This window comes from Massilia sp. YIM B02769 (genome assembly GCF_030411995.1).
Classification (GTDB): domain Bacteria; phylum Pseudomonadota; class Gammaproteobacteria; order Burkholderiales; family Burkholderiaceae_D; genus Telluria.
Window position 1 is genome coordinate 1 of record NZ_JASNRC010000015.1, and the last position, 113,745, is coordinate 113,745.

Consider the following 113,745-nt stretch of genomic DNA (forward strand, 5'->3'; position numbering starts at 1 on the left):
TTTTTTTGGCGCTGTCACCGTTAGCTATGGATGAGCGGTGAACTGTTGAGTTCATTCGTGGTCCAACCCGTCTCGCCATCGACACGGGTCGACCATGAAAGCACCGCGCTTCACGAATTGGTTTGCGGCATTGCCGACACTGAACGGGCCACAGCGGCTGCGCGTCCTCGACGCCTTGCGTCCGGCTGCCGGGCTGCACCAGGTGCTGGCGCTGATCGGACTATGCAGGCCGGCCGGCCGCCGCTGCCCCCATTGCCGCTGCGAACGCTGGCACCGGCACGGCCACGCCAACGATCTGCAGCGCTACCGCTGCTTCTCATGCCGGCGCACTTTCAATGATTTGACCGGCACTCCGCTGGCGCGCCTGCGACTGCGCGGGAAATGGCTCGCCTATCTCGATGCGCTGCTTGCGTCGCGCCCGGTGCGCGCGGCGGCCGGCGAGGTCAACATGCATCGTAATACCGCCTTCCGCTGGCGCCATCGCTTCCTGGATCGGGTGAAAGAGGACCGGCCAGGATGCCTGAACGGTATCACCGAAGCCGACGAAATGTTCATCCTGGAATCGCAAAAAGGGTCGCGCACGCTCGACCGGCCGGCGCGCAAGCGGGGCGGCGTCGCCAGCAGGCGCGGCATTTCACGCGACCTCGACTGCATCCTCGTGGCGCGTGACCGCAACAAGCAGACCGTCGATGCCGTCACCGGCCGCGGCCCCGTCAGCAAAGTCCAGCTGGAGCGCCACCTGCTGCCGTTTTTGGACCGAGACGTGCTGCTCGTGACAGACGCGAACGCGGCCTATCGGGCTTTCGCCCGCGCCCACGGCTTGGCGCACCAGGCCGTCAATGTCAGCGTGGGCGACCGTGTCCGCCCGGGTTTCCATGGCGCCATCCACGTGCAGAACGTGAACGCCTATCACCAGCGTTTGCGCGAGTGGCTGGCGCCCTTCCACGGTGTGGCGTCGCGCTGGCTGCCGAACTACCTGGGCTGGCGCCGGATGCTTGATGGCGGAAAGGTGACGTCTGCCGATCAATTGTTTCGCCTTGCAATCGGACTCATCCACAGCAAACGGTGACAGCGCCTTTTTTTTAGGCAGCCAGCCTCGCTACTTCGCCGCCACCTGCTCTTCAGGCGCAAATGTGAAGCCGACGGCAACCACATCGCCCAGCGCCACATGCTGGTCGAGCTGCATCCCCACGTAGGCCGCATCGTCGCCGCCGAAGGTGAGCGGGACGCTCGAGCGGGCGATTTCGCGGCCGAGCGCATCATAGGCGAACATGCGCAAGCTGCCTTGCACCTTGGCGCTGGCCACGACATAGGCCAGCAAGCCATGCTTGTCGTCGCCGCTTGCCGCCGCGTCCTGGACCTGGGTGACGCTCAGGCCGGCCTTGGCCAGCGAGGCATCGATGTTCAGCTTCCCCCCGACCTTCAAGGCCCCGCGTTCGACGCCCTTGACCATGGTGCCGACTCCGGAGGCAATCGATTCGGCGGCCTTGCCGCCCTTGTCGGTCAGGGCGTTGCCGATGCCGGTCACCATGTCGATTTTCTCGCTCGCCATGTCCGCGCCTTTTTCCTCGGCGCTTTTCGACGAGCATGCGCACAGGGCGGCCGCCAGCAGGCATGCCGCGCCACAGCGAAGTGCCAAAATGTCCATGTCGCCCTCCAGATGCGTGATGGTGAGCGCCAGCATCGCATAAATGCCGTTAGGCAATTTTGTGCCAACATAAGCCGCGAGGACAGGTTCCGGCGCCGGCGTGCAGTGCTTGCCAATGGCTCAACAACTAACACCGAAGTTGCCGCACGGTGTACAATCCCCGCCGGCGCGGGCATGGCGGAACTGGTAGACGCATCAGACTTAAAATCTGCCGCCGTGAGGCGTGCCGGTTCGATTCCGGCTGCCCGCACCACCTCATTCGCTCCCCCTGCAAAATCGGCCAGCCATCTTTGGCTCAGCCATCGAATGGTCTAGAATGCTTCCCGGCGCCATGACGGCGCGACATGAAGCCTAGGACCATACATTGAACATCACCATCAACGACGAGCTGCGTGCCTTCGTCGACCCGCTGACCGATATCGAATACGCCGCGCTGGAGCGCAGCCTGCTTGCCGAAGGCTGCCGTGACGCGCTGGTACTGTGGGGCGACGTCCTGATCGACGGCCATAACCGTTACGAAATCTGCCGCAAGCACAATATCGACTTCCGTACCGTCCAGAACAACAGCTTCGCCTCCATCGAGGACGTGATGCTGTGGATGATCGACAACCACCTGGCGCGCCGCAGCGTGTCGGACTTCCAGCGCGGCCTGCTGGCCCTGCGCAAGAAGGAAATCGTCAGCGCCCGCATGGCGCAGCGCATGGCCGAGGAACCGCCGGAGCCGAGCCCCGACGACATGGACTCGCGCCCGCCGCCGCCGTGGAATACGCGCGAGGAAGTGGCGAAAGCGGCGCGCGTGTCGAGCAACACCATCAGCCAGATCGAACGCATCCAGAAGGCGGCCGCGCCGCAACTCGTGGAAGCCGTGCGCGCCGGCACCATCTCGATCAACGCTGCCGCGAATGTGGCGCAATTGCCGCCGGAAGCGCAGATCGCCGCGGTGGCCGGCGGACGCAAGGAACTCCAGCAGGCGGCGCGCCAGGTGCGCGAACAGAAGCAGGCGACCAAGCCGAAGAAAACCGGCCCGGACGGCGAGCCGGTCGACGAAAAGGCCGCGTTGAAGGCCGAGATCGCTTCGCTGAAGGACCGCATGGCCACCTTGCTGACCGAGAACGAGATCCTCAAGCAAAAGCTGGCCAACGCCGGGCTGTAGTCGGCCAATAATCGGCCGACAGGCCGTCCCAACGATAACAAGAATGGAGAGCCGCATGATCCTGCCACGCCGTTTTGCCTCGACCTTTGCCTCGACTTTTGCCTCGACCTTCGCTTCGTCCCTGTGCTGTGCCGCCTTCCTGGCCGCCAGCCCGGCCATGGCCGCACCCGTGGCCGCGCCGGACGCCAAGGCCGCCGAGACCGGCAGCGCCGAGCTGGCGCGCTGGCAGGGCAGCGCCGGGCGCGTCACCATCCTGCGCGACAAGTGGGGCATCCCCCATGTGTTCGGCAAGAGCGACGCCGATGCGGTGTTCGGCATGATCTATGCGCAGGCCGAGGACGACTTCAATCGCGTCGAACTCAACTACATCAATTCGATGGGACGGCTGGCCGAGGTCGAGGGCGAAAAGGAGATCTGGCGCGACCTGCGCATGAAGCTCTACATCCAGCCCGCCGACATGCAGGCCAAGTTCGCGGCCAGCCCGGCCTGGCTGCAAGGCTTGATGGTGGCCTGGGCGGACGGCCTGAACTTCTACCTGCACACGCATCCCCAGGTGAAACCGAAGCTGATCACGCGTTTCGAGCCGTGGATGGCCTTGTCCTTCAGCGAAGGCAGCATCGGCGGCGACATCGAATCGATCGAGCTGAAGGACCTCGAAGCCTTCTATGGCAAGAAGCTGCAGGCGAAGCTGGCCGACGGGCGCAACCTCCTCGACGCCGAGCCGCGCGGCTCGAACGGCTTCGCCATCGCTCCGAAGCTCACCAGGGCGGGGCACCCGCTGTTGATGATCAACCCGCATACCTCGTTCTACTTCCGCCCTGAAATCCACATGGTCAGCGAAGAGGGCCTGAACGCCTATGGCGCGGTGACCTGGGGCCAGTTCTTCATCTACCAGGGCTTCAACGAACGGGCCGGCTGGATGCATACCTCGGGCGGCGGCGACGTCATCGACGAGTACCTGGAAACCGTGGTCGAGCGCGGCGGCAAGTTCTTCTATAAGTACGGCAACGAGGAACGCGCCCTGCGCGCGCTGCCGATCGCCTTGCCCTACAAGACCGCGAACGGCAAGCTGGCCAGCCGCACGGTCACCGCCTACTTCAGCCACCACGGTCCGGTCGTGCGCAGCGAAAACGGCAAATGGGTGGCCGTGAAAATGATGGACGAGCCGGTCAAGGCCCTGACCCAGTCGTATTCGCGCACGAAAGCCAGGAACTACGAGGCCTTCTACCAGGCGATGCAGCTACGCACGAATTCCTCGAACAACACGGTGTATGCCGATGCCGACGGCAACATCGCCTACTTCCACGGCAACTTCATTCCGAAGCGCGATACCCGCTTCGACTGGAGCAAGCCGGTCGACGGCAGCAACCCCGCCACCGAATGGCAGGGCCTGCACGACATCAAGGACACGATCACCCTGTTCAATCCGGCCAGCGGCTACATCAGCAATACCAACAACTGGCCGTTCAGCGCGTCCGGCGCCAACAGCCCGAAACGCGCCGACTATCCGGACTACATGTGGTCGCTGCCGGAAAACGCGCGCGGCATCCACGCCGGACGCGTGTTGCGCGATGCGAAAGACATGACGCTCGACAGCCTGATCGCCGCCTCCTACGACAGTTACCTCACCGCCTTCGAGCCGCTGGTGCCGAAGCTGGTGCAGGACTACGACGCGCTGCCGGCAGACGATCCGCGCAAGCGCGCGCTGAAAGACCAGGTCGCGGCCTTGCGCGCCTGGAACCTGCGCTTCGCGGCCGACTCGGTGCCGACCGCGCTCGCCGTCTACTGGGGCCAGGAAATGGTGGCCCAGGCCGCGCCAAAAGCGCGCGCCGCCGGCGTGCCCTCGGTCGACTACATCACGACCAGCCTGAGCCCGCAGGAGCGCCTCGATGCGCTGGGGCGCGCCAGCGATAAACTGGCGAAGGACTTCGGCACCTGGCAAACGCCCTGGGGCGAGATCAACCGCTTCCAGCGCATCAGCGGCGACGTCGACCAGCAGTACGACGACAGCAAGCCGAGCTATCCGGTGGCGTTCACTTCGGCGCACTGGGGTTCGCTGGCCTCGTTCGGCATGGTGGCCAAGCAAAAGACCAAGCGCATCTACGGCGACCGCGGCAACAGTTTCGTCGCCGCCGTCGAGTTCGGTCCGCGCCTGCGCGCGAAAAGCATCCTGGCGGGCGGCCAGAGCGGCAACCCGGCCTCGAAGCACTTCGCCGACCAGGCCGAGATGTACAGCCGCGGCGAGTTCAAGGACGTGCTCTTCTACAAGGAAGACATCCTGAAGCAACTCGAACGTGAATACCACCCAGGCCAATAAGGACGCACCATGACACGCAGCGAGAAGGACAAGATGCTGGCCGGCGAGCTGTATCACCCGAGCGCGCCGGAGCTGCAGGTGGAGCTGGCGGCCTGCGCGGCCTGGCTGGCGCGCTACAACGCGGCGATGGGCGACACGGCCGAGGTCTGGCACGCGCTGCTGCGGGAGCGCGCCGGCACGGTGGGCGAGGGCGTGATGCTGCGTCCGCCGTTCTACTGCGACTACGGCTTCAACCTCCACCTCGGCAAGAACGTCTTCCTGAACTACAACTGCGTGATCCTCGATACCGCGCGCGTGAGCATCGGCGACGACACCCGCATCGGTCCGGCGGTGCAGATCTATACCGCCGACCATCCGCGCGACCCGGCCCTGCGCCGTAGCGGGCTGGAGTGCGGCAAGCCGGTGACGATCGGCGCGAATGTCTGGATCGGCGGCGGCGCCATCGTCCTGCCGGGTGTGACCATCGGCGACGACGCGATTGTCGGCGCCGGCAGCGTGGTCAGCCGCGATGTGCCGGCTGGCGCCACCGTGGTGGGAAATCCGGCCCGTGTCGTCTCGAAAAGCTGACGCAGCCATGGGGCAACTCTGAGCCAGCTCAAAGTGTCATTAATTCAACGTTAATCGGATTGCAACACTTGGCGGAACGCGGTGTACTCGACTCTGGCAGAGAGCCGAATCCATCGAACCTTCCCCAAGGAGTGCAATCATGCAGAGCAAACCCCTCGTCCTGAAAAGCCTGGTCGCCGCCATGCTGCTGTGCGGCGCCGCCAGCGCCGTCGCCCAGATCACGGTCTACACCGACCGCAATGCCTTCCTCGCCGCCGTCGGCGCCTATGGCGTCGACACCTACGACGACCTCGACATCGACCTCTACGACAGCCCGTTCGCGCGCACGGCCGGCGCCTACAGCTATACCGCCTCGGCGCCGGGCGGCCTGTATGGCGCAGGCAGCGGCGCCGACGGCTGGCTGTCGACGAATGTCGATGGCGACGGCATCGTGTTCTCCAACTTCGCGCCCGGCGTGACCGGTTTCGGCGGCTATTTCTTCGGCTCCGATGTGCTGGGCAGCTTCCTGCCGGGCGGCACGCTGCTGTTCTCGGCCACGAACGGCACCACGCTCAACTACACCCTGAGCAATGCCACCACCTCGAGCTTCCTCGGCTTTGTCTCCAGCGCTCCGCTGAGCTCGGTTACCCTGACTGCCGGCGGCGATTACTGGGTGACGGCCAACGACGTCACGCTGGCCATGCCGGTGCCCGAGCCGGAAAGCTACGCCATGATGCTGCTGGGTCTGGGCGTGGTCGGCTGGATGCGCCGCCGCCGCGGCTAATCCGCTGGCCCCCAGCGCTGGCGAAGGCAGGCGGGGCGGTGGCCTCAACTGCCTTGCCACGCTATAATTGCCGCCATTTCAAATCCGGCAAGCAGGGCAGGGCAGTGGCAAAACTCTATTTCAGGTACTCGGCGATGAACGCCGGCAAATCGACTGCCTTGCTGCAGGTGGCGCACAACTACGAAGAGCAGGGCCAGCAGGTCAAGCTCTACACCGCCGCCATCGACGACCGCTACGGCGTCGGCCTGATCACGTCGCGCCTCGGCCCGCAGCGCCAGGTCGACGTCTTCAGCAAGGACACCGATTTCCTGGCCGCGACGCCGAGCGTCGGCTGTGTGCTGGTCGACGAGGCCCAGTTCCTCAGCACCGCCCAGGTCCAGCAGCTGCACCAGCTGGCCCAGGTGCGCGGCGTGCCCGTGATCTGCTACGGCCTGCGCAGCGACTTCCGCGGCGAGCCTTTCCCGGGTTCGGCCTACCTGCTGGCCCTGGCCGACGACATCGAGGAAATCAAGAACATCTGCACCTGCGGCAAGAAGGCGACGATGAATATCCGCGTCGACGAAGCCGGGCGCCGCATCAAGGAAGGCGAGCAGGTCAGCATCGGCGGCAACGAAAGCTACCGCCAGGCCTGCGGCCGCTGCTTCTACAGCAAAGACTAGCAAGCGCTACGCTGCCGAGCCGAGCATGGACTTGCCTGCCGCCTGCGCCAGCATTGCGCCGGTCTTCCTGTGTGCGCACGCCGACATCCTGGTCTACCTGCTGCCTTCGCTGGCGCTGGCCTTCCTGTTCTGGATGCTCTCCAGTGCCCACCCGGGCTTCTTCGTCCTCACGGCCGTCGGCACCCTGTGCCACGAGCTGGCGCATTTCGGCGTCGGCCTCCTCACCAATGCCGAGCCCATCGGCCTGAACCTGATCCCGCGCCGCAAGGGCAAGGTCTGGGAACTCGGTTCCGTCACCTTTGCCAACCTGCGCTGGTACAACGCCGCCCCGGCCGCGCTGGCGCCTTTGCTGGTGCTGCTGCTGCCCCTGGTCGTGGCGGCCTGGCGCACCCGGCCGGGCTGGCATTTCGCACCGCTCGACCTGCTGCTGGCCGTGTTCCTGGCGCCGCAATACCTGTCGTTCTGGCCCTCGCCGGTGGACTGGAAGCTGGCGGCGCGTTCCTGGCCCTGGCTGGTCGTGGCCGGGCTGTCGCTTGCCGGCTGGACCTGGCGCGCCCACCTGCCCGGCCTGTGACGGGCCTTGTCGTTTGCCGGCCCAGCCTCACATGGCGACGGACGACCTGCACGAGCGCCTTCACCGGTGTTTCAATTTGTAAGAATTTGATCACGCCCGCTTAAGTCGACCTTAAGCTCGCACGCTCATCCTCGCAAAGCCGACTCTGCGACCGCGCGCTATCCTGTAGAATGGACCGCGCAGCCGAGGTACCGCTTGGAATGAGTTTCGGTTACCCGGCGCCGCTGGCAGACACCCAAGTACACGTTCGGAGAACGCATAAATGAAGAAGCAGATGTTGATGGTTGCGCTGGCTTTTGCCATGTCGACGCATGCGGTGACCGCACAGCCCGAAAAGGCAGGCAATACCCAGATGAAGCCGGTGGCGGCGCAAGCCCAGGCCGCGCTGTGGGCCTCGCGCGTCCTCGGGCGCTACCACTACAAGGCGATGCCGCTGGACGATGCGATGTCCGAAAAGATCTTCGACAATTACTTCGAAGCGCTCGACAGCGAAAAACTCTACTTCACCCAGGTTGACCTCGACCGCTATGCGCCCCTGCGCACCAAGCTCGACGATGCGATCAACAACGAAGACCTGAGCCAGCCCTTCGCCATCTACAACCTCTACCAGCAGCGCTTTGCCGACCGCATGGCCTATGCGCGCAGCCTGCTGAAGACCAAGTTCGACTTCACGGCCGACGAAACCCTGCAGCTCGACCGCGAAAAAGCCCCGTGGGCGAAAAACGAAGACGAAGTCCGCGACCTGTGGCGCAAGCGCGTCAAGAACGACTTCCTGCGCCTGAAGCTCGCCGGCAAGGAAGACAAGGCGATCCGCGAGACGCTCGACAAGCGCTACGCGAATTACGTCTCGCGCATGAAAAAGCTGAACAACGAAGACGTGTTCCAGATGTTCATGAACGCGTATGCCACCGCGATCGAGCCGCACACCAATTACCTCGGCCCGCGCTCGGCCGACAACTTCGATATTTCCATGCGCCTGTCGCTGGAAGGCATCGGCGCCGTGCTGCAGACGCGCGACGACTACACCATCATCCGCGAAGTCGTGCCGGGCAGCCCAGCCGACAAGTCCGGCAAGCTGAAGGTCGGCGACCGCGTGGTCGGCGTGGCGCAGGGCAATGGCCCGTTCACCGATGTGCTCGGCTGGCGCATCGACGACGTCGTGCAATTGATCCGCGGCGAAAAGGGTTCGACCGTGCGTCTCGACGTGATCCCGGGCGACGGCGGCGTCGACGCCAAGCACATCACGGTGGCGATGGTGCGCAAGAAGATCAGCATGGAAGAGCAGGCCGCCAAGAAATCGATCATCGAGGTCAAGGACAACGGCGTGAACCGCCGCATCGGCGTGATTTCGCTGCCGACCTTCTACCAGGACTTCGAGGCGCGCCGCAAGGGCGACAAGGACTTCAAGAGCGCCACCCGCGATGTCGAACGCATCCTGGGCGAACTCAAGAAAGACCGCGTGGACAATGTCCTGATCGACTTGCGCAACAACGGCGGCGGCTCGCTGGTCGAGGCGGTCGAACTGACCGGCCTGTTCATCGACAAGGGCCCAGTGGTGCAGCAGCGCGATGCGCGCGGCAGCATCGAGGTCGAAGGCGACGTCAAGCCGGGCCTGGCCTGGGACGGCCCAATGGGCGTGCTGATCAACCGCGGCTCGGCCTCGGCATCGGAAATCTTTGCCGCCGCGATCCAGGATTACGGCCGCGGCCTCGTGATCGGCGAACCGAGCTTCGGCAAGGGCACGGTGCAGACCCTGCTCGACCTCGACCGCTTCTCCGAGTCCGACAAGGTGCGCTACGGCGAATTGAAGATGACGGTGGCCCAGTTCTTCCGCATCAATGGCGGCACTACCCAGCTGCGCGGCGTGACGCCGGACATCAAGCTGCCGGTGCTGTCGGATACCGAGCACTTCGGTGAATCCTCGTTCAGCAACGCGCTGCCGTGGGTGGCGATCAAGCCGGCCAATTACGTCCCGCTGGGTAACCTGAAGGAACTGGTCGATCCGCTGCAAAAACGCCACGAGGCGCGCATTGCCAAGGACAAGGACTTCCAGGACCTGCGCGAAGACATGGCCGAGGTCATGAAGATCCGCAAGGAAAACGCGATCTCGCTGAACGAAGCCGTGCGCCGCAAGGAGCGCGATGCCCAGGACGCCCGTTCCAAGGCGCGCGAGGCACGCCTGGCGGCAGGCAAGGACAGCAATTCCGACGAGCCGGCGGCAGCGCCGGGCGGCAAGGAAGCACGCAGCAAGGTGCCGACGCCAACCAAGCCGGCCAAGGCTGTGGTGGCCGCGCGCAACACGCCCCAGCAGGACGATGGCCTGCAGGGCGACGAGCGCACGCTCTCGGCGGAGCTGGCGGCAGAAAAGGCCGCCAAAGATGCCAAGGACGTGCTGCTGCAAGAGGCCGCCCACATCCTGGCCGACGAGGCCGGCATGCTGAAGACCGATACCCGCATGGCCTCGCGCGTCATGCCCTACATGGCGCCGGTCAAGCCGTAAGCGTCACCGGGAGGCGCCTGCCGCGGCAGGGGCTTCCGAACCGAAAGGCACGAGATTGGGGCGGCATCGCCCTGGCCTCGTGCCTTTTTGTTTTGGCGCTGGCGCACACGGACGCGCCGCTTGCAAATCCATGTGCTTGGCCATGGGGCAGGGCGCAACGCTTCGGCGCGACTATTCCCAATCTTTTGGCTCGGAATGGCGCGGGTGCCAATGTTGTCTCGTGATTACGATATCTCTTGCGAAGAGTAGATCAAATCGTAACTAACCAACGGCATTGCGAGCGCGGCCTTATGTGAACCAGCGCACATTCCAAAAGGAAAGAAATTCCGCCTAGAAAGCTTCCTGTAGGCATTTCAATTTCCTTTTGGAATTGAATTCAATTGGAACAAGCCCTTTTTACGGTTGTGATAGCATGATCTTGCTGTTGTAATATTTATCACAGTCACTCTCAATAAGAAGGAGCAATCATGCAAGTTCGTCACCTCGTCATTGCCGCCCTGCTCGTCAGCGCCGGTGCAGCACAAGCGCAAACCGCCCGCGTCCACCCGGGCACCCTGACCGGCTGGGCCGTCACCACCACCGCCGGCGTTGCTGCTACCCCAGCCGCTGCTCCATCGGCTGCCGCACCTGTCGTCCAGGCACCGGCTCCGGCGCCAATCTCGCCGGTCGCTGCCGATCCTGTCGTTACCGCACCGGCTGTCGCCGAAGTGCCGGAGCCATCGAGCATTGCCCTGCTGCTGGCAGGCGCAATGGGTGTTGGCGCACTGCGTCGCCGTCGCGCGAAGTAATCGCTCTTCCTGCAACAGCGAGAGGGCGCTCCCGAACGGGATCGCCCTCTTTTTATTGCTGAAACAAGCAGTCTTTCAGGTACAATCCTTGGTGAACGGTCGTGCTTTTTTTGCGTCCGCGCGACAATAACAAGGAGACAGAATGGACCTGAATTACTCTGACGAGGACCTGGCCTTCCGCGACGAAGTGCGGGCCTTCCTGGCGGCAAACCTGCCGCCCGACCTGCAGCACAAGGTGCGCAGCCACCTGCGCCTGAGCAAGGACGACAGCGTACGCTGGCACAAGATCCTGGCCGCCAAGGGCTGGGTGGCCCCGGGCTGGCCGGTCGAGTTCGGCGGACCGGGCTGGACGCCGACCCAGCGCCACATCTTCGAGGAAGAGTGCGCACGCGCCGGCACGCCGCAGATCATGCCCTTCGGCGTGAACATGGTGGCGCCGGTGATCATGGCCTTCGGCAGCGCCGAGCAGAAAGCCTACTACCTGCCGCGCATCCTGTCCTGCGAGGACTGGTGGTGCCAGGGCTATTCGGAACCGGGCGCCGGCTCCGATCTCGCCTCCCTGAAGACCACCGCGGTCCGTGGTCTCGATGCCGACGGCGACCACTACATCGTCAACGGCCAGAAAACCTGGACCACCCTGGCCCAGCACGCCGACATGATCTTTTGCCTGGTGCGCACCGACAGCGGCGTGCGCAAGCAGGAGGGCATCTCCTTCCTGCTGATCGACATGCACTCACCCGGCATCACGGTGCGCCCGATCATCATGCTCGACGAAGACCACGAGGTGAACGAAGTCTTCTTCGACAACGTGCGCGTCCCGGCCGCCAACCTGGTCGGCCAGGAAAACCGCGGCTGGACCTATGCCAAGTACCTGCTCGGCCACGAGCGCACCGGCATCGCCGCCGTCGGCCGCTCGAAGCGCGAACTGGCCTTCCTGAAAGGCCTGGCCGCGCGTGAAAGCAAGAACGGCAAGCCGCTGATCGACGACCCGCTGTTCGCCGCCAAACTGGCCCACCTGGAAATCGAACTGATGGCGCTGGAAATGACGGTGCTGCGCGTGCTGGCCAAGGCCGACAAGGCGCCGGGGCCGGAAGCCTCGGTGCTGAAGGTGCGCGGCACCGACATCCAGCAGGCCCTGACCGAGCTGATGGTGGAGGCTGTCGGCCCGATGGCGCTGCCCTTCGACCCGGCCTACCTGGAAGGCGCGAGCGAACACAGTGTCGCCGAGGACGACGCCGCGGCGCCGCTGGCCTCGTACTACTTCAACTACCGCAAGACCTCGATCTACGGCGGCTCGAACGAAATCCAACGCAACATCATCACCCAGATGATCCTGGGCCTGTGAGGAGAGCACCACATGGACTTCCATTTCAATCCTGAGCAGACCCAGTTCGCCGATGCCCTGAAACGCTGGATCGCGCGCGACTACGGCTTCGAGGCGCGCCGCGCCATCGTCCACTCCGAGGCCGGCGTGTCGGACGCCGCCTGGGCCACCCTGGCCGAACTCGGCATGACCGCGCTGCCGGTGCCCGAAGCCCAGGGCGGCTTCTCGGGCAGCGCCGTCGACATGTTCGTGGTGATGCAGGAGCTGGGCCGCGGCCTGGTGGTCGAACCCTATTTCGCCACCGTGCTCGGCGCCGAATTCCTCCGCCTGGGCGGCCGGCATCCGCAACTGCTGGAACGCGTCGCGAGCGGCGACCTGAAGCTGGCCTGCGCACTGGGCGAGCGCCAGTCGCGCCACGAGCTGCGCGATATGGCGACCCGCGCCCAGCCTGACGGCGACGGCTACCTCCTGAACGGCGAAAAGAAGGTCGTGCTGCACGGCGCCCAGGCCGGCATGCTGGTGGTGTCGGCGCGCAGCGGCGGCGAACAGCGCGCCGAGGAGGGCATCAGCCTGTTCGTGGTCCCAAGCGACGCCGCCGGCCTGCGCATCACCGGCTACCGCACCCTGGACGGCCTGCGCGCCGCCGACGCCGTGTTCGACAACGTGCGCGTCGACGCCACCGCCCTCATCGGCGCGCCGGGCGAAGGCTGGCCCATCCTCGACGCGGCGGCCGACTACGGCGCCGGCCTGCTGTGCGCGGAAGCCGTCGGCGCCATGGAAGCCATCTTCGCCGCGACCCTGGATTACCTGAAGACGCGCCAGCAGTTCGGCGCCCCGATCGGCAAGTTCCAGGCCCTGCAGCACCGCATGGCCGACATGGCCATCCACCTGGAGCAGGCGCGTTCGATGGCGCTGCTGGCCGCCGTCAAGCTGGGTTCAAGTGATGCCGGCGAGCGCCGCCGCGCCGTCTCGGCCGCCAAGTACCGCATCAACGCGGCCGCGCGCTACATCGGCCAGCAGGCGGTGCAGCTGCACGGCGGCATGGGCGTGACCGACGAACTGCCGGCCGCGCACTACTTCAAGCGCCTGGCGACCATCGAACTCACCCTCGGCGACGCCGACCACCACCTGGCGCGCTTCATCGCCCAGCCGGGGTTCCGGGACAACAGCATGGAAGGAGAAGCGGCATGAAGAAGGACGTCAGCGGCGACTGGTTCTTCGAGGACTTCACGCCGGGCCAGGAGATCGATCTCGGCCAGCGCACGGTGAGCGAGGAAGAGATCATCGACTTCGCCAGGCAGTTCGACCCCCAGCCCTTCCACGTCGATGCCGAGGCGGCCAGCGGGTCGATCTACGGCGGCGTGATCGCCAGCGGCTGGCACACCTGCGCGATGATGATGCGGATGGTGGTCGACGGCCTGCCGTTCGCGTCCTCGAGCATGGGTTCGCCCGGCCTGGACGGCGTGCGCTGGCTGCTGCCGGTGCGCGCCGGCGACACCCTGTCGCTGCGCCACGTCACCAAGCAGGTCAAGGCGTCGAGCTCGAAGCCGGACCGCGGCGTGGTCTGGACCAGCTGGGTGGCCACCAACCAGCATGGCGAGACCGTGTGCACGATCGAGGGGATGGCGATGTTCCGGCGGCGGCCGGTGGAGAGTGCGGACTGACGCCATCACTGTGGCCTGCGGCCAGGACCGTACGGCCGAGCACACGATGGCTCTATTTCAGCCAGCCACCGCCACCCGATACCGGTTCCGCCCCGCCGCCTTGGCCTCGTACAGCGCCGCATCCGCCGCGCGGATCAGCGCCGCGCCGGTCTGCCCGCCGGCCGGCACCACGGCCGCAATCCCCATGCTAGCCGTCAGCACCGCGGCGGTGGGCGAGGCCGCATGCGGGATCGCCAGCCGGCCCAGTTCGGCCAGCATGCGCTGGGCCACCCCGGCGGCGCCGTTCACGTCGAGCTGGGGCAGCAGGACCGCGAACTCCTCGCCGCCGTAGCGCGCCACCAGGTCCTGGGCGCGTCCGGCCGTGCGCTCCATGGTGCGCGCCACCTGTTCCAGGCAGGCGTCGCCGGCCTGGTGGCCGTAGTAATCGTTGTACATCTTGAAGTGGTCGATGTCGGCCAGGATCAGCGCCATCGGCAGCCCGGCGCGGGCGCAGCGGCGCCATTCGACTTCCATCCGCTCGGTAAACGCGCGCCGGTTGGCCACGCCGGTCAGGCTGTCGGTCAGGGTCAGGGCGCGCAGGGCGTCGGCCTGGCGCTTCACCGTCAGCTGGGTGCGCACGCGGGCGCGCACCACGGCCACGTTCACCGGCTTGGTAATGAAGTCGGCCGCGCCGGCATCCAGGGCGCGGGTTTCGTCCTCCGGGCTGGAGAGGGCGGTGACGAAGATCACCGGGATGTCGCGCGTCTGCGGCTCGGCGCGCAGGGCGGCCAGCACGCCGTGGCCGTCCATGCGCGGCATGACCGCGTCGAGCAGGATCAGGTCCGGACGCTGGGCCCGTGCCAGTTCGAGCGCCCGGGCGCCGTCGAGCGCAAACAGCACCTCGTGCTGGTCCTGCAGCGCGGCGTGCAGGATCTGGATATTTTCCATGGCGTCGTCGACCACCAGGATGCGGCCATTCAGGGCCAGATCGGTCCAGCTCATGCGTCCCCCTTGGCCTCCAGTATAGCCCGCACCAGCCACGCAGCCTGTTCGAAACGCAGCAGGCCGACCGCGTTGGCCAGCTCGGCCATGTCGTTCGCCTCCACGCTGCCCGCCAGCGCCGGGCGCAGGGCCTCGAAGGCGGTGATCGCCTTCATGTTGTTGTTCTGGAGCAGGTCGAGCAGGCGCGCGAGGGCGTCGCGCCGCACCGGCTCCGGGGCCGGCGCCGCGGCCGGGACGGCGGCCACGGAGACCCGCTCGCGTTCCCCGGCGCCAGCCAGCACGCCCGTCATGGCGGCGTCGAGCGCGGCCAGGCCGGCCGTCACCCCGGCCTCGTCGGCGCCGCGCAGTGCGCCTTCCAGCCGCAGGGCGTGCATCGCCACCCCGGCGGCGCCGAGGTTGCCGGCCACGCCGCGCAGGCGGTGGGTCAACTGCAGCGCACCCGCCGCGTCGCCAGCCGCGGCCAGCGTGCGGATCTCGTCCACGGCGCCGGCCTGGGTCGCGGCGAAGCGCTCGAATACCGCGAGATACGCCGCCGCGTTGCCGCCGAAACGCGACAAGGCGGCTTGCAGGTCGATGCCCGGCAGCGGCGGCAGCGGCGGCAGCGCGGCCGCGGTCTGGCGCGGCAGGGCCGGTGCGGTGGCCTGGCCGCGGCCGGTCACGGCGTGCAGGGTGGCCACCAGGGCGTCGACGTCGATCGGCTTCGGCAGGTGCGCGTCCATGCCGGCGTCGAGGGCGCGCAGGCGGTCCTCGTCCATGGCGTTGGCCGTCATGGCGACCACCGGCAGCGCCGCCAGGCCCATGGCGCGGATCGCGGCGGTCGCCTCGAAGCCGTTCATCACCGGCATCTGCAGATCCATCAGCACGGCGTCGAAGGCGCTGTCGCGGCCGAGCAGATCGAGCGCGCTGCGGCCGTTCGCGGCCAATTCGACCTGCGCCCCGGCGTGCAGCAGCACCTGGCGCGCGACTTCCTGGTTGACCTCGTTGTCCTCGACCACCAGCACGCGCAGGCCGGCCAGGCGCGCGGACAGCGCCGGCGGCGCCGGCAGTGCACGGGTGTCGGCATTGCCGCGCAGTGCGGCGACCGTGGCGCGCAGCGCGGTGCGCGTAAAGGGCTTGGCGAGGACCACCGGCTGGGCCAGGCCCGCGGCCTGGGCCGCGCGCCGCGCCCCGTCCGGGTCGGCCGCCAGCAGGGCCGCCGGCGGCAAGGCCAGTGCCGGGTCGCCCTGCGCCAGGGCCAGCAGCGCCGCGCCGTCGAGCCCGGGCATGGCGGCGTCGACAAAGGCGAGGTCGAAGCGCGGCGCCGCGCGCAGCAGGGCCAGGGCCTCGGCGCCGCCGGCGGCGCGCACCGCTTGCCAGCCGAAGCCGGCCAGCTGGGCTGCCAGCGCGGCGCCGGCGCTGTCGTTGTCGTCGGCCACCAGCACGCGCAAGGCGTCGCCGCCGGCGGGCAGGCTTGGTTCGGCGATGCCGAATTCGAGGGTGAAGTGGAAGCAGGCGCCGGCGCCCGCGCTGCTGTCGAGCGCCAGTTCGCCGCCCATCAGGCCGGCCAGGCGGCGCGCGATCGGCAGGCCCAGGCCGGCGCCGCCGTAGGCGCGGCTGATCGAGCTGTCGCCCTGTGCGAAGGGCTCGAAGATGTGCTGCTGGACCGCCGGCGCGATGCCGATCCCAGTATCGCGCACGGCAAAGCGCAGGCGCACGCAGGCCTCGCCCTGGCGCAGCAGTTCGACGGCCAGCACCACTTCGCCGCTGTCGGTGAACTTGACGGCATTCGCAACCAGATTCAGCAGCACCTGTTCGAGCCGCAGCGGGTCGCCCAGCAGCTGTTCGGGCAGGCCGGGCGCCACCGCGAACACCGGCTCCAGGCCCTTGTTCCAGGCGGCCGGCGCCAGCTGCGCGGCCACCGTTTGCAGCACCGCGTCGAGGCGGAAGGGCACCCGTTCCAGGGCCAGTTCGCTCGATTCGATCCTGGCGTAGTCGAGCAGGTCGCTGAGCAGGGCCAGCAGCGACTTCGAGGCGTTCTGGATGTGGGCGATGTGGCCGCGTTCGCGCGGTCCCAGCGGCGCTTCCTCGAGCACGCGCGCCAGGCCCATGATCGCGTTCAGCGGGGTGCGGATCTCGTGGCTCATGTTGCCGAGGAATTCGTTCTTCGCGCGCGCGGCCTGCTCGGCCTGGCCCAGGGCCAGCACCAGCCGGCTTTCGGTGCGCTTCAGGTCGGTCACGTTCATGTGCAGCTTGTAGGCGCCGCGTACGCGGCCATCGGCGTCGAGGTCGGGCAGGTAGCTGCCCCACACGTGGATCGCCCCGCGCTGCGGCTGGCCGGCCGGCGTCGGCAGTTCGCACTCGAAGCGCTGCGGGCGTCCGGCCAGCACGCCGTCGAGATAGGGCGCGAAGCAGGCCATGTGCTCGGGCGCGATCAGTTCGTGGGCATGGCGGCCGAGCGCGTCTTCCTCGCTGCAGCCGAGCCAGTCGAGGCAGGGGCGGTTGGCGAAGCGCAGGCGTGCGTCGGCATCCCAGTAGCTCACCAATGCCGGCAGGTTGTCGGTGACGGTGCGGATGAAACGCTCGCGCTCGCGCAGCTGGGCGCCCGTGGCGCGCAGGGCGGCGTCGGCGGCCACGCGCGCGCTGATGTCGCGGATCGTCACCTGCATGATGCCGCGCCCGCCGACGTCGAGCGCGGTGAGCTTCACGTCGGCGTGGAAGTTGCTGTTGTCGCGGCGCCGGTGAACCCACTCGAACTGGGCGCCGCCCTCGTCGAGCGCGCGCCGCATCAGCTCGGTCGCAACGTCCGCCGAGCGGCGCCCGTTCGGCTGGAATTCGGGCGAGGCGCTGGCCGGCGACAGGTTGACGAATTCCTCGACGCTGTCGTAGCCGAACAGGCTGGCCGCCGCCGGGTTGGCGCTGATGAAGTTGGCGTTGTAGGCCAGCAGGGCCTGGGCATCGCCCGAGGCTTCGAACAGCACCCGGAACATCTCCTGGTTGTCGCGGTTCTGTTCTTCCTGCAGCTTGCGCTCGGTGATCTCGATCACGACCGCGTTGATGCCGACCAGTTCGCGCGCCGCGCCGAACACCGGGTAATAGCTCGACAGCCAGCTGCGTATCGTGCCAGGCGCCGACGGCAGGGTGCCGCTGGTCTCGATATCGCGCAGCGGCCGCATGGTTTCGCGCACGCGGTGGTAGGCCTGCTCGAAGCTGGCGCCGATCTCGCCGAACAGCTCGGGCAGGGTGCGTCCGATGTGGTCGGCGGCCGGCAGGGCGTTGATGGCGGCCAGGTAGTCGTTGATCATCACGAAACGCAGGTCGCGGTCGAGGAAGCACAGGCCGACCGGCGCGGTGGCGTACACGGTTTCCACGCGTGCGTTCAGGCGCTCGAGTTCGGCGGTGCGGTCGGCCACCGCCTGTTCCAGGTGGCTGCGGTAGCGCTGCAGCTCGCCCTCCACCTGCTGCAGGGCGTCGCTGACCAGGCCGACTTCGCGGATGGTCGGGGGCGGCAGGCGCAGCGGTTCGCCGCGCCCCAGCGCCCCCGCCGGGCCGCTCAGCTGGCGCACCGGACGCGCGATCGAGCCGCCGATGGCCCAGGCCAGCAGCACGCTCAGGCCGAGCAGGGCCAGCGACAGGGCTACCGTCGCCGGCAGGGTATGGCCGAGCAGGGCGCGCGCGGCGTCCTCGGGATAGGTGACGGCCACGGTCCAGCCATGGCGGTCGGATTTCGCATACACCGAATACCAGTCCGGCTCGCCGGCCTGGCCGGACAGCGTCACGGCCCCATCGGGACTGTCGGCCAGGGCTGCCGCCAGCGCCGCGTTCATGCGCCCGCCGATGTAGCGCGCATGGTCGATGTTGCGCGCCACCACCAGGCCCCCGCTGTCGAATACCTCGGCCACCCAGCCGGGCGGCAACTGCTGGGCGCCGAGCAGGTCGGCGATGCGGCGCGGGCGGATCTGGGCCGACAGCACGTATGCCACCTTGCCATTGCGCCAGACCGGCACCTCGGACGAGACCACTTCCGGCTGGCCGACGCCCGGCACGTGCAGGCCGGAGACGACGGCGTCGCCGCGTTCGAGCACCTTGCGCACCGCCGCCAGGTTGACCGCCGGCGGCCGGGTGACCGCGGGCAGGCGCGTGCTCGTCAGCGGGCGGCCGTCGGGGCCGGACAGCACGAAGGCGGTGACCGGAAATTCCGGGCGCAGCAGGGCCTGCAGGTGGTCGTGGAAGCCGTCGAGGGTGGCCGGGCCGAGGTTGGGCCAGGCGGCGGCCACGCGCGCCGCGGCTTCGGCGCTGTCGAGCTCGCGGTCGACGGCGGCGGTAAGGACGCGCGCCACCGTGCCGGCATCGCGCGCGACGTGTTCGCGTTCGCGCTGGCCGGCATCGCGCACGAACGCGAGGTAGCCCAGCACGAGCGGCAGGACACTGGCAAGGACGAGGGCGATCAGCTTCGAGCGGATCGAAGGCAGGGTATGGCGGGAAAACGGGAACACAAGCAATCCGGGCTGGCGCGGCGCGGTCTGCCGCTCCCTCGCATGGTAGCCGAGCCGGGCGGCCAGGGCAGCAAAGCTGCCCTCAAATGCCCATTATCCGCCTAAAATGTAGCCTCTCGGCAACATCGCATGTCAAGAGTTCAAGCGTATTTGGCAAGTTCCAGCTTGGCGATGGCATTCCGGTGCACCTCGTCCGGGCCGTCGGCCAGGCGCAGGGTGCGGTTGCCGGCCCACTGGTAAGCGAGCGGGAAGTCGTCGGACACGCCGCCGGCGCCGTGGGCCTGGATTGCCCAGTCCAGCACCTGCTGGGCCACGTTCGGCCCCAGCACCTTGATCATGGCGATCTCGGCCTGTGCGCCCTTGTTGCCGACCTTGTCCATCATCCAGGCCGCCTTCAGGGTCAGCAGGCGCGCGGTGTCGATGCGGATGCGCGACTCGGCGATCCATTCGCGCCAGACGCCCTGTTCCGAGATCTTGCGGCCGAAAGCGACGCGGCTGTCGAGGCGCTTGACCATCAGTTCCAGCGCGCGCTCGGCCACGCCGATCGAACGCATGCAGTGGTGGATGCGGCCCGGTCCGAGGCGGCCCTGGGCAATCTCGAAGCCGCGGCCTTCGCCGAGCAGCATGTTCGACGCCGGGACGCGCACATTCTCGAAGGTGATTTCACAGTGGCCGTGCGGGGCGTCGTCGTAGCCGAACACGGGCAGGGGACGCTTGATGGTCACGCCCGGGGTGTCGCTCGGAACCAGGATCATCGACTGCTGCTGGTGGCGCGCCGCGTTCGGATCGTTCTTGCCCATCACGATGAAGATCGCGCAGCGCGGGTCGCCCGCACCCGAGATCCACCACTTGTGGCCGTTGATGACGTATTCCTCTCCATCACGCTCGATGCGGGTGGCGATATTCGTCGCGTCCGAGGAAGCGACATCGGGCTCGGTCATGGCAAAGGCCGAGCGGATCTCGCCGCGCAGCAGCGGTTCGAGCCAGCGCGACTTGTGTTCTTCCGCTGCGTAGCGTTCCAGGGTTTCCATGTTGCCGGTGTCGGGCGCCGAGCAGTTGAAGACCTCGGGCGCCCAGGACACGCGGCCCATGATCTCGCACAGCGGGGCATAGTCGAGGTTCGACAGGCCTTCGGGTGCACGCGTCGACTTCGGCAGGAACAAATTCCACAGGCCCTGTTCGCGCGCCAGCGGTTTCAGGCGTTCGATGAGGTCAAGCGGCACCCAGCGGTTGCCGGCGGCGCCATTCCGGTCGACTTCTTCCTTGTAGGCTTTTTCGTTCGGATAGATGTGCTCGTCCATGAAGGCGAGCAGGCGGGTGCGCAGTGCGTTGCAGCGGTCGGAATACTCGAAATCCATACAATCCTCGGTGGGGTAAGGTCAGCGGTTCGCGAATTGCCAGGCCATTTCGGCCATGGGACGGGCGGCTTTGCCGTTTTGCAGCGCCTGCGCGCTCGACGCCGTGCCGTCGACGTAGCGCTTCATGATCCCCTGCATGATGCCGGCCAGGCGGAACATGTTGTAGGCAAGGTAAAAATTGAAGTCCTCGGGGCGGATGGTCTTGCCGGTGCGCGCGCAGTAGCGCCGCACGTATTCCTCGAGGCTGGGGATGCCGAGTGCTTCCAGGTCGAGGCCGGCGATGCCGCGGAACTTGCCTGGCTGGATGTGCCAGGACATGCAGTGGTAAGAGAAGTCCGCGAGCGGGTGGCCCAGGGTCGAGAGTTCCCAGTCGAGTACGGCGAGGATGCGCGGCTCGGTCGGGTGGAAGATGAGGTTGTCGAGCCTGAAATCGCCGTGCACGATGGACGTGTCTTCCCCGGGCGGGATGTTTTGCGGCAGCCATTCGATCAGGCGGTCCATGGCCTCGATCGGTTCGGTTACCGAGGCCTGGTACTGTTTGGTCCAGCGCTCGATCTGGCGCGCGAAATAATTGCCGGGCTTGCCGTAGTCGCCGAGGCCGATGGCGGCGTAATCCACCGTGTGCAGCTGGGCGATCACGCGGTTCATCTCGTCGTAGATGGCGCCGCGTTCTTCAGGGCGCATGCCGGGCAGCGACTGCTCCCACAGCACCCGGCCCTCGACGCATTCCATCAGGAAGAAGGCGCGGCCGATCACGGACTCGTCGGTGCAGAGCACGATCTGGCGCGGCACCGGGAAGCCGGCGCCGTGCAGGGCCTGCATCACGCGGAACTCGCGGTCGATGGCGTGGGCGGAAGGCAGCAGTTTCGCGGCCGGGCCGGGCTTGGTGCGCAGCACATATTGTTGGCCACCCGCGCGCAACTTGAAGGTGGGGTTCGATTGCCCGCCCTTGAATTGCTCGACTTCGAGCGGGCCGGCCGGGAAGTCCGGCGCATGCTGGCGCAGCCAGGCGCCGAGCGCCTCGACATCGAACTTCTGGCCCTCGGACACCGGCTTGGTGCCCATCATTTCTTCGTACACTGGCGTCTCCTCCTGTGTTGTTGTCGGATGATTCTAGCCGATGAACTGCACGATCGTGCTATTTGTTTTTGTTATTTTTTTACGTGTTTTGCCTGGCGAACCGGATGCTCAGCGCGAGCGGCTGTATTGCGTGAACAGCTGTTCCATCGTGGTCAGGCGTGAACCGAGTTGGAGCGGGGCGGGCGGCACATGGTTCACGAAGCGCACCACCCAGTCGGCGTTGTCCTGGCCCACGTCAAGCGCGTTGATGCAGCCGGCCGTTTGCGCCAGGCCGCCGAGGAACAGGCGCTGGCCGGTGAGGGCGAGCGAGAGGATGGCGCAGTTGACGCCGCCGTGCAGGACCAGCAGCACGGTGTCCCAGCTTCCGTCGTCGCGCAGTTTCTGGATGGCGGGGTGGACGCGGTCCATCATGTCGCCGACCGATTCTCCGCCGAGGAAGCGCTGTTCCGGCTTGACCACGCCCTCGAAGACGCCGGTGAAGGCGCGTTTCAGTTCGGCACTGGGAATGGTGGAGAGGCGGCCGCCCTTGATTTCGTGGAGCTCGGGCCAGACGTCGAGCGCGATGTCTTGTCCGGTGACGGCCAGCACGCGCTGCGCCGTTTCCACGGTGCGCGGCAGGCCGGAGACAATCACGCGGTCGAAGCGCACCCCGGCCGCGGCGAAGGCGGCGCCGGCGGCATCGGCCTGGGAACGGCCTTCGTCGTTGAGGGGAACCTGTTCGGGTAATACCGGTTTGCCGGCGGCGTCGAAGTAGGTGACGCTGCCGTGGCGCATCAGGAAAATACGGCGGCGGGCGTTGGTGGGTTCTGGCATCTGCATCCTCGAAAAATTGGATCGGAACCGATAGGCGTGGGCTGGCGTTGGCTGCGCCCGTACGGTGGGCACTCCGTGCCCACGCGGTTACGTGCTCGTGCGTGCACCGCTGGCCGTCACGACTCGCTAGCGAACCTTAAGCCTGGACACGGCATCGTCCGTTGCATGCGTTTCGAGCGATGCCTCGCGGCAGCGGACTGGCGGAAACGTGCGTACCGCGTGGGCACGGCGTGCCCACCGTACGAAGACGCGGCAGGCAAGATCATCCGGCCCGGCATCATCATCTCTTGCTTATCTTACACGCATCAAACCGCCGAGCGAGGCATCCGGGCCACAGAAATAAATTCCATCGGTAAATATTGTCCGGTTCTGCCTTAGAATAACTCCCCATTTCCAGATCAATCGCAAGGGGTGACATGGCAAGGCCGGAAAAGATTCGACTCGGTGAAGTGCTGATCCAGCAGAAGCTGTTGTCGGAAGAGCAGTTGAACCAGGCGCTGGCCGACCAGAAGCGCACCGGACGCAAGCTGGGCCGGGTGTTCGTCGAGAACGGCTTCGTGACCGAGGAGCAGATCTCGGGCGCGCTGGCGCGCCAGCTGGACATCCCCTACATCAACCTGAAGTTCTACAACATCAGCGACCAGCTGGTGCGCCTGCTGCCGGAAACGGCCGCGCGCCGCTTCCGTGCGCTGGTGCTGGAAGACCGCCCGAACACCGTGCTGGTCGGCGTGTCCGACCCGACCGACCTGTTCGCCTACGACGAGATCGCACGCCTGCTCAAAAAAGGCGTCGAGCTGGCCGTGGTCAACGAGACCGAGGTCCTGCACACGATCGACCGCATCTACCGCCGCACCGGCGAGATCAGCGACTTCGCGCGCGAGGTCGAGGCCGACGTGGCCGACACCTTCGTCGACTTCGGCGCCATGACCGCGAATACCGGCCTGGAAGAAGCGCCGGTCGTGAAACTGCTGCAATCGGTGTTCGACGACGCCGCCCAGGTGCGCGCTTCCGACATCCATATCGAGCCGCAGGACGGGCGCCTGCAGATCCGCTTCCGCATCGACGGCGTGCTGCACCTGCAGACCGAGGCCGACCTGCGCGTCGCCACGCCGCTGGCGCTGCGCCTGAAGCTGATGGCCGACCTGGATATTTCGGAAAAGCGCCTGCCGCAGGACGGCCGCTTTGCCGTGAAGGTGAAGAACCAGCGCATCGACGTGCGTATCTCGACCATGCCGACCCAGTACGGCGAATCGGTGGTCATGCGTTTGCTGAACCAGGCCGGGAATACCCTGCGCCTGGAATCGATCGGCATGCCGCGCAAGATGCTGGAGCGTTTCCGCGCCATCGTCCAGCGCCCGAACGGCCTGGTGCTGGTGACCGGCCCCACGGGTAGCGGCAAGACCACCACCCTGTACAGCGCGCTGGCCGAGCTCAACTCCGTCGAGAAGAAGCTGATCACGGTCGAAGACCCGGTCGAATACCGGCTGCAGGGCATCAACCAGGTGCAGGTGAACGAGAAGATCGAACTGAGCTTCGCGCGCGTGCTGCGCTCGGCGCTGCGTCAAGACCCGGACATCGTGCTGGTCGGCGAGATGCGCGACCAGGAAACCGCCCAGATCGGCCTGCGCGCCGCGATGACCGGTCACTTGGTCCTCTCCACGCTGCACACCAACGACGCCGCCTCGACCCCGCTGCGCCTGATGGACATGGGCGTGCCGCGCTACATGGTGGGCGGCTCGCTGCAGGCCGTGCTGGCCCAGCGCCTGGTGCGCGTGATCTGCGAAAGCTGCAGCACCCCATACGCACCGACGCCGGCCGAGCGCACCTGGCTGCGCCCGGAACTCGGCGACTTCGCCGAGCAGGCCCAGTTCTTCCACGGCAAAGGCTGCCCGCACTGCAACGGCACCGGCTACCGGGGGCGCACCGGCGTGTATGAGCTGCTGGAGATGACGCGCGCCGTGACCGACGCCGCGAATCACCCGGATCCGGCACACTTCCTGAAGGTGGCGCACGGCGAGATGGCCGGCGAAACCCTGCGCCGCCACGGCGTGCAGCTGGCGGTGCAGGGCCGCACGACGATTGCCGAGGCGATGCGCATCAGTAACCAGCTGGAGGATTGAGTTGCCGTTCTATGCCTACAAGGGCCGCAATACGCGCGGCGAACTGATGCAGGGCGTGCTGGAAGCGGCGGACAGCGGGGCGGTTGCCGACCAGTTGTTCGGCACCGGCGTCACGCCGGTCGAGATCGTCGTCACGACGAGAAAGGCCACCAGCAACAGCGGCGCGCCCACCACCTTGTGGGGACGGCTGCGCGAAAAGCCGGTGCGCTCGATGGATGTGCAGCTGTTCAGCCGCCAGATGCACACGCTGCTGAAGTCCGGCGTGCCGATCATGCGCGGCCTCGGCGGCCTGCAGGAATCGGCCACCAGCCCGGCCTTCGGGCGCGTGATCAAGGATTTGCGCGAGTCGCTCGACTCGGGCCGCGAACTGTCCGCCGCCATGCGGCGCCATCCGGAAGCGTTTTCCACCTTCTACCTGTCGATGGTGCGCGTGGGCGAGATGACCGGGCGCCTGGAAGAAGTCTTCCTGCGCCTGTTCGACCACCTCGAATTCGACCGCGACATGAAGGACCGCGTGAAGGCGGCGCTGCGCTATCCGAGCTTCGTGGTGCTGGCGATGGTGATCGCCATGGTCATCGTGAACGTGTTCGTGATCCCGGCCTTTGCCAAGGTGTTCGAGAGCCTGCACACCGAGCTGCCGCTGATGACGCGCATCCTGATGACGACCTCGCGCTTCACGCTCGACTACTGGCCGCTGATGCTGGCGCTGGCCATCGGCGGCTTCTTCGGCTTCCGCTCCTGGGTCGGCAGCGAAAAGGGCCGCTACAACTGGGACCGCTACAAGCTGCGCCTGCCGATCGCCGGCAAGATCATCCACAAGTCGACGATGTCGCGCTTCGCGCGCAGCTTCTCGCTGTCGATGCGCTCGGGCGTGCCGGTGGTGCAGGCCCTGACCGTGGTGTCGCAGACCGCCGACAACGCCTACCTGGCCGCACGCATCGAGCAGATGCGCGACGGCGTGGAGCGCGGCGAGAGCATCCTGCGCACCTCTACGGCCGCCAACGTGTTCACGCCCATCGTGCTGCAGATGATCGCCGTGGGCGAGGAGACCGGTTCGCTCGACGACTTGATGGACGAAATCGCGCTGATGTACGAGCGCGAAGTCGACTACGAGCTGAAGACCCTGTCGGCCCAGATCGAGCCGATCCTGATCACCTTCCTCGGCGTGATGGTGCTGATCATGGCGCTCGGTATCTTCCTGCCGATCTGGGACCTGGGGCAGGCGGCCCTGCACCGGCAATGACCGGCGCGCCGCTACGCCGGGCGCGCGGCTTCGCCCTGTTCGAACTGGCCGTTGCCGCCGTCGTATTCGTGCTGGTAACCGGCGTGTTGCTGAAAAGCCTCGTTCCCTACGCCGGCGAATCGGAGTACGTTGCAGCGAAACAACTCATCAGTTCGCTGCGAACGGCGCTGGCGGTGCGCTCGGCGCATGCCATCGGGCAGGGCGGACAGGGTGCTTTATTGGCGGTTGCACAAGAGAACCCCATGGTTTGGTTGGCGGAACGACCAAAAAACTACCTCGGTGAATATTATTCTCCCAACGAAACCGAACTTCCGAGGGGGAATTGGTACTTCGATAAGGCCAATCTGACCCTGGTTTACCTGTCGGCTTCATCAAAAAGTTTTTCTGCCGAAACACCGAAATTTCTCAGGTTCAAGGTAGAATTGCTTCGCGTGCCCAATCCGGTTAAATCAGAACCACGGAGCGAGGTCACCGAAGGCCTTGCGCTGGTGGAAATCGACAACCAGCCGGTCGCTAAAACCAACTGAGCGGCTTGCCCCGCATCTTTTTTAACATCGGAGAAAACGGAATGAACAAGAGCATCAAATCGGCCCAAGGCGGCTTCACCCTGATCGAACTGATCGTCGTGATCGTCATCCTTGGCATCCTGGCCGCGACCGCACTGCCACGCTTCACCAACCTGAGCGGCGATGCACGTGTTGCCAGCCTGAACGCCGCACGTGGTGCCCTGAGCGCGACCGCCGCCATGACCCACGGTCGCTTCCTGGTGACCCCGGCCGCTACCCAGAGCGTCGAAGGCGTCACCGTGCAGATGAACATGAATTCGGGCTACCCGGCAATCGTCGACGCCGCCGGTGCCGACGCTTCGCGCGTGCTGATGCAAGCTGCCGGCCTGGCCGACGACTATACCGTGGTGCTGGCTGGCGCCGCTACCGCGACTCGTCCGGTGATCGCCGCAGGTTCGATCGGCATCGTCCCGAACAACATCAAAGACACCGCCACCTCGGTCAAGTGCTTCCTGGTCTACACGCCGGCAACCGCCGCAAATACGGTCCCGACCATCGCGCTGGGCACCGACACCAAAGCCGAGAACTGCCAGTAATCTGACAGGGCAACGTGGCTGGCGTGCATTCCCACCCGAACTGCGCTTCCAGCCATGGCCGCCTGCGGTACCACCGCCGGTTCGCCGGCCGCCACGGCTTCACCATGGTGGAACTCATCATCGTGATCGTCCTCGTCGGCATCCTGTCGGCGCTGGCGATCACGCGCTTTTTCGACCGCACGGTCTACGACACCGAAGCCGCCACCGAGCAGCTGCGCACCATCCTGCGCTACGGCCAGAAAGTGGCGATCGCCCAGCACCGCAACGTCTTCGTCATCCTCGGCCCGAACAGCGCCGCGCTCTGCTTCGCCAACGAAGCCAACTGCGCCGCCGCCAACCAGGTCCAGGCCCCCTCGGGCCAGAACAGCGATTCGGCCGCCACCCGCGCCGCCTGCAATGCGCGCACCTGGATGTGCGAGGGCCGTCCCAACAACGTCGCCGGCGCCGCCAGCCGCAACATCACCGCCTTCGGCTTCAACGCCCTCGGCCAGCCTTTCGACATCAACGCCACCACCTTCGGCGGCCTGACCATCACCCTGTCCGGCAGCGGCAATACCCGTACCGTCGGCGTCGCCCCGGAGACCGGCTATGTCTTCTGAGGCGCGGGTCCGGCGCCGCCAGCGCGGCGTGACCATGATCGAGCTGATCATGTTCATCGTGATCGTCTCGGTGGCGCTGGCCAGCATCATGGCCGTCATGCGCCTGACCACCGCCAACAGCGCCGACCCGCTGCGCCGCAAGCAGGCGCTGATGATCGCCGAGGGCTTGCTGGAAGAAGTGCGCTCGGCCGGCTTCACGCGCTGCGACCCGAGCGACCCGGTGTTCGACGACCCGGCCAATCCGCCGTGCACGATTCCCGAGAACTGGGGCCAGGCCGCGCCCGAACCGCTGAACCCGCGCCCCTTCGACAACGTCAACGACTACGTGGCCCAGGCCAACGTGGCGACGAATGCCTTCAACAACGTCGCCGGCGTGCTGGTCGACGTCAGCGGCCAGCCGATCGCCGTCAACGGCTATACCGCCACGCTGACGGTGACGCCGGTGCAGATCGCCGCCAACGGCTTGAGCGCGGCGGCCGGCAGCGCCGCAAACACCGATGCCTTGCGCATCCGCGTGAGCGTCGCCTTCGGCGGCGACGCGCCGGTGGTGCTCGACACCTACCGCACGCGCTACGCGCGCCCGGGGTTCCAGTGATGCGCGCGCTCCACACGGCGCGCCAGCGCGGCTTCACCCTGATCGAGGCGATCATGGTGATCGTCATCATCGGCATCCTCGGCGCCATCGTCGCCGTGTTCATCCGCGCGCCGATCCAGGGTTACGTCGATACCGTGGCGCGCGCCGAGGCCAGCGACGAAGCCGACCTGGCGCTGCGCCGTATGGCGCGCGACATCCGCCTGGCGCTGCCGAATAGCGTGCGCGTGAACGCCGCCGGCAGCGCCATCGAGTTCCTGATGACCAGCAGCGGCGGGCGCTACCTGGCCGTCGAGGACGAGGCGGCGAGCGGCACGCCGCTGTCGTTCACCGATCCGGCGCAGACGCGTTTTTCCGTCGTCGGCCCGCTGCGCCAGCCGGTTGTCCCGAACCGCGACTTCATCGCCGTATTTAACCTGGGGCTGCAGGATGCCGATGCCTATGCGGGCAACACGCTGGCCCCTGTTTCCGCGGTCGATACGAGCAACCCGAATGCGCCGCTGATCACCCTTGCCTCGAACGTGTTTGCGAACCAGGCCGCGTTGCTGGGCACGCCGATGCCGTCGCCCGATTCTCGCTTCCAGGTCGTGACCGGCCCGGTTTCGTTCGTGTGCGAGGCCGCCGGCGGCGGCTTCCAGATCCGCCGCTACGCCGGCTATCCGATCCGCGCGGCGCAGGCGGTGCCGCCGGCGGGCGGCCAGGCCAACATGCTGGCCGCACGCGTGACCACCTGCGCGAATGTCTTCCGCAGCGACAACGTGGCGGCGACGCGCGCCGGCCTGGTCGTGCTGACCCTCTCGCTGCGCACCCGCAACCTCGCCGATCCGGCCGTGCGCCTGGTGCACCAGGTTCACATCGACAATACGCCATGATGCCGTACTCCACACATTCTCCGGCCAGCCGGCGCGCCGGCGGCGCCGGCCTCGTGACCGCGATCTTTCTGCTGGTGGTGCTGGCCGGGCTGGCCACCGCCCTGGTGTCGATCTTCGGCATCCAGCGCCAGTCCACGGCGCTGGACGAGCAGGGCGCGCGCGCCTACCAGGCGGCGCGCAGCGGAATCGAATGGGGCCTGTTCCAGCGCGCGACGGGCGCCAGCTGCAACGGTTCGTTCCGCCTGCCGGCGGACTCCGCACTGGCTTCCTTCGTCGTCACGGTCGCCTGCGTGCAGACCGACGGCAGCGCCTTCAGCGAAGCCACGGCCAAGCTGGACCGCTGGCGCATCGTGGCCACCGCCTGCACGACGGCCGGCACCGCCTGCCCGGCGCCCAGCAACAGTCCCGACTATGTGGAACGTGTGATCGAGGTGCAGCTGTGAACGCGCCGGTCCGACATCTGCTGCGCCTGCTGGCGCTGGCCGCACTGCTGCCCGTGCTGCTGCTCGGCCTGGCCGCCCCGGCGCGGGCCGACACGCCCATCGCCCTGACCCAGAGCTTCAACGGCGCCGTGAACTTCACCGGCACCCAGGTCACGCTGCGTACCCAGAGCAACAGCGGCAACGCCTGCGCGGTCGCGTCCTCGACGACCAACCGCACGGCCACGCTGACGCTGCCGACCGGCGCCACGGTGCTGTCGGCGCAGCTCTACTGGGCCGGCTCGGGCAATACGGCCGACAACAGCGTTACCTTCCAGAGCAAGACGGTCAACGCCACGCGCAAGTACTCGTCGACCACGGTTGGCAACGGCATGAATTATTTCGGCGGCGCCGCCGACGTGACCGACATCGTCAAGGCCAAGGGTTCGGGCAGCTATACCTTTTCGGGCTTGACGGTCTCGACCGGCAGTCCGTGGTGCGCGTCGCAGGCGGTGCTGGGCGGTTTTTCGCTGCTGGTGGTGTACTCGCACCCGAACGAAACCGAGCGCGTGCTGAACCTGTACGAAGGCTTCCGCTACCTGCAGAACAGCGAATTCACCCTGACCGCGACGAACTTCCGCTGGCCCTCGCCCTGGCTGCCGATCCGCGAAAAGGCGCGCGTCGGCCACATCACCTGGGAAGGCGACGCGACCCTGCTGGCCTCGGGCGAAAACCTGCTCTTCAACGGCAACGAGCTGACCGACGACATGAACCCGTCGGGCAACCAGTTCAACTCGAAGAGCAACATCAACCGCGATTCCTATTCCTACGGCATCGACTTCGACGCCTACGACACCGAAGTGGTGCAGTGGATCTTCTACGCGCCGACCGTGACCACGACCTACCGCACCGGCCAGGACCTGGTGATCCTGAACGCCGAAGTGCTGGTGGTGCCGACCCTGCCGGTGTCGGACCTGTCGATCTCGATGGCGCGCAGCGGCTCGCTGCAAGTGGGGCAGACCGCCAGCTACGCGCTGACGGTGAAGAACAACGGCCCCTACACCGAGGCCGGGCCGATCACGGTGGTCGACACCCTGCCGGCGGGGATGAGCTACACCTCCAGCAGTGGTACCGGCTGGACCTGCTCGGCCAGCGGCCAGGTCGTGACCTGCACCTACAAGACGGCCATCGCGCCGAACGCCAGCGCGCCGGCGCTGACGATCAACGCCACCGTCAACCAGACCGGCTCGCTGACGAATACGGCCACCGTCACCGGCACCTCGGACAGCAACAGCGCCAACAATACGGCCAGCGACACGGCGACCGGGGTCGCGGCGCCGGCGACGAATGCGGGTTACGTATTCACGACCAGGCAGTGCGCGGTCGGCACGACGGTGGGCTCGAGCAGCTGCCCGCTGTACACCGGCCCCATGTACGGCGGCACGCCGGCCAACATCTACATCACGGCCGTCAACAGCAGCAAGCAGGCGGTGGCGGTGAGCACCCTGACCGATAGCAGCGTGCCCATGCAATTCAGCCTGACCTGCCAGAACCCGGAGTCGGGCAAGGTCGGCGCCTCGTATGCGGGCGCCACGCTGCAGACCTGTTTGCCGAACGGCGCCGCGCGGACGGCGACCTCGGCCGGCTGGTCGAACAGCGTCAACATCAATTTCGCGAAAGGCAGCGCGTCGACTGCATTGGCGCAGACGGCCTTTGCGTATAACGACGTGGGTACTGTCCAGCTGAGCCTGCTGGCCAACAAGAACGTGGCCACATCGAGCAACTTCACCTCGATGCCGTCTTCGCTGGCCTTCAAGCCCTTCACCAGCGCCGACGGCGTGGTGAACCCTGCCGCGACCGCGCCCGGCGACCCCGGATTTGCGCAGGCCGGCCAGGATTTCAATGCGCAGGTGATCGCCTTGCTGAGCGATGGCAAGACGCCGGCGCCGAACTTCGGCAACGAGATCGACGGCACCCTGCCAGCGGTATCGATGAGCGGCGCGCCGCTTGCTGCCGTTGCCGCGCAGATGGCATCGCCCGGCGAACTGACGGTCTCGGATCCGGTCCGCGTCGATGGCGGCGGCGCGATCGCCTATAAGCTCAACTACAGCGAAGTCGGCATCATCACGGTCAAGCCGACCCTGTCCGATTATCTCGGCACGACGCCGAATGCGACCGGCCCGGCCCAGACCGTCGGCCGCTTCTATCCGGCCTACTACCAGACCGAAATCGCCGCCTCGCCGTTCGATTGCGACGATGCGATGAATTGCCCGAGCGATATCGACGATGCCGCCTATTCGGGCCAGCCCTTCGACGTGAGCGTCAAGGCCTTCAATGCCAAGGGTGTCGAGCTGAAGAACTACAACGGCAACTGGATGCGCCCGATCACCTTGACTTCGGTGGCTGCCGAGGGCGGGACGCAGGCGACGCCGGAAGTGCTGAAGGACGGCGCGACGCTCAGACCGAATTATGCGTTGGGCACCCCGTACAGCGCGAGCAAGCCGGCAAGCACCGCGTGGACCGCGCCGACGCCGATCTACATTCGCGCCACCTCGACCGAGACGCTGGGGAACGGCAAGGAGGCCACGGTGACCTCGTACCGGCCGGACCCGGACGACGCGATCGAAGGCGGCATCATGATCGTCAACGGCCGCCTGAACGTGGGCAGCACGCAAGGCACGAATACCCAGCAGACCTCGCTCCCGGTGCAGGCGCAGTACTGGGACGGCAAGAGCTGGATCAATCACGCGAAGTCGCCCGATATGACATTCACGCCGGCCTCGTCCTTCACCGCCTGCCGGCGCGACCTGAAGGCCGGCGGCAAGGCCGAGCCGGCAAGCGGCGACACGGCAATGGTCAACTGCGATGCGGCGATCGTCAAGGCGGGCACGCCGGGGACGGTGTCGCTGAGCGGCGGCCGCGGGATCTACAAGCTGGCCGCGCCCGGTTCGGGCCGTGCCGGCAGCCTGTGGGTCGAAGTCGACGGTCCGGCCTGGCTGCCGGGCACGCGCGGGCGGGTCAACTTCGGCAGCACGCGCAGCCCGATGATCTACCTGCGCGAAGTGTATTGAGGTTCCTGCAACAAAATATGCCCGCTTGCTGGGCAAAGCGGTCATTATTTGTATCGCTTTGTTTCCGTACTTGAATATAATCAAGCCTTTACCGGCCATACTTTCGGCAACACGTCAGATCAGTTCCACCATCGAACCGGACCCGCATGCGTTTTTTTAGAAGAGCAAAGAAAAGAGAAGGGTGGCTGGCGATCAGCCTGCAGCGCGACGGCATCGCCGCCGTCAGCATGCAGACCGCGCCGGACATCCGTCCGCAGGTGCGCCAGGCGGTGTTCTACCAAGGTAAAGCCGCGCCGGAACTGCTGGAAAAACTGGGCCGCGAACTGCACGCCAACGCCTACCAATGCAGCACCGTGCTCGCGGCCGGCGAATACCAGATGCTGTCGGTCGACGCGCCGAACGTGGCCGCCGACGAACTCAAGACCGCCGTGCGCTGGCGCCTGAAGGACATGCTCGACTTCCACATCGACGACGCCACTATCGATGTGCTCGACCTGCCGGTGGATGCCAGCGCCGCCACGCGCGCCCAGCATTCGATGTTCGCCATCGCGGCGCGCAACAGCATCATCGAAGGGCGCCAGAAGCTGTTCACGGCGGCCAAGGTCGACCTCGCCGTCATCGACATCCCGGAAATGGCGCAGCGGAATATCGCGACCCTGGTCGAACCGCCGGGCCGCGGCGTCGCCATGCTCTCGTTCGGCGAGGACGGAGGCCTGCTGACCGTCTCGTACAAGGGCGAGCTTTACCTGACCCGGCGCATCGACATCGCGCTCGAACAACTGCTCGACGCCGACCACGAGCGCAAGCATGCCGGCTTCGACCGCATCACCCTGGAGCTGCAGCGCTCGCTCGACAACTTCGAGCGCCAGTATTCCTTCGTCAGCGTGGCCAAGCTGGTGCTGGCGCCGTCGAGCATCAGCGGCCTCGAGGAATACCTGTCGAGCAACCTCTACATGCCGGTCGACTCGCTCGACCTGGCCACGCTGTTTGACTTCGCACGCACGCCCGAACTGGCCGACAAGACCCTGCAGCAGCGCTTCCTGGTGCCGCTCGGCGCGGCCCTGCGCCATGAGGAGACGGTGCTGTGAGCCAGCAGATCAACCTGTTCAACCCGATCTTCCTGCAGCAGAAGAAGATCTTCTCGACCCGCACCATGGCGCAGGCCCTGGGCGTGCTGGTGCTGGGCGTGGCCGGCATGGCCTTGTATGCCAACGCGCGCGTGTCCGGCCTGCAGAAGGAAGCCGATGCCGGCGCCGCCCAGCTGCAGCAGCGCCAGGCGCGCTTGGTCGCCGTGAACGCCGAATTCCCGCCGCGCCAGAAAGACCCGGCGCTGGCCGCCGCCGTGCTCGAGGCCGAACGTCAGCTGGGCGCCCTGCGCGAAGTATCCAGCGTGCTGCAGGGCGGTGGCCTGGGCAACACGCGCGGGTATGCCGAATACTTCCGCGCGCTGGCGCGCCAGCATGTCGAGGGCCTGTGGCTGACCGGCCTCACGATCGACGGCGCCGGCAGCGAGATCGGCGTGCGCGGCCGCGCCCTCGACCCGGAGTCGGTGCCGGGCTACCTGACGCGCCTGACGCGCGAGCCGGTCATGCAGGGTAAAGCCTTTGGCAGCCTGCAGATCTCGGAAGGCGAGCGCGCGCCGCCGCCGGCCGCATCGGCCGCAACTGGCGCGCCGCCCGCGCCAGCCGCCGCCCAGGCCGGCGCTGCGCCCTACGTCGAATTCAGCCTGCAATCGAACCCCGAGGCGCCGCGCACATGAAAGGACAATGGACCAAACTGGCGACGCGCATCGACGCCCTGAGCCTGCGCGAACGCATCATGGTGTTCGCGGCCCTGGCCGCGGCGATCGTGTTCCTGACCCACTTCTTCGCGCTCGGCCCGCTGCTGCGCAAGCAGGACATGCTGAACGCCCAGATCAGCCAGCAGAACAACAACATCGAGGGCATCGACAACGAGATCCGCGCCCGCGTGGAAGCGGCCCAGACCGACCCCGACGCGCAGGTGCGCACCCGCCTGGCCGCGGTGCGCAAGGAAACCGAGGAACTCAGCGGGCAGCTGCGTGCGATGCAGAACGGCCTGGTGGCGCCCGAGCGCATGGCGCCCCTGCTCGACAGCATCCTGCGCGCGAACGGCCGCCTGAGCCTGGTGTCGATGCGCACCCTGCCGGTGGAATCGGTGCTCGAGGCGAGCCGCCGCGCCGCCGGCACCGCGCCCGAGGCCACGCCGGCGGCGGCGCCTGCGGCCACGTCCGCGAATGCGACACCCGGCACCGCCGAGCTGCTGTATCGTCACGGCGTGGAAATCACGGTGCGCGGCAACTACCTCGACATGATCGCCTACATGAACACGCTCGAAGGCTTGCCGACCCAGCTGTTCTGGGGCCGCGCCCAGCTGGAAGCGGAAACCTGGCCGGCCTCGCGCCTGACGCTGACCCTGTACACCCTGAGCCTGGACCGCAAATGGATGAAACTCTGAAGCGCGCCTGGATGGCCGGCCTGCTGCTGGCGGCCTGCTGCCTGCCGGCGTCCGCCCAAGCCCTGCGCGACCCGACCCGGCCGCCCGCCTTCCTGATGCCGGGTGGCGCCGGCGCGCGCGCCGCGGCGCCGGCGGCGAGCGGGCCGCAGCTGCAATCGATCCTGATCGGGCGCCAGCCCGGCGGGCGCCATATCGCCGTGATCGATGGCGAGACGGTCAGTCTCGGCGGCAGCTACAAGGGTGCGCGCGTGACGCGCATGACCCCGAACGAAGTCGAACTGGTGCGCGGCAGCGAACGCCGCGTGCTGAAATTGAATGCGCCCTCGGGCGCGATGCCGGCGGGCCGCGTCGAGCGTGTACGCGTGGATTGACCAAACGAAGATGACGATGAAAAAACGACGCCTTTCCGCCAGCCTGCTGAACACCGGCTTCCTTTCGGGCGCCGCCCTGCTGGCCGGCTGCCAGGCCACGCCGCCGCACGCGACCTACGACACCATCAAGCGCGAAGTCGCCACCGCCAGCGCCGCCAGCGCGCCGGCAAGCGGCGTACCGGCCGGCGGCGACGCCGTGGCCGATGCGCTGCTGCCGCCGGCCGCCGCCCTGGCGCGCGAGCTGCCGAAGGCGCGTCCGGCACTCGAGGAACGCTTCAATGTCGCCTTCAACAACGTGCCGGCCCAGCAGTTCTTCCGCTCGATCGTGGCCGGCACCCGCTACAACATGGTGGTGCACCCGGAGGTCAGCGGCAGCATCTCCGCCAACCTGAAGGACGTGACCCTGGCCGAGACCCTCGACGCGGTGCGCGACATGTATGGCTACGACTACAGGATCGAGGGCAACCGCGTGACCATCCGCCCGCTGACCATGCAGACCCGCATGTTCCGCGTGAACTACCTGGTGGGTAACCGCAGCGGCAGCTCGAACCTGCGCGTGACCTCGACCTCGGTGGCCGACGTCGGCAACAACAACAACGGCAATAACAACAACGGCTCCGGCAACAACAGCAACAACAACCAGAACAACCGCAACAACAATAACAACAACCCGAACGATCCGAACAACCCGAACGGCCAGAACGGCTACGGGGTGCAGAGCAGCGACGTCAACACGATGTCGAACAACGACTTCTGGCGCGACCTGACGCTGTCGCTGGAAGCCATCGTCGGCGGCAAGCAGGGCGGACGCAGCGTGGTGGTCAGCCCGCAGTCCGGCGTGCTGGTGATCCGCGCCATGCCGGAAGAACTGCGCAACGTCGACGCCTACCTGAAGGCGACCCAATTGTCGGTCGACCGCCAGGTGATCCTGGAAGCGAAGATCCTCGAAGTCGAGCTGAACGACCAGTTCCAGAGCGGCATCAATTGGGCCTCCTTCGCCTCGATCAAGAGCTCGCACGCGAACCGCGTCTCGGGCGGCCTGATTTCCCCGGGCACCGGCCTGGCGCCGCTGCCCTACACCGGCGGCCAGCCGCCGGTGATCGCCAACGGCACCGGACTGGCGGCCAGCACCGGCTTCTCGCTGTCGAACGCGGCGAATGCCGCCGGCTCGCTGTTCGGCCTGGCGGTGCAGACGAATAACTTCGCGGCCCTGATCTCCTTCCTCGAGCAGCAGGGCACGGTGCACGTGCTGTCCAGCCCGCGCATCGCGGCGGTGAACAACCAGAAGGCCGTGCTGAAGATCGGCACCGACGAGTTCTACGTCACCGGTGTCCAGACCAACATCAGCAGCAACGCCACCGGCGACACCGTGACGCCGAGCGTCACCCTGCAGCCCTTCTTCTCGGGCGTGGTGCTGGACGTGACGCCGCAGATCGACGACGCCGGCAACATCCTGCTGCACGTGCACCCGTCGGTGAGCCAGGTCAGCACCGTGACCAAGGGCGTGAACCTCGGCTCGGCCGGCAGCCTGAGCCTGCCGCTGGCGGCATCCGCCACCTCGGAACTGGACAGTATTGTCCGGGGGCAGGACGGGCAGGTGGTCGCCATCGGCGGCCTGATGCGCCAGGCCTCGACCGACGACACCAGCCAGCTGCCGGGCGCCGGCCGCGTGCCGGTGCTGGGCGCGCTGTTCCGCAACAAGAACAAGATCAACCAGAAGCGCGAGCTGGTAGTGCTGATCAAGCCGACCATCGTCGACAGCGCCAACAGCTGGAACCAGGACCTGCTGGACGCCACGCGCCGCATCGAACAGCTCGATCCGCGCCAGCTGGAGCGCCGCTGATGTACGAAGCGCATTTCGGCCTGCGCGAGCTGCCGTTCGGGATCACGCCGGACACGAGTTTCTTTTTCGGCAGCCCGCGCTCGCAGGAAGCGCTGAACACCCTGCTGGTCGCCGCGAGGAATGGCGAGGGCTTCATCAAGATCACGGGCGAGGTCGGCACGGGCAAGACCCTGTTGTGCCGCAAGTTCATGGCGACCCTGGGCGAGGATTTCATCACCGCCTATATCCCGAACCCGTATCTGGAACCGCGCACCCTGATGCTGGCCCTGGCCGACGAACTCGAACTGTCGTTCGAGCGCGAGGTCGACCAGCACCAGCTGCTGAAGACCATCACCCACCATTTGTTGCGGCTGGCCGGCCAGGACAAGCGCGTGCTGCTGTGCATCGACGAAGCCCAGGCGCTGCCGCTCGAGACCATGGAGGCGCTGCGGCTCCTGACGAACCTGGAAACCGAGAAGCGCAAGCTGCTGCAGATCGTGCTGTTCGGCCAGCCGGAACTGAACCGCAAGCTGGAGGAGGAGTCGATCCGCCAGCTGGCCCAGCGCATTACCTTCCACTACCACCTCGGCCCCCTGGGGCGCGACGACCTCGATTACTACATCGCGCACCGCCTGCGCGTGGCCGGCTTCGGCGGCGCGCGCCTGTTTGCGCCGGCGGCCATTGCGCGTCTGTTCCGCGCCAGCGGCGGCATCCCGCGCCTGGTGAACATCCTCGCGCACAAGGCACTGATGCTGTGCTACGGCCAGGGGCGCCAGCAGGTGACGGCCGCGCACGTGGCCGCCGCGGCGGCGGATACCCTGGCGGCGAAACGCCGCGCCTGGCCCTGGCTGGCCGGGGTTGGCGCATTGGGCGCGATGGCCGCAGGACTTGCCTGGACTTTTGTACGATGAGCCTGATAAATAAAATGCTGCAGGACCTGGACGCACGCGGCAATGCGCGTGCGGGGGAGATCACGTCCGACGTCAAACCGGTGGCGCCGGAAGCGGCCCTGCGCTCGAAGCGCCGGATCGCGGCGATCACGGCCGGTCTGATCGCCGTGGCGCTGGGCGTCACCGCCTGGATGGTGTTGCCGCTCAAGGGCAAGACCTTCAATGCGCCGCCCGTGGCACAGCCCGCGCCTGCCGTGCCGGCGCCGGCCGAACCGGCGCCGGTGACGGTGGCCGAGGTGGCGCCGCCCGCAGCGGTCTCGGAGCCTGCACCTGCGCCCGCGGACGAGCCGGAAATGGCCGCCGCACCGGAACCCGAAGCGGCGGCGCCGGCAGTGAGCAAGCCGGCGCCTGCCGCGCAAGCGGCGGACAAGCCCGTGCGCCGCGCGCCTGCGCGTGACGCCGCCCCTGCGCCGTCGACCACCACCTGGGCCGTCGCCAACGCGCGCTTCCAGGCCGAGCAGGCACGCCTGGCGCGCCGCTGGGCGGCCGAGGAAGCCCGCATCGCCGCGCTGCCGGCCGCCGAACGCGCCGCCGCCGAACGCCGCCTGCGCGCCGAGCAGGACAAGGCCGCCGCGACCACACGCACCGATGCCGCATGGGTCGCCGCCCTGAAGCGCAAGGAGTCCGCCGCCGGCGCTGCTGCTGTCGACGCGGAAGAGGGCGCCGCCGCCCCGGCAGCCGGGCAGGGCCGCAGCGAGACAAACGTACAACGTGCCGACAACACCTACCGCCGCGCCCTGGCCAGCCTGCAGGACGGCCGCGTCACCGAAGCGATCGCCGGCCTGCAGCAGACCCTGCGCGTCAACCCGCGCCACGACGCGGCGCGCCAGACCCTGGTCGGCCTGCTGGTCGAAAACAAGCGCAGCGACGAGGCGGTGCTGGAACTGCAGGGCGCGCTGGCGCTCGACGCGCGCCAGCCGGCGATGGCGATGCTGCTCGCGCGCCTGCAGATCGAACGCGGCGGCAACGGCATCGAGACCCTGCTGCGCACGCTTCCCTACGCGAACGGCAACGGCGAGTACCACGCCTTCCTGGCCGGCGCCCTGCAACGCCAGAACCGCCACCGCGAAGCCATCGACCAGTACCAGCACGCCCTGCGCGGTGCGCCGGACAACGGCGTGTGGTGGATGGGCCTGGGCCTGTCGCTGCAGGCCGAGAAGCGCAATGCCGAAGCGGCCGACGCCTACCGCCGCGCAAAGGCGGCGGGTACGCTCTCGAACGAGCTGCAGGGCTTCGTCGAGCGCAAGCTGCAGCAGGTGGCACGCTAGTCAGCATTCTCCATCAGCTGGCGCGCCAGCAAGCCCGCATGCTGCGGCAACGCCGCGAAATCGCGCGCGCACAGGTAGAGCTGGCGCGCGGCCCAGGCTTCGGCAAGCGGCAGGATCGCCAGGTCGCGCCGGATGCCGCGGGCCAGCGCCGCCGACATGATCGATACCCCGATGCCGGCCTCGACATACATCGCCACGTGCTCGGTCGTGCGCAACTGGATGCGGTAGTCGAGCTGGCGTCCCAGCCGCGCGGCGCGTTCGGCCAGGTGCGTTTCCAGCGCGGTGTCCGCCATGCCGACGATCGGCTCGGACAGGATCTCCGCAAAGGCGACGTCCGCCTGCCGCGCCAGGCGGTGCCCATGGCCTGCCACCACCACCAGCTGGTCGCTGGCGATGGCGTGGGTCTGCAGGGTGGTCAATTCCGTGATGTCGGCCACGACGCCGATGTCGGCGCGCTTGTCGACCAGGGCCTGGACGATTTCCACGCTGGGCCGCTCGTCGAGGTCGATCGCCAGGTCGGGATGCGCGGCCAGGAAACGGCATAGCCGCGGCGGCAGGAAGCCGGCCATGGCGGCCGTGTTCGACAGCAGCCGGATGCGGCCCTTCAATCCCGTGGCATAGGTGCGCATCTCGCCGCGCATCTGCTCGACCCCTTCCAGGATGGAGCGTGCATGCCGCACCAGCGACTCGCCCGCAGGCGTGGGGCGCACGCCGCGCCGGTTGCGTTCCAGCAGGGGCGCGCCGAGCGCCTCTTCCATGCCCGCGATGCGCTCGCTGACCGAGGCCAGCGCCAGGTGCATCGCCCGCGCGCCATGGGTCAGGCTGCCGCACTCCACCACGCTCAGGAAGAGCCGCAAATCCACCAAGTCAAACCGCATTGAACGCTCCTGCTTTCGGAAACGCCCAAGTCTAGCACCGGAATTGCCAGATTGCCTACGGTGGGTGCCGCAACTAGGATAGCCGCCATGGACACGATCTTCCTCACTTTTTCGGCCGGCATCCTGGCCGGCGCCATGAACGCGCTGGCCGGCGGCGGTTCCTTCGTCAGCCTGCCGGCCTTGATGATGGCGGGCGTGCCTCCGGTACAGGCGAACACATCGAGCACGGTGGCGCTGTTCCCGGGCGGGCTGGCGAGTGCCTGGGCCTACCGCGACGGCCTGGGGCCGATCGGCAAGGTGCCGATGCGTGCGCTGCTGGGGACGACGCTGGCCGGCGGCCTGCTCGGGGCGCTGCTGTTGCTGCATACCTCGTCGCACGCATTCCGCTTCGTGCTGCCCTGGCTGCTGCTGGCGGCCTCGCTGGCCCTGGCCTTCGGCAGGCGCATCGGCGACGCCTTGCGCGCCCGCTGCCGGATCCGCGCGCAGGCGGTGCTGGCCATCCAGTTCGGGCTGGGCGTGTATGGCGGCTATTTCGGCGGCGCGGTCGGCATCATGATGCTGGCCGTCTGGGGCCTGCTCGACCGGCGCGACCTGAAGCAACTGAACGCGCCGCGTACTTTGCTCGTCAGCGCGGCGAACACCGTGGCCGTGCTGGCCTTCGTACTGGCCGATGCCGTGCACTGGACGGCGACGCTGGGCATGCTGGCCGGCGCGCTCGGCGGCGGGTATGGCGGCGCCTGGCTGGGCCGCCGCACGCCTGCCGACGTGGTGCGCGCCGTCACCTTGCTGGCCACGTCCTGCATCACACTGGCCTTTTTCACCAAGACCTACGCCCCTGTGCTGCTGGGGCGCTAACCGAAGGGAGAGATCATGTTGGACGCATTCATGGCAACGATCGGCACGCTGGGCATCATCGTCAGCATCCTGGCCAAGCTGGGCAAGCCGGCCAGGCCGGACGGTGGCTAAAGCTTGATGAGCACGACGCGGCGGTTTTTTGCGCGGCGGGCACCTACAGCCGCGCCAGCCGCGCCAGCGCCAGCTGCAGCGTGTCGTCCTGCTTGGCAAAGCAGAAGCGCACGATGCCCGACTCCTGCGCCTGGCTGTAGAAGGCCGACACCGGAATCGCCGCCACTTTGCATTCGCTCGTGAGCCACTGCGCGAACTCGGCTTCCGGCAGGTCGGAGATCGCGCTGTAGTCGACGCACTGGAAATAGGTGCCGTCGGCCGGCAGCAGGTGCAGGCGCGTGCCGGCCAGGCCGGCGCGGAACAGGTCGCGCTTGCGCTGGTAGAAGGCGGGCAGTTCGAGATACGGCGCCGGGTTCGCCATGTAGCGCGCCAGGCCATGCTGCATCGGCGTGTTTACGGTGAACACGTTGTACTGGTGCAGCTTGCGGAACTCGGCGCTGAGCGGCGCCGGCGCGGCCACGTAGCCGACCTTCCAGCCCGTCACGTGGTAGGTCTTGCCGAAGCTCGACACCACGAAGGCGCGCTCGGCCAGCACCGGATGGCCCGCCATCGATTCGTGGCGCTGGCCGTCGTAGACCATGTGTTCGTAGACCTCGTCGGACAGGATCAGGATGTCGGTGCCGGCGACGATCTCCGCCAGGCGCTCGAGGTCGGCGCGGCGCAGGATGGCGCCGGTGGGGTTGTGCGGCGAGTTCACCACGATCAGGCGGGTGCGCGGCGTGACGGCGGCCGCCAGCTTGTCCCAGGGCACGGTGTAGCCATCCGGCCCGACTTCCATGCTGACCGGCACCGCCACGCCGCCGGCCAGGGCGATGGCGGGCGCATAGCTGTCGTAGGCCGGTTCGATGACGATGGCTTCGTCGCCCGGATGCACGCAGCACAGGATCGCCGTGGTCAGCGCCTGGGTGGCGCCGGCCGTGACCGTGATTTCCGTGTTGGCATCGTAGCTGCGGCCGTAGAGCTTGCCGATCTTGGCGGCGATGGCCTCGCGCAGCGCCGGCACGCCCGGCATCGGCGGATACTGGTTGTGGCCGGCGCGCATGGCCTCGTTGACGTAGTCGAGCAGCAGCGGATCGCAGCCGAAGTCGGGAAAGCCCTGGCCGAGGTTGACGGCGCCATGCTGGACGGCGAGGGCCGACATGGTGGAAAAGACGGTGGCGCCAACGGCGGGCAGGCGCGACTGCAGTGCGGGAGTGCTCATGGTCGGTAACGAAGTGGTCGGTCTGGCTATTCTACCGGCGCCGGTGCCGGTGCCAGCGCCTGCGTCTGCGCTTTCACCCAGGCCTCGGGCAGCATGATGCGGAACAGGCCGGCCTGTGCGGTCTTGCGGCCGAGTTTCAGCAGGGCTTTGTCTTTTGTGACGAGGATGGCGGCGTTCGCATCGCGTGCCAGTTCCAGGAATTTCTGGTCGTCGCGGTCGCTGCAGACAGGCAGGCGGATCGGCTTGCTGTCGGGCGCCACCACGGTGATCAGCTCGTCGAAACGGACGGCGGCCTGCGCGCGGCTGGCCTCGTCGAGGGGCAGGTGGGGGTAGTGCAGGACCACGCGGTATTCGTCGCGGCAATCGGCCCGCGTCACGGCCTGGACCTCGCCGCGCTCGATGGCCTGCAGGAGACTGTCCCAGCGTTTGTCGTGAAAGACAAACAGATCCAGGCAGACATTGGTATCGAGAATGATGACGGGGGCGGAAGCGGGTATCATATAGGAAATATTAATTGCTTTTGCGTTTGCACTGTTAGGTTTCTATGCTGCTTGTCTTATCGCCTGCCAAATCCCTCGACCTCGAGACCCCGAGCCCCACCCAGGAACACACGCTCCCCGATTTCATCGACCGCGCCGGCCAGCTGATCGGTGTGCTGCGCGACCTGTCGCCCGGCCAGGTGGGCGACCTGATGCACATTTCCGACCCCCTGTCGGTGCTGAACGTGGCGCGTTACGCCAGCTGGACGGCGGACCATGCCGAAGGCCACCAGGCCGTGATGGCCTTCGACGGCGACGTGTATGGCGGGCTCGACGCGCGCAGCCTGCCGCTTGACGCCATCGCCTTTGCCCAGCGCCACCTGCGCATCCTGTCGGGGCTGTATGGCTTGCTGCGTCCGCTCGACCTGATCCATCCCTACCGCCTGGAAATGGGCACCCGGCTCGCCAATCCGGGCGGCAAGGACTTGTATACCTTCTGGGGCGAGGCGATCACGCGCGCCCTGAATGCCCAGCTGGCGGAGACCGGCTCGACGGCGCTGGTGAACCTGGCATCGGAAGAGTACTTCAAGTCGGTCAAGCCCAAGCTGCTCGATGCGCCGGTCGTGACGCCGGTGTTCGAGGACTGGAAGAACGGGAAATACAAGATCATTTCCTTCTACGCCAAGCGGGCGCGCGGCATGATGGCGCGCTATGCGATCGAGAAGGGCATTACCGATCCGCAGGCCTTGAAGGCGTTCGATGTCGATGGGTATGCATTTGTCGCCGAAGGGTCAACCGAGCGCAACTGGATTTTCCGGCGCAAGGCGTAGGGTGGGCACCCCGTGCCCACGCGGAACGATGAGCATTGTTGGCAGTGCAAACAGCGCATCGTTAGCGTCGTTAGCACCGCACACCGTTCAGACGTCGGCACAGCGATGCGCCAACAATGATCCGTGAACACCGCCAACTATGATCATCGTTCCGCGTGGGCACGGAGTGCCCACCGTACGTTGCGCCGTCAATGTGGCCAACGATGTTCATCATCACCGCGCCGCGGTGATTATTTCGCCACCACATCCTTCGGCGCCGGCTTGGCGCCCGACTTCGACCAGAACTTCCACCACGGCGCGTCGCCGGCGGCGTTCGGGTTCATGAAGCGGCTGTCCGGGTAGTTCAGCAGGAACACGCGCTGGGTGTCGTCGCGCAGGTCGAACATGCCGAGCTTGTCGTACGCGCGGATCATGATGAACAGCGCTTCCTCGCGCGACGGCGATTCGCTGTAGTCGCTGACCGCATTCTGCGCACGGTTGACGGCGGCCATGTAGGCGCCGCGGCGGAAGTAGTAGTTCGCCACGTGCACTTCGTACTGGGCCATCGCGTTGATCAGGTAGTTCAGGCGGGCGATGGCGTCCGGCGCGTACTTGCTGTTCGGGAAGCGGTCGACCAGGGCCTTGAAGGCGGCGAAGGCTTCACGGGTCGCGCGCGGATCGCGTTCGGACGGGTCCTGCGAGTAGATCACGCTCAGGAAGCCGATCTGGTCGTTGAAGTTGATCAGGCCGCGCAGGTAGTACATGTAGTCGACTTGCGCATGGTTCGGGTGCAGCTTGATGAAGCGCTCGACCGCCGCCAGGGCTTCGGCCTGGTCGCGTGCCTTGTAGTGGGCGTAGGCGATTTCCATCTGTGCCTGGGTGGCGTAGGTGCCGAACGGATAGTTCGATTCGAGGCGCTGGAACAGCTTGATTGCCGCATCGTACTGGCCGGCGCTCATCTCTTCGCGTGCCTCAGCGTATAATTTCTCCGCTGACCACTTCTGGGCCTCGTCGGTTTTCGACGGCAACATGCCGCAACCGGACAGGGCCAGCAAGGCACTCGTAGCAACCACCACCAACAATTTTTTTTGCATAGCTTTTTGCAGAAAAGTTTTACCGAGATTCAACGAACGGCTGATTATAGCCGATGGGACTGACGTGATATTAACTCCTGCGCCGAATTCGGCGGATTTGCCCCTGGACCCCGATTTCGACGACGAAATCGTTGCCGAGTTTCCTGCCGCGAGCGGCATCGACCTCTCTCCGATCACCCTGCACCTGGATGCGGACGCCTGCGGCCAGCGCCTCGACAAGGTTGTCGCCGCGCTGGTGCCGCAGTTCTCGCGCAGCCGCCTGCAGCTGTGGTTCGAGGGCGGCCATGTGCTGGTCGACGGCAAGCCGGCCCGCGGCAAGAACACCGCCTACGGCGACGAAACCGTGGTCGTCGAACCGCAGCCGGCGCCCGAGGACACCGCCTTCGCGCCCGAGGCGATCGCCCTGAACATCGTCTATGAAGACGAGCACATCATGGTGATCAACAAGCCGGCCGGCCTGGTCGTGCATCCGGGCGCAGGCAACTGGTCGGGCACGCTGCTGAACGGCCTGCTGCACCACGCGCCACAGCTGGGCTCGGTGCCGCGCGCCGGCATCGTGCACCGCCTCGACAAGGATACCAGCGGCCTGATGGTGGTCGGCAAGACCCTGGCCGCCCAGACCGACCTGGTGCGCCAGCTGCAGGCGCGCACCGTGAAGCGCGAATACTTCGCGCTGGTGTGGGGCACGCCGAACCTGTCGGGCACGATCGATGCGCCGATGGGCCGCCACCCGAAGGACCGCGTCAAGATGGCGGTCTCGACCGGCATGGGCGCCAAGCCGGCGATCACCCATTACGAGCGCGTGGCCGAAGGCATGCTCGACCGCCGTCCGGTCAGCCTGGTGCGCTGCTCGCTGGAAACCGGCCGCACCCACCAGATCCGCGTGCACATGCTGTCGATCGGCTTCGGCCTGGTGGGCGACTCGGTCTACGGCAAGACCCACCTGAGCCCGGTGTTCCACCGCCAGGCGCTGCAGGCGCGCCGCCTCGGCCTGGTGCACCCGGCCACCGGCGAACACTGCGAATGGATCGTGCCGCTGGCCGACGATTTCGCCGAGCTGATCGCCAAGGCCGGCATCGACGAGCCGGAAGCCGCCTGATGGACGCGGCCACGCTCGTCATTCCCGAGTGGCCGGACGCGCCCGCCAATGTCAAGGCGCTGGCCACCACCCGCGCCGGCGGCGTGTCGCAGGGGCCGTATGACGACGGACTCGGCGGCGGCGGGCTGAACCTGGGCCTGCACGTGAACGACGACCCGCAGGCCGTGGCCGAGAACCGCGCGCGCCTGCAGGCCTTGCTGCCGGGCCGGCCGGCCTGGATCTCCCAGGTGCACGGTAACGGCGTGGTCGATGCCGCCAGCGTCGGCCCGGAGCAGCCGGTAAGAATTGGCGACGCCAGCATCGCTACGCAGCCCGGCGTGGTCTGCGCCATCCTCACCGCCGATTGCCTGCCTGTGCTGTTCGCCGACCGCGCCGGCAAGGTGGTGGGCGCGGCGCATGCCGGCTGGCGCGGCCTGGCCGGCGGAGTGCTGGGCGAAACGGTGAAGGCGATGCGGACGGCCGGGGCAGGCGAGATCACCGCCTGGATGGGCCCGGCAATCGGGCCGCTGGCCTTCGAGGTGGGGCAGGACGTGTTCGACAGCTTTGCCGCGGCGCTGCCGGGCGTGGACATCGGCTTTGCCTTCCGCCGCCAGCCTGAGCTCGGCGACAAGTATTTGGCCGACATGTTTGCCCTGGCACGCCTGATGCTGGAACGCGATGGGGTGACCAGCATCGCCGGCGGCATCCACTGCACTGCCACCGAACGCGACCGTTTTTATTCATACCGCCGCGACGGTGTAACGGGGCGCCAGGCGAGTTTGATCTGGCTCAATCAAGTAGGGCCGGGGGCGTCGAGCATACTTTGCTAGTCGCCGCCGCCGCCACCCCCATCGCCGCCGCCACCGTCGCATCCGCCGTTGTCGGCGCTGCCGCTGCCGCAATCGGTGGGGTTATCCGAGGCCGGCAGGAAGAAGCCGTGCGTCATCAGCGGCAAATTGGCATCGGCGCCATCATGGGAAGATGGCGAGCGCGGCGATGCGCCGGCGCGACGCGCGCGCCGCTTTCCCGCCCCGGCGATATAAAAAAGTATAGACAAGGGCAACACGCAATAGCCGAAAAAAGTCATAATTCCGGCAATCACCGAGGTTTCGGTTGCCGCCATCAGGATGACGACATAGGCCCAGCCGACTGCAACGATCCACATGCTTTTCTCCAGTTGACCACCGATTCTAAACAACGGACGCCGACATGAACATGCCCGACCCCCACGCTTTCGCCGCTTCCTGGATGAACCAGCTGACCGACCCGTCGGCCTGGCAAGGATGGCTGAAGATGCCGGCCGCGACTGGCGCCGCCCCCAATCCCCTGAACGGCGCCGCGCTCGGCGCGAATCCGCTGGCCGGCATCCTCAAGGACTTTCAGGTTAGCATCGCTCCGGCGCGCCTGGAAACCTTGCGCCAGGACTATTTGCAGAAAGCGGGCACACTCTGGCAGGAGATGATGCTCGGCAAGACCCCCGAGCTGCACGACCGCCGTTTCTCGGCTTCCGAATGGACGGCGAATCCGTTTTCCGCCTTCTCGGCCGCCTCCTACCTGTTGAACGCCGAGTTCATGCTGGCGCTGGCCGAGGCGGTCGAGGCGCCGCCGCGCGAGCACCAGAAAATCCGCTTCGCGGTGCAGCAGATGGTCGATGCCATGTCGCCGGCCAATTTTCTGGCAACGAATCCGGAAGCGCAGAAGAAACTCATCGAGACCAAGGGCGAAAGCCTCAATCAGGGCTTGCAGAACATGCTGGCCGACATGCAGAAAGGCCGCATCTCGCAGTCCGACGAGTCGGCCTTCGAGGTCGGCGTGAATGTCGCCACCACGCCGGGCCAGGTGGTCTACGAGAACGATCTGTTCCAGCTGATCCAGTACAAGCCAGCGACGCCGACGGTGCGCGCGGTGCCGCTGCTGATGATCCCGCCCTGCATCAACAAGTTCTACATCCTCGACCTGCAGCCGGAAAACTCGGTCGTGCGCTACGTGGTGGAGCAGGGCAATACCGTGTTCATGGTGTCCTGGCGCAACCCCGACAAATCGATGGGCACGCTGGGCTGGGACGATTACGTCGAGCGCGGCGCCATCGAGGCGATCGACGTCGTGCGCAAGATCAGCGGCCAGCCCAAGACCCATGTGTTCGGCTTTTGTGTCGGCGGCACGATTGCCGCCAGTGCGCTGGCGGTGCTGGCGGCGCGCGGCCAGCAGCCGGCGGCCAGCCTCAGCCTGTTGACCACCTTGCTCGATTTCGACGATACCGGCGTGCTCGAAGTGTTCGTCGACGAAGCCCAGGTGGCCTTGCGCGAACAGTCCCTGGCCAAGGGCGGCATCATGCCGGGACGCGACCTGGCGACCACCTTCTCGGCCCTGCGTCCGAACGACCTGGTGTGGAACTACGTGCAGCAGAACTACCTGAAGGGCAAGACCCCGCCGGCCTTCGACCTGCTGTACTGGAACGCCGACAGCACCAATCTGCCGGGGCCGATGTTCTGCTGGTACCTGCGCAACACCTACCTGGAAAACAAGCTCAAGCAACCGGGGAAGCTGACCGTCTGCGGCGAGCAGGTCGACCTGGGCCGCATCGACGCGCCGGTCTTCATCTACGGCTCGAAGGAAGACCACATCGTGCCCTGGACCGCCGCGTTCGCCTCGATGAACCTGCTGAACCCGAAGAAAGCCAAGGCGAACCGCTTCGTGCTGGGCGCCTCCGGCCACATCGCCGGCGTGATCAATCCGGCCTCGAAGGGCAAGCGCAGCTACTGGACCAATGACAAGAACGGCAAGACCCGTCCGCGCACGCCGCAGGACTGGTTCGCCGGCGCGGTCGAGCACAAGGGCAGCTGGTGGCCGGAATGGGCGCGCTTCCTGCAGGAAAACGGCGGGGCGGAAGTGCCGGCGCCTGCCCAGGCCGGCAACGCGGACTACCTGCCGTCCGAGCCGGCGCCGGGGCGCTACGTCAAGGTCCGCGCTGACTGATGAGCGTGCGGGTATTGCCTAGACATAAATTGAGTGGTAAAACCGTTAATTGCTGCACCTGCACCAGCAATTCCGGATTGCTGGACCTGTAGCGGTACGAGGAGACAGCAGGAACCGGTAGAAACCGGCTGCATGGTCATCATTCAAAAGCGCGGCCGACGAAGCCTGGCGCAACTTAGGAAATGAGATGAGTAGTGCAAAAAACAGTACTGAACGCCTGATCAAGAAATACCCGAACCGTCGCCTGTACGACACCCAGACCAGCTCCTACATCACCCTGACGGATGTGAAGCAGCTGGTGCTCGATGCCGACGAGTTCACCGTGGTCGACGCCAAGTCGAACGAGGACCTGACCCGCAGCATCCTGCTGCAGATCATTCTCGAAGAGGAGGCGAACGGCGTGCCGATGTTCTCGAGCTCGGTGCTGGCCCAGATCATCCGCTACTACGGCCACGCCATGCAGGGCATGATGGGTTCCTACCTGGAAAAGAACGTCCAGGCGTTCACCGACATCCAGAACAAGTTCACCAGCAACGCCGCCGGCGCCCTGGAAGGCAAGCCTTTCAGTCCGGAGATGTGGACCCAGTTCATGAACGTCCAGGGTCCGATGATGCAAGGCATGATGAACAACTACATCGACCAGAGCAAGAATTTGTTCGTGCAGATGCAGGAGCAGATGCAGAACCAGAGCAAGGCCTTGTTCAGCGCCTTCCCGTTCCCGCCGGTTCCGCCGACCGACAAGAAATAACGCGTGGTAGGGTGGGTTCTTCGAACCCACCACGGTCGGCACGACGCACCTGCGTACAACACCTCCGCCTCGCGGCGGACGGCAAAAACGGCCCCCCGGTTTTCCGGGAGCGCCGCTTCGGGTACAATCGCGGATTGCCCAGAACATTTGCCGTCCTCTCCATGACTGAACTCCGTCGCAATCCTCTCCCCACCAGTATCGATATCGCCACCGGCGCCCAAGTGGCCCCGAAGGTCGGCTTCGTCTCGCTCGGCTGCCCGAAGGCGCTGGTCGATTCCGAGCAGATCCTGACCCAGCTGCGTGCGGAGGGCTACCAGACCGCCAAGTCCTACGAGGGCGCCGACCTGGTGATCGTCAACACCTGCGGCTTCATCGACGCCGCGGTGCAGGAGTCGCTCGACGCCATCGGCGAAGCCCTGGCCGAGAACGGCAAAGTGATCGTCACCGGCTGCCTGGGCGCGAAGAAGGATGCGGCAGGTGACGACATCATCACCAAGGTGCACCCGAAGGTGCTGGCCGTGACCGGCCCGCACGCCGTGACCGAAGTCATGGAATCGGTGCACCTGCACCTGCCGAAGCCGCACGACCCCTTCATCGACCTGGTGCCGGACCACGGCGTCAAGCTGACGCCGAAGCACTACGCCTACCTGAAGATTTCCGAAGGCTGCAACCACCGCTGCAGCTTCTGCATCATCCCGTCGATGCGCGGCGACCTGGTCTCGCGCCCGATCCATGAAGTCCTGATCGAGGCCGAAAACCTGTTCAAGGCCGGCGTCAAGGAACTGCTGGTGATCTCGCAGGATACCTCGGCCTACGGCGTCGACGTGAAGTTCCGCACCGGCTTCTGGAACGGCCGCCCGATCAAGACCCACATGACGCAACTGGTGGAAGCCCTGGGCCAGCTGGCGCGCCAGTACGACGCCTGGGTGCGCCTGCACTACGTCTACCCGTATCCGCACGTCGACCAGGCGATCCCGCTGATGGGCGACGGCCACGTCCTGCCTTACCTGGACATCCCGATGCAGCACGCGCACCCGGACGTCCTGAAGCGCATGAAGCGTCCGGCCAGCGGCGAAAAGAACCTGGACCGCATCCTGGCCTGGCGCAAGATGAACCCGGACCTGACGATCCGCTCGACCTTCATCGCCGGCTTCCCGGGCGAGACGGAAGAAGAGTTCGAGTACCTGCTGGACTTCCTGCGCGAAGCGCAGATCGACCGCCTGGGCTGCTTCGCCTACTCGCCGGTGGAAGGCGCGACGGCCAACGAACTCGCGAACCCGGTGCCGGAAGCCGTGCGCGAAGAACGCCGCGCGCGCGTCATGCTGCTGCAGGAAGAAATCTCGGCCAAGCGCCTGCAGGCGAAGGTCGGCAAGACCATCCGCGTGATCATCGACGAAGTCAATCCGCGCGAAGCCATCGGACGCTCGGCTGCCGACGCGCCGGAAATCGACGGCGTCGTCCACATCAAGCGCTCGCTGGTGCCGGGCAAGGCCAAGCTGGCCGTCGGCCAGTTCGCCGACGTCATCGTCACCAAGGCCGACGCCCACGACCTGTGGGCTAGCGTCGCGTAAATGATCGTCAAGCCGGGCCCGGAAATCGGCCCGGTTTTCGTAGGGTGGGCTCTTGAGCCCACGCTGTATAGCACTCTAGAAATGCCGGCCGCTGTCAGTACTAGCAGCGCCGGCATTGTCTTTTCAAGCGAACGAAATCACCTCGAACGAAAGGGCCCCCATGACCAAGAAGTCCCTCCAAACCACCCTTGTCCACACCGACTACACCGCGCCGGCCGGCTTCGACGCCTATCCCCCTGGCATCCACCGCGCCTCCACCGTCCTGTTCGAAAACGTAGCGGCCCTGCGTTCCGGCGACTGGAAGAACAAGACCGCCTACACCTACGGCCTGCACGGCACGCCGACCACCTTCACGCTGGAAGCGCGCCTCGCCGAAATCGAAGGCGGCGCCCACTGCCTGCTCGCGCCGTCGGGCCTGTCCGCGATCTCGATGGTCGACTTCGCCTTCCTGAAAAGCGGCGACGATGTCCTGCTCCCGGATAACGTCTACAACCCGAACCGCGAACTCGGCCGCTGGCTGCAGCAGGACTTCGGCATCACCGCGCGCTACTACGACCCCATGGTCGGCGCCGGCATCGCCGAGCTGATCCAGCCGAACACGAAGCTGATCTGGACCGAAGCCCCCGGTTCGGTGTCGATGGAAGTGCCCGACCTGCGCGCGATCTGCGCCGCCGCCCACGCCCAGGGCGTGCTGGTGGCGCTGGACAACACCTGGTCCGCCGGCCTGGCCCTGCGCGGCTTCGACCTCGGCGTCGACATCGTCATGCACGCGCTGACCAAGTACCAGTCGGGCGGCTCGGATCTGCTGATGGGCGCCGTCATCACGCACGAGCGCGCCGTGCACGACAAACTGGCCACGGCCCACATGCGCCTCGGCCTGGGCGTCAGCCCCGACGACGCGTATTTGATCATGCGCGGCCTGCCGACCATGAAGCTGCGTTTCGAGGCCCACGACCGGGCGGCGCGCAAGGTGGCGGCCTGGCTGAAGGCGCGTCCGGAGATCGTGCGCGTGCTGCATCCGGCCTTCGAGGAGTGTCCGGGGCATGAGAACTGGAAGCGCGATTTCACGGGCGCGGGAGGGCTGTTCTCGGTGATCTTCGACGAGCGGTATACCGAGGCGCAGACGGACCGCTTCGTCGATTCGCTGGCGCTGTTCGGGCTGGGGTATAGCTGGGGCGGGGCGAACAGCCTGGTGGTGCCCTACAAGATGCAGGCGATTCGCCGCGACTGGCAGGAGAAGGGGACGCTGGTGCGCTTTAATATCGGGCTGGAAGAGCCGGATGATTTGATTGCGGATATCGAGCGGGCGCTCGGGAAGATGTGATGCTGGGGCTGCGGGCTTCGGTGACGCCGGCTTTGCGTTGATGAGGCGACAAGGTGGGTACAAGTACCCACCCTACGCAACCTGCCAATTGTAGGGTGGGTACTTGTACCCACCATTGAGGCGTTCGAACAATCGAAACTTGGCCGGGACGCCACAAACGCCTCAGCCACCAAGCGATTTACTGCTTCAGCACGCGGCGCAAGGTCGCCGACAAATCCTCGGCCGAGAACTTGGCCACATACGCATCCGCGCCCACGTTCTTGACGTGCTCCTCGTTCGTGGTCCCCGACAGCGACGAGTGGATCACCACCGGGATACTCCCGAAGCGCGCATTCTTCTTGACGTTGCGGGTCAAGGTAAAACCATCCATCTCCGGCATCTCGAGGTCGGTCAGCACCAGGGCCACCTTGTCGTTGATGCTCTTGCCCTCGGCTTCGGCCTGGGCGGCGATGCTGTTCAGCTGGTCCCAGCATTCCTTGCCGCTCTTGGTCATCACGTAAGGCAGGCCCATCGCGTCCAGGCCCTGCTCGATCAGCGCGCGCGCCACGACCGAATCGTCGGCCGCCAGCACGATCGAACCAGGCTTGATCTGGATCTTGGCGCCGACTGCCTGCTGGCTGATATCCGGGCCGGAGTCCGGGTTCATGTTGCGCAGGATGGTTTCCACGTCCAGCACCTGGGCCAGGCGGCCCGGTTCGCCGTTTTCGCCATCGAGGCGGGCGATGCTGGTGACCATGCCGCTGCCGGCGCTCTTTTCGGCCGACATCACCTGGCTCCAGTCGAGGCGCACGATCTCCTCGACGCTTTCTACCGCAAAGGCCTGGGTTGTGCGGGCGAACTCGGTCACCAGCATGATGTTCAGGCCCGTCTTCGGCTTGACGCCGGCAATCGCCGGCAGGTCGAGTACCTGGATGATCTGGCCGCGCAGGTTGACCACGCCCAGCACGTGCGCCGGCGAACCGGCCACCGCGGTGATCGCCGGCATGGCGACGATCTCGCGGATCTTGAATACGTTGATGCCGAACAGCTCGCTACGCTCGCCATGCTCGTCGCCGCCAAGGCGGAACAGCAGTAGCTCGAATTTGTTGGTGCCCGTAAGGTTGCTGCGCTCGTCGACTTCCTGCTGTACCGATTTCATATTTCGCCCTGGAGTGAGTGATGCCTTCAGGCAAGCATTCTAGCTGCGAATTTGCCGAAATGTGTAAAGACGAACTCAAAGAGGCATCGGTTTGTTGCTGTTCAGATCCAAAAAACCACGAATCAGCCGATAGGCCTTCCAAACCCAGGCCACGCCCCATATCAGGAAGGCAAGCGGGATGCCGACCACGGTGGCAAACAGGATGCCGCCGACCACCATCCACAGCACGTAATACCAGAAAGAACGGATCATCCAGCTGTGGTGGCTGTAGACCAGGCCGACCGTCTCCGGGCGTTTGATGTAATTGACGATCACCGGCAGGATCGACAAGGTGCCGAGCGAGAAGAAGAAGGTGGCGGCGTGCACCAGGTAGAGGATGCGCGCGAGTTGCTTGGCGTCTTCGGTATCGCCATCGAGTACGAGTTGTTGCGACATGCTGGCTCTCCTTCGGGATGGTCCGGGTTGATCCGATATGCCCCGATTGTAGCAGCGGGGCGTGGCAATTTCGCCAACGCTGCGCCAAGCGTGCGCGGCCTCCTTACAGCTGGGACTGGACCCAGGCGGCAATGCGGCCGGCGTCCATCGCCCCGGCCTGGCGCGCGATTTCGCGCCCGCCCTTGAACAAGGCCAGCGTCGGAATACTGCGGATCGCAAAGCGCGCCGACACGTCCTGGGCGCGCTCGGTATCGACTTTCAACAGGCGCAGCTGCGGTTCCAGGCGCTGCGCGGCCTGGGCGTAATGCGGCGCCATCATCTTGCACGGCCCGCACCACTCGGCCCAGAAGTCGACCAGCACCGGGATATCGTTGCGGCTGATGTGACGGTTAAATTGCTCGGACGTCACGTCGAGCGGTTTGCCGTTGAACAGGGTTTGCGCGCACTTGCCGCAGACCGGGTTGTCGGACAGGCGCGCCGGCGCCAGGCGGTTGATGGCCTCGCATTGGGGGCAGACGATATGGATGGGGTCGCTCACTGGTTCTCCTCGGCTTGCATGGTTGCTGTTGCCGTGATTGTAAGCTGCCCGCAGCCGGGGCGTCGTCCGCTCGCACGGGCGCCGCGGCGGCCCAAGCATGCGCCGCAGGAAGGGCGTCGGGCATAGAATGATTCTTACTATTATTGCAAAACGCCGCATGAGCACACCCCAGCACGCCTGTACCCACCTGATCGGCTGCGCCGGCTGGAGCATCCACAAGGATGCCGCCGCCGCATTCCCCATCGAAGGCAGCCACCTCGAACGCTACGCCGCCGTATTCCCGATGGTCGAGATCAATACCTCCTTTTACCGGCCCCATCAACCGAAGACCTACGCGCGCTGGGCCGAGAGCGTGCCCGATGCTTTCCGTTTCGCGGTCAAGGTGCCGCGCGCCGTCACCCACGACGCGGCGCTGCAGGACGTCGACGCCTCCCTCGATCGCTTTGCCGGCGAAGTGAAGGCGCTGGGCCACAAGCTCGGCGCGCTGCTGGTGCAGTTGCCGCCCAAGTTCGGCTTCCACGACGTGACGGTGCGTGATTTCTTCCTGCGCCTGCAGGAGCGTTTCGATTGCATGCTCGCCTGCGAAGGGCGCCACCCGAGCTGGTTCAGCGACACCGCCACCGAACTGCTGCGCGAGCGCGGCGTCACGCGCGTGATCGCCGATCCGGCAGCGGGCCAGCCGGGGCCGCATGTGCCGACCACCCAGGACATCTACATGCGCCTGCACGGCACGCCGCGCATTTATTACTCGGCCTATTCGCCTGAATTCCTGGCGGCGCTGGTGCGCGAGCTGGAGGGATACAGGGCGGCGGGGCGCCGGGCCTGGGTCGTCTTCGACAACACGGCGGCCTTCGAGGCGGTTCCGAACGCGCTCGACGTGTTGCGTGCGTGCCGGGACGGAACGCCCCTGGCGCTGTAATACTGCGATACTGCGGCCATGGTCACGGCGACGTTCCGCTTCTACGATGAACTGGGCGACTTCCTGCCGCGCGAGCGGCGCGGACGCGATTTCAGTTCGCCCTGCGCGCGCGCCGCCACCGTCAAGCACATGGTCGAGGCGCTGGGCGTGCCGCACACCGAGGTTGGGCTCATCCTCGTCGACGGCGAATCGAGCGGATTCGAGCGTTTGCTGGAAGAGGGCGACCGGGTCGCGGTCTACCCGGCGTTCTCGACATTGGACGTGACGGCGCTGACGCGGGTGCCGCGCTTGTCGCCAGGCGAACAGCAGGCGCCGCCGCGCTTCGTGGCCGATGCCCATCTCGGCGGCCTGGCGCGCCTGCTGCGCATGGCTGGTTTCGACACGCTGTACGACAACCATTACGGCGACGACGAGATCGTCGCCATCGCGGCCGACGAGGACCGCGTGGTCCTGACGCGCGACCGCGAGCTACTGAAGCGCCGCGCTGTCGTCCAGGGCTGCTACCTGCATGCGATCAAGCCGGCAGAACAATTCCGCGAACTCTACGACAGGCTGGCCCTTGCCGCCAGCGCCAGGCCGTTTTCACTGTGCCTGCACTGCAACCTGGCCTTGCGCGCGGTCGACAAGGCATTCGTGCTGGACGCGCTGCCGCCTTCGGTGCGCGAACTGCACGACGAGTTCCATACCTGCGACGCCTGCCGGCGCGTGTTCTGGAAGGGGTCGCACCACAAGCGCATGTGCGCTTTGCTCGATGCGGTGGCGGGCGCCGCACGCGTGACGGAAGGAGGCGCGGCATGAACGTTGCGGCTGTCAATCTGCCTTTCCCGGTGCGCGTCGAATGCCCGCCCGGCGCCTGCAGCTGCGATTACGAACGGGTGCTGGCCGATCCGCAGGCCGACCACCGGCCGCTGGCGATCGACCGCAAGCAGGAACAAAACCTGATCGCACGCATCGAACGGGTCGACAGCTATGCCGACCTGCAGCACGTACAGGCCCTGATCCGCAAGAACGTCGGCGCGGAGTTGCGCATCGAACCGGGGCCGAACGAAGTGCGCACGGTGCGCGGCATCATCGTCGTGCTCGAGGAAAAGCCCGGACTGTGCAGGAAAGTGCGGCAATCGGTGCCGGCGGCGGTGCGCCGGCTGCTGCAGGAACGGCCCGAGATTGCCTATGCCATCCTGGATGCGCATGACCTGTTCGGACGTCCCTGACCGTCTACATCTTGACCAGGTACTTCAGGATCATGCCGACCACCAGCGACGCCGCCATCAGCAGCGACAGGCCGCCGTGCAGCGCATCGCTGCCGATCGACACCTCGCGCGACATTTCTTCCTTGCTGATCTTGCCGGCGCGCGTGAGCACGACCGGGCGCAGCAGGCCCTGGATGCCGAGCAGGATCAGGCCGAAGCCGACCAGGGATTCGCCGACCAGGCCGCGCTGCAGGCCGAGGAACAGGCCGCTGACGCCCAGGATCATCCCGAACAGGAACCAGAAAGCGCGCGAGCCGGAATAGCGGTTGAGTTTGGAGAAGTCCATGGCTGAATGAGAGCGTAAAGCTGGACATTATAACGGCGCACCGGGCCGCCGCTGGCGCGTCGGCCAGCGCGATCCGAACACGACCAGCGCCAGCGACAGCACCACCAGCACGATGCCGGCCCATTGCCAGGGCGTGATGCGTTCGCCCAGCCCGAGCATGCCGGCAGCGATCCCGACCACCGGCACGGCCAGGCTGAAGGGCGCAACCCGGTTGGCCGGATGGCGTTTCAGGAGTCCGGTCCACATCGCATAGCCGAGGATGGTGGCGAACCAGCCAAGGTAGGCAAGCGAGGCCCAGGAGGTAAGCGACAGGCCGCGCCAGTCCCAGCGCGTGGCGGGCGGATCGAAGGCGAGTGAGAGCAGCACGAAAGGCAGCACCGGCACCAGGCTGCTCCAGACCATGAAAGGCAGTACGTCGAAGTCCGGCGCCGCCGTACGCGCCCGGCGCACCACGATGTTCGAGGCCGCCCACATCGCCGCCGATGCCACCGTGAGGAGAAAACCGGCCAGGGTGACGCCGGCGCCGCCGCGTGTGGCGAAGTCCAGGCAGAAGCAGCCCAGCCCGAGCGCGGCGATTGCCATCGCCGCTTGCAGGGGGCGGCCGACCCGTTCGCCCAGCAGGACGAAGCCGAACAGCGCAGTGAAGAAGACCTGCATCTGCAGGATCACCGAGGCGAGCGAAGCCGACATGCCGGCGCGCAGCGCCAGGAACAGCAGGCCGAACTGGCAGACGCCCTGGGTCAGGCCGTACAGCAGCACCCAGCGCGCCGCCAGCCGTGGCGGACGCACGAACAGGGCCAGCGGCAAAAAGGCCAGCAGGTAGCGTCCCGCGCCCAGCTGAAAGGGCGTCAGTTCGCGCAGGCCGAGTTTCATGGCCACGAAATTCGTGCCCCAGACCAGCACCACGCAGCCGGCGGCGAGGTAGTCGCGCGCCGCCAGCCCTGCCGTGCCGGCTGGCGCAGGGCCGGACTCAGTGCGCGTGGCCGCCCCCGAGGTAGGCCGCCACCACCTTCGGATCGTGCTTCAGGCTCTCCGCCGGGCCGTGCACCGAGATGCGGCCGTTCTCCAGGACGTAGCCATAATCGGCCACGTTCAGTGCGGCCGCCGCGAACTGCTCGACCAGCAGCATCGTCACGCCTTCGGACTTCAGGCGCGTGATGATGCGGAACACCTCTTCCACCAGGATCGGCGCCAGGCCCATCGAAGGTTCGTCGAGCAGCACCACGTCCGGGTTCAGCATGACCGCGCGCGCCATGGCCAGCATCTGCTGCTCGCCGCCGGACAGGGTGCCGGCCAGCTGCTCGCGCCGCTCCTTCAGGCGCGGGAAGAGTTCCATTGCCCGTTCCAGGTCGTGCGCGACGTCGCCTTTCGGCCGCGCGCGGGTAAAGCGCGGAAAGGCGCCGAGCAGCAGGTTGTCGGTGACGCTCATGGTGGCGAACACGCGCCGGCCTTCCGGCGAGTGCGCCAGGCCGCTGCGCGCGATGCGGTGCGAATCCAGCCCGGTGATGTCTTTCCCGTCCAGCGTCACCTTGCCGCCGCGCGGCTTGATCATGCCGGAAATGGCGCGCATGGTGGTGGTCTTGCCGGCGCCGTTCGAGCCGATCAGGGTCACCAGGCTGCCCTTCGGCACGTCGAGCGAGATGCCGTGCAGGACCTGCACCTTGCCGTAGGCCGCTTCCAGATTTTGTATGCTCAGCATGCGTGTCTCCTGTCAGTTGCGGGCCGCGCTGGCGGCAGTCGCGGCAGTCGCGGCGGGGGCGGCGGGGGCGGGGGCTTCGCTGGCGCCGCCCAGGTAGGCCTCGATGACCTTCGGATCGGCCTGCACGCTGGCCGGGTTGCCCTCGGCGATCTTCTGGCCGAAGTCGAGCACGGTCACGGTGTCCGAGATCGACATCACGACATCCATGTGGTGCTCGATCAGGATGATGGTGATGCCGTGGTCGCGGATCTTGCGGATGATCGCCATCAGCTCGCGGATGTCGGGCGCCGTCAGGCCGGCGGCCGGTTCGTCGAGCAGCAGCAGGCGCGGGTTCAGGCCGAGGGCGCGGCCGATTTCCAGCAGACGCTGCTTGCCGTAGGGGAGGTTGCGTGCTTCCTCGTCGGCCAGATCGGACAAGCCCACGAATTCGAGGATGGCGGCGGCACGCTTCCTCGCCGCCGCTTCCTCGCGGCGCAGGCGCGGCGTTTTCACCATGGCGTCGAACACGTTCGAGCGGAAGCTGTGGTGCAGGCCGACCAGCACGTTCTCGGTGGCGGTCATCTCGCCGAACAGCTGCACGTTCTGGAAGGTGCGCGCCACGCCGCCCAGCGCGATCTGCGAGGGAGAACGGCCGGTGATGGCATCGCCGGCGAACACCACCCTGCCTGCGGTCGGTTTATAAATGCCGGTGAGGACGTTCATCATCGTGCTCTTGCCCGAGCCGTTCGGGCCGATCAGGCCGTGCACGGCGCCGCGCTGCACGTTCAAATCGACCTGGTTCAGCGCCTTCAGGCCGCCGAACTGCATCAGGATCTGCTCGGCGCGCAGCAAATCGCCGCCGCCGCTGCCGGCCTCGATTGCCACGCCCTCGAACGGGTCGGTCTGGCGGTCGGCATCCACCGCCCGCGTATGCGCCACGCGCCGGCCCAGCAACTGGCGGAAGAAGCCGACAATCCCGTCCTGCAGGTAGTAGACGACGAACAGCGTCATCAGGCCGAAGATGGTCAGGCGCCAGTCGACCATGTTTTCGATGCGGTAGGCCCAGATCGCCAGGCCGATGGTGGCGACCAGGGGCACCAGCACCTTGCGCGCCGTGGTGCGTCCGCGCGCCAGCGCAATCGCCGAACCGGCCACGCCCAGCACGGCGGCGGCCAGCGCGATCTGGCGGAACAGCACGATGTCGGCCAGCAGGCTTGGGAGCATGACGACGATGATGGCGCCGATGATGGAGCCGGTACGGGTCTTGCGCCCGCCCATGATCACGGCCAGCAGGAACAGGATGGTCAGCTCGAAGTTGTAGGTGTTCGGCGAGACGTACTGCTCCGAGTAGGCATACAGGCTGCCGGCGAGACCGGCCAGGCCGGCGCTGATCACGAAGGCATACACCTTGTAGCGGTACACCGACACGCCCATGCAGTCCGAGGCGATCGGACTGTCGCGCAGGGCCTCGAAGGCGCGCCCGAAGTGGGACTTGAGCAGGAAGTGGACCACGGTGAGCGCCGCGACCATGAAGATCGCCACCATGTAGAAGTATTCGGTTTCGTGCAGCTCGCGTCCGAACAGGCTCGGTTTGGTCAGCGTGATGCCCATCGGCCCTTGCGTGATGAAGGACATCTCGTTGATCAGGATCTGGATGATGGTGCCGAAGGCGAGGGTCACCATCGCGAGATACGGCCCGGTGACGCGCAGGGCCGGCAGCGCCAGGATGGCGCCGAACAGCGCGGTCACCACGATACTGGCGGGCACCGCCAGGAACCACGGTGTGCCGAAGTGCATGATCAACACCGCAGTCACATACGAGCCGATGCCGAACAGGCCGGCGTGGCCGAGCGAGACTTGCCCGGTGTAGCCGACCACGATGTCCAGCCCGAACAGCAGGATCGCGTAGATCAGGATGGTTTCGACCAGGTGCACATAATACGGGTTCGTCACGAACAGCGGGAACAGCGCCAGCGCGGCGATCCCGATGACGGCGGCGAGAAGGGTTTTTTTCGTCATCGTCACACCTTCTTGATCGCGGCTTTGCCGAACAGGCCGGACGGCTTGATGGCCAGCACCAGGAGCAGGAGCAGCAGCGCCGGCACGTCCTTGTAGCCGGTCGAGATGTAGTAGCCGGCCGTGGTTTCCGAGATGCCCATGATCAGGCCGCCGACAATCGCGCCCACGCCCGAGGTCAGGCCGCCGATGATCGCTACCGCAAAGGCCTTCAGGCCGAGCGAGGCGCCCATGGTGGCGCCGGTCAGCGTCACCGGGGCCACCAGCACGCCGGCAAAGGCGGCGGTGGCCGACGACAGCGCATACGAGAAGGTGATCACGCGGCCGGTGTTAATGCCCATCAGGCCGGCGGCGTCGCGGTCGTTCGAGGTGGCGACCACGGCCTTGCCGTAGATCGATCTGCGGTTGAACAGCTCGACCGCCAGCATGATCAGGAGGGCGCCGATGATGACGGCCACCTGCATCGGCTGGACGTTGGCGCCCATCACCTGGAACGGGGTCGAGTCGAGCGGCGAGGGGAAGGGCATGTCTTCCTTGCCCCAGATGTTTTCGGCGATGTTCTTGAAGATGATGGCCAGCGCGATGGTCGACATGATCCAGCCGAATTCGGACTTCAGCTTGATCGCCGGACGCACGCCGATCCACTCGACAAAGGCGCCTTGCAAGGCGCCGAACAGGATGACGACCGGGATCATCAGCCAGTAACTCAGATAGGGGCCGCCGTGGACGCTGCCGGCCAGGCTCAGGCCGACCAGGGCGCCGAGCATCAGGGCTTCCCCCTGGCCGAAGTTCAGCGTGCCGGACGTGGCAAAGGTTAATTGGTAGCCGAATGCGATGACGGCATAGATCATGCCGAGCGCGATCCCGCTGAAGACCAGCTGCAAAAGAATTTCCATGATGTTCACCCCAGTGGCAGCGCGTGCGCCGCCGGTCGACGAAGAAGCGACTACGAATGACAGGGCGGCTACGCGCGCCCGCAGCCGGCTCCCGTTGCAGGAGCCGGCCGTGTCACGACAAGGTGCAGCTTATGTACGGCTTGTGTACAGCCTGGAACAGGCCGTGTTGCGGCCAGGTGCGACGTTCATTTCGCCGGCACTTATTTAGCCAGTACGACCCGACCGCCACGCACTTCGCCGAAACGCGTGTTCTCGAAGTTGATCGCTTCGTGGTCGTCCTTGCTGTAGGGCTTGCTGTAGGTGGTGACCACGCCTTCGACCTTTTCGTTCAGGTTTTCCAGTGCGGCTTTCACCTTCGGGCCTTCGGTACTGCCGGCCTGCTTCATGGCGGCGGCCAGCAGGTAGATCGAGTCATAGCCCTGGGCGGCCGAGACGGCCGACGGCATGCGGCCGTTCGGCGGGTTGTAGGCCTTGGTGTAGGCGTCGATGAAGGCCTTGCGGCGCGCGTTGTCGCCCTCCTGGATGAAGGTCTGCGGCATGCGCGTGCCTTCGGAGTTCTTGCCGGCGTTGTCGATGAAGTTGGCCATGGCCAGGGTCCAGCTGCCGATCATCGGCACCTTCCAGTTCAGCTTTTCCATGCCGTTGGCGATCTGGGCCAGCTCGGGGCCGATGCCGTAGGTGAGCACGACTTCGGCGCCGGCCTGCTTGGCTTTCAGCAGCTGGGGCGTCATGTCGACGTCCTTCAGGTTGTACTTCTCGACCGTGACGGCCTTGATGCCTTTCTTCTCCAGCGCCTTTTCCAGGTCTTCGCGGCCGAGCTGGCCGTAGCTGGTGGAGTCGGCCAGGATCGCGACCTTCTTGAAGCCGCGGCGGGCCACGGCTTCCTCGACGATCATCGCCGACTGGATGGTGTCGTTGGCCGAGTTACGGAACACATAGTTCTCGGGGGCGGTGGCGAACTGCTTGGTGATCACGGAGCCGGTGGCGACATTGTTCATCACCGGGATCTTGGCGTTCTGGTAGAAGCGCTGCGAGGCCAGCGCGACCGTCGTGTTGATGTAGCCGACGGTGGCGGCCACGCGTTCCTTGTTGATCAGTTCCTGGGCGATCTGCACGCCGCGTTCGGGTTTCGCTTCGTCGTCGCGCTCGACCATCTGCAACTGGCGTCCCAGCACGCCGCCCTTGGCATTGATCTCCTGCACCGCCAGCTTGACGCCGTCGCGCATCGATACGCCCATCGGCGCCGAGCCGCCGGTGAACGGCCCGGTGACGCCGATCTTGATCGGATCGGCCGCCATTGCCGACATCGAGAACCCGAGTGCTACACCTGCAACCAATGCTTTCATCTTGAAATTCATTGCTGTCTCCGTGGATTTATTAGGTGTTTCGGTACGCTGTAGCCCGGGCGGAACGACACCGCCAGAGCGCCATCGACAATGCATTGTAGGTTAGCAATTGGCCAACAGCAATCGATTGCTGTGACGCGTCGCACCATGCAAACGGAATGCTCGGACGTAAGAAATCGGTAAGGGAAGGGGCGTATTCTGCTGCGCAAAAAAAAGGCCGCACGTGTGTGCGGCCTCCCCTTTTTGGTGCATCGGTACGGCGCAAGGCAGCAGAACTGCGCGCCGCCCGAGCGGTCAACGACGGTGGAAACGCGGTCGTGGCGCGTAGTGGCGATGGCCGCCACCCCAGCTGCGTCCGAAGCTGAAGCCCAGGCCGATCGACACCGGCGGATACCAGTACGGATCCTGCACGATAACCGGCGCGCCGTACACTGGCGTACCGTAGACCGGTGCACCGTACACAGATTGCGGCGCATACACCGGTTGCGACGAATAGACGACGTTGTCCGGCGCCGGATTGACGACGACCGGCGAGCTGGTGACCACACCGGCGTCGCCGGAGCGCGCGCCCGTGCCCAGCGGTACCGGCGTCACCGACACCGTTTGCCAGCCGTTGGCGTCCGGTGCCTGGGCATAGCCGCGCGTGCCGTAGTTGGCCGGACCCGGATACTGGGTGGCGCAGCCGGTAAGTGCCGCCAGGGCGGCAGAAATGACGATGAGTTTTTTCATGGCGGTCCTCCTGATGTCGCCATGATAGTTTGTCGGCGTACATTTTGGCGCGGAATTACAGCTTGTTACAGGTGAAGGGACACCGGAAACCTCGGCGCCGTGCTGCTGGCGCCGGGCTTTCGCTGCGCGGCAGTTGCTGGCTCAGGGGTGCTCGTCAATACCGGTTCAGGAAATCCAGCGGCGGCGTGGTCGCCGCCACGAAGGGCGCCAGCGGAAAGGCATTCGCCATCGCCTGGTAACCGGCATCGTTCGGGTGCAGGTGGTCGCCGCTGTCGTACAAGGGCAGGATGTGCGCCGGATCGTTCGGGTCGCGCAGGGCCGCCTCGATGTCGGCCACGGCATCGAATTCGCCGCTGAAGCGGATCCAGCTGTTTGCCGCTCGCCGCACCGCTTCGCGCGCCGCCGTGTAGTAGACGAAGCCTTCCATCGGCGGCAAGGTGGCGCCGATCACGGTGATGCCGTGCGCATGGGCGCGCGCGATCACCTGGCGGTAGCCGGCAATCAGGTCGGCTGCGGGAATCGGGTTCGAGCCGGAGCTGTAGCTGATGTCGTTGATGCCGATCAGGACCGCCAGGTAGCGCACGCCGGCGGTGGCCAGCACGTCGCGGTCGAAACGTTCGAGCACGTCGCGGCCGGCGACCAGCGCGGTGGCGTAGTCGTTGAGCAGCAGGTTGGCGCTGATGCCGCGGTTGACCACGCCGATGCGCCCGCCGGCGCCGAGCGACGATTGCAGCCGGCGCACGAGGTAGTCGGGCCAGCGCCGGTTGACGTTGCCGGTGCTGCGCGCGCCGTCGGTGAGCGAGTCGCCGATGGCAATCAGCGTGGAGGCGGCGCCGTCGACGTCGACTTCGGTGAGGAAGGGCCAGGACGTGATCGAGCGCGACACCGGCATCGACACCGACGAGGTGTAGTCGCCTGCCGGCGACACGTAGCTGCTGGTGAGCGCCATGTCGTGGAGGGTGGTGGCCTGTACGGTGCCCGGCAAGTACAGGCTGATGGCGAGATCGGCCTGGGCCGGCACCGCCAGTTCCACCGGGTCGGACAGGGCCGGCGCCCCGGCCGGGACGGTGATGGCCGACTGGCCGCCGAAGCTGAGGGTGCGCAGGGTCGATTGCGAGACGGCCGAGCTCGACGAGCGCACGCCGATGCTGGCGGCGCCGATGCGCAGCGGGGTGCTGCCCATTTCGTTGGAGAAGCGCACGCGCACGCGGTTGCCGCCGATGCTGGTGTGGACGACCAGGCGCAGTGTCTGGCTGGTGTAGCTTTGCGTGCTGGCGCTGGGCGGCGGGCCGGCCGGGGCCGCGCCCCAGGTGGCGCTCCAGCGCTCGCCGGCGCCGGACTGGGCGCGTGCCGGCAAGGCCGGCACGGCGAGACTGGCAGCCAGCAATGGACCAGCACGCAGGAAATTGCGGCGTGCCGGGCGGGCGGCAGGCCCGCTGGGTGGGACAGGCAAATGCTCGTGCATACCTACGCTCCATGGATGAAGGCGGCCCCGGAATCGCGACACGCGGCCGGTGGCCCATGTGTCCAATCTATGCTTCCGGTGGGGGCGACTCAATAGAAACTCAGCAGGGAGTTTGCGCTGGCGCAGGGAGTTGGTGAATTGGACTTGTGGTATGGCAATTCCTTGCAGGGTGCAAAGAATTTAAAGGTAAGCAAATATGGGTTGAACCCGTGGGCACGGGGCGCCCACCCTACGCATGCTTGAGCCGGCGGCTGGGATACAGGAGGGTGGGGGTGTAGAGCCGGGGGCGCTACACCGAAGGTGCCCACGCGGTGATCGATATCGGCTTCGTTGGCGTACCAGATCATCTCGCTGCTAACGATCGACGCGTGGGCGGGGGACCCGCCTTTCGTGGCCCGGTCCACCCTACAGGATGCGGCCCCGATCAGGCCAGTACCGTGAGGATGCCGTCGAGCCCGCTGAAGTTGAGGGCGATGCCGGCCTGCGCACGCACCACCGGCTTGGCGCGGAAGGCCACCGACAGGCCGGCGATGCCCATCATGCGCAGGTCGTTGGCGCCGTCGCCCATGACGATGGCTTGCCGTGGTGCGATGCCGAGTTGCGCGCAGACGCGTTCCACAGTGCGCCGCTTTTCCTCGGCGTCGACGATGCCGCCGACCACGCGCCCGGTCAGGCGCCCGTTCTCGACTTCCAGCACGTTCGCATGCGCGTAGTCGAGTCCCAGGCGCGCCTGCAAACGCTCGGTAAAGAAGCTGAAGCCGCCCGAGACCAGCAGGGTCTTCAGGCCCGCCGCCTGCACCGCCGCCAGCATCGCTTCGCCGCCCGGCGAGATGCGCAGGCGCTCTTCGTACACGCGCGCCAGGGCCGACGCCTCCAGCCCTTCGAGCAGGGCCACGCGCCGCGTCAGGCTGGCCGCGAAATCGAGCTCGCCGCGCATGGCCGCTTCCGTGATCTCGGACACCTGGGCCTTCAGGCCCTGCATGTCCGCGATCTCGTCGATGCACTCGATGGTGATCAGCGTCGAATCCATGTCCATCGCCACCAGCCGGAAGTCGGCCAGCGTGCGGCCGGCTGCGATGAAGGTGGCGTCCACGCCGGCCGCATAGGCCGCCGCGGCCACGCGGTCGCGCACTTCAGGCGAGGCATCCACGCCCTCGAAGCGCAGCGCGTGCTCCGAGATCGCCACCGACCGCGCGGGACGCGCCAGGGCGGCTACGTCCGTCAACAAGGCCTGCGCAGCGCCAGGCCCCTGCAATACCAGATTCATCGTCACGTCGTTCAACCTATCCTTAAGCCAGCAGTTGTTTGATGGTTTGCTTCACCTGCGTCACGCGCGTGGCCAGGTCCGGCATGGCGGCGGTGATGCGCAGCTTGTCCTGGCCGGCCAGCTTGATGTGGCGGTTCTTCTGGATCAGCGTGATGATCTTGAGCGGGTCGATCGGCGGCTGTTCCATGAATTGAAGACTTGCCGCCTCGCTGTGGGCGTCGATCTTGACGATGCCCACGGTTTTCGCGGCGATGCGCAGGCGGTGGGTTTCGATCAGCGCCTTGACCTGTTCCGGCAGCTTGCCGAAGCGGTCGATCAGCTCTTCCTGCATGTCGTCGATCTTGCCCTGGCTTTCGCAATTGGCCAGGCGTTTATAAATCGACAGGCGCTCGTGCACGTCGCCGCAGAAGTCGGCCGGCAGCAGGGCCGGGCAGTGCAAATTGATCTCGGTGGTGGTCGACAGCGGCGCCGCCAGGTCCGGCTCCTTGCCCGCCTTCAGCGAACGCACGGCTTCGTTCAGCATGTCGGAGTACAGCTGGAACCCGATCTCCAGCATCTCGCCCGACTGGTTCTCGCCCAGCACTTCGCCGGCGCCGCGGATCTCCAGGTCGTGCATGGCGAGATAGAAGCCGCTGCCCAGTTCTTCCATCTGCTGGATCGCGTCCAGGCGGCGCTGCGCCTGCTTGGTCAGGCTCGAGACGTCGTTCACCAGCAAATAGGCATAGGCCTGGTGGTGCGAACGGCCGACGCGCCCGCGCAGCTGGTGCAGCTGGGCCAGGCCGAATTTATCGGCGCGGTGCATGATGATGGTGTTCGCGGTCGGCACGTCGATGCCGGTCTCGATGATGGTCGTGCACAGCAGGATGTTGAAGCGCTGGGCCACGAAGTCGCGCATCACCTTTTCCAGGTCGCGCTCGTGCATCTGGCCGTGGGCGATGCCGATGCGCGCTTCCGGCAACAGCTCCCTCAGCATCGCATGCCGGTTCTCGATGGTCTCGACTTCGTTGTGCAGGAAGTAGATCTGGCCGCCGCGTTTCAGCTCGCGCAGGCAGGCCTCGCGGATCACGGAGCCGTCTTCGCTGCGGACGAAGGTCTTGATCGCCAGGCGCTTCTGCGGCGCGGTGGCGATGATGGAAAAGTCGCGCAAACCTTCCAGCGCCATGCCCAGGGTGCGCGGGATCGGCGTCGCGGTGAGCGTCAGCACGTCGACCTCGGCGCGCAAGGCTTTCAGCGCTTCCTTCTGGCGCACGCCGAAGCGGTGTTCCTCGTCGATGATCACCAGGCCCAGGCGCGTGAACTTCACGTCCGGCGACAGCAGTTTATGGGTGCCGATCACGATGTCGAGCGTGCCGTCGGCCATGCCCTTGATCGCGTTGTTGATTTCCTTGCCGGTCCTGAAACGCGACAGCTCGGCGATTTTCACCGGCCAGTCGGCGAAGCGGTCGGCAAAGGTCTGCGCGTGCTGCTCGGCCAGCAGGGTGGTCGGCGCCAGGATCGCCACCTGCTTGCCGCCCATGACGGCGATGAAGGCGGCGCGCAAGGCGACTTCGGTCTTGCCGAAGCCGACGTCGCCGCAGACCAGGCGGTCCATCGGGCGGCCCGAGGTCATGTCCTTGATGACGTTGTGGATCGCTTCGGCCTGGTCCGGCGTTTCGTCGAAGCCGAAGCTCTGCGCGAAGTTCTCGTAGTCGATGCTCGAATACTCGAACGAGTGGCCCTGGCGTGCGGCGCGGCGCGCGTACAGATTCAGCAGCTCGGCGGCGGTGTCGCGCACCTGCTCGGCCGCTTTGCGCTTGGCCTTGTCCCACTGGCCGGAGCCGAGCGTGTGCAGCGGTGCGTCTTCGGGCGAGGTGCCGGAGTAGCGCGAAATCACGTGCAGCTGCGACACCGGCACGTACAGCTTGGTGTCCTTCGCGTATTCCAGGTGCAGGAACTCGGTCTCGCCCTCGCCCAGGTCCATCGAGATCAGGCCCATGTAGCGGCCGATGCCGTGGTTGATGTGTACCACCGGATCGTTGATCTTCAGCTCCGACAGGTCGCGCACCATGGATTCGACCTGGCTGGTCGCTTCCTGCTTCTTCTTCCCGGCGCGGCGGCCCGAACCGGCATACAGCTCGGTCTCGGTGATGAAGGCGATGCAGCCGCTGGCGTCTTCGAAGAGTTCGAAGCCGGCCTGCAGCGGCGCCACGCCCAGGGCGAGTTTCGCATCGGAGGCACGGAAGCCTTCGAAGCCTTCGACCGGCACGAGGTCCAGCTTGTACTCGTTGAAATACTGCTGCAGGGTCTCGCGGCGGCCGTTCGATTCGGCGCAGATCATCACGCGGCAATCCGTGCGGGCCAGGTAGGAACGCAAATTCGCCAGCGGGTCTTCCAGGCGGCGGTTCACCGCAATGTCCGGTACCGGCGCCGACAGTTCGGACGCGGGCGCCTGCGGGTCACGCGGGATGTTCCAGCGCCCGTGCGGCTTGGCGCAGGTGAAGAACTGCTCGGCGCCGAGGAAGAGTTCGGCCGGTTCGAGGATCGGCCGTTCGCGGTCGCTCTTCAGGAAACGGTAGCGCGATTCGGTGTCCATCCAGAAGCGTTGAATGGCCGCCTCGATGTCGCCGACCATGGCCAGTGGGCCGTCCTTCGGCAGGTAGTCGAACAGGGTCGCCGTCTCCTCGAAGAACAGCGGCAGGTAGTACTCGATGCCGGCCGAGGCGATGCCGCTGCCGATGTCCTTGTACACCGGGGAGCGCGACGGATCGCCCTCGAAACGCGCGCGCCAGCGGCCGCGGAAGGCGGTGCGGGCGGCTTCGTCCATCGGGAATTCGCGGCCCGGCAGCAGGCGCACTTCCTTCACCGGATACAGCGAGCGCTGGGTGTCGGCATCGAAGGTGCGGATGGTCTCGATCTCGTCGCCGAACAAATCCAGGCGGTAGGGCAGGGCGGAACCCATCGGGAACAAATCGATCAGGCCGCCGCGCACCGAGTATTCGCCCGGCGACATCACCTGCGACACATGGGTGTAGCCGGCCAGGGTCAGCTGCGATTTGAGCTTCGCTTCGTCCAGGTTCTCGCCCTGGCGGAAGAAGAAGGTGTAGGCGGCGAGGAAGGACGGCGGCGCCAGGCGCACCAGGGCGGTCGTGGCCGGCACCACCAGCACGTTGCAGTGGCCGTTCCCGATCTCGTGCAGCGTGGCCAGGCGCTCGGACACCAGGTCCTGGTGCGGCGAGAACGCGTCGTAGGGCAGGGTTTCCCAGTCCGGCAGCAGGTGGCAGGACAGTTTGCCGTCGGCGAACCACGCGATTTCGTCGAGCAGGCGCTGGCCGTCGCTGGCATTTGCCACGATGACGGTGAGCATCTGTTTTTGCGCCTTGAACGCGAGGCCGGCAATGGCCAGGGCGTAGGCGTCGGAGGAACCGGCGAGGGCCGGCAAGACGAAACGGTTACCCGCTTTGGGGAGATGTTTGTTGAGATCGAAAGGCATGCAGGCGGTGCTTCTCGCTGGAGAAAAATCGGGGCCGATGGGCCGCTCATTATAGACGAACGACCATCTTTTCGCCCCGCGCAACCGAGCGGCCCGACGCGGTTTACCTGCGGCGCATGTTCGAGACCACCAGCCCTGCCAGGATGAAGCCGAAACCGGCCGCGTGATAGGCCTGCGGCGCTTCGCCCAGCAGCGGCCAGGCGGCCAGGGTGGCGAACAGCGGGATCAGGTAGAGCGCCATGCTGGCGCGCGCCGGACCGGCCATGCCGACCAGGCGGTCGAAGCAGAAGTAGGCGCCCAGGCTGGGCACCACGGCGAGGAAGGCCAGCGCGATATACAGGCGGGCGTCGCCGAAGTTCGGCACCGTGCCGGTCCAGGCTTCCAGCGCCGCGAATGGCGCCAGCACCAGCGCGCCGCCGCCGATCAGGCTGGCCAGCTTGACGGTGGCCGGCATCGGCGGCAAGGGCAGGCGGCGGCCGAAGACGGTGTACAGGGCCCAGCCGCTGGCGGCGGCGATCACCCACAGGTCGCCCTGGCCGAAGCTGAGCGAGCCGAGCGCTTCGAGATGGCCCTTGGACAGCACCAGCAGCGCGCCGGCGATCGCCAGCAGCATGCCGACGGCCTGGCGCTTGGACAGCGGCGCCTTCCACACCAGGGTTTCGATCAGGGTCACCACGGCCGGGCAGGCCGCGAAGATGATGGCGATGTTCGCCGCGCTGGTATGGCGCGCGCCGATGTATTGCGGGGCGACGGCCACGCCCATGCCCAGGCCGGCCAGCAGCAGCAGGCGCGGCCAGTTGGCCAGCAGCGTCCCGCGCAGCGCCCACATGCGCGGGCCGACGGTCGGCAGCAGGATCGCGAAGGCCAGCGCCCAGCGGCCGAATGCCAGGAAGACGGGCGGAATCGCGGCGCTCTCGGCCCAGCGCGCCACCACCAGGTTGGCGGCGAACAGCGCAGGCGCGGCCAGCATCAGCGGCAGTTCGCCTGCGAAAGGATCGTTGCGGTAGCCTAGGGCGCTGCGAGAAGCTGCTTCTGACACGAATACTCCAAAATTCGATTGCTGCGCCGCCGTAAACGTGTTTGTATCGACAAGTGCAACGGCAGCAAATTGGCATGTTTAGCTGGGAGGCATCGATTTTACTGCGCCGCACAAAAAATATTCTTTCGTATGCATGGGGCATTCGTGGAATACTGCGAAGGTTCTTCTCTACTTTGGCAAAACAGTAGAAGGACTATCCCGTCACGTAATTTTTTGTAAAGGAGCCTCGGCGATGAAGGATGGCGTGCTCGACGAGATCGACCGGAAGATACTGCGCACCCTCAGCCGCGACGGCCGGATCAGCAACCAGAAGCTGGCCGAGACCGTCAATCTGTCGCCCACGCCGTGCTGGCACCGGGTTAAGGCACTGGAGGAATCGGGGCATATCGACCGCTATGTGGCGGTGCTCGACCAGCGCGCGCTGGGCGTGCCGGACACGGTGATCATCGAGGTGACGGTGGACCGGCATGATGACGAGATCTTCCAGGCGTTTTCGGACGCCCTGGCCGACCTGCCGGAAGTGATGGAGGCGTATTTGCTGTCGGGCGAATACGATTACCTGATCAAGGTGGCGGTGTCCGGCACCGAGGGCTACGAGCGCTTCCTGCGCCAGAAGCTGTACAAGCTGCCGGGGGTGAAGCACACGCGTTCGACGTTTGCGCTGCGCTGCCTGAAGCGGGCGGCCTCGGTGGCGCCGTGAAGCGTAGGGTGGGTTCTCGAACCCACCTGGTATGGCGGCCTGCTCTCGCATGGTGGGTTCGAGAACCCACCCTACGATGTCGCCGGCGCGATGCAAAGCGCACGCGTGACATCACCTCGGCATCACGCTTGCGGCTCGTGCACGTCGTCCACGCGCACCGGCTCGGCGGCGATCTTTTCGTCGGCCAGGGCTTCGTCCTCGGCATCCGCCTCCAGGCCCTCCTGGGTCGCGCCATGGCGGCGGTCGTAGGCCAGTTCGACCAGCATCGGGAAGTGGTCCGAGCCGAAGGCCGGCAGGCGCTGGATATGCGCCAGCGTGAAGTGCTTGCTGTGGAACAGGTGGTCGAGCGGCCAGCGGAAGATCGGGATGCCGGCGTGGAAGGTGTTGAACATGCCGCGGCCGATGCGCGGGTCGAGCAGGCCGCTGATCTTGCGGAACAGGCGCGTGGTGGTCGACCACGCGACGTCGTTCAGGTCCCCGGCCACCACCACCGGCGTGTCGAGGTCGGCCACGCTGCGCGCCACCACCAGCAGCTCGGCGTCGCGCTCGGTCGATTCGGCGTGTTCGGTCGGGCTGGGCGGCGCCGGGTGCAGGAAGTGCATGCGCACCTTGCGGCCCGATTCCAGCACCAGCATCGCATGCATCGACGGGATGTCGTCCTCGACCAGGAACTGGATCGCCGTGTCTTCCAGCGGCAGTTTCGAGTACACGTGCATGCCGTACAAATTGTCGAGCGGGCACTTCATGGTGTAGCGGTATTCGCCTTCGAGCGTGTCGAGGTGGCGCTGCCACCAGGCGTCGGACTCCAGGGTCACGAAGATGTCGGGCTGGTGCTTTCGGATCAGGGCCAGCAGGCCTTCGGCATTGTGGTTCGGCGCCAGCACGTTGGCGGTGAGGATGCACAGGCGCTCGTCCGGGTCGCCGGAAACCGCCGCCTTGACTTCGTTCGGGTACACCCTGGTGTACGGGATGATCCACCAGGCCTGGTAGGCCAGGCAGGCAGCGGTGACGAACACGAGGATCCCGGTTTCGAAGTCGCCCAGGTCGAGCAGGGACAGCTGGGCGACCAGCAGGGCCAGCGCCACGGCGGCGATCTGCAGGCGCGGAAAATCGAGGTCGCGCACCAGCCAGGTCGTGCGCTGCGACAGCGGCACGAGCGTGGCAAGGACCAGCAGCGCAACCAGGATGGCGATGATCGTGAATGACATGGCGGAGCGGTATTCTTCTTTTTAGCGGTAGCGCAAGTATGCCCGGCTGCGCCCGCTTTGCATGTTCGGAAACGAACATAGCCGCAGGGCGCATGCTGCGCCTCAGGCGCCGGTCGCGAGCGCTTCGCTTTCCGCCGCGGCCGGGCGCCGGTTGGCGATCCCGAAGGGCACGTGCACCATCGGAATCGTGCCGCCCGGCGCGGCGCGCAGGTGCGCCATCTGGTCGTCGAAGAAGATGTGCGGCTTGAACACGCCGAGGACGCGCGACTTGTCCATCCCGCCCAGGAAAAAGGTCTCGTCGGCCGACACGCCCCAGCTCTTGAGCGTGGTGACCACCCGTTCGTGCGAAGGTGCGTTGCGCGCGGTGATGATGGCGATGCGCATGATGCGGCGGTAGGCCGGATCGTCGCGCGCCGCCTCGTCTTCCAGCCGCTGCAGCACCGCCAGCTGGCGAAACAGCGGCGCCAGCGGCCCGGCGCTGTGCGGGCGCGCCACGTGCAGGGTTTCGTGGGCGTGGAATTCGTCCAGGCCGTTGCGCTTGAAGACGGTCTCGGATTCGTCGTCGGCCAGCACGCCGTCGAAGTCGAAGGCGGCGCGCAGTTCGAGGTCGCCGTCGTCGTCGGCGATCTGCGAGGGCAGCACCAGCCCGGCCGGGTAGTCGACCGCGATCGCGCTTTGCACGTCTTCCTCGTTCGCGCTGAGGAACAGCGAGGCATTGAAGGCCGGCAGATACGGATACGGCGACTTGCCGTTCATGAAGGCGGCGCGCGAGATGTCCAGGCCATAGTGGGCGATCGAGCGCATCACGCGCAGCCCGGTTTCCGGCGAGTTCCGCGAAAACAGCACCACCTCGACCGGCGACTGCTGCGGAAAGCACTTGTTGATGTTCAGGAAGCGGCGGATGAAGGGAAAGGCGACGCCCTTGCCGAGGATGGTGTCGCGGTGCTGTTCCTGGTAGGCGCGGTATTCGTCGGCGCCGCGGTCGAGGTAGACCTGGTGCGACTCGGACAGGTCGAACAGGGCGCTGGAGGCCACGCCTATGACGAGTTTTTGTTCTATCGGGAAGGGCATTCAGTCGTCCTCGGTTCCGGGTTGATCGGCCAGGCGATCATAACAGGGCCGCAGGCGGGTGCCGACAATCGCGGCCACGGCCGGGTCGTCGGGCGCCATCGCGCCGGCATCGACCAGCAGGCGCAGCTTGGCCAGGCGGTCGCCGGTGGCCAGCACCTGGGCCAGCGGCGTGGCGTCCGCGCGGCTGCCTTCGAGGATGGCGCCGGCCACGGTCTCCGGGAATTCCCAGTGCAGCGCAATGCCGTGGGCCATGCGCCGGGCGTATTCGAACAGGGCGGCGACGAAGGACCCGGACGCGGGCAGGACCGCGTCGTGGCAGACCTGGTCGATCAGGCGGAAGGCGACGATCAGGCCGACGTTCTGCACCAGCCCGGCGAGGAAGGCCTCGAAGGGATCGGCGCCGGTGGTGGGCGCCAGGGTGCTGGCGGCCAGCGCGCACTTTTCCGACTGGCGCCAGATCGGGGGCGCCACCTGTTTCGCGAAGCGCCCCGGCTGCATGCTCAGCACCGGCCGGAAGGCCACGCGCGCCAGCAGCATGCGCAGCCCGTTGCGGCCAAGGAGGATCAGGGCGCCGTCGATGGTGCGCACCGGCGTCGGCGGCCGGTACCAGGAACTGTTCGCCTCGCGGATGACCTCGCCCACCAGCACCACGTCCTGCGCCACCAGGCGCGCGATGTCGGCGCCGGAGACGTCCTCGTCGCGCAGGCTGCGCAGCAAATCGGGGATGACGGCGGGCACGCGCGGCACCAGCTCGGCGGCGACGGCCGGGGAGCGCGCCAGGCGCGCCAGCTCGGCCAGGATCAGCGCTTCGGTGGCGGGCGCGGCCTCATGCGCGATGTTGCCGGCCAGCCAGCAGTAGAAGCGGCGGTCGACTTCGGGCCCGGGGTCGGACAGGGCGGGCTCGGACTGCGCGGCCGGGGTGGCTTCAGGGGTGGCAGCAGGGGCGGATGCAGGCGTGGCAGCCTGGTCGGCCGGGCTTCCTGCTCGCCGTGGCGCGACGCCGAACAGGCGCGCGATCCAGTTTTTCATGATGGGAGTGTGTCGGCCGGAAGGAGCCGGATTTTACCAAGCCGGAGCGCATGGCGCGTTCCGGCTGGTGCAGGCGTGCGGCATGCTGGCGCGCAGGCCGTGGTGCGGGGACTCAGCGGCCGTTGTTCGGATTCGTGGTGCTGGAGTTGCTGGTGGTTCCGGTGGAGCCGCTGATGCCGATATTCCCGTTGGGTTTCGGCGCCGGGTTCTCGGGCGACTCGGTCATGGGCGTGCTGCTGCCCGCACCGCTGGTCATGCTGCCGGACGTGCTCGAACCTGTCGACGAATTGGTGGTGCCAGTGGAGCTGCAGGCGGCCAGGCCCAGGCTCATCAGGCCGGCCAGGACGACGCTCGTGTAGGTGCGCTTCATGGTTGTTCTCCGTTGGTAATCGAGGATTCCATCATGCGAGCGTCCCCATCCGTTTGCTATAGGATGGAAACGAGAGCCCTTGTAGGACATGCCGGACGATCAATCGGTTCGCCGGATGCCGGCCAGGCCGGGAAAGGGAAAGAAAAAAACGGGGCGGCGTCCCGTCCCTGCAGCCGTGGCTGCTCAGGACGGGACGCCGCTGGTCATGCTGGCGTGTTTGCCGAAGCCGAAGCCGAAGCCGAAGCGGGGCGATCAGCGGCCGTTGTTGCCGGTGCTTTGCGAGTTGCCGGCGCTGCCGCTGGTGCTGGTGCCCTGGACGGCGGTTTCGCGGGTGGTGCCTTGGGTGCCGATGGTGCCGGTGGTGCCGACCGAGCCCATGGTGCCGGTGGCGGTGCCGACCGAGCCGGTGGCCGGGGCAACATTGCCGCTCTTCGCGCCGGCGCCGCTGCCATAGTAGCCGCCGGTACCGGTGGTGCCGCTGTCGTCGGTGCGGTTGGCGTTGACGTCGCTGCCGCTGCTGGTCGAACCCGACATGCTTGCGCCGCTGGTGGCGCTGGCGCTGCCGTTCATCGAGTCGGTGCCGGTCGAGCTGCAGGCTGCCAGGCCGAGGGCCATCAGGCCCGCGAGCGTCGTGCTCATGATGGTGCGCTTCATGGTAATCCTCCTTGTTTGATTGACAGGACGATGATGCGAGCGATCTCGTCGGTACACCATAGGAACACGTCGGCCATTCGTGTAGGAGCAGCCGGACACATGCTTACCTTACAGACAGCCTGGCCGCCGTGCAGCGGCAGGCTACTCAGGCGGTCCGTTCCCGCAGCCAGGCCACCAGCGCATCGGTGGGCAGCGGCCGGCTGTAGAAGTAACCTTGCCCCTTGGCGCAATGCTGGGCGCGCACGGCCAGCGCTTGCGCCTCGGTCTCGATGCCTTCGGCCACGGTGTTCATGCCCAGACTGCTGGCTACCTTGACGGTGGCCTCGATCAGCACCTGGTGGTGGTGGCTGGTGTCGGCCTTGCAGACGAAGGAGCGGTCGATCTTCACGGTGTCGACCGGCAGCAGGTGCAGGCTCGACAGCGACGAATAACCGGTGCCGAAGTCGTCCAGCGCCAGCTTGATGCCGAGCGCCTTCAGCTCGTGCAGGCGCAGCTGGGTCTGCTCATCCTGGGCGGCCAGGCTTTCCGTCACCTCCAGCTGCAGGCTGGACGCTGCCATGCCCGTTTGCGCCAGGATGGCCGACACCTTCGCGGTCCAGTCGGGCTGGGCCAGCTGGGCGCGCGACAGGTTCACCGCGATCAGGCGCGGCGCGTTGGCCCCCAGTTCGGCCTGCCAGCGCATGAAGTCGGTGCAGGCGCGCAGCAGCACGAAGTCGCCGATCTGGTCGATCAGGCCGCATTCCTCGGCCACGCCGATGAAGTCGAAGGGCGGCACCAGGCCGCGCACCGGATGCTGCCAGCGCACCAGGGCCTCGACCCCGGCCGCGTGATCGGTGCTGCCGTCCGGATTCAAACCGACCACCGGCTGGTAGACCACGAACAGCTGGTCCTCCGCCAGCGCGGTGCGCAGCTGGGCCTCGATGTCGGCGCGCCGGGCGGCGCGTTCGCGCATCGCTGCTTCGAACACGACATGGCGTGCGCCGCCGCCGCGCTTGGCTTCGACCATGGCGATGCTGGCGTCGCGCATCACGGCGTCGGCGTCGGCTGCGCCGTCAGCGCCAGCGCCCCAGAACACGCCGACGCTGGCGCGGCAGGCCACTTCGCGCCCGGCCACCATGTGCGGGCGCGACAGCAGGTCGACCAGGCGCAGCGCGGCGCGCTCGGCTTCGTCAAGGTGGCGCAGGCCGTCGAGCAGCACCACGAATTCGTCGCCGCCGACGCGCGCCACCAGGTGGCTGCTGCCGGCGGCGGCGTCGATGCGGCGCGCGCCGGGCAGCATGCCCCAGCCGCGCTCGGCCATCGCCGCCAGCAGTTCGTCGGCCAGCGTCACCAGCAGCTGGTCGCCAAGGGCCTGGCCGAGGGTGTCGTTGATCTGGCGGAAGCGGTCGAAGTTCAGGAACAGCAGGGCGAACACCGTCCCATTCTCGGGCCGCTTGAGTACCGTCTCCAGCTGCTCGCGCACCGCGGCGCGGTTCGGCAGGCGCGTGAGGGCGTCGGTGCGCGCCGCGCTGCGCAGGCGCCGGCGCAGCGTTTCCTGCTCGCGCTGCATCTCCAGCGTGGCGTCGGTGCTCACCGCCATCAGGCGCTGCGGGTCGAGTTTCATCAGGCTGATCGACAGCACCTGGGGCGCGCCCGGCGCCGTGTGGGCCTGGTCGAGCGGCACGCGCAGCGCCTCGCAGACCACGCCCGAGGGCTCGCCGAAGCTGTCGGCCAGCCCTTTCACCTGCGGCGCCACGGCATCGAGCACCGCGAACAGGTTGTCCAGGCCGGCGTCGGTGGCCAGCGGCATCAGGAGGCTCGACGCCATCGGGTTGAGCATGTCGACCGCGCCGGCGAGGTCGGTCTGCACCAGGCCGATCGGCGCGCGGTAGAGGAACTGGACCAGCGCCTCGTAGGCGTCGATGTTTTCAACCTGCATTGCGGCTTCGCTTTGGAATGTCTTCATTGTCGTGTAAATGAGAAGTCCAGGCGGCGACGCAATTGCGCCCGCGGCCCTTGGCGAGGTACAGCGCCTGGTCGGCGCGCTTGATCAACCCGTCGATCCCTTCCTGGCCGGGCTGCCCCGGCACGCCCTCCAGCACGGCGACGCCGGCGCTGACAGTGTAGGCGATCTCGCCCATGTCGGTCGCCACCAGGCGCGTGGCCACCAGGGCGCGCAGGCGTTCGGCGCCGTTCAGCGCTTCCTGTTCGCCGGTGGAGGGCAGCAGCACGGCGAATTCCTCGCCGCCCAGGCGCGCCACGGTGTCGACGATGCGGAAGGTGTCGCGCAGGGTATCGGCCAGGTCGCACAGCACGCGGTCGCCGGCCGGGTGGCCGTAGCGGTCGTTGATGTTCTTGAACAGGTCGGCGTCGAACAGGATCAGGGCCAGCGGACGCGGGGTGTGGGCGGCGCGGTCGAGTTCCAGCTCGGCGGCTTCGAAGAAGGCGCGCCGGTTCGCCAGGCCGGTGAGGTGGTCGCAAAATGCGGCCTGGCGCCGCTTCTCGCTGGCGGCGCGCTTGTCGCTGATGTCGCGCAGGATCAGGGCGTAGGCGGGCGCCTGCGGGTCGTCCAGCCCGAAGGCTTCGCGGTCAGGCAGGGGCGCGATCAGCGCGCTGCCCCAGAACTGGCTGCCGTCGGCGCGCAGGCGCAAGCCTTCGTCCAGGCTCCAGCCGTTGCGGTCGGATTCGCGCAGGCGGTCGAGCAGGTGCTCGGGCGTCATCGCGCCGGGCGGATAGAACACGGAATACGGCGAGCCGACCACGTGCTCGCCGAAGGCGGTGACGCGCGCGATGCTCTCGTTCCACTCGACGATGCGCCCGTCGCGGTCGATCGACACCAGCGCATAGTCGCTGATGCGGGTCAGGATCGCGTTCAGCCAGGCGTCGCTCTGGCGCAGCTGGCGCTCGCGGCGCACCTCGGCGGTGACGTCCTGGATCACGGCCATGATGCGCGCCCCGTCGAGCTTCAGCAGCGTGAGCGAGAGGATCTGCGGCGCGCGCCTGGCGTGCTCGCCGGCGCGCAAGTGGATGTGCAGGCCCTCGAACACCATGCCCTGTTCGCGCGGATACTGCGCGCACTGCAGGCGCAAGTCCGGCGCCACGCCTTCCAGCGCGCCGAACAGATTGGTCAGGCAGCCGTCGGGCGAGAGCGGCATCAGGAGCTGGGCCGAGATCGGGTTGATCATCGCGATCTCGCCGTCGAGATCGGCCTGCACCAGTCCTACCGGCGCCAGGTACAGGAACTGGATCAGGGCCTCGTGCTCGGCGCGCAAGGACTCCGGGCTGTCGTCCGGCAGCATCAGCGGCGCTGGACCAGTACGTAGCGGTGGGCGCCGCCGGCGCTGGCCAGCAGGCGCAGCTTGACCTTGATCGGCCGCATGCGCAGGGTCAGCACATAGTCGATGGTGTCGTCGAGTTCGCTGCCTTCGTCGACGGCGTCCTCGAAGCGCTGGGCCACCATGAAATTGTTCAGGCAAGGCGCCACGTTCGTGAACAGCGGCTCGCCCAGCACGCGCTGCGGCGACAGGCCGGCCGCCTGCGATTCGACCGCGTTGTAGCGCTGGACGATGGTCTCGGCGTCGAAACCGATCACGCCGAATTCGAGGGCGTCGAGCTGTTCCTGGCTGCTGGCGTCGAGCAGGTCGGCGAGACCGCGCGTATCGAAAGTGGGGGTGGCGGTGGTCATGGTCGGTCGGCTCCGGTAGGTGACAGCAGGGATTGTCAAAATTGGCTATGGGAAACGGATGTTGGCAGCGTTCAGCAACTGTGTCAATTGTGCGCGCCATTGTCTTTACAATTGTCGTGTGTCGATTGACACATGTTGCTGTCGACTGGCACCATCGCCAACTTTAATTGCCGAGATGGAAACAATGGAACAGTGTGCGCCTCGCCCGGCATGGTGGCAAGAAGAATCAGTGCTGCACCGCGTGGTCGTCGACCTGGTTGCGGCGGAGCTGGCGCTGGCGCGGCCCGGGCGGGTGCTGCCTTCGCCGCCCTGGCCCGCGGAGCGGGACCTGGCGCGCGATCTCGGTGCAGATTCGCTGGATTTGATGGGGGCGGCCACTGCGCTCGGCGATCTGTTTGGCTTTGGACGGGCAGGGATGGGCGATGCGCTGCTTGGGCGGCCGGTGCTGTCGGACTGGGTCGATGCCGCGCGCGCCAGCCTGGCCCGCTTCGACGCCGATCTCGTCTTTCGCACCTCGGGCAGTTCGGGCATGCCGAAGCGCTGCCCGCACCGGCTTGTGGATCTTTGGCGCGAGGTGGACGAGCTGGCGCGCGTAGTGCCGGGACGGCGGCGTGTGCTGAGCGCGGTGCCGGCGCACCATATCTATGGTTTCCTGTTCACGGTGCTGTTGCCGCAGGCTTCAAGCCTCCCGCTGCCGGTGCTGGACGTGCGCGGCGGTTCGCCGGCGGCGCTTTCCGGCATGCTGCAGCCGGGCGACCTGGTCGTGGCGCATCCGGACTGGTGGCGCCAGGTGGCGGCGCTGGGGCTGGCGTTTCCGGACGATGTGGTGGGCGTGACGTCGACCGCGCCGTGTCCGGATGCGGTGGCGCGGGCACTGGCGGATGGCGGGCTGCGGCTGGTGCAGGTGTATGGGAGTTCGGAGACTGCGGGTGTCGGCTGGCGCGAGGCGGCGGGCGAGGCGTATCGGCTGTTTTCGTACTGGCGTGCGGCCGGCGGCGATGTGCTCGAACGTGAGCGAGCCGGAGGGAAGCCAGAGCGCCATTCCTTGCAGGACCGGTTGGAATGGTTGGATGAGGCGGCCTTCTTTCCTGCCGGGCGCATCGACCACGCGGTGCAGGTCGGCGGGACGAATGTGTTTCCGGCGTATGTGGGCGAGGTGCTGGCGCTGCATCCTGCGGTACGCGAATGCCATGTACGCGCCATGCGTGCGGACGAAGGCACGCGGCTGAAAGCGTTCGTGGTGCCGCGTGAAGATGCCGCCGATGTCGCGGCCTTGCGCTCGGAACTGACAGCCTGGCTTGCCGAGCGCCTGGCGGCGCCGGAACGGCCGGCAGCTTTCTCGTTCGGCCCAGCGTTGCCGCGCCAGCCGAATGGCAAGCTGACCGACTGGGTTATCGAGGCCTGGGCGTAACAGCCGGGTCAAACAGCCGGGGTCAGGTCTGACATTCAGACACGAGCTCATCGCTATCCGCCGCGACTCGCTTGTTCGAACGCCGCCACGGCCCGGCTGACCGTCTTGGTCGAGACGCCAAATGCCCCCGCCAGTTCTGGCATCGTGAAGGCCGTCGATAGATAGGCGCGGACCATCGCTTCGTTGCGGTCGGGGTAGCTGGCGCGGTAGGCGTCGATGGACCAGGCAACGGCACGCCGCTCAGCCCTGACGGTTTCCACCAGCTTCCCGGATTGTTGCAATCGCCCGTGCGCCGCGATAAAGGCATCGTCGCCGAGAAGAACTCCGTGGCGCGTGGCGGTCAGTGGATTCGGCTCGCCGATGCCCGCCAGCAGGAACGCGCGATAGGCGGACATGGCGCTATCGCGTGTGTTGCCAAAGCGGGCGAGCAGCTGATCGTGCTCGAGCCAGAGAGGTGGGGATGTCGAGTTGACCAAGAAATGGTGGCTGCTCCATTGCCAATCGTCCGGTGACTTCGCGATGTTCGCGCGTACGGGATTCAAAGCAATATAGCGGCACAGTTCCAGCAGATAGCTCTCTTTCTGTACAAGAATCGCCTTATAGCGCCCTTGAAACAGGTGCCCGACCATGCGGTGGCGTCGGTTGAAATGCTGGGTGTACGCACCGTTGAGCTGGCGCATTCCGCGCGACAAATTGGCGTCTACCGTTTCGATCAGCAGATGGAAATGATTACCCATCTGGCAAAAGCTGTGGATGACGAAGTTGTGGCGTTTGCACACCAGTCCAAGCGCCGCTTGCCACGCACGACGATCGGAGTCGTCGAGATAGATGGATTGCTGCCGATCACCACGCGAGGTGACGTGATAAAGGGCGCCGGGAAATTCGAGTCGAAGTGATCGCGTCATGCCCGGAACGGTACCGAATGCACACCTGCCGACACTGCGCTTGCGCAGTCGTCGACAGGAAAACAATCGGACACGGTTGAGCTCGTGTCCGATTGTCAGACCTGACCCCGGCTGTTCAGCGCATCGGGTCCGCCAGCGGATGCGCATTCTCCGCTGCCGGCTCCGGCTGCATCACTTCCTCACCCTCCGACAGCCCATCCGGGTCTTCCTCGGTCTCCACCGGCGCCACGTCGATGCCGCGGAACTGCGGCAGCTCCGCAAATTCCGCGAATACCCAGTCGTCGTTCTCGCGCACGATGCCGTCCGGCTGCGGGCGTTCCTGGGCGGGGTGCTTGGCCAGCGCCACCTGCATGTAGTCGAGCCAGATCGGCAGGGCCAGCGTGGCGCCGAATTCGCGGCCGCCCAGCGAGCGCGGTTCGTCGTAGCCCATCCAGGCCACGGCCACGATGTTGCCGCCGTAGCCGGCGAACCAGCCGTCGATGGCGTCGCTGGTGGTGCCCGTCTTGCCGGCGATGTCGGGGCGGCCCAAACGCTTGGTAGCGGCGGCGCCGGTGCCGTAGCGCGTCACGTCGCGCAGCATGCTGTCGGTGATGAAGGCGTTGCGGGCGTCGAGTACGCGTGCGGCTTCCTGGCGCGGCGCGGCCGGCCTGGTTTCCTGGATCACGGTGCCGTCGCCGTCGACGATCTTCGCGATCAGGTAGGGCTTCACCGCGTAGCCGCCGTTCGCGAAGACGGCGTAGGCGCCGGCCATCTGCAGCGGCGTCACGGCGCCGGTGCCCAGGGCCAGGGTCAGGTTCTTCGGGTGGCGCGCCAAATCAAAACCGAAGCGGCCGAGGAAGTCGTGGGTGTAGGGCACTTCGAGTGCGCGCAGCAGGCGCACGGTCGGCACGTTCTTCGAGTGCGCCAGCGAGTAGCGCATCGTGATCGGGCCGTCGAAGACGTTGTCGTCGTTCTGCGGCGACCAGGTGGCGCCGGCGTTCTCGCCCGGCATGTCCAGCGCTTCGTCCAGGATCAGGGTGCCAGGCGAATACCCCTTTTGCACCGCGGCCGAGTAGACGAAAGGCTTGATCGCGGAACCCGGCTGGCGCCAGGCCTGGGTCACGTGGTTGAACTTCTGCAGGTTGTAGTCGAAGCCGCCGACCAGGGCCTGGTAGGCGCCGCTATCCGCGTCGATGGCGACGAAAGCCGCCGCCACTTGCGGCACCTGGCTGATCGCCCAGCCGTCCTTGCTGTCCTTGCCCGACGCTTTGCTGATGCGGACCACGGCGCCCGGCGTCAGGCGCACGGCGTCCCTGGCTTTCTCCGACAAGGCATTCGCCACAAACTTCAGCCCGGCGCCGGTGATGTCGAGCGTGTCGCCATCGATCGTCTCCACCTTCACGCGTTTCGACGATGCTTCCAGCACCACGGCCGGTTCCAGCCCATCGCTGGACGGACGCTTCTGCAGCGCGTCGACAATCGCTTCCTCGCGTTCTTCGGCGTCCACCGGCAGGTCGATGCGCGCTTCCGGGCCGCGGTAGCCGTGGCGCGCGTCGTAGGCCAGCACGTTGCGACGCACCGATTCGTAGGCCGATTTCTGGTCGGCCTCGCGGATGGTGGTCGTCACACGGATGCCGCGCGTATAGGCTTCTTCCTTGAACTGGGCATACACGGCCTGGCGCGCCAGTTCGGCCACGTACTCGGCGTGGGCACCGAATTCCTGCGGACGCGAATGGACGCGCATCGGTTCCTTCAGGGCTTGCGCATATTGGGCGTCGTCGATCTGCCGCAGGTCGTGCAGGCGGCGCAGCACCTGTTCCTGGCGCTGCTTGGCGCGTTTCGGGTTCACGGCCGGGTTGTTGCGCGCGGGGTTCTGGGGCAGGCCGGCCAGCATCGCGGTCTCGGCGACACTCAGTTTGTCGAGGTCCTTGCCGAAGTAGGCGCGCGCGGCGCTGGCAAAGCCGTAGGAACGCTGGCCCAGGTAGATCTGGTTCATGTACAGCTCGAGGATCTGGTCCTTGGTCAGTGCATCCTCGATCTTGTAGGCGAGGGCGATCTCGTTGATTTTCCGGGACAGCTTCTTTTCCTTCGAAAGGAAGAAGTTGCGCGCCACCTGCATGGTGATGGTCGACGCGCCGCCGGCGCCGAAGCCGCTGCGCAGGTTGGAGCCGACCGCGCGCGCGGCGCCCATCCAGTCGATGCCGCCGTGTTCGTAGAAGCGCGCATCCTCGATGGCGAGTACTGCGTTCTTCATCATCGGCGGGATCTGCGCGATCGGCACGAAGTCCCGATGTTCTTCGCCGAATTCGCCGATCAGGACGTTGTCGGCGGTGTAGATGCGCAGCGGGATCTTCGGCTTGTAATCGAGGACGGCGTCGATCGGCGGCACCTTGGGCACGATGGCGGTGAACACATACAGCACGACGCCGACGATGAAGACCACGATCGCGGCCAGGATGAAGAAGATGAAACCGCCTTGGCGGCGTGGGGGCCTGGATGGCCGGACGGATGTGGTCAAAACGGTTCTCTCTTGCAGGTGACTTGTGCGGGACGTTTGCGCAACGGTGACAAACGTGGGCATCGTGGATGCGGTCTCGGTCGGCGCATTATAATCCGCTTTCTTTCGCCTCAAGCATGTGCCATAGTCTCGCTCCAGGCCTGCGCCAGACTGGCCGGAACATCCAGAACACAAGGAACACGATGCCCTACGATCCCGCTCCTCCCGCCGTGAAGCCGTATATCCCGGCCACGGCGCAACTGCCCGAAATGACCATCCGCGCCCTCGTCATGGGCGTGGTGCTGGGGATGGTCTTCGGCGCCTCCTCGCTGTACCTGGTACTGAAGGTCGGCCTGACCGTCAGCGCCTCGATCCCGGTGGCGGTGATCGCCATCACCCTGTTCGGCATGTTCAAGAAGATGGGCGGGCGCGAGTCCACCATCCTCGAAAACAGCATCACGCAAACCGCCGGTTCGGCCGGCGAGTCGCTGGCATTCGGCCTGGGCGTGACCATGCCGGCGATTATGATCCTCGGCTTCGACCTCGAGATCTCGCGCGTGATGCTGGTCGGGATCCTGGGCGGGCTGCTCGGCATCCTGATGATGATTCCGATGCGCCGCACCATGATTGTCGACGCCCACCGCGAACTGAAGTACCCGGAAGGCACCGCCTGCGCCGAGGTGCTGAAGGCGGCCGCCACCGACACCTCGCGCGAAGCGGCCGGCGAAGTGCGCGTCGAAGGTTCCGACGCCGCGCGTGACGCCAAGCGCCGCGCCGCCATCATCTTCGGCGGCTTCGGGCTGGGCCTGTTATATAAGGTCGCGAACGTCTCGCTGAAGGGCTGGAAGGACGTCGCCAACTTCGAGTTCGGCGCGCCTTTGAAAGCCGGTTCGGCCGGCGCCGAGCTGTCGCCGGAACTGGTGGGCGTGGGCTACATCATCGGCCCGCGCATTGCCTTCACGATGGCAGCCGGCGGCGTGCTGTCCTACCTGATGCTGATCCCGATGATCAAGTTCTTCGGCGAGCTGCTGACGGTGCCGCTCTCGCCCGCGACGATGCTCATCAAGGACATGTCGCCCGACGACATCCGCGACGCCTACGTGCTGTACATCGGCGCCGGCGCCGTGGCGGCCGGTGGCCTGATTTCGCTGGTGCGTTCGCTGCCGTCGATCTGGAACGGCCTGAAGGGCGGCCTGGCTGGCATGGGCAAGAACAAGGCGAGCACGCCGAACGCCGGCCTGCGCACCGACCAGGACATCCCCTTCAAATGGGTGGCGATCGGCTGCCTGGCCATCATCGCCATCATCACCTTCGCCACGCCGCTGCACATGAATCTGCTCGGTGCGCTGCTGATCCTGGTGTTCGGCTTCCTGTTCGCCACCGTGTCCTCGCGCCTGACCGGCGAAGTCGGTTCCTCGTCGAACCCGATTTCCGGCATGGCCGTGGCCACGCTGCTGTTCACCTGCCTGATCTTCCTGCTGATGGGCTGGACCGGCGGCCGTTATTACGTGACCGCGCTGTCGGTCGGCGCCATCGTCTGCATCGCCGCGAGTAATGCCGGCACCACCTCGCAGGACTTGAAGACCGGCTTCCTGGTCGGCTCGACGCCGCGCCTGCAGCAGTACGCGATTTTGTGCGGCGCCTTTGCTTCGGCGCTGATCCTGGGGCCGATTTTGCTGAAGCTGAACGATGCCGGTACCGTGTACGTGCCGGCGGCCCAGGTGGCGCCCGGCGTGACGGTCGACGCGAGCAAGCTGACGGAGACCGCGCAGCTGCAGGGCCCGCAGGCCGAGAGCGGCAGCAAGACGTATAAAGTCTGGCGCAAGCTTGACACCGTCGGCGGCCCGGAAGGCAAGTACCTGGTGGCCGACGACGGCAAGCTGGCCTACCTGGTCGACCCGGGCATCAACGGCCACTATCACCAGCGTCCGGACGGCACGGAAGTCAAGAAGTACGATGCGCCGAAGGCGGTGCTGATGTCCTACATCATCAAGGGCATCCTCGACCAGCAGCTGCCTTGGACGCTGGTGCTGTTCGGCGTGATGATCTCGGTGGTGCTGGAACTGGCCGGCATCCAGGCGCTGGCCTTCTCGGTGGGCGTGTACCTGCCGCTGGTGTCGACGCTGCCGATCGCTGTCGGTGGCGCGGTGCGCTGGGTGGCCGACCGCCGCAACAACAAGCTGCCGCAGTATGCCAAGCTGAATGACGAGGAACGCCAGGCCGCGGGCGACCGCAGCTCGGGCACCTTGCTGGCCTCGGGTTATATCGCGGGTGGCGCGCTGGCCGGCATCGTGATCGCGATCACGGCGGGCGTGATGACCAACTTCGACAGCATGATGGCGAAGTGGGCGGAGGCGTCGAATCCGTTCTTCGCGGGGGTGAATGCGGACTTGCTGTCGCTGATACCGTATGCGGCGATTGTGCTGCTGCTGTATTGGGTGGCGCGCGAAAAGGCGCCGAAGTAAAAGCAGAACGGGCGCCAGTGGCGCCCGTTTTTTATTGGTAGTCGATGTGTTGCGTGGTCATTGGCGGTGCAACGGTGGGGACGAGTCCCCACCCTACAACGGCGCGTAGGGTGGGGACTCGTCCCCACCAGCTCCCACAGTTTGACAATCAAACAAACGCCAGATCATGCGTCCGAATCACATCATCGAGCCACGCATCCGAATGGCTGAACCGATACCCGAGATCCAGGGCGCGCGACGTATCCAGCACCATCGGCTCGGCGAAATCAAATGGCGATAACACGCCCGGCGCCGTCGGCTCATTCACGCGGCGATACCGCGCCGGCGCATCCAGCGCCTTCGCCACCCGCCGATACAACCCATGTGCCGACAGCGGCCCGCCCGACGCGGCATTCACCGCCCCGGTAAATTCCTGAGTACCGGCCCAGTCCAGGAAAGCCGCCGCCTCCTGTGTCCCGAGGAACGACACTGCCGCCCCCGCATGCGCATACGGCAGCGCCGCGCCGGCTCGCAGCAAATCGACGTAATACGCCAGCCTCCCTGTAAATTCCTCCGGCCCGCCCAGCACGTGCGCCAGGCGCGCGGTCACCAGCGGCAGCGAGCCGTCGCGGTACAGGTAAGCCTCGGCCTGCACCTTGCCGGCGACGTAGCTTTCCACCGCCAGTGTCGGATCGTGCCAGGGATAGCCGGTATCGATCGCCTGCGCCAGCACAGGCAGGTCGTCCTCGCATAGGGAAGCCGCGCGCGGCCGGATCCCGCGGTACACGTCGATCGTCGAGGTCATCACATAACGCCCGACCTTGCCGGCAAAGGTGCGCACCGCGATCGCCGCGTCCAGCGGGCTGTAGCACATCTGGTCGAACACCACGTCGTAGCGCTTGCCCGCAAAGGCGCTGCGCATGGCGGCGTCAACGCGGCGGTCGACGCGGATGCGGTCGATACGCGCGCCGAACGGATCGGGCGCATAGCCGCGCGTGGCGATCGTCACGCAGTGCCCGGCGCGCACCAGGCGCTGCACCAGCAGCTTGCCGAAATAGCGGGTCCCGCCGATCACCAGTACTTCCTTCTGCATGGCGTCTCCTTGAAGAATCGACTATATTTTGTGCTCAGCAGCAAAAACCGGCAAACAAGAAAAATCGCTCACTATGAATAAGAAAAACTTACGTCAGGACGCGGCATGAAACCGCTGCGCAGCCTGTCCGGCCTCATTGATTTCGAATGCGCGGCGCGCTGGGGCAGTTTCAAGCTGGCGGCGCGCGAGCTGCACAAGACGCCGGCCGCGGTCAGTTTGCAGGTCAAGCAGCTCGAGGAAACAGTCGGCTTTCCGCTGTTCGTGCGCCACCCGCGCCATATCTCGCTGACCGCCAAGGGCGAGGAGCTGGCGATTGCCATCGGGCGCATGCTGGGCGACTTGCGCGCCAAGGTCGGCGCCCTGCAGCGCGGCGACGAGGAGTCGGTGCTGCGCATCTCGACCACGCATTCCTTTGCGATCAAGTGGCTGGTGCCGCGCATGCACCGCTTCACCCGGCAGTATCCCGAGCTGGATATCCGCATCGATTCCAACGATGCGCCGGTCGACCTGGAAGCCGACACCACCGATGTCGCGATCCGCTACGGCACCGTGCGCGACGGCGACCCGGCGCTGCTGTTCCGCGAGCGCCTGGTGCCGGTGTACAGCCCGGAGCTGCTGGCCGAGGGACAGCCCGACCTGACCCTGGCGGACCTGGCGCAGCAGCCGCTGTTGTGCGAAAAATCGCCCGAGTCCTGGCTCCAGCTGCTCAACGAGAACCGCGCGCTGAAGGGCAAGTACGATTTCTCGCGCGGCTATAGCCATTGGGGCGTGCTGGTGCAGGCGGCGGTGGCGGGGCAGGGCGTGGCCCTGGTGCCCTACGGGATCGCCTGCCAGGACATCGCCTCGGGGGCATTGCGGCAGATTTCGTGCCGCAGCGCGCCCTTCGACATGGGTTACCGCTTCCTCGCCAATCCGCACAAGGAAAGCATGCGCAAGGTGCAGCGCTTCCGCGCATGGATGGTGAGCGAGATGGAAGGGATGCAGCGCGCGCTGGATGAGGCCTAGGGTGGACCGGGCTGCGAGAGGCGGTGTCCCGTCCACGCGGCGAGCGTTATCGGCGTGAAGTCGCGTCGGATGATCTTGCGGCAGGCGATCGACGCGTGGACGGCAAAGCCGTCCACCCTACGAAAAACGGCAGCCCGAAGGCTGCCGTTTTTAATGTGAACCTGAGGACTGCGCTTACTTCACGCCGTGCATCAGCTTCTGGATCAGCGGTGCGATCAGGAACAGCAGCACGCCGCCGCCCACCAGCGACCAGAAGCCGAAGGTGTAGCCGTCGAGTGCCGAGACGATCGACATGCCCGACTCGCCCGAGACGTGCGAAGCGAAGATGCCCGACAGGTTGTTGCCGATACCGGTCGACAGGAACCAGCCGCCCATGCCCAGGCCGACCAGGCGCACCGGGGCCAGCTTGGTGACCATCGACAGGCCGATCGGCGACAGGCAGAGTTCACCGATCGACTGGATCACGTAGACCATGAACAGGGTCCAGAACGGGATCTTGTTGTTGGCGTCGACCAGGCTCGACAGGGCGAACATCAGCAGGCCGAAGGCGAGGCCGTTGAAGATCAGGCCGAGGCCGAACTTGCGCGGGATCGACGGATTCGCGTTGCGCTTGCCGAGCATGACCCAGATGGCGGCGATGATCGGTGCGCAGGCGATGATGGCGACCGAGTTCACACTCTGGAACCAGGCGACCGGGAAGATCCAGCCGGCCAGGTCGCGGTCGACGATCTTGTCGGCCAGGAAGGTGAACGAGCTGCCCGCCTGTTCGAAGAACATCCAGAACAGGATGTTGAAGGCGAAGATGATCATCATGGCGATGGTCTTGTCGCGCGCGACCTTGCCGTTGCGGATACCTTCGACCATCAGCATCAGCGCCAGGGCGATGAACAGCACGGTCAGGATGACCTGCAGGGTGCCGGCGCCGAGTTTCAGCAGGAAGTACACGCCAGGGATGACGATGATGCTGCCGACGATGACGGCGATCGAGCGGCCGTAGCCTTGCGCATTGGCTTCCGGGGCGCCGATGCCGGCCAGGGTCTTGCGGCCGATGTAGAACCACACGAGGCTGATCAGCATGCCGATGCCGGATGCGAAGAACACGACCTTGTAGGCCGGGGTGTCCGGGTTGCCGAACTGCTGGGCCAATACCTGGGTCAGAATCGGCGCGATGAAGGCGCCGGTGTTGATGCCCATGTAGAAGATGGTGAAGCCCGAATCGCGGCGGGTGTCGTTCAGCGCATAGAGTTTACCGACCATGGTCGAGATGTTCGGCTTGAACATGCCGTTACCGACGATGATGGTGGCGAGACCGAGCTTGAACACGTCTTCGCTCGGTATCGTGATCATGAACAGGCCGGCGGCCATGAACACGGCGCCGATCAGGATCGAGCGCTGGTAGCCGATGACGCGGTCGGCGATCAGGCCGCCGAAGACGGCGCCGGCATACACCAGCGCGAGGTAGGAACCGTAGGTCAGGTTGGCGCTGGCCTGGCCGACGGCGCTGCCGTCGTAGAATTGGGCGACGATGTAGAGCACCAGGGCCCAACGGATGCCATAAAAAGCGAAGCGCTCCCAGAATTCGGTCATGAACAGCATCCACAGCGGTGCTGGGTGGCCCATGATTTGTTTGAACTCTGGAATCGCGACCTTGTCGGCGGGTGTAGCAGCTGCACCGCTCATGCGGTTCCTCCCCAAATAGTTTGATAATCACTGTGTGTGTCGGAAGATCTTGACGATCTGATCTCCCAATCCGCGTGCATTTTAGTGGAAATTGCAGAGCACAAGAAAATTATTTGCCATTGTGGTAAACACGCGCGCGCATGGTGCAGCGCTGCAAAAACAGGGCGCAAGGAAGCAGGCATGCTGTGCGCCTTTGTCGTATATTGGTGAAACAGCATTCGCTGTCATAAGAGTCGAATAAGGAAGACCTGTATGAACTACGAAGTCGTCGATACCCTCATTTCTCCGGAAGGCCGGCTGGAAGTGCTGTCCAAGGCCGAAGTGGCCAAACTGCTCGACACCAGCCAGGGCGGCCTGTATTCCATATTCCGCAAGTGCGCACTGGCAGTCCTGAACTGCGGCAGTTCCATCGACGATGGCAAGGAACTGCTGGAGCGCTACAGCAGCTTCGATATCAGCATCATCCAGCGCGAGCGCGGCATCAAGCTCGATATCCGCGGCGCGCCGGCCATCGCTTTCGTCGACGGCAAGATGATCAAGGGGATCCACGAACACCTGTTCGCCGTGCTGCGCGATATCGTGTTCGTGAATTTCGAAGTCACCGACAACCCGCGTTTCAACCTTGCGAAACCGGAAGGCATCACCGATGCCGTGTTCCACATCCTGCGCAACGCGAATGTGCTGCAGCCGCAGCGCAATCCGAACCTGGTGGTGTGCTGGGGCGGGCACTCGATCAACCGCGTCGAATACAACTATTCAAAGGAAGTGGGTTATGCGCTTGGTTTGCGCGAGCTCGATATCTGCACCGGCTGCGGGCCGGGCGCGATGAAAGGCCCGATGAAGGGCGCGAACATCGGGCATGCCAAGCAGCGCCTGCACGGCGGGCGTTATCTCGGCATTTCCGAGCCGGGCATCATTGCCGCCGAATCGCCGAATCCGATCGTGAACGACCTGATTATCATGCCGGACATCGAGAAGCGCCTGGAAGCGTTCGTGCGTGTCGGCCATGGGATTTGCGTGTTCCCGGGCGGCGCCGGCACGGCCGAGGAAATCCTGTACATCCTTGGCATCCTGCTGCATCCGGATAATGCCGAGATGCCGTTCCCGCTGATTTTCACCGGTCCGGCCACGGCGCGCGAATACTTCGAGCAGATCGACGGTTTCATCGCCCAGACCCTGGGCGACAAGGCGCGTGCGCGTTACAAGATCATCATCGACGATCCGGATGCGGTGGCACGCGAAATGGCGGCGGGGATCAAGCAGGTGCGCGAATTCCGCAAGGCGCGCAGCGATGCCTATTACTTCAACTGGTTATTGAAGATCGACCAGGAATTCCAGCGCCCGTTCAAGCCGACCCACGAAAACATGCGCAATCTCTCGCTGCACAAGAACCAGGAAACGCATTTGCTGGCGGCGAACCTGCGCCGCGCGTTCTCGGGCGTGGTGGCGGGGAATGTGAAGGAGGAGGGGATTCGCGAGATCGAAAAGCACGGCAAGTACGAAATCCATGGCGATCCCGAGATCATGGGGCCGATGGATGCGTTGCTGGCGTCGTTCGTGGAGCAGAGCCGGATGAAGTTGCCGGGCAAGGCGTATGTGCCTTGCTACACCATCGTCCAGTAAGCCAAGGGGAGGGTGGACGGCGGGGCCGTCCATGTCGCCGCAGTCACGTGCGGGTGCATTGCGGTTTTCGTAGGGTGGGCACCCTGTGCCCACGCGGAACGATATGCCATGTTGGCGCCATTTGATGCGCGATCAAAAGCAGGTGGCAGCGCATCCAAAAGTGTCATGTTGGCGCCATCGCAGTCGCAAGCGTTTCGGAGCGAATCAGCGCGGCAGCGGAATCCGGACGCGCACGTAACCGCGTGGGCACGGAGTGCCCACCGTACAGTTGCGGCCAACAATGCGATCGAAGCCAACAATGCGATCGAAGCCAACAATGCGATCGAAGCCAACGATGCGATCGAAGCCAACAATGCGAGCGAAGCCAACGATGCGCTCGTAGCCAACAATGCGCTCGCAGCCAACGATGCGATCGTTGCCAACGATGCGATCGTTGCCAACGATGCGATCGTTGCCAACGATGCGATCGTTGCCAACGATGCGATCGTTGCCAACGATGCGATCGTTGCCAACGATGCGATCGTTGCCAACGATGCGATCGACGCCAACAATGCGATCGAAGCCAACGATGCGATCGAAGCCAACAATGCGATCGAAGCCAACAATGCGATCGAAGCCAACAGTGCGATCGAAGCCAACGATGCGATCGAAGCCAACAATGAGAATGGGGCGCCGAAGCGCCCCATTTGCTTATCCGCTAAAGCCGATCAGTCTTCCTTGCGCAGGTGCGGGAACAGCAGCACGTCGCGGATGTTCGGCGAATCCGTCAGGATCATGATCAAACGGTCGATGCCGATGCCGCAGCCGCCGGCCGGCGGCATGCCGTATTCCAGCGCGCGGATGTAGTCGGCGTCGTAGTACATCGCCTCGTCATCGCCGGCTTCCTTGGCTTCGACCTGCGACAGGAAGCGCGCGGCCTGGTCTTCCGGATCGTTCAGCTCGGAGAAGCCGTTGGCGATCTCGCGGCCCACCATGAACAATTCAAAACGCTCGGTGATGCCGGCACGGGTGTCCGATGCGCGCGCCAGCGGCGACACTTCGACCGGGTAATCGATGATGTAGGTCGGCTCCCACAGCTGGGCTTCCGCGGTCTCTTCGAACAGCGCCAGTTGCAGCGCGCCCAAGCCGGCGGTGGCGAACGGCTTGACGCCGAACTTCTTCAACTCAAGCTTGATGAACTCCGCGTCTTCCAGCTGCTCGGCGTTGTAGTCAGGTGCGTACTTGTTGATGGCCTGGACGATGGTCAGGCGCTGGAAGGGTTTCGACAGGTCCAGCTCGCGGCCGCCGTAGGACAGCACGGCCGTGCCTTGCGCATCGATCGCGGCCTGGCGGATCACGGCCTCGGTGAAGTCCATCAGCCAGGTGTAGTCGGTATAGGCCGCGTAGAACTCCATCATCGTGAACTCGGGGTTGTGACGGATCGACACGCCCTCGTTACGGAAGTTGCGGTTCACTTCGAACACGCGGTCGAAGCCGCCCACGACCAAACGCTTCAGGTACAGCTCGGGCGCGATACGCAGGAACATCTGCATGTCGAGCGCATTATGGTGGGTGATGAAAGGCTTGGCCGCGGCGCCGCCCGGGATCGGGTGCAGCATCGGGGTCTCGACTTCCATGAAGCCGTTCTTTTCCATGAAGCGGCGCATCGACGACAGCGCGGCGGTACGCGCCTTGAAGGTGCGGCGCGTCTCTTCGTTCATGATCAGGTCGACGTAGCGCTGGCGGTACTTGGTCTCCTGGTCGGCCAGGCCGTGGAATTTATCGGGCAGCGGGCGCAGGGCCTTGGTCACCAGGCGCAGGTTCGTGACCTTGATGGTCAGCTCGTCGACCTTGGTCTTGAACAGGGTGCCTTCGACGCCCAGGATATCGCCCAGGTCGTAGGTCCGGAAGGCTTCCATCGCCGCTTCGCCGGTGGCGTCCAGGGTCACGTAGATCTGGATGCGGCCGTCGGCGCGTGCGCCCGAGGCGTCCTGCAGGGTGGCGAAAGCGGCCTTCTTGCCGGCTTCGCGCTTCAGCATCATGCGGCCGGCCAGCACCACGGGAATCGCTTTTTCTTCCAGCTCTTCACGGGTCAGCGAGCCAAACTGCTCGTGCAGGTCGGCGGCTTTATGTTGCGGCTTGAAGTCGTTCGGGAAGGCGACGCCTTTTTCGCGGATCGCGGACAGCTTCACGCGGCGCTCGGCCATGATCTTGTTTTCGTCGGCCGCCGGCGTGGCCTGCACGGACGTGTTTTCTTGGTTTTCGGTAGTCATGTTGGGGACTCGGTTTTTAATACGCGTTTGGTTTGATCAGGCGAACAGCTCGTCCAGCGACAGCTGCGAGAAGTCGGAGACGATCGTGATCACGTTGTCGAATTCGGCAAAGGCTTCGGCGGGCAGGGTGGTGGTCAGCACCACCGCGCGCATGCCGGCGCGGCGCGCCGCTTCCACGCCCAGCGGCGCGTCTTCGAAGACGATGCAGTCGGCGGGTTCGGCGCCGCAGCGCTTCGCCGCTTCGATGAACACGTCGGGATGCGGCTTGCCGCGCGCCACGTCGGTGGCGCCGACAATCGCGTCGAAATGGCGGCGCAGGTCCAGGCCATCGAGCGTGAACTCGACATTGGCCGGCGGCGCGGCGGTGCCCACGGCAAGGGCGATGCCTTGCGACTTGGCGTCCGCGATCAGGTCTTCGAAGCCCTCGACCGCCTTGCGGTGCGGTGCGTACAGCTCGCGGTAGACGGCTTCCTTTTCATGGTTCAGCGTGGCCACCTCGTCGTCGAGCAGGTCGGCGCCGAAGTGCGAGCGGATGATTTCGCCGCCCTGGCGGCCGGCCGTCGCACGGAAGAATGCATCCGGATCGATGGCATGGCCGCGCCGCTCGAAGAAGGTGATCCACGACTTCGTATGGAAAGCCATGTTGTCGACGATGGTGCCGTCCATGTCGAAGATCAGCGCGCGCTTGTTGACGCTCATGCGCCGACGCCCTGCTTCAGCGACGCGGAGATGAAGTCGTCCAGGTCGCCGTCCAGCACGTTCTTGGTATTGCCGGTCTCGAAACCGGTACGCAAGTCCTTGATGCGCGACTGGTCGAGCACGTAGGAACGGATCTGGTGGCCCCAGCCGACGTCGGTCTTCGAGTCTTCCAGCTTCTGCTGCTCGCTCATGCGGTTGCGCAGTTCGAGTTCGTACAGCTTGGCGCGCAGCATGTCCCAGGCCTCGGCCTTGTTGCGGTGCTGCGAGCGGTCGTTCTGGCACTGCACCACGATGCCCGACGGGCCGTGCGTCAGGCGCACCGCGGAGTCGGTCTTGTTGATGTGCTGGCCGCCTGCGCCGGATGCGCGGTAGGTGTCGATGCGCACGTCGGCCGGGTTGATCTCGATTTCGATCGAGTCGTCGACTTCCGGGTACACGAACAGCGAGGTGAACGAGGTGTGGCGGCCGTTGGCCGAGTCGAACGGGGATTTCCGCACCAGGCGGTGCACGCCGGTCTCGGTGCGCAGGTGGCCGTAGGCGTACTCGCCGTCGACCTTGATGGTGGCGGTCTTGATGCCCGCGACCTCGCCCTCGGACTGTTCCAGGATCTCGGCCTTGAAGCCCTTGCGTTCGCAGTAGCGCAGGTACTGGCGCAGCAGCATCGAGGCCCAGTCCTGGGCTTCGGTACCGCCGGCGCCGGCCTGGATGTCGATGAAGCAGTTCGCGTGGTCCATCGGGTTGCTGAACATGCGGCGGAATTCCATCGATTCGATGATCTTCTGGATCGCCTCGGCATCGCCGCCGATCGCCTCGAGCGTATCGTGGTCGCCTTCTTCGCGCGCCATCTCGAACAGGTCGCCGGCGTCGGCCAGGTCGGCCTTCGCTTTTTCCAGCGTCAGGACGACGGCTTCCAGCGCCTTTTTCTCTTTACCGAGATCCTGGGCCCGTTTCTGGTCGTTCCAGACGGTCGGATCTTCGAGTTCCTGGTTGACCTGTTCTAGTTTCTCTGACTTCCGATCGAAGTCAAAGATACCTCCGAAGTTCGGCTTCACGGCTGGTCAGGTCGTTCAGCAGGGCGGAGATGGCGTTGATGCGTTCAGCTTCCATGATCTTGGCGTGTAATTTGAGTTGAATCGAACCTTCGATTATACCCCAGGCCGCGCGCATGGCGGCCAGCCTCGCCCTCCGTTTCGGCGCTTTCCTTGGCATGGATTGCGCCGCTGCCGTATCATCGCCCGGTTCCCAACCCGAAGATGCTCATGCGTTATCCAATTTCTTATCAATTCGCCATCGCGCTGTTGCCGGCGCTGGCGGCCGCCCCGGCTCTGGCAAAGGATGCACCCAAGGGCGCCTCCACCGTCCTCGCCGTCCTCGAAACCACCGACCTGCACGCCACCGTGGTCGGCTACGACTACTTCAAGCTGGCCGAAGAGCCGTCGATCGGCCTGGACCGCACCGCGACCCTGATCGCGCAGGCGCGCGGCGAGTACGCGAATACCGTCCTGTTCGACAATGGCGACACCATCCAGGGTACCGCGCTGGCCGACTACCAGGCATTGGTGAGCCCGGTGCGCTGCGACCAGACGCTGGGCATCTACAAGGTCATGAACGCGCTGAAGTACGACGGCGCCTCGGTTGGCAACCACGAATTCAACTATGGCCTCGGCTTCCTCGGCCAGGTAAGCGGCCAGCAGTTCAAGGTACCTGGTATCGAGCAGCCGAAGAAGTGCGCCGGCCCGGCCTTCCCGCAAGTGCTGGCCAACGTCTACAGCGTCAGCACGAAGAAGCCGCTGTTCGCGCCTTGGCGCATCGTCGAGAAGGAAGTCAGCGCCCAGGATGCAAAGGGGCGCGCGATCAAGGCCAAGGTAAAAGTCGGGATCATCGGCTTCACGCCGCCGGCCATCATGTCCTGGGACAAGCGCTGGCTCGACGGCAAGGTGTATGTCACCGGCGTGCGCGAAGCGGCCGAGAAGTACATTCCCGAGATGCGCCGCAAGGGCGCCGACGTCGTGGTCGTGATCTCGCATGGCGGCCTCGATGGCAGCCCCTACACGCCGGAGATGGAAAACGCCGGCTACTACCTGGCGCAAGTGCCGGGCGTGGACGTGATGCTGCTCGGGCACTCGCACCAGCTGTTCCCGAACGCGGCCAGCACCGCGCCGCAGTTCAACCTGCCGAACGTCGATAAAGTAAAAGGCTTCGTGCATGGCGTGCCGACCGTGATGGCGAACTTGTGGGGCAAGCACCTGGGCGTGGTGGCGCTGACCCTGCGCGCCGACGGCAAGCGCTGGACAATCGACAAGGCCAGGACCACGGTCGAGGCGCGCGCCGCCCAGAACGCCGATAAATCCTTTGTCGCGCCGAGCGCGGAAGTACAGGCGCTGATCCGCGAAGAGCACGAAGCGACCATCCGGTACGTGAAGACGCCGGTCGGCAGCAGCGACTTCCGCCTGACGACCTATTTTGTCGATGTAGGCGACCCGTCGGCGATCGAGGTGGTGAACCAGGCACAGACGGCGTATGTGAAGAAGTACGTCGCCGCCAACCTGCCGCAGTATGCAAAGCTGCCGGTGCTGTCGATGTCGGCCGCCTTCAAGAACGGCTTTGCCGGCGCCTTCGATTACACCGACGTCGCCGCCGGCCAGCTGGCGATGAACAATGCGGCTGACTTGTACTTGTACCCGAACGCCCTGCATGCGGTGAAGATCGATGGCCACGGCCTGAAGGCCTGGCTGGAGATGGCGGCGCGCCGCTTCAACACCATCGACCCGTCGAAAACCGAGCCGCAGGAACTGGTGAATCCCAACTTCCCGAGCTATAACTTCGATACCTTGACCTCGAACGAGATCAGCTACGAGATCGACGTCACCCAGCCGCCGGGCCAGCGCGTGAAGAAGCTGATGCTGCACGGCGCGCCGCTCGATCTGAAGCAGGAATTCATCGTGGCGACGAATAACTACCGTGCTTCGGGCGGCGGCAACTTCCCGGGCCTGGACGGCAGCAAGACCATCTTCGCTTCGCCGGATACCAGCCGCGATGTGCTCATTTCCTACATCCGCGACACGAAGCAGCTGACGCGCAAGGTCAATGGCTCGGGGCGCAGCTGGCGCTTCGCGCCGGTGAAGACGGCGGGTCCCGTGGTGTTCCACACGGCGCCGGGCATGCTGGGCATCGCGCGGGAAGCGGGCCTGGACAACGTCAGCCAGATCCAGGCCGACGATGGCCTGGGCAAGGGCTTTGCGCTCTATGCTGTGGATCTGGCCAAATGAGGTCGACATGACGATGCGGGCGCCCCTGCTGGCTTGCGCCTTGGTGTGCGCAATGACGGCGCATGCCGGTGCGGCGCCTGTCGACACGGCGCCTGATGCGAAAGCGGCTTACCGGCTTGCGCTCCAGGTGCGTAACGGCGACGGCGTGGCGCCTGACCCGGCCCGTGCGCGGCTGCTGTTGACGCAGGCGGCGCAGGGCGGCGTGCCGGCGGCGATGTTCGTGCTGTCGAACATGCTGGCGGCGGGCGAGGGCGGTCCGCCGGACGCGCGTGAAGCGCGGCGCTGGCTGGAGCAGGCGGGCGAACTGGAATATCCGGAAGCCTTGCAGCAGCTGGCCATGACGGAGCCCGATCCGCGCAAGGCGGAGCTGCTGATGCGCCAGGCTGCGCATGCGATGATGCATCGGCGGTAGGGCGGTCCGGGCCACGAGAGGCGGCTCCACCCTTGTCGGGTGATCGGTCGAAACGATTGCGCCGCCCACGCGTTCAGCCAGCCGGTGCGAAGCCGGAGCGTGCTTTCAGGCGTGGTTTGAACGCGTGGACGGCGCAATCGCCGCGTGTGTGCGCACAACAGGGGTGGAGCCGTCCACCCTACGTCTAGACACAAGTAGTTGGCTGCTCAAAGTTTACGCGTGGGCACGGGGCGCCCACCCTACCGTAAGGGGCGCCGCGCGCGGCGCCCCTTACTTCCCTTCGCGCCCAATCTCCGCCGCGGCGATCGCCGCCAGGTCGAGCAGCGCCTGCAGCTCGCCCGAACGCAGCTTGCGCGGTTCGCGGTCGATCACGCACAAGGTGCCCATGGCGTTGCCGCCTTCGTCGCGCAGCGGGACGCCGGCATAGAAGCGGATATGCGGATCGGCCAGCACCAGCGGGTTGCCGCTGAAGCGTTCGTCCGAGGCCGCGTCTTCCACCACGAAGGGCTTGTCCTGCAGGATCGCGTGCGAGCAGAAGGCCCATTCGCGCGGCGTCTGCTGGGGCGCCAGGCCGACGCGGGCCTTGAACCACTGGCGCTTGGCCGTCAGCAGCGAGATCAGGGCGATCGGCGAATCGGTGGCCATCGACGCCAGGCGCACGATGCGGTCGAACCGCTCTTCTTCGGGGCTGTCGACCAGGCCGGAGGCGGCCAGCGCGGCCAGGCGCGCCTCTTCGTCCGCCGCCATCGGATAGGGCGCGCTGCGGTCGGGGATGTATTCGGGGTCGTTCGGATTGGGCGGCACGCGGCGGCCAGCGGCGCCGGCTTCGTGTCCTCCCACCTTGTTCATCAAGGCCCGGATCAGGCTTTCGCGCGTGCGGCGGTGGCCGCCCGGCGTTTTCCATGATTCGATTGCGCCGCTTTCCATCCACAATTGGACGGTGCTGGTAGCGACGCCCAACATGCGCGCGGCTGCGCTCGTGGTGAGGATAGGATCCTCGTCCGTATAGTTGCTGGTCATCAATATTCCTACTTTTATAGGAGTATAGCTGATTTGATGAATCTAACTAAGCACAACGTTTTAGAAACGAAAAGTCGTGATTAAAGCAACAAATATCGCAATTTAGGTTGCCAAAAAACAATTGATGGTGGACAATCTCCCGCAAATCCGTCAATCCGCGCCCGCCTGCGCGACTATTTATCCTTTTTCGCAACCAGGAGTAAACATGAACTTCTCCCAAGCCCGACTCACGGTCCGGCTGTATGCCGCGTTCGCCGCGGTCCTCGTCGTCACGCTGGTCCTCGCGGGCTTCGCCATTTCGCGCGTGGACAGTATCGAGACCGCGCTGGTCGAGGTGGAATCCTTCCACAACGCCCAGCTGGAACCGCTGTATGCCGCCCGTGAAGCGCTTGGGCAGACCGGCATGGCCGCGCGCAATGCCTTCATCTTCCAGGATGCCGCCGCCGCGAACCGCGAACTCGACATCCTCGACGCCCAGAAGGCGGCCTACCTGGCGGCGATGGCCAAGCTCGACCCTGTCCTGGCGGGCAATGCGCAGTATGCGAAGGTGAAGGAGGGGATGCTGGCAATGGCGCGCGAACTCGAACGTCCGCGCAAATACCGCACGGCCGGCGAGATGGACGCCTACGGCAGCTTCCTGGTGCAGGAATGCAGCCCGCTGCGGCGCCAGATCGTGGCCGACATCGCGGTGCTGGTGCAGGAGCTGCAGGGCCGTACCGGCGTGGCCGGCGCGGCCGCGGTGGCGGAGGCCTCGGGCGCGCGCTACTGGATCAGCGGCCTGGCCATCCTGTGCGCCTTGCTGTGCGCGGTGATCGGCTTTGCCATCTCGCGCAACCTGCTCGGCCAGCTGGGCGGCGAGCCGGCGTATGCCACCGACGTCGCGCGCGCCATCGCGCAAGGCCAGCTGCACCACCAGGTGGACACGCGCCGTGCCCGCCCGGCCAGCCTGCTGTCGGCCATGAGCGCCATGCGCGACAGCCTGAGCGGCATCGTGGCCAAGGTGCGCGGCGGCACCGATGCGATCGCTTCGGCCTCGGCCGAAATCGCCACCGGCAACCTCGATCTGTCGACCCGCACCGAGTCGCAGGCGGCGGCGCTGGAGCAGATCGCCGGCTCGATGAAGCAGCTGATCGGCTCGGTGCGCCAGAACGCCGACTACGCGGCCCAGGCCAGCGCTCTGGCCAGCGACGCCTCGAAGGTGTCGGTCGAAGGCGGCGCCACCGTGGACGGCGTGGTGTCGACCATGAACCTGATCCAGGAATCCTCGCGCAAGATCGAAGAGATCATCAGCGTCATCGACAGCATCGCCTTCCAGACGAATATCCTGGCGCTGAATGCGGCGGTGGAGGCGGCGCGCGCGGGCGAGCAGGGCCGCGGCTTTGCGGTGGTGGCGAGCGAAGTGCGCAACCTGGCGCACCGCTCGGCGGCGGCGGCCAAGGAAATCAAGGTGCTGATCGAGGACTCGGTGAGCAAGGTCGGCGCCGGCACGGCGCTGGTCGCGCAGGCCGGCGACACCATGCGCAAGGTGGTGATCGGAGTGCAGCGCGTGAACGAGATCATGGGCCAGATTTCCAGCGCCACGCGCTCGCAGGGCGACGACATCGAGCACGTCGACGCGGCCATCGTGCGCCTCGACGAGATGACGCTGCAGAACGCGGCCCTGGTCGAGGAAGCCTCGGCCGCGGCGCAATCGCTGCGCCTGCAGGCCGACGAGCTGGCGGCGGTGGTGAATACCTTCCAGCTCGAGGGCGCCGAGACCGTGGCCGGTGCGCAGCCGGTGCGCCGCGTGCGTGGGGCGGTGCCGGCGCTGGCGCACTGAGGCAGGGCGCGGCACGCTGCACGAGCCGCATGGTGGGTTCGAGAACCCACCCTACCTCGCGAACGTAGGGTGGGTTCTCGAACCCACCGCTTTGCAAGCACGAACGCCTATGGCATCAAGCGCGCGCCAGCGCCAGCAGCGGTCGCACGCGGCGCTTCGGCATCCAGCCTGAAGGTACTCACCAGCCGCGCCAGTTCGTCCGCCTGGCTCTGCATCGACTCCGCGGCGGCCGCCGCTTCCTCCACCAGCGCCGCGTTCTGCTGCGTCACCAGGTCCATCTCCGCGATCGCTACGTTCACCTGTTTCGAGGCGGTGGCGATCGCGCCGGTGCTGCCGCGTACCCGGCCGACCCGGACTCCATCGATGCGCCGATGCAGCCGAGTACAGCAGTCGTGTCAGGAAGATTGAGATGGATTGATGCCTAACGGAAAATTTGCAACATAACAATTTCTCGATGTTGCAATTGGCACAAGCGGGGAACGGCTTAGTTGATCTGCTTCTTGTCCGGCTGCACCAGGATGAAGGGGTGCACCACCGAGGCCCACAGGCCGACTTCGCCGGCGGCCCAGCTCTGGGCCTGCAGGTCTGATACCTTGGCGATCTTGCCTTCGCTCATCCAGCGCGCAATATTCTCCTTGTCGTCATGCGAGATGCGCACGGCAACGTCGACCAGGTCCAGCGTTTCGCTGACGTAGATCACATTGCCCTGGGCGAAGTGGCGCTCCAGCTCGTCCCACTGGACGCGGGCGGTTTCGCGGTTGACCTTGTCGTGCAGTTCGGTGTCGTTCTCTGGTTTGGTTTGCATAATGCTAGATAATCTCGATGCGCGGTTGCGGCGTACCCGCCCATGTTAACCGATAGGCCGGCCCCTTGCGCACATTGCCCACCAGCGCGGGGCGGAAGCAGGCCAGGTTGACGCCCTCGGGGCGGCGCACGCTCGGGTAGACCACGCCCATCGAGCCCGCCTCCAGCAGCTCGGCGGCCAGGGTTTGCGATGCGATATAACTTTGCGGATCGAGGCAGTCGACAAAATTCTCGATGCCGCGGATATCGTGGAAGCTGGCATTGAAATCGGCCAGCATCGCCTGGTAGGTCACGCTGTCGTCGAAGCGATTGATTTCCTGGTACTCGACCGTCTTGTGGAAACCGACCTCGGCCAGCGCCGTTTCGGCCTCGAAGGCGCAGTACCAGGCGCCGCGCGCGCCGTCGTTGAAGCGGCTGCCTTCCGGACGCGCATAGGTATAGGCCGCATTGATGATGCGGAAGTTCGGCAAGCCGAACACCAGTTCGTCGACGCCGATGCCGGGCAGCAGGTCGGCCTCGCCGCGCAGGCGCTCGTTGGTGGCGTTGTCGAGGTCGAACAAATCGCGCAGTTCCCCGTCGCCCTCGGCCAGCGGCGCCAGCACCGAATCCTCGAGGTCGGCGAAGCGCGAGGGGATCAGGCGGCAGGTGTCGAACTGGCGCAGCGCCGTCAGTTTCGGGACGACCGCCAAGATCACAGGCCTCCGCGGCGCGCGTCGAGCAGCTGGCGCACCGTTTGCATGGCCAGCAGCCCGCCGCCCAGCATCATCGCGAGCGGGGTGCGGCCGCCGAAGATGATGTTGGTATTCGGCAGGTTGACCCATTCGTCGGCGAGTTTGTTGCCGTACAAGATGTGCAGGGCCTTGTAGATGCCTAATAAATAGGATATGCGCGTAATGCGGTCGACTTCGAGCACGCGGTCGGGGTTCTTTTTCCAGTCGTAGAAACTGGACGCCGACAAGCCGCCGAGCAGTTCGCGCGCATCGTCGTCGCGCACCTGCCAGGCGGCGACCAGCTTGAAGAAGCCCTTCAGCGCCGACTGCGACAGGCGCTCGCGCTCGGCGCGCGAACTCAGGTCGACCAGCACGGTGGGTTCGAAACGGCTTTTCGGGTAAGCATAGGCGAGGTTCATGGTTTCCTCCGGTTTTGGAGTATTTATACTCCTTTTTCGGAGGGGTTGCAACTGCTGGTTGTCAAGCTGAATGGACTGTGACAGTATTGGCGCCGACTTGTCAAAAGGAAAAGGATATTTCCATGCATTGGCGATCGAAGGGGACCATCCTGGCAGTGCTGGGCGCGTTGGTGGCGGTGGTATTGGCCGCCTGCATGGCGCGCGGGGCACGCGGGACGCAGGACGAATTACGGCAGCAGGTGCTGGAGACCGAGCGCGCGTTCGCGGCCACCATGAAGGCGCGCGACTTCGATGCCTTTGGCGGCTTCCTGTCGAAGGAGGCGGTGTTCATGCAGCCGGGCGGAGCGAAGCGCGGGCGCGACGCGGTCACCCAGGCCTGGCGTGGCTACTTCGATGGACCGGATGCGCCGTTTGCCTGGGCGCCGGATGAGGTCGAGGTGCTGGATTCGGGGACGCTGGCCTACAGCAGCGGGCCGGTGACGGACCCGTCAGGCAAGCAGATCGGGCGCTTCAATTCCGTGTGGCGGCTGGAAGGGCCGGGGACGTGGAAAATTGTGTTTGATCGCGGGTGCGATTGCGGGCGGTGACCTGCCGTTGCAGGGTGGACCGGGCCGCGCAAGGCACCTGTGTCCACGCGGTACGACGGTTGAACTGTCGTACAACTTTTTTGGTCACCGTGTGCAAGCGCAGAGGACTTGCAGCTTCTGACGAGAACGCAACTGCACGACCGCGTGGGCTCGAAAGCCCACCCTACGAAACCCGGGCCACTACGCCGGTTCTGCGTGCTCCACCAACAACTGCACCTTGGTCACGCCGTTGTACTCGTTCGCATCGAGCCGGAACGCCACGCGCGCACGCTCGCCCAGGCCATCCGTATGGCCGAACCAGATCGCGTCGTAGCGCCGCCCATTTTTCTCCAGCAGCAGCTTCAGGTGCTTGTCCTTCAAGATCCGCTGGCTCATCACGCGGAATTCGTCGCAGAACACCGGCGGCGCAAAGCCTTGTCCCCACACCTGGCCATCGCACAGTTCGATGAACTGGGTCGAATAGAACTCGTCTTCCAGCGGCCCGTCGGTTTCGACCACGCGCTCGAGCTGCGCTTCGCTGAGCCAGGCGCGGCCGACGGCCTCGAAAGCCTCGCAGAAGGTGTCGAAATGCTCGGCCTTGATGGTCAGCCCCGCCGCCATCGCATGCCCGCCGAACTTGTCGATCAAGCCCGGCACGCGCTTCGACACCAGGTCGAGCGCATCGCGCATGTGAAAGCCCGGGATCGAACGCCCCGAACCCTTGATCAGCCCAACGCCGCCCGGCGCGAAGGTGATCGTCGGCCGGTAGAATTTTTCCTTCAAACGCGACGCCACGATCCCGATCACGCCCTGGTGCCAGCCTTCGTCGAACACGGCGATCGTGCTGCTGGCGGCCGGCTGGAAGTCGTCCAGGTGCAGCAGCGCCGTGTCCTGCATGTCGGCCTCGATCTCGCGGCGCTTCAGGTTGATCTCGTTGAGCTGCTGGGCAATCGCCCAGGCGCGGCCCTCGTCATCGGTGGTCAGGCACTCGATCCCGAGCGCCATGTCTTCCAGCCGTCCGGCGGCGTTCAGGCGCGGGCCGACGGCAAAGCCGAGGTCGAAGGGCGAGGCATTCCGTGCTTCGCGCCCGGCCACGCGGAACAGCGCCGCCACGCCCGCATGCATGCGTCCGGCGCGCATGCGCTTGATGCCTTGCGCGACCAGGATGCGGTTGTTGGCGTCGAGTTTCACGACGTCGGCCACCGTGCCCAGCGCCACCAGGTCGAGCAGGTTGTCGAGTTTCGGCTGGCTTTGCGCATCGAACACGCCGCGGCGGCGCAGCTCGGCGCGCAGGGCCAGCAGCACATAGAAGACCACGCCCACGCCGGCCAGGTGCTTGCTCGGGAAGCCGCAGTCCGGCTGGTTCGGATTCACGATCACGCGCGCCGGCGGCAGGGCGTCGCCCGGCAGGTGGTGGTCGGTGACCACGACCTCGATGCCGCGCCGGTTTGCTTCCTGCACACCCTCGACGCTGGCGATGCCGTTGTCGACCGTGATGATGACGTCCGGGTTCTTTTCGCGCACGGCCAGTTCGACGATCTCGGGCGTGAGGCCATAGCCGTGCACTACGCGGTCGGGGACGATGTAGTCGACGCGCGCGCCCATCGCGCGCAGGCCGCGCAGGGCGGTGGCGCAGGCGGTGGCGCCGTCGCAATCGTAGTCGGCGACGATGGTCATGTTCTTGTTCGCGGCGATGGCGTCGGCCAGGAACACGGCGGCCGCGTCGATGTGTTTCAGGCCGCCGGGCGGGACCAGGGCGGTCAGTTCGCTCGCCAGCTCACGCACATCAAGCAGGCCGCGCGCGGCGTAGATGCGCGCCAGCACGGGGTGTACGCCGCCCTGGCGCAGCATTTCGGAGGTGCGGAACGAACAAGGGCGGGTGGAGATGCGGGTTTTCACAGCAGGGATTCCAGGGTAATGCGGCGCCAGAACTTGCGTTGCGCCATGGCGTTGGTGGTGGCTTCGAGCAGGGCGTCGCGGTGGCTCAGCACCAGCTTCACCTCGCGGATGCGGCCATTCTTCAGGCTCTCCAGGATGGGGGCGAACAGCTGGGCTTCAAGCTGGCCCATGACGGCGACCCAGCCGCCCCAGTCGGCCGCAGCCGCATACGGCGCGGCGCTGCCGCAGACCAGTACCGTGTCGCCGTCGAGCGATGGCACGAACTGGCTCAGGTCGGCCGGCGCGTTGCCGGCCAGCCGCGCCAGCCAGGCAGCGGTGTCGACGCTTGCCAGTTTCGTACGCGGCTGCGCCGCACCGGCTGCGGCCGCACCCCATGGCCAGAAGGCGTTCACCACCGGCAGGCGGCGCGCTTCGCGGGCGGCGTTCACCGGATGCGTGTGCCAGAGGATCTGGATCTCGTTCTGCAGCCGGCGAAAGGCGGCGGCGCGCTCGCCCAGCGGCATCCAGTCCGTCAGGTCCATGCCGAGGGCCGCGTCGGGCGTGGCGGTGTCGAGACCGGCCCAGTCGTCGGCGCGCAGGAACCAGGTCTGGGCGTCGCCGTACAGCAGGGCGTGGCCGGCTTCCTCGACATACGGCTGCGCCGCATCGAACAGGGCGCGGCTATCGGCCTCGCCCAGGCCGAGCATGCGCGGGTCGCCCATCATCAGGTGGGTGCGTGCGATTTCGATATGCACCGGGTTGACGATGAACCAGGTGCCGCCGTTCATGTCCAGCCCGTAGGCGGCCATGGCGGCGGCGGCAAAGGCCGGCTGGCCGGCGGCACCCGGATTCAGGGCGCGCGCCAGCCAGGTTTCGTGGGGCAGGGCGCGCACGGACTCGTCGGCGGGCAGGCGTCGCTGCGCACGCGTGCGCGACAGCAGGGCGGCCAGCGCGGGCGCCTGCAGGGCACGCACCAGGTCGGGGGCGAATTCGGGAACGGGAAGGGCGGAGGGCAGAACAAGCGTAATCTGGGACATGCCGTGATTGTAGGCCAAAACGGCGGCCTCCACGCAGCGCGGCGCCGCCGGCGAGGAGCTGGGGCGACGGGGGCGTGACGCGGTTACCACAGCATTACCAGAGCGTCACCATCGCCGCACCTGAGTCGTACCTGAGCCGTGCGCCCTGTCATGGATGAGCTTTGCGTGGCATACTGCGAGATCAGTTGTCAAACTCTACAAATTTCATGAGCATCATCCAGAAACTGCCGTACGAATGGGCAGTCGGCCTGCGCTACACGCGCGCCGGCAAGCGCAGCGGACGGAATCGCTTCATCTCCTTCATTTCGATGATCTCGGTGGCCGGCATCGCGCTCGGCGTGGCCGCCCTGATCGTCGTGCTGTCGGTGATGAACGGCTTCCAGAAGGAAGTCACCGACCGCATGCTGTCGGTGCTGGCCCACGTCGAGATCTTCGACGTGCGCGGCGCCATGCCCGACTGGCGCGCGGTGGGGCGCGAAGCAGCGCGCAACCCGCAAGTGGCAGCCTCGGCGCCCTTCGTCGAGATCCAGGGCATGCTGCTGCGCGATGGCGTGATGAAGCCGGTACTGGTGCGCGGCGTCCTGCCAGGCGAAGAAGCCAGGGTCTCGGACGTGGCGCGCGAAATGAAGGAAGGCCGCCTGGACTCGCTCACGCCCGGCTCGATGAACATCGTGATCGGTCGCGCGCTGGCAGACGCGCTGCACGTGGGCGTGGGCGAGCGCGTGACCATGCTGCTCGGGACCTCCGGCACCACGGAGACTGGCGCCCCGGCCGCGCCGCGCACCCAGACCTTCATCGTCTCCGGCATCTTCGAGGCCGGCCACTACGAATTCGATTCCATGCTCGGCTTCGCCCACTTGCAGGATGCGGCGCAGAGCGTGGGCCTGGCCGGCCCGGTCGGCCTGCGTCTGCGCCTGCACGACCTGCACCAGGCGCCGCGCGTGGCGGCCGAACTGCGCCAGAGCATGAGCGGCGATTACGTGATGCGCGACTGGTCGCAGGTGAACAGCATCTGGTTCGCCGCCGTCGGCTCGCAAAAGCGCATGATGTTCATCATCCTGACCCTGATCATCGCCGTGGCCGCGTTCAACCTGGTGTCGACGCTGGTCATGACCGTCAAGGACAAGCAGGCCGACATCGCTATCCTGCGCACCCTGGGCGCCTCGCCGCGCTCGATCATGAAGATTTTTATTGTCCAGGGCACCCTGGTCGGCGTACTGGGCAGCGCGCTGGGCGTGGCGCTTGGCGTGGCGGTGGCGCTCAACGTCGACGTCATCGTGCCCGCGATCGAGCGCGTGCTCGGGATCCAGTTCATCTCGAAGGAGATCTATTTGATCAGCGAGATCCCGTCCGATTTGCTGTGGTCCGACGTCGGCGGCATCGGCGGCGTGGCCGTGCTGCTGGCCTTTGTCGCGACCCTGTACCCGAGCTGGGCGGCGGCGCGCGTGAAGCCGGCCGACGCCCTGCGCTATGAATGATTCCGTTACATTGAACCTACCATGAGCATCATCCACAAACTGCCGTTCGAATGGCTGGTCGGCCTGCGCTACACGCGCGCAGGCAAGGGCACGGCCCACAGCGGCTTCCTCTCGTTTATCTCGCTGATCTCGGTGGCCGGCATCGCGCTCGGCGTCGCCGCCCTGATCATCGTGCTGTCGGTGATGAACGGCTTCCAGAAGCAGGTGACCGACCGCATGCTGTCGGTGCTGGCCCACATCGAAGTCTTCGACACCCGCGGGGACATGCCGCAGTGGCGCGAAGCGGCCCAGCAAGCCTTGAAGAACCCGGCCGTGCGCGCCGCCGCGCCCTTCGTCGAATCGCAAGGCCTGCTGCAGCAGCGCGACGGCAACATGCGTCCGGCGACGATTCGCGGCGTGCTGCCGGAAGCGGAACGGAATATCTCGGATGTGGCCAGTACCATGGTCCAGGGCAGCTTCGATTCGCTCAAACCCGGCACCTTCAACATCGTGCTCGGCTACGCGCTGGCTGCGTCGCTGAACCTGCAGGTCGGCGACAAGGTCACCATGCTGCTGGCGCAAGCCCAGACCACGCCGGCCGGGATGCTGCCGCGCATGCGCAGCTTCACCGTATCCGGCCTGTTCCAGTCGGGGCACGCCGAGTTCGACGCCGGCATGGCGTTCGTGAGCCTGGGCGACGCCGAGAAGATGGAGCGCCTGTCGGCCCCGGCCGGCCTGCGCCTGCGCATCGCCGACATGCACCAGGCGCCGCAGGTGGCGGCCGAACTCGAAAAATCGATGCCGGGCGAGCTGGAAATGCGCGACTGGTCGAAGCTGAACGCCGTGTGGTTCGGCGCCGTACAGACCGAAAAGAAGATGATGTTCATCATCCTCACCCTGATCATCACGGTGGCCGCCTTCAACCTGGTCTCGACCCTGGTAATGACGGTGACCGACAAGCAGGCCGACATCGCCATCCTGCGCACCCTGGGTGCGTCCCCTGGTTCGATCATGAAGATCTTCATGATCCAGGGCGCGCTGGTCGGCATCCTGGGCGCCGTGGTCGGCGTGGTCGGCGGCACGATCGTGGCGCTGAACATCGATGTCATCGTTCCATTCATTGAACATTTGTTGGGAGTGCAGTTCTTGTCGAAGGATATCTATCAAAACAGCACCGTGCCGTCGGACCTGCGCTGGCCGGACGTCTTCAAAATTGGCGGTGTTGCCGTGCTGCTGGCCTTTGCAGCGACGGTCTACCCGAGCCGCTCGGCCTCGCGCGTGAAACCGGCGGAGGCGCTGCGCTATGAATAACGCGAACAACACGCCGGTGCTGGCCTGCCGCGGCCTCGGCAAGACCTTCAAGCAGGGCGACTACCAGGTGCAGGTGCTCGACAAGATCGACTTCGCCATCGCCCGCGGCGAGCGCGTGGCGATTGTCGGCGCCTCGGGTTCGGGCAAGTCGACCCTGCTGCATCTGCTGGGCGGCCTGGACACGCCGACTACCGGTTCCGTGACGCTGCTGGGCGAGGACTTCGCCACGCTGTCCGAAACCCGGCGCGGCGAACTGCGCAATTCGTCGCTCGGCTTCGTCTACCAGTTCCACCACCTGCTGCCCGAGTTCTCGGCCCTGGATAACGTGGTGATGCCGCTGATGATCCGCCGCGAAAAGCGCGCGAGCGCCGAGCAGAAGGCGCAGGCCATCCTGGAACGCGTGGGCCTCGGCAAGCGTGTGGTGCACCGTCCCGGCGAACTGTCGGGCGGCGAGCGCCAGCGCGTGGCCCTGGCGCGCGCACTCGTCACGGAACCGGCCTGCGTGCTCGCCGACGAGCCGACCGGTAACCTCGACCACACCACGGCGATGGCGATCTTCGATTTGATGCTGGAACTGTCGCGCACCCTCGGCACCTCGTTCGTGATCGTGACCCACGACATGGAACTGGCGCGCCGTTGCGACCGCGCTCTGCGCATGACCGAGCACGGGCTGCAGCCGCTGGAGGATTGACGCGATGTGGATCGACACCCACTGCCACCTGGACGCCCACGAATTCGGCGACGAGTCGCTGGAAGTCGCACGGCGGGCCGGCGAGGGCGGCGTGTCGATGATCGTCATTCCGGCGGTCGAGCGCGGCAACTTCGACGTGGTGGCGCAGCTCGCGGCAAAGTCACCGAACGCCAGCTATGCGCTCGGCATCCACCCGATCTACGTACCGCAGGCAACCGACGAGGACCTGGTTGCCCTGCGCGCCGCGGTCGAGCGGGCGTTGGACGACCCGCGCTTCGTGGCCATCGGCGAGATCGGGCTCGACTTCTTCATTCCCATGCTGTGCGAGCCGGCCATGCGCGCGAAGCAGGAACGCTTCTTCCGTGAGCAGCTGCGCATCGCCCGCGATTTCGGTTTGCCCGTGCTGACCCACGTGCGCCGTTCGCAGGACCAGGTGCTGAAGCACCTGCGCCAGGTAACGCCGCCGGGCGGCATCGCGCACGCCTTCAACGGCTCCTTCCAGCAGGCCGAGGCCTATATCAAGCTGGGCTTTCACCTCGGCTTCGGCGGCGCCATGACCTTTACGCGGGCGCTGCAGATCCGGCGCCTGGCAGCCGAACTGCCGTTGGCTGCGCTGGTGCTGGAAACCGATGCGCCGGACATTTCGCCGAGCTGGATTCATCCGGGGCGCAACAGCCCGGAGCAGCTGCCGGCAATCGGCGCGGCGCTGGCCGAACTGCGCAGGATGAATGAAGCCGCGCTGCGGCAGGCGGCGTGGAATAATTCGCTGGCGGCGATACCACGCCTGGAGGCGCTGCTGGTTTCATGAACCGTTGTTGCGGGAGCTAGGGATGATGTTCAAGCGGATGCTGTCGATCACGGTACTGTTCTTCCTGCCCGCGCTGGTGCTGGCCGCGAGCGATGTCGACATCGTGTTGGACACGCCGACCGGCAAGCTGGCCGGCAGCCTGCTGCTCCCCACGGCAAAAGGCCCGGTGCCGGTCGCCCTGATCATCGCCGGTTCCGGCCCCACCGATCGCGACGGCAATTCGAACATGCTCCCCGGCCGCAACGACAGCCTGCGCATGCTGGCGCAGACGCTGGCGTCGAACGGCATCGCCTCGGTCCGCTACGACAAGCGCGGCATCGGCGCCAGCGCGGCGGCCATGGGGAGCGAAGCGGCGCTGCGCTTCGAAACCTATATCGACGATGCGGCGGCCTGGATCGCGCGCCTGAAATCCGATCCGCGCTTCGGCAAGGTGGCCGTGATCGGGCATAGCGAAGGCTCGCTGATCGGCATGGTCGCAGCGAAGAAAGAAGGTGCGGATGCCTTTGTGTCGATCGCCGGGCCCGGCGCGCCGCTGCAGTCCGTACTGCGCCGCCAGCTGGCCGGCAAGCTGCCGCCCGCGCTGAACGAGGAAAGCGAACGCGTGCTCGGCAAACTCGAACGCGGCGAGCTGGCCGGCGAGGTGTCGCCGATGCTGGCGGCGTTGTATCGCCCGAGCGTGCAGCCCTACCTGGTCTCGCAGTTCCGCTACCTGCCGGCCGAGCGGATCGCCGCGCTGACAATCCCGGTGCTGATCGTGCAGGGCACGACCGATATCCAGGTGGCCGTGGAAGATGCGCAGGCGCTAAAGGCCGCCTATCCACGGGCGCGCCTGGAAATTGTCGAGGGCATGAACCACGTGCTCAAGCTGGTGCCGGCCGGCCCGACCCAGCTGGCATCGTATGGCGATCCGGCACTGCCGCTGGCGCCGGCATTGAGCGCCGCGCTGACATCCTTCCTGCATGAGGAACTGGCGCGTTAGTCAGTTAGATCGCCCTCGCCAGTGTGAATATTCACACTGCGTCCTGCGACAACGCCACCTTCGTTTAGTTCAGCTGCTACACCCCCGGATACGCGTGATCGAAAGCAATCAGGTATTGTCGGGTTCGTGCGACCATTTCGTTTTCAACCAGGGAGACGGAATTGGACAGCGCGAGCGAGTTCCTCCGCGTGCTACAGCACGAGAAGTCACTGAGCACCGCGCACCGCGCCCTGCGCCTGCGCCTTGCCCATGCCGAGGAGCTTGCCGACGACATCCTGCTGCCCCAGCGCTTCACGGGCAGCGAAGCCATCTGCGGCGGCCTCGAATACCGCGTCTCCTGCGTCGCCAGTGATCCGACGCTGCCGCTCAAGGAACTGATTGCGCTGCCGGCCGAGCTCCAGGTCGTCACCGACCGCGGCCAGCTGCGCAGCATCTGCGGCATCGTCACCGAGGCCAGGTCCGGCGACAGCGACGGCGCCCTGGCCACCTACCAGCTGGTGCTGCGCGACGCGCTGTCGGTGATGGAAAAGCGCGTCAACAGCCGCATCTTCCGCTTCCAGAATGAGCTCGAGATCGTGCAGGTGCTGTTCGACGAATGGCGCCACGCGAACGCGGTGCTGGCCGGCGCCTTCGAGTACGAACTCGACCCGCTGCTCGACATGCGTTTGTACCCGCCGCGCGAACAGACCATGCAGTACAACGAATCCGACGCCGCCTTCGTGCGCCGCCTGCTGCGCCGGCGCGGCATTTCCTGGACCGTGCGTCCGGGCCGCAGCCGCAGCACCTCGGTCGACCCGCTGCACGACCGCATCCCCGCGCACACGCTGGTGCTGTTCGCCGACGCGAACCACCTGCCCGAAAACGCGGCCGGCACAGTACGCTACCACCGCGACGACGCCAGCGAAGAACGCGACACCATCACCTCCTGGGGCGCGGCGCGCACCCTGCAGCCGGGCAGCGCCACCCGCCACAGCTGGGACTACAAGAATCCAGGCGGGCAGCAGTTCATGTCGACCACGGCGCGCGCCAGCCTCGACCAGGGTGGGCACGGCAACGGCCTGGCCGCCAGCCTCGACGACTACCTGATCGACACGCCGCACGCCGGCAACGACGTCGAGGAC

At 66.2% G+C, this 113,745-nt stretch carries 101 protein-coding genes and 1 tRNA gene (1 of these 102 only partly in view); 55 read left to right on the forward strand and 47 right to left on the reverse strand.

The genetic code is table 11. The features are described 5' to 3' along the window. Window positions 1-94 precede the first annotated feature (94 nt). Window positions 95-1,069: an IS1595 family transposase gene (locus QPK31_RS21795; RefSeq protein ID WP_290424987.1), complete on the forward strand. Its 975-nt coding sequence runs from the start codon at window positions 95-97 to the stop codon at window positions 1,067-1,069. 30 nt (window positions 1,070-1,099) lie between these two features. On the opposite strand, the gene QPK31_RS21800 is transcribed toward QPK31_RS21795, so the two are convergent. Further along, window positions 1,100-1,648: a hypothetical protein gene (locus tag QPK31_RS21800; protein ID WP_290424988.1), complete on the reverse strand. Its 549-nt coding sequence runs from the start codon at window positions 1,646-1,648 to the stop codon at window positions 1,100-1,102. A gap of 168 nt (window positions 1,649-1,816) precedes the next feature. On the opposite strand from QPK31_RS21800, the gene QPK31_RS21805 reads away from it, so the two are divergent. From QPK31_RS21805 to QPK31_RS21860, 12 genes are all read left to right on the forward strand, one after another. Beyond that, window positions 1,817-1,901 (forward strand) — tRNA-Leu (locus QPK31_RS21805). Window positions 1,902-2,012: 111 nt separating this feature from the next. Then, window positions 2,013-2,801 carry a hypothetical protein gene (locus QPK31_RS21810; protein WP_290424989.1) on the forward strand — a complete coding sequence of 263 codons (789 nt, stop codon included), beginning with the start codon at window positions 2,013-2,015 and terminating at the stop codon, window positions 2,799-2,801. Window positions 2,802-2,856: 55 nt separating this feature from the next. Next, the gene (locus QPK31_RS21815) at window positions 2,857-5,118 is read left to right on the forward strand and encodes a penicillin acylase family protein (RefSeq protein WP_290424990.1); all 2,262 of its coding nucleotides are present in this window, start codon (window positions 2,857-2,859) and stop codon (window positions 5,116-5,118) included. 9 nt (window positions 5,119-5,127) lie between these two features. Further along, a complete protein-coding gene (locus tag QPK31_RS21820; RefSeq protein ID WP_290424991.1) occupies window positions 5,128-5,685 on the forward strand; it encodes a sugar O-acetyltransferase in 558 nt (185 codons plus the stop codon). A 139-nt stretch (window positions 5,686-5,824) separates the two neighbouring features. Further along, window positions 5,825-6,448, forward strand: a complete 624-nt coding sequence (locus QPK31_RS21825) for a PEP-CTERM sorting domain-containing protein (RefSeq protein ID WP_290424992.1) — start codon at window positions 5,825-5,827, stop codon at window positions 6,446-6,448. A 104-nt stretch (window positions 6,449-6,552) separates the two neighbouring features. Continuing rightward, a complete protein-coding gene (locus QPK31_RS21830; protein WP_290424993.1) occupies window positions 6,553-7,107 on the forward strand; it encodes a thymidine kinase in 555 nt (184 codons plus the stop codon). A 25-nt stretch (window positions 7,108-7,132) separates the two neighbouring features. Next, window positions 7,133-7,681: a hypothetical protein gene (locus QPK31_RS21835; RefSeq protein WP_290424994.1), complete on the forward strand. Its 549-nt coding sequence runs from the start codon at window positions 7,133-7,135 to the stop codon at window positions 7,679-7,681. Between the two features lie 262 nt (window positions 7,682-7,943). After that, window positions 7,944-10,181: a carboxy terminal-processing peptidase gene (locus QPK31_RS21840; RefSeq protein WP_290424995.1), complete on the forward strand. Its 2,238-nt coding sequence runs from the start codon at window positions 7,944-7,946 to the stop codon at window positions 10,179-10,181. Between the two features lie 467 nt (window positions 10,182-10,648). After that, complete coding sequence (locus QPK31_RS21845) at window positions 10,649-10,969, forward strand: PEP-CTERM sorting domain-containing protein (RefSeq protein ID WP_290424996.1); 321 nt, start codon at window positions 10,649-10,651, stop codon at window positions 10,967-10,969. Between the two features lie 142 nt (window positions 10,970-11,111). Next, window positions 11,112-12,314: an acyl-CoA dehydrogenase family protein gene (locus QPK31_RS21850; RefSeq protein WP_290424997.1), complete on the forward strand. Its 1,203-nt coding sequence runs from the start codon at window positions 11,112-11,114 to the stop codon at window positions 12,312-12,314. Between the two features lie 12 nt (window positions 12,315-12,326). Continuing rightward, the gene (locus QPK31_RS21855; RefSeq protein ID WP_290424998.1) at window positions 12,327-13,484 is read left to right on the forward strand and encodes an acyl-CoA dehydrogenase family protein; all 1,158 of its coding nucleotides are present in this window, start codon (window positions 12,327-12,329) and stop codon (window positions 13,482-13,484) included. Further along, window positions 13,481-13,957, forward strand: coding sequence for a MaoC family dehydratase (locus QPK31_RS21860; RefSeq protein ID WP_290424999.1), 477 nt, complete (start codon window positions 13,481-13,483; stop codon window positions 13,955-13,957). The genes QPK31_RS21855 and QPK31_RS21860 overlap by 4 nt, the downstream gene beginning before the upstream one ends. 57 nt (window positions 13,958-14,014) lie before the next feature. Here QPK31_RS21860 and QPK31_RS21865 read toward each other — a convergent pair whose 3' ends face one another. The 5 genes from QPK31_RS21865 to QPK31_RS21885 all read right to left on the reverse strand — a co-directional run bounded on the left by QPK31_RS21865 (window position 14,015) and on the right by QPK31_RS21885 (window position 22,661). Then, window positions 14,015-14,938, reverse strand: coding sequence for a diguanylate cyclase domain-containing protein (locus tag QPK31_RS21865; protein ID WP_290425000.1), 924 nt, complete (start codon window positions 14,936-14,938; stop codon window positions 14,015-14,017). Then, a complete protein-coding gene (locus QPK31_RS21870; RefSeq protein WP_290425001.1) occupies window positions 14,935-19,410 on the reverse strand; it encodes a response regulator in 4,476 nt (1,491 codons plus the stop codon). The genes QPK31_RS21865 and QPK31_RS21870 overlap by 4 nt, the downstream gene beginning before the upstream one ends. Before the next feature lie 140 nt (window positions 19,411-19,550). Continuing rightward, window positions 19,551-20,768, reverse strand: a complete 1,218-nt coding sequence (locus tag QPK31_RS21875) for an acyl-CoA dehydrogenase family protein (RefSeq protein ID WP_290425002.1) — start codon at window positions 20,766-20,768, stop codon at window positions 19,551-19,553. 21 nt (window positions 20,769-20,789) lie between these two features. Next, complete coding sequence (locus QPK31_RS21880; RefSeq protein ID WP_290425110.1) at window positions 20,790-21,833, reverse strand: phosphotransferase; 1,044 nt, start codon at window positions 21,831-21,833, stop codon at window positions 20,790-20,792. Between the two features lie 123 nt (window positions 21,834-21,956). Next, window positions 21,957-22,661 (reverse strand): histidine phosphatase family protein, encoded by a 705-nt coding sequence (locus QPK31_RS21885; RefSeq protein WP_290425003.1) that lies wholly within the window; start codon window positions 22,659-22,661, stop codon window positions 21,957-21,959. Between the two features lie 416 nt (window positions 22,662-23,077). Between QPK31_RS21885 and QPK31_RS21890 the strand changes: the two genes are divergently transcribed. The 16 genes from QPK31_RS21890 (at window position 23,078) to QPK31_RS21965 (ending at window position 39,565) form a co-directional block, all read left to right on the forward strand. Further along, window positions 23,078-24,781, forward strand: a complete 1,704-nt coding sequence (locus QPK31_RS21890) for a GspE/PulE family protein (RefSeq protein ID WP_290425004.1) — start codon at window positions 23,078-23,080, stop codon at window positions 24,779-24,781. 1 nt (window position 24,782) lies between these two features. Further along, window positions 24,783-26,024, forward strand: a complete 1,242-nt coding sequence (locus QPK31_RS21895; protein WP_290425005.1) for a type II secretion system F family protein — start codon at window positions 24,783-24,785, stop codon at window positions 26,022-26,024. Next, on the forward strand, window positions 26,021-26,551 hold the full coding sequence (locus QPK31_RS21900) for a hypothetical protein (RefSeq protein WP_290425006.1): 531 nt from the start codon (window positions 26,021-26,023) through the stop codon (window positions 26,549-26,551). The genes QPK31_RS21895 and QPK31_RS21900 overlap by 4 nt, the downstream gene beginning before the upstream one ends. Window positions 26,552-26,592: 41 nt before the next feature. Next, entirely contained in the window at window positions 26,593-27,126 is a 534-nt protein-coding gene (locus QPK31_RS21905) for a type IV pilin protein (RefSeq protein WP_290425007.1), read from the forward strand. A 23-nt stretch (window positions 27,127-27,149) separates the two neighbouring features. Next, window positions 27,150-27,725, forward strand: a complete 576-nt coding sequence (locus tag QPK31_RS21910) for a type II secretion system protein (RefSeq protein ID WP_290425008.1) — start codon at window positions 27,150-27,152, stop codon at window positions 27,723-27,725. Next, window positions 27,715-28,320, forward strand: a complete 606-nt coding sequence (locus tag QPK31_RS21915) for a type II secretion system protein (protein WP_290425009.1) — start codon at window positions 27,715-27,717, stop codon at window positions 28,318-28,320. The genes QPK31_RS21910 and QPK31_RS21915 overlap by 11 nt, the downstream gene beginning before the upstream one ends. Next, window positions 28,320-29,189: a type II secretion system protein gene (locus QPK31_RS21920; protein WP_290425010.1), complete on the forward strand. Its 870-nt coding sequence runs from the start codon at window positions 28,320-28,322 to the stop codon at window positions 29,187-29,189. The genes QPK31_RS21915 and QPK31_RS21920 overlap by 1 nt, the downstream gene beginning before the upstream one ends. Further along, window positions 29,189-29,632 carry an agglutinin biogenesis protein MshP gene (locus QPK31_RS21925; RefSeq protein ID WP_290425011.1) on the forward strand — a complete coding sequence of 148 codons (444 nt, stop codon included), beginning with the start codon at window positions 29,189-29,191 and terminating at the stop codon, window positions 29,630-29,632. Before QPK31_RS21920 ends, QPK31_RS21925 begins: the two co-directional genes overlap by 1 nt. Continuing rightward, window positions 29,629-32,679: a DUF6701 domain-containing protein gene (locus QPK31_RS21930; protein ID WP_290425012.1), complete on the forward strand. Its 3,051-nt coding sequence runs from the start codon at window positions 29,629-29,631 to the stop codon at window positions 32,677-32,679. The genes QPK31_RS21925 and QPK31_RS21930 overlap by 4 nt, the downstream gene beginning before the upstream one ends. Before the next feature lie 146 nt (window positions 32,680-32,825). Further along, entirely contained in the window at window positions 32,826-33,767 is a 942-nt protein-coding gene (gene pilM / locus QPK31_RS21935; protein WP_290425013.1) for a type IV pilus biogenesis protein PilM, read from the forward strand. Next, window positions 33,764-34,438 (forward strand): PilN domain-containing protein, encoded by a 675-nt coding sequence (locus QPK31_RS21940; protein ID WP_290425014.1) that lies wholly within the window; start codon window positions 33,764-33,766, stop codon window positions 34,436-34,438. Before pilM ends, QPK31_RS21940 begins: the two co-directional genes overlap by 4 nt. Further along, on the forward strand, window positions 34,435-35,154 hold the full coding sequence (locus QPK31_RS21945; protein ID WP_290425015.1) for a hypothetical protein: 720 nt from the start codon (window positions 34,435-34,437) through the stop codon (window positions 35,152-35,154). Before QPK31_RS21940 ends, QPK31_RS21945 begins: the two co-directional genes overlap by 4 nt. Then, a complete protein-coding gene (locus QPK31_RS21950) occupies window positions 35,139-35,525 on the forward strand; it encodes a hypothetical protein (RefSeq protein WP_290425016.1) in 387 nt (128 codons plus the stop codon). The genes QPK31_RS21945 and QPK31_RS21950 overlap by 16 nt, the downstream gene beginning before the upstream one ends. A gap of 10 nt (window positions 35,526-35,535) precedes the next feature. Further along, window positions 35,536-37,368, forward strand: a complete 1,833-nt coding sequence (gene mshL, locus QPK31_RS21955; protein ID WP_374045832.1) for a pilus (MSHA type) biogenesis protein MshL — start codon at window positions 35,536-35,538, stop codon at window positions 37,366-37,368. Continuing rightward, a complete protein-coding gene (locus tag QPK31_RS21960) occupies window positions 37,368-38,258 on the forward strand; it encodes an ExeA family protein (protein WP_290425018.1) in 891 nt (296 codons plus the stop codon). Before mshL ends, QPK31_RS21960 begins: the two co-directional genes overlap by 1 nt. Next, the gene (locus QPK31_RS21965; RefSeq protein ID WP_290425019.1) at window positions 38,255-39,565 is read left to right on the forward strand and encodes a tetratricopeptide repeat protein; all 1,311 of its coding nucleotides are present in this window, start codon (window positions 38,255-38,257) and stop codon (window positions 39,563-39,565) included. The genes QPK31_RS21960 and QPK31_RS21965 overlap by 4 nt, the downstream gene beginning before the upstream one ends. On the opposite strand, the gene QPK31_RS21970 is transcribed toward QPK31_RS21965, so the two are convergent. Then, on the reverse strand, window positions 39,562-40,443 hold the full coding sequence (locus tag QPK31_RS21970) for a LysR substrate-binding domain-containing protein (protein ID WP_290425020.1): 882 nt from the start codon (window positions 40,441-40,443) through the stop codon (window positions 39,562-39,564). The two genes, QPK31_RS21965 and QPK31_RS21970, sit on opposite strands and share 4 nt — an antisense overlap. A gap of 87 nt (window positions 40,444-40,530) precedes the next feature. Here QPK31_RS21970 and QPK31_RS21975 point away from each other — a divergent pair, with 87 nt between their 5' ends. Continuing rightward, a complete protein-coding gene (locus QPK31_RS21975) occupies window positions 40,531-41,298 on the forward strand; it encodes a sulfite exporter TauE/SafE family protein (RefSeq protein ID WP_290425021.1) in 768 nt (255 codons plus the stop codon). Window positions 41,299-41,452: 154 nt separating this feature from the next. On the opposite strand, the gene QPK31_RS21980 is transcribed toward QPK31_RS21975, so the two are convergent. Together QPK31_RS21980 and QPK31_RS21985 are read right to left on the reverse strand one after the other, a co-directional pair. Further along, on the reverse strand, window positions 41,453-42,610 hold the full coding sequence (locus QPK31_RS21980) for a pyridoxal phosphate-dependent aminotransferase (protein ID WP_290425022.1): 1,158 nt from the start codon (window positions 42,608-42,610) through the stop codon (window positions 41,453-41,455). A gap of 26 nt (window positions 42,611-42,636) precedes the next feature. Beyond that, window positions 42,637-43,110, reverse strand: a complete 474-nt coding sequence (locus tag QPK31_RS21985; protein WP_290425023.1) for a putative toxin-antitoxin system toxin component, PIN family — start codon at window positions 43,108-43,110, stop codon at window positions 42,637-42,639. 44 nt (window positions 43,111-43,154) lie between these two features. Here QPK31_RS21985 and yaaA point away from each other — a divergent pair, with 44 nt between their 5' ends. Next, window positions 43,155-43,919, forward strand: coding sequence for a peroxide stress protein YaaA (yaaA, locus tag QPK31_RS21990; RefSeq protein ID WP_290425024.1), 765 nt, complete (start codon window positions 43,155-43,157; stop codon window positions 43,917-43,919). A 230-nt stretch (window positions 43,920-44,149) separates the two neighbouring features. Here yaaA and QPK31_RS21995 read toward each other — a convergent pair whose 3' ends face one another. After that, complete coding sequence (locus QPK31_RS21995) at window positions 44,150-44,992, reverse strand: outer membrane protein assembly factor BamD (protein WP_290425025.1); 843 nt, start codon at window positions 44,990-44,992, stop codon at window positions 44,150-44,152. Window positions 44,993-45,056: 64 nt separating this feature from the next. Here QPK31_RS21995 and QPK31_RS22000 point away from each other — a divergent pair, with 64 nt between their 5' ends. Together QPK31_RS22000 and pgeF are read left to right on the forward strand one after the other, a co-directional pair. Beyond that, the gene (locus QPK31_RS22000) at window positions 45,057-46,091 is read left to right on the forward strand and encodes an RluA family pseudouridine synthase (RefSeq protein WP_290425026.1); all 1,035 of its coding nucleotides are present in this window, start codon (window positions 45,057-45,059) and stop codon (window positions 46,089-46,091) included. After that, entirely contained in the window at window positions 46,091-46,900 is an 810-nt protein-coding gene (gene pgeF, locus QPK31_RS22005; protein WP_290425027.1) for a peptidoglycan editing factor PgeF, read from the forward strand. Before QPK31_RS22000 ends, pgeF begins: the two co-directional genes overlap by 1 nt. Here pgeF and QPK31_RS22010 read toward each other — a convergent pair. Continuing rightward, window positions 46,897-47,235, reverse strand: coding sequence for a hypothetical protein (locus tag QPK31_RS22010; RefSeq protein WP_290425028.1), 339 nt, complete (start codon window positions 47,233-47,235; stop codon window positions 46,897-46,899). The genes pgeF and QPK31_RS22010 overlap by 4 nt on opposite strands. A gap of 44 nt (window positions 47,236-47,279) precedes the next feature. On the opposite strand from QPK31_RS22010, the gene phaC reads away from it, so the two are divergent. From phaC to QPK31_RS22030, 4 genes are all read left to right on the forward strand, one after another. After that, window positions 47,280-49,046, forward strand: coding sequence for a class I poly(R)-hydroxyalkanoic acid synthase (phaC, locus tag QPK31_RS22015; RefSeq protein WP_290425029.1), 1,767 nt, complete (start codon window positions 47,280-47,282; stop codon window positions 49,044-49,046). Window positions 49,047-49,233: 187 nt separating this feature from the next. Further along, a complete protein-coding gene (gene phaR, locus QPK31_RS22020) occupies window positions 49,234-49,794 on the forward strand; it encodes a polyhydroxyalkanoate synthesis repressor PhaR (protein ID WP_229435373.1) in 561 nt (186 codons plus the stop codon). A 161-nt stretch (window positions 49,795-49,955) separates the two neighbouring features. Continuing rightward, a complete protein-coding gene (rimO, locus tag QPK31_RS22025) occupies window positions 49,956-51,365 on the forward strand; it encodes a 30S ribosomal protein S12 methylthiotransferase RimO (protein WP_290425030.1) in 1,410 nt (469 codons plus the stop codon). 160 nt (window positions 51,366-51,525) lie between these two features. Beyond that, window positions 51,526-52,689, forward strand: a complete 1,164-nt coding sequence (locus tag QPK31_RS22030; RefSeq protein ID WP_290425031.1) for a cystathionine beta-lyase — start codon at window positions 51,526-51,528, stop codon at window positions 52,687-52,689. A gap of 178 nt (window positions 52,690-52,867) precedes the next feature. Here QPK31_RS22030 and QPK31_RS22035 read toward each other — a convergent pair whose 3' ends face one another. The 3 genes from QPK31_RS22035 to trxC all read right to left on the reverse strand — a co-directional run bounded on the left by QPK31_RS22035 (window position 52,868) and on the right by trxC (window position 54,800). Continuing rightward, window positions 52,868-53,827 carry a chemotaxis protein gene (locus QPK31_RS22035; protein ID WP_290425032.1) on the reverse strand — a complete coding sequence of 320 codons (960 nt, stop codon included), beginning with the start codon at window positions 53,825-53,827 and terminating at the stop codon, window positions 52,868-52,870. 75 nt (window positions 53,828-53,902) lie between these two features. Further along, window positions 53,903-54,262 carry a hypothetical protein gene (locus QPK31_RS22040; protein ID WP_290425033.1) on the reverse strand — a complete coding sequence of 120 codons (360 nt, stop codon included), beginning with the start codon at window positions 54,260-54,262 and terminating at the stop codon, window positions 53,903-53,905. Between the two features lie 103 nt (window positions 54,263-54,365). Continuing rightward, a complete protein-coding gene (trxC, locus tag QPK31_RS22045) occupies window positions 54,366-54,800 on the reverse strand; it encodes a thioredoxin TrxC (protein ID WP_290425034.1) in 435 nt (144 codons plus the stop codon). A 157-nt stretch (window positions 54,801-54,957) separates the two neighbouring features. Between trxC and QPK31_RS22050 the strand changes: the two genes are divergently transcribed. From QPK31_RS22050 to QPK31_RS22060, 3 genes are read left to right on the forward strand one after another with little or no spacing between them, the layout of a single operon-like run. Then, a complete protein-coding gene (locus tag QPK31_RS22050) occupies window positions 54,958-55,719 on the forward strand; it encodes a DUF72 domain-containing protein (protein ID WP_290425035.1) in 762 nt (253 codons plus the stop codon). 18 nt (window positions 55,720-55,737) lie between these two features. Then, window positions 55,738-56,517, forward strand: coding sequence for a Mut7-C RNAse domain-containing protein (locus QPK31_RS22055; protein WP_290425036.1), 780 nt, complete (start codon window positions 55,738-55,740; stop codon window positions 56,515-56,517). Beyond that, on the forward strand, window positions 56,514-56,930 hold the full coding sequence (locus QPK31_RS22060; protein ID WP_290425037.1) for a hypothetical protein: 417 nt from the start codon (window positions 56,514-56,516) through the stop codon (window positions 56,928-56,930). The genes QPK31_RS22055 and QPK31_RS22060 overlap by 4 nt, the downstream gene beginning before the upstream one ends. A 4-nt stretch (window positions 56,931-56,934) precedes the next feature. Here the strand turns inward: QPK31_RS22060 and QPK31_RS22065 are convergent, their stop codons facing one another. From QPK31_RS22065 to QPK31_RS22115, 11 genes are all read right to left on the reverse strand, one after another. Then, on the reverse strand, window positions 56,935-57,255 hold the full coding sequence (locus QPK31_RS22065; RefSeq protein ID WP_290425038.1) for a hypothetical protein: 321 nt from the start codon (window positions 57,253-57,255) through the stop codon (window positions 56,935-56,937). Between the two features lie 27 nt (window positions 57,256-57,282). Continuing rightward, window positions 57,283-58,161, reverse strand: coding sequence for an EamA family transporter (locus tag QPK31_RS22070; RefSeq protein WP_374045833.1), 879 nt, complete (start codon window positions 58,159-58,161; stop codon window positions 57,283-57,285). A 64-nt stretch (window positions 58,162-58,225) separates the two neighbouring features. Continuing rightward, window positions 58,226-58,954, reverse strand: coding sequence for an ABC transporter ATP-binding protein (locus QPK31_RS22075; RefSeq protein WP_290425039.1), 729 nt, complete (start codon window positions 58,952-58,954; stop codon window positions 58,226-58,228). Window positions 58,955-58,966: 12 nt separating this feature from the next. Next, window positions 58,967-60,952, reverse strand: a complete 1,986-nt coding sequence (locus QPK31_RS22080; protein ID WP_290425040.1) for an ATP-binding cassette domain-containing protein — start codon at window positions 60,950-60,952, stop codon at window positions 58,967-58,969. A gap of 2 nt (window positions 60,953-60,954) precedes the next feature. Continuing rightward, on the reverse strand, window positions 60,955-61,845 hold the full coding sequence (locus tag QPK31_RS22085; RefSeq protein ID WP_290425041.1) for a branched-chain amino acid ABC transporter permease: 891 nt from the start codon (window positions 61,843-61,845) through the stop codon (window positions 60,955-60,957). Window positions 61,846-62,045: 200 nt separating this feature from the next. Next, entirely contained in the window at window positions 62,046-63,203 is a 1,158-nt protein-coding gene (locus QPK31_RS22090; protein ID WP_290425042.1) for an ABC transporter substrate-binding protein, read from the reverse strand. 282 nt (window positions 63,204-63,485) lie between these two features. Next, window positions 63,486-63,920, reverse strand: a complete 435-nt coding sequence (locus QPK31_RS22095) for a hypothetical protein (RefSeq protein WP_290425043.1) — start codon at window positions 63,918-63,920, stop codon at window positions 63,486-63,488. 154 nt (window positions 63,921-64,074) lie between these two features. Beyond that, window positions 64,075-65,385: an SGNH/GDSL hydrolase family protein gene (locus tag QPK31_RS22100; protein ID WP_290425044.1), complete on the reverse strand. Its 1,311-nt coding sequence runs from the start codon at window positions 65,383-65,385 to the stop codon at window positions 64,075-64,077. A 424-nt stretch (window positions 65,386-65,809) separates the two neighbouring features. Continuing rightward, window positions 65,810-66,652, reverse strand: coding sequence for a phosphoserine phosphatase SerB (gene serB / locus QPK31_RS22105; protein WP_290425045.1), 843 nt, complete (start codon window positions 66,650-66,652; stop codon window positions 65,810-65,812). A 22-nt stretch (window positions 66,653-66,674) separates the two neighbouring features. After that, window positions 66,675-70,121, reverse strand: coding sequence for a transcription-repair coupling factor (gene mfd, locus QPK31_RS22110; protein ID WP_290425046.1), 3,447 nt, complete (start codon window positions 70,119-70,121; stop codon window positions 66,675-66,677). Window positions 70,122-70,224: 103 nt separating this feature from the next. Continuing rightward, window positions 70,225-71,160, reverse strand: coding sequence for a DMT family transporter (locus QPK31_RS22115; protein WP_290425047.1), 936 nt, complete (start codon window positions 71,158-71,160; stop codon window positions 70,225-70,227). 232 nt (window positions 71,161-71,392) lie between these two features. Here QPK31_RS22115 and QPK31_RS22120 point away from each other — a divergent pair, with 232 nt between their 5' ends. Then, window positions 71,393-71,860, forward strand: coding sequence for an Lrp/AsnC family transcriptional regulator (locus QPK31_RS22120; protein ID WP_290425048.1), 468 nt, complete (start codon window positions 71,393-71,395; stop codon window positions 71,858-71,860). Between the two features lie 122 nt (window positions 71,861-71,982). Here the strand turns inward: QPK31_RS22120 and QPK31_RS22125 are convergent, their stop codons facing one another. The 8 genes from QPK31_RS22125 to QPK31_RS22160 all read right to left on the reverse strand — a co-directional run bounded on the left by QPK31_RS22125 (window position 71,983) and on the right by QPK31_RS22160 (window position 79,856). Continuing rightward, window positions 71,983-73,068: an endonuclease/exonuclease/phosphatase family protein gene (locus tag QPK31_RS22125; RefSeq protein ID WP_290425049.1), complete on the reverse strand. Its 1,086-nt coding sequence runs from the start codon at window positions 73,066-73,068 to the stop codon at window positions 71,983-71,985. A gap of 102 nt (window positions 73,069-73,170) precedes the next feature. Then, entirely contained in the window at window positions 73,171-74,139 is a 969-nt protein-coding gene (locus QPK31_RS22130; protein ID WP_290425050.1) for a 5'-nucleotidase, read from the reverse strand. Then, entirely contained in the window at window positions 74,140-75,168 is a 1,029-nt protein-coding gene (locus tag QPK31_RS22135) for an HDOD domain-containing protein (RefSeq protein ID WP_290425051.1), read from the reverse strand. It abuts the gene before it with no gap. Between the two features lie 112 nt (window positions 75,169-75,280). Further along, on the reverse strand, window positions 75,281-75,538 hold the full coding sequence (locus QPK31_RS22140; RefSeq protein WP_290425052.1) for a hypothetical protein: 258 nt from the start codon (window positions 75,536-75,538) through the stop codon (window positions 75,281-75,283). A 252-nt stretch (window positions 75,539-75,790) separates the two neighbouring features. Continuing rightward, entirely contained in the window at window positions 75,791-76,192 is a 402-nt protein-coding gene (locus QPK31_RS22145; protein WP_290425053.1) for a hypothetical protein, read from the reverse strand. A 145-nt stretch (window positions 76,193-76,337) separates the two neighbouring features. After that, the gene (locus QPK31_RS22150; RefSeq protein ID WP_290425054.1) at window positions 76,338-78,137 is read right to left on the reverse strand and encodes a bifunctional diguanylate cyclase/phosphodiesterase; all 1,800 of its coding nucleotides are present in this window, start codon (window positions 78,135-78,137) and stop codon (window positions 76,338-76,340) included. Next, window positions 78,100-79,470 (reverse strand): sensor domain-containing diguanylate cyclase, encoded by a 1,371-nt coding sequence (locus QPK31_RS22155; protein ID WP_290425055.1) that lies wholly within the window; start codon window positions 79,468-79,470, stop codon window positions 78,100-78,102. Before QPK31_RS22155 ends, QPK31_RS22150 begins: the two co-directional genes overlap by 38 nt. Beyond that, window positions 79,470-79,856 (reverse strand): phosphonate transporter, encoded by a 387-nt coding sequence (locus tag QPK31_RS22160; RefSeq protein WP_290425056.1) that lies wholly within the window; start codon window positions 79,854-79,856, stop codon window positions 79,470-79,472. The genes QPK31_RS22155 and QPK31_RS22160 overlap by 1 nt, the downstream gene beginning before the upstream one ends. 175 nt (window positions 79,857-80,031) lie before the next feature. Between QPK31_RS22160 and QPK31_RS22165 the strand changes: the two genes are divergently transcribed. Then, window positions 80,032-81,267 carry an AMP-binding protein gene (locus QPK31_RS22165; RefSeq protein WP_290425057.1) on the forward strand — a complete coding sequence of 412 codons (1,236 nt, stop codon included), beginning with the start codon at window positions 80,032-80,034 and terminating at the stop codon, window positions 81,265-81,267. Window positions 81,268-81,320: 53 nt separating this feature from the next. Here QPK31_RS22165 and QPK31_RS22170 read toward each other — a convergent pair whose 3' ends face one another. Both QPK31_RS22170 and QPK31_RS22175 read right to left on the reverse strand, forming a co-directional pair. Beyond that, window positions 81,321-82,172, reverse strand: a complete 852-nt coding sequence (locus QPK31_RS22170) for a transposase (protein WP_290425058.1) — start codon at window positions 82,170-82,172, stop codon at window positions 81,321-81,323. Window positions 82,173-82,287: 115 nt separating this feature from the next. Continuing rightward, window positions 82,288-84,732: a penicillin-binding protein 1A gene (locus QPK31_RS22175; protein WP_374045834.1), complete on the reverse strand. Its 2,445-nt coding sequence runs from the start codon at window positions 84,730-84,732 to the stop codon at window positions 82,288-82,290. Between the two features lie 119 nt (window positions 84,733-84,851). Here QPK31_RS22175 and QPK31_RS22180 point away from each other — a divergent pair, with 119 nt between their 5' ends. Further along, on the forward strand, window positions 84,852-87,113 hold the full coding sequence (locus QPK31_RS22180; protein WP_290425060.1) for an OPT family oligopeptide transporter: 2,262 nt from the start codon (window positions 84,852-84,854) through the stop codon (window positions 87,111-87,113). 148 nt (window positions 87,114-87,261) lie between these two features. Here the strand turns inward: QPK31_RS22180 and QPK31_RS22185 are convergent, their stop codons facing one another. Then, on the reverse strand, window positions 87,262-88,185 hold the full coding sequence (locus QPK31_RS22185; protein ID WP_290425061.1) for an NAD-dependent epimerase/dehydratase family protein: 924 nt from the start codon (window positions 88,183-88,185) through the stop codon (window positions 87,262-87,264). A gap of 105 nt (window positions 88,186-88,290) precedes the next feature. Here QPK31_RS22185 and QPK31_RS22190 point away from each other — a divergent pair, with 105 nt between their 5' ends. Beyond that, window positions 88,291-89,190: a LysR substrate-binding domain-containing protein gene (locus QPK31_RS22190; protein ID WP_290425062.1), complete on the forward strand. Its 900-nt coding sequence runs from the start codon at window positions 88,291-88,293 to the stop codon at window positions 89,188-89,190. 174 nt (window positions 89,191-89,364) lie between these two features. Here the strand turns inward: QPK31_RS22190 and QPK31_RS22195 are convergent, their stop codons facing one another. Continuing rightward, window positions 89,365-90,870, reverse strand: a complete 1,506-nt coding sequence (locus QPK31_RS22195) for a peptide MFS transporter (RefSeq protein WP_290425063.1) — start codon at window positions 90,868-90,870, stop codon at window positions 89,365-89,367. 252 nt (window positions 90,871-91,122) lie between these two features. On the opposite strand from QPK31_RS22195, the gene ppnN reads away from it, so the two are divergent. Further along, window positions 91,123-92,493, forward strand: a complete 1,371-nt coding sequence (gene ppnN, locus QPK31_RS22200) for a nucleotide 5'-monophosphate nucleosidase PpnN (RefSeq protein ID WP_290425064.1) — start codon at window positions 91,123-91,125, stop codon at window positions 92,491-92,493. A gap of 707 nt (window positions 92,494-93,200) precedes the next feature. Here ppnN and lysS read toward each other — a convergent pair. The 3 genes from lysS to prfB form a co-directional block, all read right to left on the reverse strand. Beyond that, a complete protein-coding gene (lysS, locus tag QPK31_RS22205) occupies window positions 93,201-94,745 on the reverse strand; it encodes a lysine--tRNA ligase (protein ID WP_290425065.1) in 1,545 nt (514 codons plus the stop codon). Between the two features lie 36 nt (window positions 94,746-94,781). After that, complete coding sequence (locus QPK31_RS22210) at window positions 94,782-95,444, reverse strand: HAD family phosphatase (protein ID WP_290425066.1); 663 nt, start codon at window positions 95,442-95,444, stop codon at window positions 94,782-94,784. Further along, window positions 95,441-96,551 (reverse strand): peptide chain release factor 2 gene (prfB, locus tag QPK31_RS22215; RefSeq protein WP_290425067.1). Its coding sequence is split into 2 segments (ribosomal slippage): window positions 95,441-96,469 and window positions 96,471-96,551, totalling 1,110 coding nucleotides; the frame shifts between segments, so codons are not numbered across the junction. The genes QPK31_RS22210 and prfB overlap by 4 nt, the downstream gene beginning before the upstream one ends. 152 nt (window positions 96,552-96,703) lie before the next feature. On the opposite strand from prfB, the gene QPK31_RS22220 reads away from it, so the two are divergent. Together QPK31_RS22220 and QPK31_RS22225 are read left to right on the forward strand one after the other, a co-directional pair. Then, the gene (locus QPK31_RS22220; RefSeq protein WP_290425068.1) at window positions 96,704-98,713 is read left to right on the forward strand and encodes a bifunctional 2',3'-cyclic-nucleotide 2'-phosphodiesterase/3'-nucleotidase; all 2,010 of its coding nucleotides are present in this window, start codon (window positions 96,704-96,706) and stop codon (window positions 98,711-98,713) included. A 7-nt stretch (window positions 98,714-98,720) separates the two neighbouring features. Then, window positions 98,721-99,125 (forward strand): tetratricopeptide repeat protein, encoded by a 405-nt coding sequence (locus QPK31_RS22225; RefSeq protein WP_290425069.1) that lies wholly within the window; start codon window positions 98,721-98,723, stop codon window positions 99,123-99,125. Between the two features lie 270 nt (window positions 99,126-99,395). Here the strand turns inward: QPK31_RS22225 and QPK31_RS22230 are convergent, their stop codons facing one another. Next, on the reverse strand, window positions 99,396-100,145 hold the full coding sequence (locus QPK31_RS22230) for a GAF domain-containing protein (RefSeq protein ID WP_290425070.1): 750 nt from the start codon (window positions 100,143-100,145) through the stop codon (window positions 99,396-99,398). A gap of 205 nt (window positions 100,146-100,350) precedes the next feature. On the opposite strand from QPK31_RS22230, the gene QPK31_RS22235 reads away from it, so the two are divergent. Continuing rightward, complete coding sequence (locus tag QPK31_RS22235; RefSeq protein ID WP_290425071.1) at window positions 100,351-101,964, forward strand: methyl-accepting chemotaxis protein; 1,614 nt, start codon at window positions 100,351-100,353, stop codon at window positions 101,962-101,964. A 107-nt stretch (window positions 101,965-102,071) separates the two neighbouring features. Here QPK31_RS22235 and QPK31_RS22240 read toward each other — a convergent pair whose 3' ends face one another. From QPK31_RS22240 to QPK31_RS22255, 4 genes are all read right to left on the reverse strand, one after another. Beyond that, window positions 102,072-102,263, reverse strand: a complete 192-nt coding sequence (locus QPK31_RS22240) for a hypothetical protein (RefSeq protein ID WP_374045835.1) — start codon at window positions 102,261-102,263, stop codon at window positions 102,072-102,074. Window positions 102,264-102,448: 185 nt separating this feature from the next. Next, a complete protein-coding gene (locus QPK31_RS22245) occupies window positions 102,449-102,769 on the reverse strand; it encodes a DUF2288 domain-containing protein (RefSeq protein ID WP_290425072.1) in 321 nt (106 codons plus the stop codon). Window positions 102,770-102,773: 4 nt separating this feature from the next. Further along, the gene (locus tag QPK31_RS22250) at window positions 102,774-103,457 is read right to left on the reverse strand and encodes an RES family NAD+ phosphorylase (protein ID WP_308634197.1); all 684 of its coding nucleotides are present in this window, start codon (window positions 103,455-103,457) and stop codon (window positions 102,774-102,776) included. A gap of 2 nt (window positions 103,458-103,459) precedes the next feature. Continuing rightward, entirely contained in the window at window positions 103,460-103,897 is a 438-nt protein-coding gene (locus QPK31_RS22255) for an MbcA/ParS/Xre antitoxin family protein (protein WP_290425074.1), read from the reverse strand. A 122-nt stretch (window positions 103,898-104,019) separates the two neighbouring features. On the opposite strand from QPK31_RS22255, the gene QPK31_RS22260 reads away from it, so the two are divergent. After that, window positions 104,020-104,484: a nuclear transport factor 2 family protein gene (locus tag QPK31_RS22260; protein ID WP_290425075.1), complete on the forward strand. Its 465-nt coding sequence runs from the start codon at window positions 104,020-104,022 to the stop codon at window positions 104,482-104,484. Window positions 104,485-104,664: 180 nt separating this feature from the next. On the opposite strand, the gene recJ is transcribed toward QPK31_RS22260, so the two are convergent. Further along, entirely contained in the window at window positions 104,665-106,314 is a 1,650-nt protein-coding gene (recJ, locus tag QPK31_RS22265; RefSeq protein WP_290425112.1) for a single-stranded-DNA-specific exonuclease RecJ, read from the reverse strand. Window positions 106,315-106,358: 44 nt separating this feature from the next. Further along, window positions 106,359-107,378 carry a hypothetical protein gene (locus tag QPK31_RS22270; protein ID WP_290425076.1) on the reverse strand — a complete coding sequence of 340 codons (1,020 nt, stop codon included), beginning with the start codon at window positions 107,376-107,378 and terminating at the stop codon, window positions 106,359-106,361. 206 nt (window positions 107,379-107,584) lie between these two features. Here QPK31_RS22270 and QPK31_RS22275 point away from each other — a divergent pair, with 206 nt between their 5' ends. The 6 genes from QPK31_RS22275 to QPK31_RS22300 all read left to right on the forward strand — a co-directional run. After that, window positions 107,585-108,856 carry a lipoprotein-releasing ABC transporter permease subunit gene (locus tag QPK31_RS22275; RefSeq protein WP_290425077.1) on the forward strand — a complete coding sequence of 424 codons (1,272 nt, stop codon included), beginning with the start codon at window positions 107,585-107,587 and terminating at the stop codon, window positions 108,854-108,856. 21 nt (window positions 108,857-108,877) lie between these two features. Then, entirely contained in the window at window positions 108,878-110,146 is a 1,269-nt protein-coding gene (locus tag QPK31_RS22280; RefSeq protein ID WP_290425078.1) for a lipoprotein-releasing ABC transporter permease subunit, read from the forward strand. Next, a complete protein-coding gene (gene lolD / locus QPK31_RS22285) occupies window positions 110,139-110,837 on the forward strand; it encodes a lipoprotein-releasing ABC transporter ATP-binding protein LolD (protein ID WP_290425079.1) in 699 nt (232 codons plus the stop codon). The genes QPK31_RS22280 and lolD overlap by 8 nt, the downstream gene beginning before the upstream one ends. 4 nt (window positions 110,838-110,841) lie before the next feature. Further along, window positions 110,842-111,645 carry a TatD family hydrolase gene (locus tag QPK31_RS22290; protein WP_290425080.1) on the forward strand — a complete coding sequence of 268 codons (804 nt, stop codon included), beginning with the start codon at window positions 110,842-110,844 and terminating at the stop codon, window positions 111,643-111,645. Between the two features lie 22 nt (window positions 111,646-111,667). Next, window positions 111,668-112,624: an alpha/beta hydrolase gene (locus tag QPK31_RS22295; protein ID WP_290425081.1), complete on the forward strand. Its 957-nt coding sequence runs from the start codon at window positions 111,668-111,670 to the stop codon at window positions 112,622-112,624. Window positions 112,625-112,785: 161 nt separating this feature from the next. Continuing rightward, on the forward strand, window positions 112,786-113,745 hold the beginning of the coding sequence (locus QPK31_RS22300; RefSeq protein WP_290425082.1) for a type VI secretion system Vgr family protein. Its footprint extends 1,821 nt past the window's final position; only the first 960 of its 2,781 coding nucleotides appear in the window; it begins with the start codon at window positions 112,786-112,788; the stop codon falls past the right edge of the window.

What these genes read in the sequence shown, in the direction of transcription:
- QPK31_RS21795 (WP_290424987.1), top strand. Translation starts at nt 95, where the DNA reads ATGAAAGCACCGCGCTTCACGAATTGGTTTGCGGCATTGCCGACACTG.
- QPK31_RS21800 (WP_290424988.1), bottom strand. Translation starts at nt 1,648, where the DNA reads ATGGACATTTTGGCACTTCGCTGTGGCGCGGCATGCCTGCTGGCGGCC.
- QPK31_RS21815 (WP_290424990.1), top strand. Translation starts at nt 2,857, where the DNA reads ATGATCCTGCCACGCCGTTTTGCCTCGACCTTTGCCTCGACTTTTGCC.
- QPK31_RS21820 (WP_290424991.1), top strand. Translation starts at nt 5,128, where the DNA reads ATGACACGCAGCGAGAAGGACAAGATGCTGGCCGGCGAGCTGTATCAC.
- QPK31_RS21825 (WP_290424992.1), top strand. Translation starts at nt 5,825, where the DNA reads ATGCAGAGCAAACCCCTCGTCCTGAAAAGCCTGGTCGCCGCCATGCTG.
- QPK31_RS21835 (WP_290424994.1), top strand. Translation starts at nt 7,133, where the DNA reads ATGGACTTGCCTGCCGCCTGCGCCAGCATTGCGCCGGTCTTCCTGTGT.
- QPK31_RS21840 (WP_290424995.1), top strand. Translation starts at nt 7,944, where the DNA reads ATGAAGAAGCAGATGTTGATGGTTGCGCTGGCTTTTGCCATGTCGACG.
- QPK31_RS21845 (WP_290424996.1), top strand. Translation starts at nt 10,649, where the DNA reads ATGCAAGTTCGTCACCTCGTCATTGCCGCCCTGCTCGTCAGCGCCGGT.
- QPK31_RS21850 (WP_290424997.1), top strand. Translation starts at nt 11,112, where the DNA reads ATGGACCTGAATTACTCTGACGAGGACCTGGCCTTCCGCGACGAAGTG.
- QPK31_RS21855 (WP_290424998.1), top strand. Translation starts at nt 12,327, where the DNA reads ATGGACTTCCATTTCAATCCTGAGCAGACCCAGTTCGCCGATGCCCTG.
- QPK31_RS21860 (WP_290424999.1), top strand. Translation starts at nt 13,481, where the DNA reads ATGAAGAAGGACGTCAGCGGCGACTGGTTCTTCGAGGACTTCACGCCG.
- QPK31_RS21865 (WP_290425000.1), bottom strand. Translation starts at nt 14,938, where the DNA reads ATGAGCTGGACCGATCTGGCCCTGAATGGCCGCATCCTGGTGGTCGAC.
- QPK31_RS21875 (WP_290425002.1), bottom strand. Translation starts at nt 20,768, where the DNA reads ATGGATTTCGAGTATTCCGACCGCTGCAACGCACTGCGCACCCGCCTG.
- QPK31_RS21880 (WP_290425110.1), bottom strand. Translation starts at nt 21,833, where the DNA reads ATGGGCACCAAGCCGGTGTCCGAGGGCCAGAAGTTCGATGTCGAGGCG.
- QPK31_RS21885 (WP_290425003.1), bottom strand. Translation starts at nt 22,661, where the DNA reads ATGCCAGAACCCACCAACGCCCGCCGCCGTATTTTCCTGATGCGCCAC.
- QPK31_RS21890 (WP_290425004.1), top strand. Translation starts at nt 23,078, where the DNA reads ATGGCAAGGCCGGAAAAGATTCGACTCGGTGAAGTGCTGATCCAGCAG.
- QPK31_RS21900 (WP_290425006.1), top strand. Translation starts at nt 26,021, where the DNA reads ATGACCGGCGCGCCGCTACGCCGGGCGCGCGGCTTCGCCCTGTTCGAA.
- QPK31_RS21905 (WP_290425007.1), top strand. Translation starts at nt 26,593, where the DNA reads ATGAACAAGAGCATCAAATCGGCCCAAGGCGGCTTCACCCTGATCGAA.
- QPK31_RS21915 (WP_290425009.1), top strand. Translation starts at nt 27,715, where the DNA reads ATGTCTTCTGAGGCGCGGGTCCGGCGCCGCCAGCGCGGCGTGACCATG.
- QPK31_RS21920 (WP_290425010.1), top strand. Translation starts at nt 28,320, where the DNA reads ATGCGCGCGCTCCACACGGCGCGCCAGCGCGGCTTCACCCTGATCGAG.
- QPK31_RS21925 (WP_290425011.1), top strand. Translation starts at nt 29,189, where the DNA reads ATGCCGTACTCCACACATTCTCCGGCCAGCCGGCGCGCCGGCGGCGCC.
- pilM (WP_290425013.1), top strand. Translation starts at nt 32,826, where the DNA reads ATGCGTTTTTTTAGAAGAGCAAAGAAAAGAGAAGGGTGGCTGGCGATC.
- QPK31_RS21945 (WP_290425015.1), top strand. Translation starts at nt 34,435, where the DNA reads ATGAAAGGACAATGGACCAAACTGGCGACGCGCATCGACGCCCTGAGC.
- QPK31_RS21950 (WP_290425016.1), top strand. Translation starts at nt 35,139, where the DNA reads ATGGATGAAACTCTGAAGCGCGCCTGGATGGCCGGCCTGCTGCTGGCG.
- mshL (WP_374045832.1), top strand. Translation starts at nt 35,536, where the DNA reads ATGACGATGAAAAAACGACGCCTTTCCGCCAGCCTGCTGAACACCGGC.
- QPK31_RS21960 (WP_290425018.1), top strand. Translation starts at nt 37,368, where the DNA reads ATGTACGAAGCGCATTTCGGCCTGCGCGAGCTGCCGTTCGGGATCACG.
- QPK31_RS21965 (WP_290425019.1), top strand. Translation starts at nt 38,255, where the DNA reads ATGAGCCTGATAAATAAAATGCTGCAGGACCTGGACGCACGCGGCAAT.
- QPK31_RS21970 (WP_290425020.1), bottom strand. Translation starts at nt 40,443, where the DNA reads ATGCGGTTTGACTTGGTGGATTTGCGGCTCTTCCTGAGCGTGGTGGAG.
- QPK31_RS21975 (WP_290425021.1), top strand. Translation starts at nt 40,531, where the DNA reads ATGGACACGATCTTCCTCACTTTTTCGGCCGGCATCCTGGCCGGCGCC.
- QPK31_RS21980 (WP_290425022.1), bottom strand. Translation starts at nt 42,610, where the DNA reads ATGAGCACTCCCGCACTGCAGTCGCGCCTGCCCGCCGTTGGCGCCACC.
- QPK31_RS21985 (WP_290425023.1), bottom strand. Translation starts at nt 43,110, where the DNA reads ATGATACCCGCTTCCGCCCCCGTCATCATTCTCGATACCAATGTCTGC.
- yaaA (WP_290425024.1), top strand. Translation starts at nt 43,155, where the DNA reads ATGCTGCTTGTCTTATCGCCTGCCAAATCCCTCGACCTCGAGACCCCG.
- QPK31_RS21995 (WP_290425025.1), bottom strand. Translation starts at nt 44,992, where the DNA reads ATGCAAAAAAAATTGTTGGTGGTGGTTGCTACGAGTGCCTTGCTGGCC.
- pgeF (WP_290425027.1), top strand. Translation starts at nt 46,091, where the DNA reads ATGGACGCGGCCACGCTCGTCATTCCCGAGTGGCCGGACGCGCCCGCC.
- QPK31_RS22010 (WP_290425028.1), bottom strand. Translation starts at nt 47,235, where the DNA reads ATGTGGATCGTTGCAGTCGGCTGGGCCTATGTCGTCATCCTGATGGCG.
- phaC (WP_290425029.1), top strand. Translation starts at nt 47,280, where the DNA reads ATGAACATGCCCGACCCCCACGCTTTCGCCGCTTCCTGGATGAACCAG.
- phaR (WP_229435373.1), top strand. Translation starts at nt 49,234, where the DNA reads ATGAGTAGTGCAAAAAACAGTACTGAACGCCTGATCAAGAAATACCCG.
- rimO (WP_290425030.1), top strand. Translation starts at nt 49,956, where the DNA reads ATGACTGAACTCCGTCGCAATCCTCTCCCCACCAGTATCGATATCGCC.
- QPK31_RS22030 (WP_290425031.1), top strand. Translation starts at nt 51,526, where the DNA reads ATGACCAAGAAGTCCCTCCAAACCACCCTTGTCCACACCGACTACACC.
- QPK31_RS22035 (WP_290425032.1), bottom strand. Translation starts at nt 53,827, where the DNA reads ATGAAATCGGTACAGCAGGAAGTCGACGAGCGCAGCAACCTTACGGGC.
- QPK31_RS22040 (WP_290425033.1), bottom strand. Translation starts at nt 54,262, where the DNA reads ATGTCGCAACAACTCGTACTCGATGGCGATACCGAAGACGCCAAGCAA.
- QPK31_RS22050 (WP_290425035.1), top strand. Translation starts at nt 54,958, where the DNA reads ATGAGCACACCCCAGCACGCCTGTACCCACCTGATCGGCTGCGCCGGC.
- QPK31_RS22055 (WP_290425036.1), top strand. Translation starts at nt 55,738, where the DNA reads ATGGTCACGGCGACGTTCCGCTTCTACGATGAACTGGGCGACTTCCTG.
- QPK31_RS22060 (WP_290425037.1), top strand. Translation starts at nt 56,514, where the DNA reads ATGAACGTTGCGGCTGTCAATCTGCCTTTCCCGGTGCGCGTCGAATGC.
- QPK31_RS22065 (WP_290425038.1), bottom strand. Translation starts at nt 57,255, where the DNA reads ATGGACTTCTCCAAACTCAACCGCTATTCCGGCTCGCGCGCTTTCTGG.
- QPK31_RS22075 (WP_290425039.1), bottom strand. Translation starts at nt 58,954, where the DNA reads ATGCTGAGCATACAAAATCTGGAAGCGGCCTACGGCAAGGTGCAGGTC.
- QPK31_RS22080 (WP_290425040.1), bottom strand. Translation starts at nt 60,952, where the DNA reads ATGACGAAAAAAACCCTTCTCGCCGCCGTCATCGGGATCGCCGCGCTG.
- QPK31_RS22085 (WP_290425041.1), bottom strand. Translation starts at nt 61,845, where the DNA reads ATGGAAATTCTTTTGCAGCTGGTCTTCAGCGGGATCGCGCTCGGCATG.
- QPK31_RS22090 (WP_290425042.1), bottom strand. Translation starts at nt 63,203, where the DNA reads ATGAATTTCAAGATGAAAGCATTGGTTGCAGGTGTAGCACTCGGGTTC.
- QPK31_RS22095 (WP_290425043.1), bottom strand. Translation starts at nt 63,920, where the DNA reads ATGAAAAAACTCATCGTCATTTCTGCCGCCCTGGCGGCACTTACCGGC.
- QPK31_RS22100 (WP_290425044.1), bottom strand. Translation starts at nt 65,385, where the DNA reads ATGCACGAGCATTTGCCTGTCCCACCCAGCGGGCCTGCCGCCCGCCCG.
- serB (WP_290425045.1), bottom strand. Translation starts at nt 66,652, where the DNA reads ATGAATCTGGTATTGCAGGGGCCTGGCGCTGCGCAGGCCTTGTTGACG.
- mfd (WP_290425046.1), bottom strand. Translation starts at nt 70,121, where the DNA reads ATGCCTTTCGATCTCAACAAACATCTCCCCAAAGCGGGTAACCGTTTC.
- QPK31_RS22120 (WP_290425048.1), top strand. Translation starts at nt 71,393, where the DNA reads ATGAAGGATGGCGTGCTCGACGAGATCGACCGGAAGATACTGCGCACC.
- QPK31_RS22125 (WP_290425049.1), bottom strand. Translation starts at nt 73,068, where the DNA reads ATGTCATTCACGATCATCGCCATCCTGGTTGCGCTGCTGGTCCTTGCC.
- QPK31_RS22130 (WP_290425050.1), bottom strand. Translation starts at nt 74,139, where the DNA reads ATGCCCTTCCCGATAGAACAAAAACTCGTCATAGGCGTGGCCTCCAGC.
- QPK31_RS22135 (WP_290425051.1), bottom strand. Translation starts at nt 75,168, where the DNA reads ATGAAAAACTGGATCGCGCGCCTGTTCGGCGTCGCGCCACGGCGAGCA.
- QPK31_RS22140 (WP_290425052.1), bottom strand. Translation starts at nt 75,538, where the DNA reads ATGAAGCGCACCTACACGAGCGTCGTCCTGGCCGGCCTGATGAGCCTG.
- QPK31_RS22145 (WP_290425053.1), bottom strand. Translation starts at nt 76,192, where the DNA reads ATGAAGCGCACCATCATGAGCACGACGCTCGCGGGCCTGATGGCCCTC.
- QPK31_RS22150 (WP_290425054.1), bottom strand. Translation starts at nt 78,137, where the DNA reads ATGAAGACATTCCAAAGCGAAGCCGCAATGCAGGTTGAAAACATCGAC.
- QPK31_RS22155 (WP_290425055.1), bottom strand. Translation starts at nt 79,470, where the DNA reads ATGCTGCCGGACGACAGCCCGGAGTCCTTGCGCGCCGAGCACGAGGCC.
- QPK31_RS22160 (WP_290425056.1), bottom strand. Translation starts at nt 79,856, where the DNA reads ATGACCACCGCCACCCCCACTTTCGATACGCGCGGTCTCGCCGACCTG.
- QPK31_RS22165 (WP_290425057.1), top strand. Translation starts at nt 80,032, where the DNA reads ATGGAAACAATGGAACAGTGTGCGCCTCGCCCGGCATGGTGGCAAGAA.
- QPK31_RS22170 (WP_290425058.1), bottom strand. Translation starts at nt 82,172, where the DNA reads ATGACGCGATCACTTCGACTCGAATTTCCCGGCGCCCTTTATCACGTC.
- QPK31_RS22175 (WP_374045834.1), bottom strand. Translation starts at nt 84,732, where the DNA reads ATGCCCACGTTTGTCACCGTTGCGCAAACGTCCCGCACAAGTCACCTG.
- QPK31_RS22180 (WP_290425060.1), top strand. Translation starts at nt 84,852, where the DNA reads ATGCCCTACGATCCCGCTCCTCCCGCCGTGAAGCCGTATATCCCGGCC.
- QPK31_RS22185 (WP_290425061.1), bottom strand. Translation starts at nt 88,185, where the DNA reads ATGCAGAAGGAAGTACTGGTGATCGGCGGGACCCGCTATTTCGGCAAG.
- QPK31_RS22190 (WP_290425062.1), top strand. Translation starts at nt 88,291, where the DNA reads ATGAAACCGCTGCGCAGCCTGTCCGGCCTCATTGATTTCGAATGCGCG.
- QPK31_RS22195 (WP_290425063.1), bottom strand. Translation starts at nt 90,870, where the DNA reads ATGAGCGGTGCAGCTGCTACACCCGCCGACAAGGTCGCGATTCCAGAG.
- ppnN (WP_290425064.1), top strand. Translation starts at nt 91,123, where the DNA reads ATGAACTACGAAGTCGTCGATACCCTCATTTCTCCGGAAGGCCGGCTG.
- lysS (WP_290425065.1), bottom strand. Translation starts at nt 94,745, where the DNA reads ATGACTACCGAAAACCAAGAAAACACGTCCGTGCAGGCCACGCCGGCG.
- QPK31_RS22210 (WP_290425066.1), bottom strand. Translation starts at nt 95,444, where the DNA reads ATGAGCGTCAACAAGCGCGCGCTGATCTTCGACATGGACGGCACCATC.
- QPK31_RS22220 (WP_290425068.1), top strand. Translation starts at nt 96,704, where the DNA reads ATGCGTTATCCAATTTCTTATCAATTCGCCATCGCGCTGTTGCCGGCG.
- QPK31_RS22225 (WP_290425069.1), top strand. Translation starts at nt 98,721, where the DNA reads ATGACGATGCGGGCGCCCCTGCTGGCTTGCGCCTTGGTGTGCGCAATG.
- QPK31_RS22230 (WP_290425070.1), bottom strand. Translation starts at nt 100,145, where the DNA reads ATGACCAGCAACTATACGGACGAGGATCCTATCCTCACCACGAGCGCA.
- QPK31_RS22235 (WP_290425071.1), top strand. Translation starts at nt 100,351, where the DNA reads ATGAACTTCTCCCAAGCCCGACTCACGGTCCGGCTGTATGCCGCGTTC.
- QPK31_RS22245 (WP_290425072.1), bottom strand. Translation starts at nt 102,769, where the DNA reads ATGCAAACCAAACCAGAGAACGACACCGAACTGCACGACAAGGTCAAC.
- QPK31_RS22255 (WP_290425074.1), bottom strand. Translation starts at nt 103,897, where the DNA reads ATGAACCTCGCCTATGCTTACCCGAAAAGCCGTTTCGAACCCACCGTG.
- QPK31_RS22260 (WP_290425075.1), top strand. Translation starts at nt 104,020, where the DNA reads ATGCATTGGCGATCGAAGGGGACCATCCTGGCAGTGCTGGGCGCGTTG.
- recJ (WP_290425112.1), bottom strand. Translation starts at nt 106,314, where the DNA reads ATGCTGCGCCAGGGCGGCGTACACCCCGTGCTGGCGCGCATCTACGCC.
- QPK31_RS22270 (WP_290425076.1), bottom strand. Translation starts at nt 107,378, where the DNA reads ATGTCCCAGATTACGCTTGTTCTGCCCTCCGCCCTTCCCGTTCCCGAA.
- QPK31_RS22275 (WP_290425077.1), top strand. Translation starts at nt 107,585, where the DNA reads ATGAGCATCATCCAGAAACTGCCGTACGAATGGGCAGTCGGCCTGCGC.
- QPK31_RS22280 (WP_290425078.1), top strand. Translation starts at nt 108,878, where the DNA reads ATGAGCATCATCCACAAACTGCCGTTCGAATGGCTGGTCGGCCTGCGC.
- lolD (WP_290425079.1), top strand. Translation starts at nt 110,139, where the DNA reads ATGAATAACGCGAACAACACGCCGGTGCTGGCCTGCCGCGGCCTCGGC.
- QPK31_RS22290 (WP_290425080.1), top strand. Translation starts at nt 110,842, where the DNA reads ATGTGGATCGACACCCACTGCCACCTGGACGCCCACGAATTCGGCGAC.
- QPK31_RS22295 (WP_290425081.1), top strand. Translation starts at nt 111,668, where the DNA reads ATGATGTTCAAGCGGATGCTGTCGATCACGGTACTGTTCTTCCTGCCC.